General features: G+C 64.1%; 111 protein-coding genes and 4 pseudogenes (2 of these 115 cut by a window edge). 42 read left to right on the forward strand and 73 right to left on the reverse strand.

All coding sequences use genetic code 11. The features are described 5' to 3' along the window. Positions 1-333: the 3' portion of a sulfite exporter TauE/SafE family protein gene (locus tag IVB07_RS22135; RefSeq protein ID WP_018459158.1), read on the forward strand. 450 nt of this gene lie to the left of the window's left edge; the window shows 333 of its 783 coding nt (coding positions 451-783); its start codon lies beyond the left edge, outside the window; it ends in the stop codon at positions 331-333. A gap of 2 nt (positions 334-335) precedes the next feature. Here the strand turns inward: IVB07_RS22135 and IVB07_RS22140 are convergent, their stop codons facing one another. The 9 genes and pseudogenes from IVB07_RS22140 to IVB07_RS22185 all read right to left on the reverse strand — a co-directional run bounded on the left by IVB07_RS22140 (position 336) and on the right by IVB07_RS22185 (position 5,569). After that, the gene (locus tag IVB07_RS22140; RefSeq protein ID WP_026233746.1) at positions 336-1,040 is read right to left on the reverse strand and encodes a glutathione S-transferase N-terminal domain-containing protein; all 705 of its coding nucleotides are present in this window, start codon (positions 1,038-1,040) and stop codon (positions 336-338) included. 93 nt (positions 1,041-1,133) lie between these two features. Then, positions 1,134-1,277 carry a hypothetical protein gene (locus IVB07_RS22145; RefSeq protein ID WP_018459160.1) on the reverse strand — a complete coding sequence of 48 codons (144 nt, stop codon included), beginning with the start codon at positions 1,275-1,277 and terminating at the stop codon, positions 1,134-1,136. A 114-nt stretch (positions 1,278-1,391) separates the two neighbouring features. After that, on the reverse strand, positions 1,392-2,057 hold the full coding sequence (locus tag IVB07_RS22150) for a DUF429 domain-containing protein (RefSeq protein WP_018459161.1): 666 nt from the start codon (positions 2,055-2,057) through the stop codon (positions 1,392-1,394). A 34-nt stretch (positions 2,058-2,091) separates the two neighbouring features. Further along, a complete protein-coding gene (locus IVB07_RS22155) occupies positions 2,092-2,436 on the reverse strand; it encodes a carboxymuconolactone decarboxylase family protein (protein ID WP_018459162.1) in 345 nt (114 codons plus the stop codon). Positions 2,437-2,439: 3 nt separating this feature from the next. Next, a pseudogene (locus IVB07_RS40715) lies at positions 2,440-2,961 on the reverse strand (sigma-70 family RNA polymerase sigma factor). Next, positions 2,958-3,167 carry a DUF2892 domain-containing protein gene (locus IVB07_RS22170; RefSeq protein ID WP_026233747.1) on the reverse strand — a complete coding sequence of 70 codons (210 nt, stop codon included), beginning with the start codon at positions 3,165-3,167 and terminating at the stop codon, positions 2,958-2,960. The pseudogene IVB07_RS40715 and the gene IVB07_RS22170 overlap by 4 nt, the downstream one beginning before the upstream one ends. A 98-nt stretch (positions 3,168-3,265) precedes the next feature. Continuing rightward, entirely contained in the window at positions 3,266-4,450 is a 1,185-nt protein-coding gene (locus IVB07_RS22175; RefSeq protein WP_026233748.1) for a serine hydrolase domain-containing protein, read from the reverse strand. A 74-nt stretch (positions 4,451-4,524) separates the two neighbouring features. Then, positions 4,525-5,217: a GNAT family N-acetyltransferase gene (locus tag IVB07_RS22180; RefSeq protein ID WP_018459165.1), complete on the reverse strand. Its 693-nt coding sequence runs from the start codon at positions 5,215-5,217 to the stop codon at positions 4,525-4,527. A 4-nt stretch (positions 5,218-5,221) separates the two neighbouring features. Continuing rightward, positions 5,222-5,569 carry a Lin0512 family protein gene (locus IVB07_RS22185; RefSeq protein ID WP_026233749.1) on the reverse strand — a complete coding sequence of 116 codons (348 nt, stop codon included), beginning with the start codon at positions 5,567-5,569 and terminating at the stop codon, positions 5,222-5,224. Positions 5,570-5,730: 161 nt separating this feature from the next. Here IVB07_RS22185 and IVB07_RS22190 point away from each other — a divergent pair, with 161 nt between their 5' ends. The 3 genes from IVB07_RS22190 (at position 5,731) to IVB07_RS22200 (ending at position 7,475) form a co-directional block, all read left to right on the forward strand. Continuing rightward, complete coding sequence (locus IVB07_RS22190; RefSeq protein ID WP_018459167.1) at positions 5,731-6,084, forward strand: MmcQ/YjbR family DNA-binding protein; 354 nt, start codon at positions 5,731-5,733, stop codon at positions 6,082-6,084. Between the two features lie 75 nt (positions 6,085-6,159). Continuing rightward, entirely contained in the window at positions 6,160-7,032 is an 873-nt protein-coding gene (locus IVB07_RS22195) for a bifunctional helix-turn-helix transcriptional regulator/GNAT family N-acetyltransferase (RefSeq protein ID WP_018459168.1), read from the forward strand. Between the two features lie 56 nt (positions 7,033-7,088). Continuing rightward, positions 7,089-7,475 carry an ester cyclase gene (locus tag IVB07_RS22200; protein ID WP_026233750.1) on the forward strand — a complete coding sequence of 129 codons (387 nt, stop codon included), beginning with the start codon at positions 7,089-7,091 and terminating at the stop codon, positions 7,473-7,475. Between the two features lie 22 nt (positions 7,476-7,497). On the opposite strand, the gene IVB07_RS22205 is transcribed toward IVB07_RS22200, so the two are convergent. Beyond that, positions 7,498-8,718 carry an MFS transporter gene (locus IVB07_RS22205; RefSeq protein ID WP_018459170.1) on the reverse strand — a complete coding sequence of 407 codons (1,221 nt, stop codon included), beginning with the start codon at positions 8,716-8,718 and terminating at the stop codon, positions 7,498-7,500. Between the two features lie 420 nt (positions 8,719-9,138). Here IVB07_RS22205 and IVB07_RS22210 point away from each other — a divergent pair, with 420 nt between their 5' ends. Then, positions 9,139-9,600, forward strand: a complete 462-nt coding sequence (locus IVB07_RS22210) for a cupin domain-containing protein (protein WP_018459171.1) — start codon at positions 9,139-9,141, stop codon at positions 9,598-9,600. A gap of 31 nt (positions 9,601-9,631) precedes the next feature. On the opposite strand, the gene IVB07_RS22215 is transcribed toward IVB07_RS22210, so the two are convergent. Together IVB07_RS22215 and IVB07_RS22220 are read right to left on the reverse strand one after the other, a co-directional pair. After that, the gene (locus IVB07_RS22215) at positions 9,632-10,210 is read right to left on the reverse strand and encodes a membrane protein (RefSeq protein ID WP_018459172.1); all 579 of its coding nucleotides are present in this window, start codon (positions 10,208-10,210) and stop codon (positions 9,632-9,634) included. A gap of 103 nt (positions 10,211-10,313) precedes the next feature. Next, positions 10,314-10,898 (reverse strand): TetR/AcrR family transcriptional regulator, encoded by a 585-nt coding sequence (locus IVB07_RS22220; protein WP_085352877.1) that lies wholly within the window; start codon positions 10,896-10,898, stop codon positions 10,314-10,316. Between the two features lie 76 nt (positions 10,899-10,974). Between IVB07_RS22220 and IVB07_RS22225 the strand changes: the two genes are divergently transcribed. Further along, complete coding sequence (locus tag IVB07_RS22225) at positions 10,975-11,472, forward strand: peptide deformylase (protein ID WP_018459174.1); 498 nt, start codon at positions 10,975-10,977, stop codon at positions 11,470-11,472. Between the two features lie 59 nt (positions 11,473-11,531). Continuing rightward, positions 11,532-11,813 (forward strand): annotated as a pseudogene (locus tag IVB07_RS22230) (GFA family protein); the annotation flags it as partial. A gap of 361 nt (positions 11,814-12,174) precedes the next feature. Here the strand turns inward: IVB07_RS22230 and IVB07_RS22235 are convergent. From IVB07_RS22235 to IVB07_RS22255, 5 genes are all read right to left on the reverse strand, one after another. Then, a complete protein-coding gene (locus tag IVB07_RS22235; RefSeq protein WP_018459176.1) occupies positions 12,175-12,537 on the reverse strand; it encodes a metalloregulator ArsR/SmtB family transcription factor in 363 nt (120 codons plus the stop codon). Then, the gene (locus tag IVB07_RS22240) at positions 12,537-13,199 is read right to left on the reverse strand and encodes an SRPBCC family protein (protein WP_018459177.1); all 663 of its coding nucleotides are present in this window, start codon (positions 13,197-13,199) and stop codon (positions 12,537-12,539) included. The genes IVB07_RS22235 and IVB07_RS22240 overlap by 1 nt, the downstream gene beginning before the upstream one ends. 499 nt (positions 13,200-13,698) lie before the next feature. After that, positions 13,699-14,103: a nuclear transport factor 2 family protein gene (locus IVB07_RS22245; RefSeq protein WP_085352867.1), complete on the reverse strand. Its 405-nt coding sequence runs from the start codon at positions 14,101-14,103 to the stop codon at positions 13,699-13,701. 1 nt (position 14,104) lies between these two features. After that, positions 14,105-15,001 carry an MBL fold metallo-hydrolase gene (locus IVB07_RS22250; RefSeq protein ID WP_026233752.1) on the reverse strand — a complete coding sequence of 299 codons (897 nt, stop codon included), beginning with the start codon at positions 14,999-15,001 and terminating at the stop codon, positions 14,105-14,107. 70 nt (positions 15,002-15,071) lie between these two features. Next, positions 15,072-15,716 carry a DsbA family protein gene (locus IVB07_RS22255; RefSeq protein WP_039800702.1) on the reverse strand — a complete coding sequence of 215 codons (645 nt, stop codon included), beginning with the start codon at positions 15,714-15,716 and terminating at the stop codon, positions 15,072-15,074. 110 nt (positions 15,717-15,826) lie between these two features. Here IVB07_RS22255 and IVB07_RS22260 point away from each other — a divergent pair, with 110 nt between their 5' ends. Continuing rightward, positions 15,827-16,726, forward strand: coding sequence for a LysR family transcriptional regulator (locus tag IVB07_RS22260; protein WP_018459181.1), 900 nt, complete (start codon positions 15,827-15,829; stop codon positions 16,724-16,726). 15 nt (positions 16,727-16,741) lie between these two features. On the opposite strand, the gene IVB07_RS22265 is transcribed toward IVB07_RS22260, so the two are convergent. Both IVB07_RS22265 and IVB07_RS22270 read right to left on the reverse strand, forming a co-directional pair. Continuing rightward, a complete protein-coding gene (locus IVB07_RS22265; RefSeq protein ID WP_039800641.1) occupies positions 16,742-17,644 on the reverse strand; it encodes an HNH endonuclease in 903 nt (300 codons plus the stop codon). A 149-nt stretch (positions 17,645-17,793) separates the two neighbouring features. Continuing rightward, complete coding sequence (locus IVB07_RS22270) at positions 17,794-18,690, reverse strand: LysR family transcriptional regulator (protein ID WP_018459184.1); 897 nt, start codon at positions 18,688-18,690, stop codon at positions 17,794-17,796. Positions 18,691-18,955: 265 nt separating this feature from the next. Between IVB07_RS22270 and IVB07_RS22275 the strand changes: the two genes are divergently transcribed. From IVB07_RS22275 to IVB07_RS22295, 5 genes and pseudogenes are all read left to right on the forward strand, one after another. Further along, positions 18,956-19,690: an SDR family oxidoreductase gene (locus IVB07_RS22275; RefSeq protein ID WP_247766677.1), complete on the forward strand. Its 735-nt coding sequence runs from the start codon at positions 18,956-18,958 to the stop codon at positions 19,688-19,690. A 49-nt stretch (positions 19,691-19,739) separates the two neighbouring features. After that, positions 19,740-20,492 (forward strand): glucose 1-dehydrogenase, encoded by a 753-nt coding sequence (locus tag IVB07_RS22280; RefSeq protein WP_018459186.1) that lies wholly within the window; start codon positions 19,740-19,742, stop codon positions 20,490-20,492. A gap of 32 nt (positions 20,493-20,524) precedes the next feature. Continuing rightward, positions 20,525-21,125, forward strand: a pseudogene (locus tag IVB07_RS22285) (NAD(P)-binding domain-containing protein). A 70-nt stretch (positions 21,126-21,195) separates the two neighbouring features. After that, positions 21,196-21,606, forward strand: coding sequence for a nuclear transport factor 2 family protein (locus tag IVB07_RS22290; protein ID WP_018459187.1), 411 nt, complete (start codon positions 21,196-21,198; stop codon positions 21,604-21,606). 11 nt (positions 21,607-21,617) lie between these two features. Then, positions 21,618-22,250, forward strand: coding sequence for a class I SAM-dependent methyltransferase (locus IVB07_RS22295; protein ID WP_247766679.1), 633 nt, complete (start codon positions 21,618-21,620; stop codon positions 22,248-22,250). A 140-nt stretch (positions 22,251-22,390) separates the two neighbouring features. Here the strand turns inward: IVB07_RS22295 and IVB07_RS22300 are convergent, their stop codons facing one another. Together IVB07_RS22300 and guaA are read right to left on the reverse strand one after the other, a co-directional pair. After that, on the reverse strand, positions 22,391-22,780 hold the full coding sequence (locus IVB07_RS22300) for a hypothetical protein (protein ID WP_018459189.1): 390 nt from the start codon (positions 22,778-22,780) through the stop codon (positions 22,391-22,393). A gap of 17 nt (positions 22,781-22,797) precedes the next feature. Next, a complete protein-coding gene (gene guaA, locus IVB07_RS22305) occupies positions 22,798-24,396 on the reverse strand; it encodes a glutamine-hydrolyzing GMP synthase (RefSeq protein ID WP_247363249.1) in 1,599 nt (532 codons plus the stop codon). Between the two features lie 131 nt (positions 24,397-24,527). Between guaA and IVB07_RS22310 the strand changes: the two genes are divergently transcribed. After that, the gene (locus tag IVB07_RS22310; RefSeq protein ID WP_018459191.1) at positions 24,528-24,899 is read left to right on the forward strand and encodes a nuclear transport factor 2 family protein; all 372 of its coding nucleotides are present in this window, start codon (positions 24,528-24,530) and stop codon (positions 24,897-24,899) included. Between the two features lie 41 nt (positions 24,900-24,940). Here the strand turns inward: IVB07_RS22310 and IVB07_RS22315 are convergent, their stop codons facing one another. After that, a complete protein-coding gene (locus tag IVB07_RS22315) occupies positions 24,941-25,393 on the reverse strand; it encodes a helix-turn-helix domain-containing protein (RefSeq protein WP_018459192.1) in 453 nt (150 codons plus the stop codon). Between the two features lie 182 nt (positions 25,394-25,575). On the opposite strand from IVB07_RS22315, the gene IVB07_RS22320 reads away from it, so the two are divergent. The 3 genes from IVB07_RS22320 to IVB07_RS22330 all read left to right on the forward strand — a co-directional run bounded on the left by IVB07_RS22320 (position 25,576) and on the right by IVB07_RS22330 (position 27,654). After that, positions 25,576-26,760, forward strand: coding sequence for an MFS transporter (locus IVB07_RS22320; protein WP_245288535.1), 1,185 nt, complete (start codon positions 25,576-25,578; stop codon positions 26,758-26,760). A gap of 92 nt (positions 26,761-26,852) precedes the next feature. Then, on the forward strand, positions 26,853-27,185 hold the full coding sequence (locus tag IVB07_RS22325; protein WP_018459194.1) for a DHCW motif cupin fold protein: 333 nt from the start codon (positions 26,853-26,855) through the stop codon (positions 27,183-27,185). 259 nt (positions 27,186-27,444) lie between these two features. Next, entirely contained in the window at positions 27,445-27,654 is a 210-nt protein-coding gene (locus tag IVB07_RS22330; protein ID WP_007592195.1) for a cold-shock protein, read from the forward strand. A 133-nt stretch (positions 27,655-27,787) separates the two neighbouring features. Here IVB07_RS22330 and IVB07_RS22335 read toward each other — a convergent pair whose 3' ends face one another. Together IVB07_RS22335 and IVB07_RS22340 are read right to left on the reverse strand one after the other, a co-directional pair. Next, positions 27,788-29,086 (reverse strand): RsmB/NOP family class I SAM-dependent RNA methyltransferase, encoded by a 1,299-nt coding sequence (locus IVB07_RS22335; RefSeq protein ID WP_018459195.1) that lies wholly within the window; start codon positions 29,084-29,086, stop codon positions 27,788-27,790. Positions 29,087-29,120: 34 nt separating this feature from the next. Then, the gene (locus IVB07_RS22340) at positions 29,121-29,543 is read right to left on the reverse strand and encodes an MAPEG family protein (RefSeq protein WP_026233755.1); all 423 of its coding nucleotides are present in this window, start codon (positions 29,541-29,543) and stop codon (positions 29,121-29,123) included. A gap of 168 nt (positions 29,544-29,711) precedes the next feature. Here IVB07_RS22340 and IVB07_RS22345 point away from each other — a divergent pair, with 168 nt between their 5' ends. After that, positions 29,712-30,371, forward strand: coding sequence for a hypothetical protein (locus IVB07_RS22345; RefSeq protein ID WP_018459197.1), 660 nt, complete (start codon positions 29,712-29,714; stop codon positions 30,369-30,371). Between the two features lie 55 nt (positions 30,372-30,426). Here the strand turns inward: IVB07_RS22345 and IVB07_RS22350 are convergent, their stop codons facing one another. From IVB07_RS22350 to guaB, 3 genes are all read right to left on the reverse strand, one after another. Continuing rightward, complete coding sequence (locus tag IVB07_RS22350) at positions 30,427-30,717, reverse strand: hypothetical protein (protein ID WP_026233756.1); 291 nt, start codon at positions 30,715-30,717, stop codon at positions 30,427-30,429. 150 nt (positions 30,718-30,867) lie between these two features. Beyond that, positions 30,868-31,890 carry an NADP-dependent oxidoreductase gene (locus IVB07_RS22355; RefSeq protein ID WP_085395926.1) on the reverse strand — a complete coding sequence of 341 codons (1,023 nt, stop codon included), beginning with the start codon at positions 31,888-31,890 and terminating at the stop codon, positions 30,868-30,870. Positions 31,891-32,189: 299 nt separating this feature from the next. Then, entirely contained in the window at positions 32,190-33,680 is a 1,491-nt protein-coding gene (guaB, locus tag IVB07_RS22360) for an IMP dehydrogenase (protein ID WP_007609139.1), read from the reverse strand. Positions 33,681-34,060: 380 nt separating this feature from the next. On the opposite strand from guaB, the gene IVB07_RS22365 reads away from it, so the two are divergent. Continuing rightward, positions 34,061-35,551, forward strand: coding sequence for an MFS transporter (locus tag IVB07_RS22365; RefSeq protein ID WP_018459200.1), 1,491 nt, complete (start codon positions 34,061-34,063; stop codon positions 35,549-35,551). Here the strand turns inward: IVB07_RS22365 and IVB07_RS22370 are convergent. Continuing rightward, positions 35,548-36,246 carry an RlmE family RNA methyltransferase gene (locus IVB07_RS22370; RefSeq protein ID WP_018459201.1) on the reverse strand — a complete coding sequence of 233 codons (699 nt, stop codon included), beginning with the start codon at positions 36,244-36,246 and terminating at the stop codon, positions 35,548-35,550. The two genes, IVB07_RS22365 and IVB07_RS22370, sit on opposite strands and share 4 nt — an antisense overlap. Before the next feature lies 1 nt (position 36,247). Further along, positions 36,248-37,315, reverse strand: coding sequence for a Ppx/GppA phosphatase family protein (locus IVB07_RS22375; RefSeq protein ID WP_026233757.1), 1,068 nt, complete (start codon positions 37,313-37,315; stop codon positions 36,248-36,250). A 210-nt stretch (positions 37,316-37,525) separates the two neighbouring features. On the opposite strand from IVB07_RS22375, the gene IVB07_RS22380 reads away from it, so the two are divergent. Beyond that, complete coding sequence (locus tag IVB07_RS22380) at positions 37,526-39,898, forward strand: xanthine dehydrogenase family protein molybdopterin-binding subunit (protein ID WP_018459203.1); 2,373 nt, start codon at positions 37,526-37,528, stop codon at positions 39,896-39,898. A gap of 162 nt (positions 39,899-40,060) precedes the next feature. Here IVB07_RS22380 and IVB07_RS22385 read toward each other — a convergent pair whose 3' ends face one another. Continuing rightward, positions 40,061-40,867: a hypothetical protein gene (locus IVB07_RS22385; RefSeq protein WP_018459204.1), complete on the reverse strand. Its 807-nt coding sequence runs from the start codon at positions 40,865-40,867 to the stop codon at positions 40,061-40,063. A gap of 141 nt (positions 40,868-41,008) precedes the next feature. Between IVB07_RS22385 and IVB07_RS22390 the strand changes: the two genes are divergently transcribed. The 3 genes from IVB07_RS22390 to IVB07_RS22400 all read left to right on the forward strand — a co-directional run bounded on the left by IVB07_RS22390 (position 41,009) and on the right by IVB07_RS22400 (position 44,464). After that, the gene (locus IVB07_RS22390) at positions 41,009-41,506 is read left to right on the forward strand and encodes a YaiI/YqxD family protein (protein WP_018459205.1); all 498 of its coding nucleotides are present in this window, start codon (positions 41,009-41,011) and stop codon (positions 41,504-41,506) included. Between the two features lie 8 nt (positions 41,507-41,514). Beyond that, the gene (locus IVB07_RS22395; protein WP_018459206.1) at positions 41,515-43,320 is read left to right on the forward strand and encodes an ATP-binding cassette domain-containing protein; all 1,806 of its coding nucleotides are present in this window, start codon (positions 41,515-41,517) and stop codon (positions 43,318-43,320) included. Positions 43,321-43,384: 64 nt separating this feature from the next. Next, positions 43,385-44,464: an alanine racemase gene (locus IVB07_RS22400; protein WP_026233758.1), complete on the forward strand. Its 1,080-nt coding sequence runs from the start codon at positions 43,385-43,387 to the stop codon at positions 44,462-44,464. On the opposite strand, the gene IVB07_RS22405 is transcribed toward IVB07_RS22400, so the two are convergent. Continuing rightward, positions 44,465-45,367: a LysR family transcriptional regulator gene (locus IVB07_RS22405; protein ID WP_204510951.1), complete on the reverse strand. Its 903-nt coding sequence runs from the start codon at positions 45,365-45,367 to the stop codon at positions 44,465-44,467. A gap of 91 nt (positions 45,368-45,458) precedes the next feature. On the opposite strand from IVB07_RS22405, the gene IVB07_RS22410 reads away from it, so the two are divergent. Beyond that, on the forward strand, positions 45,459-46,676 hold the full coding sequence (locus tag IVB07_RS22410; protein WP_018459209.1) for an MFS transporter: 1,218 nt from the start codon (positions 45,459-45,461) through the stop codon (positions 46,674-46,676). Between the two features lie 9 nt (positions 46,677-46,685). Here the strand turns inward: IVB07_RS22410 and IVB07_RS22415 are convergent, their stop codons facing one another. From IVB07_RS22415 to IVB07_RS22450, 8 genes and pseudogenes are all read right to left on the reverse strand, one after another. Further along, entirely contained in the window at positions 46,686-47,912 is a 1,227-nt protein-coding gene (locus tag IVB07_RS22415) for a TIGR03862 family flavoprotein (protein ID WP_083926554.1), read from the reverse strand. Beyond that, a complete protein-coding gene (locus IVB07_RS22420) occupies positions 47,909-48,826 on the reverse strand; it encodes an SDR family NAD(P)-dependent oxidoreductase (protein ID WP_018459211.1) in 918 nt (305 codons plus the stop codon). The genes IVB07_RS22415 and IVB07_RS22420 overlap by 4 nt, the downstream gene beginning before the upstream one ends. A gap of 236 nt (positions 48,827-49,062) precedes the next feature. Further along, positions 49,063-49,542, reverse strand: coding sequence for a MaoC family dehydratase (locus tag IVB07_RS22425; protein ID WP_018459212.1), 480 nt, complete (start codon positions 49,540-49,542; stop codon positions 49,063-49,065). Continuing rightward, positions 49,543-51,261 carry an AMP-binding protein gene (locus tag IVB07_RS22430; protein ID WP_018459213.1) on the reverse strand — a complete coding sequence of 573 codons (1,719 nt, stop codon included), beginning with the start codon at positions 51,259-51,261 and terminating at the stop codon, positions 49,543-49,545. Beyond that, a pseudogene (gene mmsB, locus IVB07_RS22435) lies at positions 51,261-52,166 on the reverse strand (3-hydroxyisobutyrate dehydrogenase); the annotation flags it as partial. The gene IVB07_RS22430 and the pseudogene mmsB, both read right to left, overlap by 1 nt. Positions 52,167-52,179: 13 nt before the next feature. Then, positions 52,180-53,247, reverse strand: a complete 1,068-nt coding sequence (locus IVB07_RS22440) for an enoyl-CoA hydratase/isomerase family protein (protein WP_018459215.1) — start codon at positions 53,245-53,247, stop codon at positions 52,180-52,182. After that, positions 53,244-54,389, reverse strand: coding sequence for an isobutyryl-CoA dehydrogenase (locus IVB07_RS22445; RefSeq protein ID WP_018459216.1), 1,146 nt, complete (start codon positions 54,387-54,389; stop codon positions 53,244-53,246). The genes IVB07_RS22440 and IVB07_RS22445 overlap by 4 nt, the downstream gene beginning before the upstream one ends. 24 nt (positions 54,390-54,413) lie before the next feature. Further along, positions 54,414-55,910 (reverse strand): CoA-acylating methylmalonate-semialdehyde dehydrogenase, encoded by a 1,497-nt coding sequence (locus IVB07_RS22450; RefSeq protein ID WP_018459217.1) that lies wholly within the window; start codon positions 55,908-55,910, stop codon positions 54,414-54,416. A 101-nt stretch (positions 55,911-56,011) separates the two neighbouring features. Here IVB07_RS22450 and IVB07_RS22455 point away from each other — a divergent pair, with 101 nt between their 5' ends. Further along, on the forward strand, positions 56,012-56,920 hold the full coding sequence (locus IVB07_RS22455; protein WP_018459218.1) for a LysR family transcriptional regulator: 909 nt from the start codon (positions 56,012-56,014) through the stop codon (positions 56,918-56,920). A gap of 3 nt (positions 56,921-56,923) precedes the next feature. Here IVB07_RS22455 and IVB07_RS22460 read toward each other — a convergent pair whose 3' ends face one another. Together IVB07_RS22460 and IVB07_RS22465 are read right to left on the reverse strand one after the other, a co-directional pair. After that, positions 56,924-57,544, reverse strand: a complete 621-nt coding sequence (locus tag IVB07_RS22460) for a TetR/AcrR family transcriptional regulator (RefSeq protein WP_018459219.1) — start codon at positions 57,542-57,544, stop codon at positions 56,924-56,926. A gap of 59 nt (positions 57,545-57,603) precedes the next feature. Next, on the reverse strand, positions 57,604-58,143 hold the full coding sequence (locus IVB07_RS22465; protein ID WP_018459220.1) for a PaaI family thioesterase: 540 nt from the start codon (positions 58,141-58,143) through the stop codon (positions 57,604-57,606). A 151-nt stretch (positions 58,144-58,294) separates the two neighbouring features. Between IVB07_RS22465 and IVB07_RS22470 the strand changes: the two genes are divergently transcribed. From IVB07_RS22470 to IVB07_RS22480, 3 genes are all read left to right on the forward strand, one after another. Further along, positions 58,295-59,065, forward strand: a complete 771-nt coding sequence (locus tag IVB07_RS22470; RefSeq protein ID WP_018459221.1) for an enoyl-CoA hydratase — start codon at positions 58,295-58,297, stop codon at positions 59,063-59,065. Positions 59,066-59,207: 142 nt separating this feature from the next. Continuing rightward, entirely contained in the window at positions 59,208-60,404 is a 1,197-nt protein-coding gene (locus IVB07_RS22475) for an acetyl-CoA C-acyltransferase (protein ID WP_247338094.1), read from the forward strand. Between the two features lie 106 nt (positions 60,405-60,510). Continuing rightward, entirely contained in the window at positions 60,511-61,806 is a 1,296-nt protein-coding gene (locus IVB07_RS22480) for an MFS transporter (RefSeq protein WP_018459223.1), read from the forward strand. On the opposite strand, the gene IVB07_RS22485 is transcribed toward IVB07_RS22480, so the two are convergent. From IVB07_RS22485 to IVB07_RS22515, 7 genes are all read right to left on the reverse strand, one after another. Then, positions 61,803-62,000, reverse strand: coding sequence for a hypothetical protein (locus tag IVB07_RS22485; protein WP_018459224.1), 198 nt, complete (start codon positions 61,998-62,000; stop codon positions 61,803-61,805). The two genes, IVB07_RS22480 and IVB07_RS22485, sit on opposite strands and share 4 nt — an antisense overlap. Positions 62,001-62,026: 26 nt before the next feature. Next, positions 62,027-62,590, reverse strand: a complete 564-nt coding sequence (locus IVB07_RS22490; protein ID WP_026233759.1) for a hypothetical protein — start codon at positions 62,588-62,590, stop codon at positions 62,027-62,029. A gap of 301 nt (positions 62,591-62,891) precedes the next feature. After that, positions 62,892-64,601, reverse strand: coding sequence for a response regulator (locus IVB07_RS22495; RefSeq protein WP_018459226.1), 1,710 nt, complete (start codon positions 64,599-64,601; stop codon positions 62,892-62,894). Next, positions 64,598-66,112: an ATPase domain-containing protein gene (locus IVB07_RS22500; RefSeq protein WP_247363251.1), complete on the reverse strand. Its 1,515-nt coding sequence runs from the start codon at positions 66,110-66,112 to the stop codon at positions 64,598-64,600. Before IVB07_RS22500 ends, IVB07_RS22495 begins: the two co-directional genes overlap by 4 nt. 261 nt (positions 66,113-66,373) lie before the next feature. Further along, a complete protein-coding gene (locus IVB07_RS22505) occupies positions 66,374-68,071 on the reverse strand; it encodes a GMC oxidoreductase (protein WP_018459228.1) in 1,698 nt (565 codons plus the stop codon). 422 nt (positions 68,072-68,493) lie between these two features. Further along, the gene (locus IVB07_RS22510; protein WP_018459229.1) at positions 68,494-70,053 is read right to left on the reverse strand and encodes a carboxyl transferase domain-containing protein; all 1,560 of its coding nucleotides are present in this window, start codon (positions 70,051-70,053) and stop codon (positions 68,494-68,496) included. Continuing rightward, positions 69,983-70,957, reverse strand: a complete 975-nt coding sequence (locus tag IVB07_RS22515) for a helix-turn-helix domain-containing protein (protein WP_026233760.1) — start codon at positions 70,955-70,957, stop codon at positions 69,983-69,985. The genes IVB07_RS22510 and IVB07_RS22515 overlap by 71 nt, the downstream gene beginning before the upstream one ends. Positions 70,958-71,051: 94 nt before the next feature. Between IVB07_RS22515 and IVB07_RS22520 the strand changes: the two genes are divergently transcribed. The 4 genes from IVB07_RS22520 (at position 71,052) to glsA (ending at position 76,585) form a co-directional block, all read left to right on the forward strand. Beyond that, positions 71,052-71,273: an acetyl-CoA carboxylase biotin carboxyl carrier protein subunit gene (locus tag IVB07_RS22520; RefSeq protein WP_018459231.1), complete on the forward strand. Its 222-nt coding sequence runs from the start codon at positions 71,052-71,054 to the stop codon at positions 71,271-71,273. 164 nt (positions 71,274-71,437) lie between these two features. Next, positions 71,438-72,604, forward strand: coding sequence for a TAXI family TRAP transporter solute-binding subunit (locus IVB07_RS22525; protein ID WP_018459232.1), 1,167 nt, complete (start codon positions 71,438-71,440; stop codon positions 72,602-72,604). A gap of 35 nt (positions 72,605-72,639) precedes the next feature. Then, positions 72,640-74,715 (forward strand): TRAP transporter permease, encoded by a 2,076-nt coding sequence (locus IVB07_RS22530; RefSeq protein ID WP_018459233.1) that lies wholly within the window; start codon positions 72,640-72,642, stop codon positions 74,713-74,715. 22 nt (positions 74,716-74,737) lie between these two features. Then, on the forward strand, positions 74,738-76,585 hold the full coding sequence (gene glsA, locus IVB07_RS22535; protein ID WP_247338096.1) for a glutaminase A: 1,848 nt from the start codon (positions 74,738-74,740) through the stop codon (positions 76,583-76,585). Positions 76,586-76,590: 5 nt separating this feature from the next. On the opposite strand, the gene IVB07_RS22540 is transcribed toward glsA, so the two are convergent. The 14 genes from IVB07_RS22540 to ugpC all read right to left on the reverse strand — a co-directional run bounded on the left by IVB07_RS22540 (position 76,591) and on the right by ugpC (position 89,519). Next, a complete protein-coding gene (locus IVB07_RS22540) occupies positions 76,591-76,893 on the reverse strand; it encodes a nucleoside triphosphate pyrophosphohydrolase family protein (RefSeq protein WP_026233761.1) in 303 nt (100 codons plus the stop codon). Between the two features lie 26 nt (positions 76,894-76,919). After that, positions 76,920-77,447, reverse strand: coding sequence for a carboxymuconolactone decarboxylase family protein (locus IVB07_RS22545; protein WP_247766682.1), 528 nt, complete (start codon positions 77,445-77,447; stop codon positions 76,920-76,922). 604 nt (positions 77,448-78,051) lie between these two features. Next, positions 78,052-78,411 (reverse strand): OB-fold domain-containing protein, encoded by a 360-nt coding sequence (locus IVB07_RS22550; RefSeq protein ID WP_018459237.1) that lies wholly within the window; start codon positions 78,409-78,411, stop codon positions 78,052-78,054. Beyond that, the gene (locus tag IVB07_RS22555) at positions 78,408-79,544 is read right to left on the reverse strand and encodes a thiolase family protein (protein WP_018459238.1); all 1,137 of its coding nucleotides are present in this window, start codon (positions 79,542-79,544) and stop codon (positions 78,408-78,410) included. The genes IVB07_RS22550 and IVB07_RS22555 overlap by 4 nt, the downstream gene beginning before the upstream one ends. Continuing rightward, a complete protein-coding gene (locus IVB07_RS22560) occupies positions 79,541-80,764 on the reverse strand; it encodes a CoA transferase (protein ID WP_018459239.1) in 1,224 nt (407 codons plus the stop codon). Before IVB07_RS22560 ends, IVB07_RS22555 begins: the two co-directional genes overlap by 4 nt. 121 nt (positions 80,765-80,885) lie before the next feature. Further along, on the reverse strand, positions 80,886-81,092 hold the full coding sequence (locus IVB07_RS22565) for a hypothetical protein (protein ID WP_018459240.1): 207 nt from the start codon (positions 81,090-81,092) through the stop codon (positions 80,886-80,888). Positions 81,093-81,210: 118 nt separating this feature from the next. Further along, complete coding sequence (locus IVB07_RS22570) at positions 81,211-82,380, reverse strand: acetyl-CoA acetyltransferase (RefSeq protein ID WP_007609038.1); 1,170 nt, start codon at positions 82,378-82,380, stop codon at positions 81,211-81,213. Between the two features lie 59 nt (positions 82,381-82,439). Next, entirely contained in the window at positions 82,440-83,090 is a 651-nt protein-coding gene (gene eda / locus IVB07_RS22575) for a bifunctional 4-hydroxy-2-oxoglutarate aldolase/2-dehydro-3-deoxy-phosphogluconate aldolase (RefSeq protein WP_018459241.1), read from the reverse strand. 13 nt (positions 83,091-83,103) lie between these two features. Next, complete coding sequence (locus IVB07_RS22580) at positions 83,104-84,084, reverse strand: sugar kinase (RefSeq protein WP_018459242.1); 981 nt, start codon at positions 84,082-84,084, stop codon at positions 83,104-83,106. Between the two features lie 23 nt (positions 84,085-84,107). Continuing rightward, positions 84,108-85,094 carry a D-erythronate dehydrogenase gene (gene denD, locus IVB07_RS22585; RefSeq protein ID WP_018459243.1) on the reverse strand — a complete coding sequence of 329 codons (987 nt, stop codon included), beginning with the start codon at positions 85,092-85,094 and terminating at the stop codon, positions 84,108-84,110. Positions 85,095-85,173: 79 nt separating this feature from the next. After that, complete coding sequence (locus IVB07_RS22590) at positions 85,174-86,049, reverse strand: carbohydrate ABC transporter permease (protein ID WP_007592322.1); 876 nt, start codon at positions 86,047-86,049, stop codon at positions 85,174-85,176. Between the two features lie 2 nt (positions 86,050-86,051). Continuing rightward, the gene (locus IVB07_RS22595) at positions 86,052-86,999 is read right to left on the reverse strand and encodes a sugar ABC transporter permease (protein ID WP_007592324.1); all 948 of its coding nucleotides are present in this window, start codon (positions 86,997-86,999) and stop codon (positions 86,052-86,054) included. Between the two features lie 66 nt (positions 87,000-87,065). Further along, on the reverse strand, positions 87,066-88,379 hold the full coding sequence (locus IVB07_RS22600) for an ABC transporter substrate-binding protein (protein WP_018459245.1): 1,314 nt from the start codon (positions 88,377-88,379) through the stop codon (positions 87,066-87,068). 78 nt (positions 88,380-88,457) lie between these two features. After that, positions 88,458-89,519, reverse strand: a complete 1,062-nt coding sequence (gene ugpC, locus IVB07_RS22605) for a sn-glycerol-3-phosphate ABC transporter ATP-binding protein UgpC (protein ID WP_007592328.1) — start codon at positions 89,517-89,519, stop codon at positions 88,458-88,460. 202 nt (positions 89,520-89,721) lie between these two features. Between ugpC and IVB07_RS22610 the strand changes: the two genes are divergently transcribed. The 7 genes from IVB07_RS22610 to IVB07_RS22640 all read left to right on the forward strand — a co-directional run bounded on the left by IVB07_RS22610 (position 89,722) and on the right by IVB07_RS22640 (position 96,108). Next, the gene (locus IVB07_RS22610) at positions 89,722-90,822 is read left to right on the forward strand and encodes a LacI family DNA-binding transcriptional regulator (RefSeq protein ID WP_018459246.1); all 1,101 of its coding nucleotides are present in this window, start codon (positions 89,722-89,724) and stop codon (positions 90,820-90,822) included. A 122-nt stretch (positions 90,823-90,944) separates the two neighbouring features. Continuing rightward, a complete protein-coding gene (locus IVB07_RS22615) occupies positions 90,945-92,774 on the forward strand; it encodes an IlvD/Edd family dehydratase (protein WP_018459247.1) in 1,830 nt (609 codons plus the stop codon). A gap of 113 nt (positions 92,775-92,887) precedes the next feature. Next, positions 92,888-93,619 (forward strand): SDR family oxidoreductase, encoded by a 732-nt coding sequence (locus tag IVB07_RS22620; RefSeq protein ID WP_247766684.1) that lies wholly within the window; start codon positions 92,888-92,890, stop codon positions 93,617-93,619. Positions 93,620-93,634: 15 nt separating this feature from the next. Further along, positions 93,635-94,381, forward strand: a complete 747-nt coding sequence (locus IVB07_RS22625) for an SDR family NAD(P)-dependent oxidoreductase (RefSeq protein ID WP_018459249.1) — start codon at positions 93,635-93,637, stop codon at positions 94,379-94,381. A 7-nt stretch (positions 94,382-94,388) separates the two neighbouring features. Then, positions 94,389-94,781 carry a GFA family protein gene (locus IVB07_RS22630; RefSeq protein WP_018459250.1) on the forward strand — a complete coding sequence of 131 codons (393 nt, stop codon included), beginning with the start codon at positions 94,389-94,391 and terminating at the stop codon, positions 94,779-94,781. Between the two features lie 161 nt (positions 94,782-94,942). Next, positions 94,943-95,623: a site-2 protease family protein gene (locus IVB07_RS22635; RefSeq protein WP_026233763.1), complete on the forward strand. Its 681-nt coding sequence runs from the start codon at positions 94,943-94,945 to the stop codon at positions 95,621-95,623. Positions 95,624-95,685: 62 nt separating this feature from the next. Beyond that, positions 95,686-96,108, forward strand: a complete 423-nt coding sequence (locus tag IVB07_RS22640; RefSeq protein WP_018459252.1) for a hypothetical protein — start codon at positions 95,686-95,688, stop codon at positions 96,106-96,108. Here the strand turns inward: IVB07_RS22640 and IVB07_RS22645 are convergent. From IVB07_RS22645 to IVB07_RS22670, 6 genes are all read right to left on the reverse strand, one after another. After that, positions 96,096-96,911 (reverse strand): TonB family protein, encoded by an 816-nt coding sequence (locus IVB07_RS22645; protein WP_085352796.1) that lies wholly within the window; start codon positions 96,909-96,911, stop codon positions 96,096-96,098. The genes IVB07_RS22640 and IVB07_RS22645 overlap by 13 nt on opposite strands. A gap of 9 nt (positions 96,912-96,920) precedes the next feature. Beyond that, complete coding sequence (gene exbD, locus IVB07_RS22650) at positions 96,921-97,376, reverse strand: TonB system transport protein ExbD (protein WP_018459254.1); 456 nt, start codon at positions 97,374-97,376, stop codon at positions 96,921-96,923. Between the two features lie 3 nt (positions 97,377-97,379). After that, positions 97,380-98,300, reverse strand: a complete 921-nt coding sequence (exbB, locus tag IVB07_RS22655) for a tonB-system energizer ExbB (RefSeq protein WP_085395901.1) — start codon at positions 98,298-98,300, stop codon at positions 97,380-97,382. Continuing rightward, entirely contained in the window at positions 98,297-98,986 is a 690-nt protein-coding gene (locus tag IVB07_RS22660) for a Fe2+-dependent dioxygenase (RefSeq protein WP_018459256.1), read from the reverse strand. Before IVB07_RS22660 ends, exbB begins: the two co-directional genes overlap by 4 nt. A gap of 2 nt (positions 98,987-98,988) precedes the next feature. Next, positions 98,989-101,385 (reverse strand): TonB-dependent receptor, encoded by a 2,397-nt coding sequence (locus IVB07_RS22665; RefSeq protein ID WP_231188603.1) that lies wholly within the window; start codon positions 101,383-101,385, stop codon positions 98,989-98,991. 228 nt (positions 101,386-101,613) lie between these two features. Next, positions 101,614-101,853, reverse strand: a complete 240-nt coding sequence (locus IVB07_RS22670; protein WP_018459258.1) for a hypothetical protein — start codon at positions 101,851-101,853, stop codon at positions 101,614-101,616. A 369-nt stretch (positions 101,854-102,222) separates the two neighbouring features. On the opposite strand from IVB07_RS22670, the gene IVB07_RS22675 reads away from it, so the two are divergent. The 3 genes from IVB07_RS22675 to IVB07_RS22685 all read left to right on the forward strand — a co-directional run bounded on the left by IVB07_RS22675 (position 102,223) and on the right by IVB07_RS22685 (position 107,177). Continuing rightward, positions 102,223-103,395 (forward strand): efflux RND transporter periplasmic adaptor subunit, encoded by a 1,173-nt coding sequence (locus IVB07_RS22675; protein WP_018459259.1) that lies wholly within the window; start codon positions 102,223-102,225, stop codon positions 103,393-103,395. Next, on the forward strand, positions 103,392-106,538 hold the full coding sequence (locus IVB07_RS22680; RefSeq protein ID WP_018459260.1) for an efflux RND transporter permease subunit: 3,147 nt from the start codon (positions 103,392-103,394) through the stop codon (positions 106,536-106,538). The genes IVB07_RS22675 and IVB07_RS22680 overlap by 4 nt, the downstream gene beginning before the upstream one ends. 66 nt (positions 106,539-106,604) lie before the next feature. Continuing rightward, entirely contained in the window at positions 106,605-107,177 is a 573-nt protein-coding gene (locus IVB07_RS22685) for an invasion associated locus B family protein (protein ID WP_026233765.1), read from the forward strand. 79 nt (positions 107,178-107,256) lie between these two features. Here IVB07_RS22685 and IVB07_RS22690 read toward each other — a convergent pair whose 3' ends face one another. The 5 genes from IVB07_RS22690 to IVB07_RS22710 form a co-directional block, all read right to left on the reverse strand. Beyond that, positions 107,257-107,976 (reverse strand): ABC transporter ATP-binding protein, encoded by a 720-nt coding sequence (locus tag IVB07_RS22690; RefSeq protein WP_247766686.1) that lies wholly within the window; start codon positions 107,974-107,976, stop codon positions 107,257-107,259. Continuing rightward, the gene (locus IVB07_RS22695; protein WP_018459263.1) at positions 107,973-108,740 is read right to left on the reverse strand and encodes an ABC transporter ATP-binding protein; all 768 of its coding nucleotides are present in this window, start codon (positions 108,738-108,740) and stop codon (positions 107,973-107,975) included. Before IVB07_RS22695 ends, IVB07_RS22690 begins: the two co-directional genes overlap by 4 nt. Beyond that, positions 108,730-109,701 (reverse strand): branched-chain amino acid ABC transporter permease, encoded by a 972-nt coding sequence (locus IVB07_RS22700; RefSeq protein WP_018459264.1) that lies wholly within the window; start codon positions 109,699-109,701, stop codon positions 108,730-108,732. Before IVB07_RS22700 ends, IVB07_RS22695 begins: the two co-directional genes overlap by 11 nt. Positions 109,702-109,714: 13 nt before the next feature. Further along, the gene (locus tag IVB07_RS22705) at positions 109,715-110,578 is read right to left on the reverse strand and encodes a branched-chain amino acid ABC transporter permease (RefSeq protein WP_018459265.1); all 864 of its coding nucleotides are present in this window, start codon (positions 110,576-110,578) and stop codon (positions 109,715-109,717) included. A gap of 65 nt (positions 110,579-110,643) precedes the next feature. Further along, positions 110,644-110,979, reverse strand: partial view of an ABC transporter substrate-binding protein gene (locus IVB07_RS22710; protein ID WP_018459266.1) — the 3' portion only. It continues 918 nt past the right edge of the window; 336 of the gene's 1,254 nt are visible here — the last part of the coding sequence; its start codon lies beyond the right edge, outside the window — the gene reads right to left on this strand; it ends in the stop codon at positions 110,644-110,646.

Genomic DNA, 110,979 nt, shown 5'->3' on the forward strand with positions numbered 1-110,979 from the left:
GCCGGATTTTCCTCCGGCTTCATGGGCATCGGCGGTGGGCTCGCGATCACCGTCGGGCTCGCGGCGGGCCTGCGGGTGCCGCAGCATCAGGCCCAGCTCGTCAGCCTCGTCTTCTCGGTCATCCCGACCAATATTCCGGCGGCCTGGATCTACTGGAGCAAGGGCCTCATGGTCGGCTGGCCTGCCATCATCGGCATCCTTGCCGGCCTCTGGGTCGGCACCGATCTCGGCGCACGCGCGGCTAATGGCGTCAGCAAATCGGTGCTGCGCCGGGTCATGATCGCCCTCATCTTGCTGATGGCGCTCTACATGACCCACAAGGCGCTAACCTGATCTCACGGCCGCTTCGGAATGTTCAGCCCGCGCTCGACCGCCGGACGCGCCAGCCCGCGGTCGAGCCAGGCGGCGACGGATTTGAACTGGCTGAACTCGACGAGATCGCGGGCGCCGTAGAACCCGATGAGGTTGCGCACCCAGCCGAGCATGGAGATGTCCGCGATGGTGTAATCGTCGTCCATGAACCATTGCCGGCCGGCAAGATGCATCTCCATCACCCCGAGCAGCCGCTTGGCTTCGCCCACGTAGCGCTCGAGCGGCCGCTTGTCCTCGAAGTCCTTGCCGGCGAATTTGTGGAAAAAGCCGACCTGGCCGAACATCGGCCCGATGCCGCCCATCTGGAAATGCAGCCACTGGATGGTCTGATAACGGCGCGCGGCGTCCGGCGGCAGCAGCTTGCCGGTCTTCTCCGCGAGGTATTGCAGGATCGCTCCGGACTCGAACAGCGGCAGCGGCCTGCCGCCGCGACCATCGGGATCGAGGATCGCCGGGATCTTGCCGTTCGGATTGAGCGAGAGGAATTCCGGCGTCTTCTGGTCATCCTTGCCGAAATCGACGAGATGGACTTCGTAGGGAAGCCCGATCTCTTCCAGCATGATCGAGACCTTGACGCCGTTCGGCGTCGGTAGCGAATAAAGCTGGAGCAGCTCCGGGTGCTTGGCCGGCCAGCGCTTGGTGATGGGAAAGGCGGACAGATCGGACATCAGGACCCCGGCTTCGTTCATGAGATGCCGCCTAGTCTAGGCGAGCGGACGAACGACGCAAGGTCGAGTAGTCAGGTCATTTTCCCGTACAGGTCACAACGGCTGCAGCAAATGGTTGGTGGCGTGCATCACATCGCGCTGTGCGCGTTGCTCGATGAAGAGCTGGCCGGTGACGAGCAGTGCTCCGGTGAAGACGAGCGCAAGCATCGCGGTCGCGAACTGACTCACATCCCTCATCGGACGAGCTTCTCCGTGTTCGGTTCGCACGAGGAACGCGGGCCAGCCGGCGTCTGTTCCTGCAAGCTTCAAATAAATTGCAGCTTTTTCCCGGACCCTCGCACCCCGACGACCTCAATAATTGATCTCCATCCGCAAGCCTCGCGGATCGGGCTCCTCCCCGCCGAATCGCTGCGTGCTGTCGCGTGCCGCGATCGCGCAGGCACAGGCGTCGATCAGATCGTCACGGCCGATGCCGGTGCCATGTCGTTGCGTCAGCCATGTCGGCAAGCGCCCGAAGCCGTGCTGCTGCAGGAGTGCGATGCGCTGCCCGCGGCCCTCCGCCGATGTCTTCTTTGCAAGCCGTACCCGCCCAGCCAAATTCCAAAAAATCAATTGCGGATGGGCTTCGCCGATGGTCGTCTGCCGCGCCGGCGTCATGATCGCGTCGACGTCCCTGATCTTGTCCCTGATGTTCCAGAGCTGCGCCGATACGCCCCTGCCCTTGCGTTCGCGCTCCCAGTAGTGGCGATTGGCTGCCGCCATATCGGCGAACGTCCAGAGATCGCGGCGGGCGCCGAGAAACACGGCGGGACCGACCAGCTCGCGTGCGCGCAAATCGCAGATGCGATAACCACTCCATTTCAATCCGATCGGCATGTCGATCATCGCCCGGGCATGCGGCAGCGCGAGCAGCCGCTCAAGACCCGGCGAATAATCAAAGCCGTGATCGCCGCGCTGGTCGATCCAGGCGACGACCCAGCCGAAGCGAAATCCGTCGAGGCCGAGATAGTTTGGCAAGTTCCTGATCTCTGCGGGACATCCGCCCGCTCCTCTATCCCAGTTCCTCGCCCCGATGTCGCTCGAGCAGGCGCTGCGCCAGCAACGCGTGGCCGAGCGTGCCGCCGGCGCGAACCGCGGCCGCAATCAACGCGGCTTCCGCGATTTCTTCGCGCGCGCCGGCCTTCGCCGCCTGCGGCGTGTGCACGTCGAGGCAATAGGCGCATTGCGTGGTGAGCGCGACCGCGAGCGAGATCAGCTCGCGATATTTTGGCGGAACCAATCCGTCCTTGCGCTCGACCGCGTGGTTGAACGCAAGGAACGCGTTGGCCTCGACCGGCGCGAGCGCCACGAACGCCGGGATAGATTTCAGGTCGTCACGGCTTTGATAATCGGTCATGGCTCATCTCGTCAGATATTCGCGCATCAGGGCGCGGGCGCGATGCAGACGTGCCTTCACGGTCTGCCGGGTCGCGCCGAGCGCGACGGCGATCTCATCGATGGTCATTTCCTTGACGTCGCGCATCAGCGCGACGTCGCGGTAGTGCGGCGGCAGCGCCTCGAAGGCCGCCGCGATGTCGATCCGCAAATCGGCCTCAGAACGCGACAGCAGCAGCGCCTCCGCCTCTCCGTCGTCGATCGCCGGCGCGAGGCCTCCTTGCGGGCAAGTCGCAAGCATTCGCGGCGGACCACACTGAACAGCCAAGCCGAAACCGCCAGCCACGAGCGGATCGTGCCGACACGGCGAAACAGGATCCACAGCGCCTCCTGCGTCGCATCCTCGGCGTCCGCCGAGCTGCGACAGGTGGCGCGGGCGTAGCGGCGGATGTTCGGTTGCGCCGTCTCGAGCAGAGACGCGATCGCCTGGGGATCGCCGAGGCGCGGCGGCCTCGAACAGGTCCGGCGAGATCACAGCGGCGCTCACGACATGCCTCCCCTTCCGATGCCGGCCATCGCACACATCGGACAATAGCCGACGAGGCCGGTCAGCGCGAAGCCGGCACCGCCAAGTGCAACCAGCCACGCCGCAGCGCCGGTGAGATACACGACCGCCGCGACCGCCACCGCGACGCCAAAGGCGATCCGCACGGCCTGATGCAGGCCGCCGATGTTCTTTCTGTAAAATGCCATCACATTCTCCGAGATGAGCCGAAGCAAAATGCCTCGACCGTCAAGAGAGGGCGCGACGACCGGAAAGGATTCGCGGCAACCTGCAATTTTTTTCGCGATCAGCCTCCGACGGCCTGATAGGCCAGACGCTTGAACTCGAAGAAGAACGGATTCCAGAAGCCCATGTAGCGTTGCGTCATCAGCACACCGGCGGTATTTGCCTGCGGGCAGATCCACCAATGGGTGCCGGCAAGGCCGCCCCACTGGAATTCGCCGGTCGAATTCGGGGGATCGAACGGCATCGGCGCGAAGGTGACCGCGCCGCCGAGGCCAAAGCCCTTGCCGGGGATCGGGCCGAGATTGGCGAAGCGGATGTTCTCGCCGGCGGGCAACTGGTTCGTCATCATCTGCCGCAGCGTCTCCGGCTTCAGCAGAGCATCCGAGCCGGGGAGCAGCGCCCGTATCAAAGCGAGCATGTCGGGCAAGGTCGAGACCAGTCCGCCGCCGCCCGACAGCCGCGGGAATTGCCGCCGATAAGCCTGCGGATAAGGCAGGTCGTCGGCCCGGGTGAGGCCGGGCTTCATGGGATCGAGGACATCCGTGCCGTTGTAGAGCGCGACCAGCCTGCCCTGCTGCGCGTCCGGCACGTGGAAGCCGGTGTCGGTCATGCCGAGCGGCTCGAAAATGCGCGCCTTGAGCACGGCGTCGAGCGGCTTGCCGGAGACGACCTCCACGACACGCCCGAGCACGTCGGTCGCAACCGAATATTCCCAGGACGCGCCGGGATGAAAGGACAGCGGCAGATCGGCGAGCTGGTCGATCATGTCGGTCAGCGGCGTCAACGGATTGAGAACGCGCGCCTCGTTATAGCCTTTGAACAGCACCGTGCCGGGATCGAAGATGCCGTAGCTGAGGCCGGAGGTATGGGTCAGAAGCTGCCGGATCGTGATCGGGCTCTTCGCCGGTTCGACGTCGGCAAGGCTCAACGCGCCCGGCTTCAGAACCTTGCGATTGCCGAGTTGCGGCAGGAATTTCTCGACAACGTCATCGAGCCCGATGCGGCCTTCCTCGACCAGCAGCATGATCGCGCAGGTGACGAAGATCTTGGTATTGGAGAAGGCGCGAAAAATGTGATCGGGCCGCAGCGCGGTGCTGGTCTCGCGATCGGCGAAACCGACGCATTGCTGATCGACGACCTCGCGGCCCCGCAGCACCGCCCAGGATGCACCCGGAATGATCTCCTGATCGACGTAACGCTGCATTGCTGTCCGTGTGGCGGAAAAATCAGGTGTTCTGGCGTCCATGTGTTTCCCCAATGATGGATGGGATCGATATAGCGTGAATTCGCCAGATATGAAGCCTGACCGGACGGCGCGGCTCATCTCTGCTTCATGAACGCAGTCACGTGCAGGCGGCGCCGAGTCCGCATCCCCTGCCGCTGGTACAGCGCGATGGCCGACGAGTTGCTCGAGAACACGTGCAGGAACGGAATTTCGCTGCGCGCCTCGATCTGCCGCGCGACCGCCGCCAGCAGCGCCTGCGCGTAGCCCCGCCCCCGATGATCAGGGTGGACGCAGACGGCCGTCATCTCGACGAAATTGCCCGGCTTCATGCGCTCGCCGGCCATCGCGACCAATTCGCGGCCGGCGCGGATGCCGAGAAACGTCCCGAGTTCGTGCGTGCGCCGCGCGAATGGACCGGGCTTCGTCAGCTCCGTCAATGCCATCATGGCGGGAACGTCGGCTGCACCCAGCCGGACGATCTCGGCATCGCGAAGCGGGCTATCGGCCGGGGAGCCGATCATCTGCTCGCAGGGTCCGGCCAGCACGACCTTGAAACCGGCGGGAACGTCGACGGCCTCGGGTGTGAACAGCGCGGCGACCTGCGAGCCCGACAGGAGATTGCCGAGCTCGGCAAAGCTCGTCTCGGACATGTCGACTATGTCGGCAAAAGGCGTCACGTCCACCGGATAGCGCAGCGCTCCCGGGCCACCCTCGGCCAGATGTTTGTGGCTGGTCGTCAGCGCGCTCCAGATCGGGCGATCCAGTAGGGTCACGTCACCGTCGGACACCGGCCTAGTCCTTATCGAAGCTGACGATGACGGCGGCATTGGCGATGAGGATGGGGTCGTTACCCTGCTCCGCAGCCGAGGGAATCTCCAGCCCGCCCTTCACCGCGTTGACGGTGACGGTGCCGTAAGGCAGCTCCTTCGCGACCGCGTCCTTGTCGACGGCTTCGGGATTCGGCACCGCGATCGTGACGTCGACGAACATGTCGTTCGCAGTCTTGTCGATCATCCGGAAGAAGCCGAGGCTCGAATGCCTGATGGCATCAGAAACGGCACGCTTCGCCGCCTTGGTGGCGTCCCTGCCGTGAACGTCGACGCCCATCCCCATCTCGGTGATACAGCGAATGCGAGCCATGACCTTATTCCTGTGACTGATTGAGTGATGTGGAGTGTGGGGGATCGGACGGCACGATACAAGTGGAGTCGTTCCTCTCGTATCCCGGACGCGTGCGGCACGCAGAGGCGCTCCATCGTTGCGGCGTTGCAAGCCGCGTGCGCTGTGCTATCGCTCGGGCCATGACTCCCAAAACTTTCGAAACCCGCTGCCTGCGCCTGCCCGCCGTCACCAAGGTGGTGCAGTGGGAGGGCACCTCCGTGTTCAAGGTCGGCGGCAAGATGTTCGCACTCGGCGGCGGCTTTGCCGCGCGCTCCGGCGGCTACATGTTCAAGGTCTCGAACATGGCCTATGCGCTGCTGATCGAGCACGGGCTTGCGCGGCCGGCGCCGTATCTGGCGCGCGCCAAATGGGTGCAGCTCGTCGGCAACAACGCGCTGCCGGACGCCGAGCTCGCGGCCTATCTGGCGCAGGCGCACGCGCTGATCGCGGCGAAACTCACGCGGAAATCCCGCAAGGTCCTGGGCCTGGATTGAAGCGCAGTTCGCTGGTGAAGCGAAAACGTGCACTGATTGACTTCGATGATATGTCTGACTAAAGTCAGATATATCATGCTCGACCCTGTTTCCCGCGTCCGCCGCTTCAATCGTGCCGTCACGTCCGCTGTCGGCGCGCTCGACACGTCATTCCTGGGACGCGGGCGGCCACTGGGGGCGGCGCGCGTGCTCAACGCGATCGGGCATGGACGTTCGGACGTGGCCGAGATTCGCGACTATCTCGGCCTCGATTCCGGCCTGATGAGCCGCCTCCTGCGCAGCCTCGAGGACGAAGGGCTGGTCGAGACCAATGCGCATGAGGACGATGCGCGCCGCCGCGTCGCGACGTTGACACCTGCGGGCCGGCGCGAGTTCGCGGCCTACGAGGCGCTGTCGAATACGCAGGCCAAGGGCTTCCTCGCCCAGCATTCGCAACGCGAGGCGCTGCTGGCGGCGATGGATTTGATTGCTTCCGCGTTGACGCGCGAGCGGGTCACGCTGGACGAGATGGATCCGCGGAGCGAACAGGCCCGTTATTGCCTCGGCGAATATTATGGCGAGCTCGGCCGCCGCTTCAAGCAGGGGTTTGACGTCTCGCTGTCGCGCGATCCTGACGCCAAGGATATGCGCCGCCCGCGCGGCACGTTCATCGTCGCGATGTCGGACACGCTACCGGTCGGCTGCGTCGGGCTCAAGGGCACCGATCACGGCTATGCCGAGATCAAGCGGCTGTGGGTCGCACCGGCGGCGCGCGGATTGCGGCTTGGCCGGCGTCTGATGGACATGACCGAGGATGCTGCGCGCGGGCTCGGCATCAAGCTATTGCGGCTCGACACCAACAGCGCCCTGGCGGAGGCCAGCCAGCTCTACCGACGAAGCGGCTGGAGCGAGATCCCCCGCTTCAATGACGATCCCTACCCGGACCTGTTCTTCGAAAAACGTCTGTGAGCGCCTGCGCCGATTGCCCTGTTGCTGCGTTATGGCCGAAGCCGCAGGAGCACGCCATGACCAGGTCCGACCTCGCCGACATCTACCGCAATTACATCGCCTGCCTGAACCGGCAGGATTGGCCCGCGCTCGGACAGTTCGTCCACGATGATGTCGCCCACAATGCGCGACCATTCGGACTGTCCGGCTATCGTGCCATGCTGGAGCAGGATTTTCGCACAATTCCGGATCTGCATTTCAACATCGAGCTGCTGGTCTGCGATCCGCCCCACATCGCCGCCCGGCTGAAGTTCGATTGCACACCGGCTGGAACGTTTCTGGGGCTGGATGTGAACGGCAGGCGCGTGTCCTTCTGCGAAAACGTGTTCTATCGATTTCGCGACGGAAAAATACGGCAAGTGTGGTCCATCATCGACAAGCCCGCGATCGAGGCGCAGCTCTAGTGCTGCGCCTCGATGAACTTGCTTACGCCGCCGCCGGCGCCAACTCCGCTCGCGGCTTCGGGAACGGCTTGAAATTCATCGCCATCAGGAAGGCGCCGAGGCCCATCGCCCAGGAGGCGATATAGAGCCAGGCGTAGCTCGAGAACGCATCGTAGATCAGGCCGCCGGCGAGCGGGCCCGTGGCCATGCCGAGACTGCCGGCCATGGCGGTGCCGCCGATCACGGTGCCCATCATCTTGAGCGGGAAATTTTCGCGGATCAGCACCGCGTAGAGCGGCATGGTGCCGGCATAGATGAAGCCGAAGACGGCCCCGACGGCGTAGAACGTCGCGAGCTGATGCGCGAAGACATAGGCGAGTGCGCCGAAGGCCTGCAACAGCAGGCCCGAGACGAGCACGCGCTTGGCGCCGAAGCGGTCACCCATCAGGCCGAAGGCGATGCGTCCGCCGAGGCCGGCAAAGCCTTCGATACTGTAGATCGTCACCGCCGCGACCAGCGGGATGCCGCAGCTCACGGCATAGGAGACGGTGTGAATGATCGGACCGGAATGCGTGGCGCAGCAGAAGAAATTGGTCGCGAGCAGGATCAGGAATTGCGGCGAGCGCAGCGCCTCTCCCATCGACATCTCACCTTGCACGGCCCCCTCGCCCGCAGGCGCGGCCAAGGCGTGCGCGAGCGCCGGCGGGCGGCGCACCAGGAACGACACCGGAATCATGATGGCGCCGACCACCAGCGCCACGATCTGCATCGAGGTGCGCCAGTCATGGCCGGAGACGAGCCAGGCCGCGAGCGGCGCCATCGTCATCGGCGCCATGCCCATGCCGGCCGACACCAGCGAGACCGCGAGGCTGCGATGGGTGTCGAACCAGCCGGTCACGGTCGCCATCATCGGCGCGAAGATCGCCGCACAGGAAGCCCCGACCAGAAGCCCGAAGACGAATTGAAACGCCAGCAGCGAGGTGGCGTGGCTCGCCGCGAACAGGCTCACGGTCAGCACCGTCGATCCCGTCAGCACCACCGGCCGCGGCCCGAACCGGTCCGTCAACGTGCCCCAGGCCATGCTGGTGAAGGCCATCGCCAGAAAGCCGATCGTCATCGCGCTGGAGATGCCGGTTACGGACCAGCCGGTATCCTTTGCGATCGGCTGCAGGAACACCGGCAGCGAAAACATGCCGCCGATGGCGACGCACCCGAGCAAGCCGCCCGCGGCGACGATCACCCAGCGATAGGAGGAAGCGTTCATTTTGGTCTCCCGTCAGATCTGTCTGGGTGGAAGACGAATGGGAACATGGTGGGCCGACAGGCCGACGCAAGTTTTTGCGGCACGCTTTTGTGACCTGCCAAACAAAAAATGCGAAAACAACCCCATGCACAGTAGCCGGGCGCTTTGGGATCAAGGACTTACAGCGCAGCTCTTTGCAGTGCGAAGGAAGACCCGCCGTTTGACTCGTCGGGCAAAACACCTGCATGATGGCATCATCCCGCCGCTATTGAATTCGTCCCGTCGCGAACGCGATCGTCCGCCTTCTCGCGCGCCATCCGGCCTTGCCGTGCGGAACTGGCCGTGCGGATGCGGCGAAATCCGTGACCGGGTTCGACGACGCGCCTGGCGCTCCGCGATGTGCCAGGCCACGCAACGCTAGAGAACTGCAGGGAAATGCTTATGCCGAAAATCGACATCGCTGCCGTACCCGCCCGCAAGGGCGCCGGCTACCCCGCGCCCTTCGATGCACCTTGCGCCGATCGGGTCCGGCAGCGGCTCGGCAATGCCGGAGGCTTGTCCGATTTCGGCGTCAACCTGATGCGCTTGCCGCCCGGCAACTGGTCGAGCCAGCGGCATTGGCACTCGCATGAGGACGAATTCGTCTATGTCCTCGAAGGCGAAGTGACGCTGATCGAGGACAAATGCGAGATCGTGCTCCGCGCCGGTGACTGCGCCGCCTTCGCGAAAAACAGCGGCAACGGCCATCACTTGATCAACCGTTCGAGCGCCATCGCCCTCTATCTCGAAGTCGGCTCTCGCTCGCCCGACGATCTCACGATTTGCTCCGACATCGACATGATGAGCGCCAACTCCGACGGCCGATTCGTGCACAAGGACGGCACGCCCTATCCGGACGGGTGAGCGTCCGCGACAAGGCTTGAATGGCAAGGCTTCAAACAGCCGCGCTACGCCGCCACTCGCCGACCGTGAGCCAGACCGCCGAGACCAGGAAGTAGAGCGCACCGACTGCAGCATAGCCCGCGACATTCGCGATCGAGGGAATCGCGGGCATCGTGGCCTGAAAGATGAAGAAGCCGCCTGCGAGAGCCGACTGGCCCCCGCTGAGCACCATGGCCCATTGCGCGCCAAAACTCCGCCAGCGCTGGATGGCCGTTCCGAGTTGGAGCAATCCCGACAGGATCGCCCATGCCCCGAAGATTCCGAGCACCCGGTTCATGCTCATCTGCAAGGTCACAAGCACCGCGACGGTGGTCGCCAGGCTGACCACAACGTTCAGAGCCTGCGGGCGGCTTTGAGCGAGTCCGCCGCTGCGAACCGCGTCCGCGAAGTTGGCAGCGGCGTCCCATGCGGGATAGAGGACGAGCAAGGCGCCGGCGATCACTGGAGAAGAAGCCCCGGCGGCAAACGCAGCAGCGACCCAGGCAACCGAGAACGCCGCTCGCACGAAGTAATATTGCTTCAGCCATCGCTCGCGGTCGCAATGAACCGGATTCAATTGATATCGCGCCATCGCAGTCTCTCCTATACCTACTAGTTGGTAGTTTTCTTACACGACGAAACCGTCTTCGATCCAGCCCACTTGCTGGCTATCGTCATCGTCTCGCCGATGTCTCTCAGTGCTTGTTGGACAGCCGGTCCAGCAGCGGGGTGGTAATCACACCGAACATCTTTGGATCGCCATAGGCACGCGCCGACAGCATGGCGCCGTGAATGGTCGCCATGAATCCTTCGGCCTCGACGCGGGCTGTGCCGGAGAGTTTGAGTTGCCCTTTCCGCTTGCCACGCTCCATGACGGCCGTCAGCCAGGAAGCCAAGGAGCGGAAGTGCGCACGGACTTCGAGCGCAACCTCCTCCGGCAGGATCGGAAGCTCGCTGGCCAGCAGCGCGCACACACAGAACGGCGCTGTCGCATCATTGATGCACGCCTTCCAGTACGCGACATAGTTTTCGAGCTGGTCGCGCGGATCAGGGACATTGCGCTCGAGCGCGGACAGTCCCGCCTCGGCTTCGGCGCGGTAGCGCGACACGAGCGTGCGGACCAGATCGACCTTGCTGGCGAAATGATGGTGGATGCTCGGCTTGCGGATACCGACCACCTCGGCCACGTCGGCGTAGCTGAAACCATTGTAGCCGCCCGCGATGATCAAGCTGCGCGCGCAGGCCAGGATGTCGTCGGCTGTCGAGGAAACGTGAGTCATGGTCCCTAGCTACCTTCCAGTTGGTAGGGCGTCAAGAACGGGATGCTTCAACCATCCGTGAGTGCTAGGAGCTTGCATGACCATTCGCCCGATCGTCCGCTATCCCGACCGCCGGCTCGCGATGCCGGCTCACCCCGTCACCGCGTTCGACGATGCGCTCCGCGAGCTTGCAAATGATCTGCTCGAGACCATGCGCGCCGCGCCCGGCATCGGCATCACGGCGCCGCATTTCGGCGTGCCCTTGCGCGTCGTCGTGCTCGAGCTCGACGCCAGGGACGGTGCACAGACCTATGTCAATCCGGAGATCGAATGGGCCTCACCCGAGATGATCCTGCATCGCGAAGGCAGCGTCTCGATGCCCGGCGTCAACGACGAGGTCCAGCGCCACGCCCGCGTGCGGATCAGCTATCGGGATCTCGACGGCAGCATGCACAAAGAGGAGTCGGAAGCCTTGCGTGCTGTCTGCCACCAGCACGAGATCGACCAGCTCGACGGCATGTTCTGGATCCAGCGCCTGTCGCGGCTGAAGCGGGAGCGGCTGGTGAAGAGGTTCGAGAAGATGTCGCGCGAGTGAGCGGGCCGGCAAATATCCGGCTTGTGTGAAATCGCGCCGGCCCGTTGGGAGGGAGACGAATGACATATTCAGGTCGTTGTGCCTGCGGCGCGGTTTGTTACACCATTGCGTCCGCGCCGATCCGCGGCTTCCAATGCCAGTGCAGCGACTGTCAGCGCGATACCGGCAGCGGCCACAGCTCCATCTTCGTGTTCGCGCGCAGCGCAGTCGCGGTGACAGGCGAGGTGCGCGAAATCGAGCGCACTGCCGTCAGCGGCGCGGTCAAGCGCAAAGGGTTCTGTCCGAACTGCGGCTCGCCCATCTACAACAAGCCGGACGAGAAGCCGGACTTAATCGGCATCTATGTCGGCACGCTGGACGATGCCAGCACGTTCAAACCGTCCGTCGTGCTGTTCTGCTCGCGCGGATATGCCTGGGATCACCTCGATCCCGAGATTCCCAAACTCCCGGATGGCACCCGGGATCGCGCTGATTTCTTGCAGATTGGGGGACAGCCAATGGCGATGAGCTTCGAGCTATCGATGCTGCCCGCCGCAATCGTCTGGGGCTTTGTACAGCTTGTCGCCGCCGCGCAGGCCGCGAACCTGCAGTACGGCCTCAGATGGGCCGCCAGCCCGGGCGACACCGAGATGCCGCCGCTTAAGCCCATCCCCCGCCGGGCAAAGAACGGAAACGTCTCCATGAGGCGTGGCCGCGATGCCTTCACGCCCGCTTCCCGCTCCGCTTGCTCATTGGCGCGTTACGACGCTCGCGTTTGCCGCGCGCGATTTCCGTCGCCAGCGCATCCAGCTTCGGCTCCCAGAAATTGCGGAACTGACCGATCCATGCATCCACCGCTTGGAGGCCCGCAGCATCGACCGAATAGAGCCGTCTTTGCGCCTCCGCCCGAACCGTCGCGAAGCCGCTCTCGCGCAGCACCTTGAGGTGCTGCGACACGGCGGCCTGCGTGATCCCGAACTCCGCTCCGATCACTTCGACGACCTCGCCGGACGCCATCTCGCCGGGCGCAAGCAGCTCGAGGATGCGACGGCGGACGGGGTCGGCAAGGACCTCGAAGATTTGCATCAGCTTCCTGTGCCCGGATGCGCCACGTCGGGCGGCGTCTCGCCGCGATAGAAAGCGATGGTACGGTCCGACCGCTGTTTCGCGGACGCAGGATCCACGCCGCTTGCGACATGCGCTGCGCGCCAATACTCGCCGCTGCTCGTCATGAATTCCTTGCCCGCGGGAGAGCCCATCCATGCCTCGGCCGTCTCATGGTCGACCGATGCCCCGGTCGCAACATATCGCTCCAGCCCGGCAATGGCGAGATCCCAGCCGATCCCGACTGCCCCTGGACCGAACTGATTCCAATGATCCTCGATCATCGCGGTGTGCTCGAGCGTCAGCCGCGCCTGGCTTCGTTCTGCCGTCAGCTTGACGTCGATCCAGCTCATCGCGCCGCCGAATTCCCAGGTCGCCGCAAAATGGGTCGGCGGCGTACATGCCGTGATGGTCCCGCCTGCATTCCCCTTGAGCTGGTATTTTCCGCCGAGCCGGAGATCTCCCTCGACCGGCAAGAACCAGCGCGGAATGCGTTGCTCGCTGGTCACTGCGTCCCAGAGATCGTCGACGCTGGTCTCGTAAAGCCGCGTCAGTGTCACCGCACTGGCTGCCTTCCCGTCCTTCTCGAAATTCCTCACCGAACGCGTAACCAGCCCTAATACCCTGACGACGTCGATCTCCATGGCGCTCCTCCTTGTCGTTTCGTGCCAGGATTAATATCGGTCGAAGCTATGCATGGTTTCACGAGTACGACAGCAGCCGGGCTGCAACGCGTGGTCCGCACGCAAGCGGGGGCCGTGCGTGGCGGCCCGCGCGATGCAAGCGGCGTGATCACTGACGTGGGCGTCATCCCAATATTTCGTAACCGTCGGTGAACTCTGCGTAACATCTCTCAGATAGCGGGCGAGAGATTTGTTGTCTTCCGAAACCGCCATGGCTCCTCCAAGGTCGTCGGCAGGCATATCTTCAACACCATGACTGCGAGCATACGATCGCCGCTCTGGCCTGTCGTGGGACCTCGGTATAGACGGGGCCGGCGGTCATATCCATGACCACGTTCTGGCGCGCGGTGGACTTCCTCGGCCAGGCACAATTCCATCAAGATCTAGCAGACGCCGGAACGAAAAAGGGGAGCCCGCATGTCGCGGGCACCCCCTCCTGCATTCCGACGTGATGCGGCTGTTACCGGCCGGCAGGCTCCAATGCCTTTTGCACCATCGCGGTGTCGACATATTGGGTCATGCTGGCGATCTTGCCGTCCTTCACCAGATAGAGATGCGCGAAATTGGCGCGCATGGACTTGCCCGTCGCCTTGTAGGTCCCGGAGTAGACGCCGAAGGCGGCGACGCGGTCGCCGTCTTCGAGATAGGTGTGAACGTCGGCGCGGTAGCCGGTCCATTCGGTGGCGAGACGCCGGAACACGCCTGATATGATCGCGTCCGCCCCGACATAGGTGCCCGCGTATGGAAACCCTTCCGCTTCGGTCCATGCGGCATCGGGAGCGAGAGCGGCCAGCAAGTTGCGGCCGTTCTCTTCCGACGATGATCCCTCATAGGTGGCGCGGATCAGGTCGAGGTTCGCCCCCATCTCAACCCCACTTCATCTCGCCGGTGGCGACCTTGGCGCCGATGTCGAGCGCAACGCCCATGCCGAGGCCGGGGAAGCGCGCTTCCATCGCCGCCTTGAGCGCCGCCGAATCCTTGGTTTTGGCCAACTCTTCGTCGAACGCCTTGAGGTAGGCGATGGTGTGCTCGACACCGGACAGGTCGGTCTTCGCATCCGCCGACAAATGGCCGGGCACGACGATCGCCGGCTTGCGCGCCGCGATCTTTTCGAGATTGGCGATCCAGGCGGCACGCTGCTCCCTGGTCGGCGTGTCGGCGGTCCAGACATGGACGCCGGAGAAGATCAGGACGCCGCCGAACACCGCGTTGAGCGAGGGTACGAACAGATAGCGCCGGTTGGCCAGGCCGTCGGCGCTGACGATCTCGATGGTCTCGCCGTCGACGCTGAGCGTCTTGCCGTCGAACGCTTCGGGGATGACCACATCGGCCAGCACCTGCGGGCCGTTCGCCTTGAGCTGCGGGCCCCAGACGGCAAGCTTCTTTTCGACGCTGGCGTGAATGGCCGCCAATGTCGCTGGCGACGCGAGCACGCGGGCCTCGGGGAAGACAGCCTTGATCGCGCCGAGGCTGAAATAATAATCCGGGTCCGACTGGCTGATATAGATGGTGGTGAGCTTCTTGCCGGTGGCCTTGATGGCGTCGGCGACAGCCTTGCCATCGGACAGCGTGAAGCCGCCATCGATCAGCACGGCTTCGCTTGGTCCGGACACCAGAACGGGCGCCCGGAAGAAGCCGTTCTGTCCGGCCGGAAAATGCTTCCAGGCGAGCCCGCCCGCGGCATGGCCGAGGCCTGCGGGTGCGAAGACGGCGGCGGCGCCCGCGGCGAGAGTGGTTTTCATGATGGTTCTCCTTGTCGGCATGTTGGTCTCCTGGTGCTAGTCTGCGATTGGGAAATTCACACTGATCGTCGGGTCGTGTTGACCGCTGCGCTCAGGCCGCCTTCAGTCCGTCGATCAGGACGTTCAGGCCGCCGAACAGGGCGCTTGCCTGCACGAGGCGGCGGTCATCGCCGGCCCCTACGATCAGGGCCGGGACGCCGCTGACGCCGAACCGGCGCATCTCGGCACGCGCGGCCTCGAGGCGTGCGCGATACGCGGCGATCAACGCGGCGTCGGGGCTCGCCAGGCGCGCGGCAACCTCCGGCAAATTCATCGCGCGCAGCACATCCGACAGAACGGAGATGTCCGTGCTGTCGCGGCCCTCGACATAGCGGACGAGCTGGAAGGCCTTCAGCGCCGCGAACTCCCGATCAGGCGCCGTGAGCGCGACAGCCGTGAGCGCCAGTGTCGCCGGACCGGAATCGAACAGGCGCGTACGGTCGCCCAGCACATCGCGGCGATAGGCTTCGCTGAAGGGCTGGCCGCTCAAGCGCGAAATCCGCTGGTCGTTGCTCCAGGCATAAGCGGCAAAGCCGTCGTCCATCGGACGGGCGCCCTCGCCGGCGAACAGACCTGTCGGCGCAAGTTCGACAGCGAAATCCGGACGGGTCACGAGCTGTTCGAGCAGCGTGGCGGCGCCGTAGCACCAGCCGCAGAGCGGATCGAACAGGTAGGTGATTTGAATGGGCGCGGACATGGCGATCTCCTTGAACCGCAATGTGGCACGCGCACATTGGTAGATAAATATCAACAAAACAGACATAATGTATTGTATTGACTGACAATAAATCTGACCGGGCAGAACCCATGAACCTGAACCGACTGGCCTATTTCGCAGCCGTCGTGGACAGCGGATCGTTCACGCGGGCCTCCGAACGGCTCGGCATCACCAAGGCCGTGGTGAGCCAGCAGGTGGCGCAGCTGGAGCGCGATCTCGGCACCAGCCTGCTCGTGCGCACGACGCGCCGGGTTCATCCGACCGAGGCGGGCCGCATGTTTCATGCGCGCTGCGTCATGATCCTGCGCGAAGCGGAGGATGCCTTCGACGAGCTCGCTCAGGCAGCCGCCGCGCCGACCGGCACCTTGCGGATCACGGCGCCCAACGACTACGGCACCGCCGTCGTCGTCGCCGTCGTCACGGCCTACGCGGCACGCTATCCCCACTGCCGCGTGGAGTTGACGCTCGAAGATCAGACGGTCGACCTCGCCTCAGGCCAGATCGACATGGCGATCCGTGTGGGGTGGCTGGTCGATTCCAGCCTGCAGGCGCGCAAGATCGGATCGTTCCGGCAATGTCTGGTCGGCGCTCCCGCATTCGCGGATCGGATCGCCGCCGCGCGCGATCCCGACGAATTGGTGACGCTACCGTTCATCGCCAACATGGCGCTGCGCGAGCCGTTGCTGTGGCAGTTCTCGCGCGGTGATCTCGACCGACGCGCCGTGCGCCTGCAGGCGAGCATCGCCATCGACACGACGCCGGGGGTGCTCGCAGCGGTGCTCGCCGGCGGCGGCCTTTCGGTGCTGCCGGATTTCCTGGTGGCCGACGATCTCGCGGCGGGCCGCCTCATCCACATCCTGCCGCAATGGCAACTGCCCTCCGGCGGCATCCACACGGTCTACCCAGCGGCTCGCTTCCGTCCGCCCAAAGTGACGGCGTTTGTGGAGATGCTGATTGCGGCTCAGCGGCGGGCGGGTACGAGCGCATGAGCCGTATGGTTTTGCTTATTGCTTGAAACAATGCTCGCGGTGCCACTTTAAGAAGTGCGGATGTGGCCGATCTGACGCACGACGCGGCGCAAGAGCGCGCCCCGTCTTGTTGATGATCGATTGCACTCCCTCCAGATCGTTTGTCTGGCGCGAGATCAATATCTCCAGATCGTCCGCGAAGCTGATGAGACCACGATCAAACATCCAATGTGCGGTGCCCGAAAGAGCAACGCCATTGCTGATGATGTCCGGCCCGTTTGCCTCGACGGAGCGTATGTGAGCCGCCGCGACCTCCGCGCGCCCCATTCCATTGATGAGCTTGAGGCCGGTGACGGCGCAACGCTCTTCATAGGCACGCAGCACGATGCGACGGAAAACTCGATCACGCAGGACTTTCGAGATCGTTACGCTAACACGGTCGCGCTGCTGCTCAACCGCGAATGGCACCTGCGGCTGGTCGTTAAGATCGAGCGATGGAAGGTCGCCGTCGCGCCGCGGCAGCAGCGGCGCGTTCTCCGCGAAGCCAAGCTCGCATATTCTATTGAAATCGTCGGGAGAGATTGGGCGGACTGCGGACTGAGCGCGTCCTGAAATCCGCCCCTGTTCGTTAAGAACACCGCGCTCTACTGGACCCGTCGGTCCGTTGAATGGGACTGAATTGGCAAAATCGAGATAGCTTCCCGGTTCCATTAAAGCGAGATACATCCCGGAAGTACCGGGATCGGGAAGAACCTGCTGAACCCGAGCAATTGCAAAGTAACCGCGCGTTTCAGCAACCTTGCTCGGTTCGTAATATACTATCCAATCGCCGATGCAGGCTTCAACGCGATGAAGATATTGACTGGGAAATTGGTACTGCTCAGCGGGGCTGTCGTCGTAGATCGAGTCCAATCGATGGATGAATACCCCAAACCCCATGACCTAAGCGGCGCTGCCTCTCCAGGAAACAACACCCAGCGATGCTGGATCAATAGCAGTCACAACCCTACTCCCACTCGATTGTTTCGGAAGCACGATAACGCATTGATCTGTCGAGGCCAAGCTTTCCGCCCACGACCCGCCCCGCGTCACTCGCGCGCCACCGACAGCCCCGCCAGCAGCGGCGCGTACGCGGCGAGCCTGCGTGATACGAACTCCGTGAACAGCCGCACGCGCTTGGTCTTGCGCGTCTCTCCCTGCGTGAGGAGCCAGACCGTTCCGTACATGTGCAGGTCGGTCCCCGGCACCCGCACCAGCAGCGGGTCGGCATCGCCGACGAAGCACGGCAGTGTCGTGATCCCCAGCCCTTGCCGGACAGCAGCGATCTGCGCTCCGGCGTCACTGGTCCTGAATGGAACGTCCGTGGTGCGAACCTCGCCCGCGCTGGCCCAATCCGGGATGCCGTGCATGCTGATGACGATCCAGCGGAAGGGATCCGGCGCGCCCGCACGCCACGCGGCCAGTCGATCCCTGGACATGTAGACGGCGCCGAACAGCTCCGGTCCCTTCATGCCATGAAGATTTTGCGGCAGGGTTTTGCGCTCGTAGACGACGCGGATCGCGACGTCGGCCTCACGGTTGGTCAGATTTGCCAGTTCGCCGAACGACAGGACATCCATCTCGATATCGGGATGCAGACGCGCGAAATCGGCGAAATCAGGCATCAGCAAATGTGTCGCCATCGGCGGCGCCAGCGTCACCCGCAGACGCCCGCGCACGCTCTGATCGCGCCCGAACACGCGCGTCTCCAGCTGGTGTGACGAGGCTTCCATCTGGTCGGCGAATTCGAGGACCTCCTCGCCCGCAGCCGTCAGCCGGTAGCCCGAAGGCAGCTTTTCGAACATCTGGACCCCAAGGCGTTCCTCGAGCTGGGCGATGCGTCGCAGCACGGTCGCGTGGTTCACGCCGAGGTGCTCGGCGGCCGCCCGCACCGAGCCTCCCCGCGCGACGGCTAGAAAATAGCGAACATCGTCCCAGTCGATCATGGTGCAATCCCGCACCGCGCGGTGCGCCTTTCAAGCCGTATCTGATGCCTCCTACAGCAGTATGGGCGGTGATCATAGCCGGTTCCGGCCAGCAGGGCCCATTCTGAGCGACGGACACCGATCGTCGCCGTCGGCGTTAGTCGTCCGGCCGGATCGATTTCGCACCACCGATGTGCGCGCTTCCGCACTCAACGCCTAGGGCCGGCGGACCTATGTCGGGGTCCTCGGGGGCAGATGCTGCCCCGACACCACGACAGGAGACATTATGGGAAAGCTTGACGGCAAGGTTGCAGTCATCACGGGTGGCGCGACCGGCATCGGCCGCGCCGCGGCAAAGCGCTTCATCGAGGATGGCGCTTTCGTCTTCATCTTCGGCCGCCGACAGCAAGCCCTCGACGCTGCTGTCGCCGCCCTCGGGCCTAATGCACGCGCGGTGAAGGGCTCGGTCTCGGATGAGGCCGACCTCGACCGGCTCTACGCGGCGGTGAAGGCCGAGCGCGGAACCCTCGACATCGTCTTCGCCAATGCCGGCGCGGGAAGTCAGCTTGCGCTCGGCAAGATCACCGCCGCGCACATCGACGAAACCTTCGACACCAATGTGAAGGGTACGATTTTCACGGTGCAGAAGGCGCTGCCGCTGATGCGCCGGGGCGGTTCGATCATCCTGACGGGATCGAGCGCCGGCACCACGGGCGCCCCGGCCATGAGCGCCTACAGCGCGAGCAAGGCGGCCGTGCGCAACCTCGCGCGGACCTGGGCGGAGGACCTGAAAGGCAGCGGCATCCGGGTCAACGTGCTGTCGCCCGGAGCGACCGCGACCGAACTCGCGAAGGAAGCGCTGGGCGAAGAGGGACAGAAGGTGTTCGCCGCGATGACTCCGCTGCAGCGCATGGCCGATCCGGCGGAGATCGGGGCGATGGCTGCCTTTCTCGCCTCCTCGGACAGCAGCTTCATGACCGCCAGCGAAGTCGCCGTCGACGGCGGCCTGGCGCAACTCTGATCCCGGCGCGGTCCCGCGCCTGGCCCACACACAATGAAAGATAAACATCATGAAAAAACTAGAAGGCAAGATCGCCGTCATCACCGGCGGCAGCAGCGGCATTGGATTGGCCACGGCCAAGCGCTTCGTGGACGAAGGTGCGCACGTCGTGATCACCGGGCGACGCGAGAAAGAGCTGAAGGAGGCCGCAGCCTTCATCGAGAGAAACGTGACGACGGTCGTGAGCGACGTGTCGCGCCTGGAAGATCTGGAGCGGCTCTATGCCGTCGTGAAGGAGAAACATGGTCACATCGACATTCTCTTCGCGAACGCAGGCGCGGGGACAATCGCGCCGCTCGCGCTAGCGACCAAGGCCCATTTCGACCAGACCTTCGATGTGAACGTGAAGGGCCTGTTCTTTACGGTGCAGAAAGCCCTCCCCCTCTTTAAGGACGGCGGTTCGATCATCCTGAACTCTTCGGTGTCGAACGTGAAGGGGCTGCCGGGGTTCAGCGTCTACGCCGCGAGCAAGGCGGCGGTGCGCAGCTTCTCGCGCGCTTGGACGCTGGAGCTGAAGGACCGCAAAATCCGCGTCAATACGATGAGCCCCGGGCCAACGGAGACCCCCGCCCTGGAGACGACGACGGGCTTGACCCGCGAGCAAGCCGAGCAAGCGGCCAGCCAATTTGCTTCACAGGTCCCGATGGGTCGCAGGGGCAAGCCGGAGGAAATCGCGGCTGCCGTCACGTTCCTCGCCTCCGATGAAAGTTCTTACATCACCGGCGTGGATCTCGCCGTCGATGGCGGCATGGCCCAGGTCTGACCGCGCCATCGACACAAGTTCGGAGAAACATCATGAGCTACGCAATCATCGGCTTCGGCCCTATCGGCCAAGCCCTGGCCAGCGCGTTTGCCCGCAACGGCATCGAAGTCTCCGTTGCAACCACGCGCGACCCGGAAAGCTTTACATCCGCCGCGGCCGTGATCGGACCCTCGATCATTCCCAAAAAGCTGGCGGACGCCGTCAAGGCGGAGATCGTCTTTTTGGCGGTCCGTTTCGAGTCGCACCAGGATGTCGCGAAAGCGCTGCCCACCTGGCAGGGCAAGACGATCGTCGATGTGACCAACGCCTACGGCGTGCCGCCTGAGAAACTGGGGGGACAACCTTCGTCCAAGGCCCTCGCGCAAGCCTTCACCGGCGGTCGACTGGTCAAGGGCTTCAACCATTTGGGTGCTGCCGTCCTTGCCCAGGATCCGGCCGTCCATGGTGGCAGGAGAGTCGTCGTTCCTGGCGAGCGACGATGACGCTGCCGCAGCGGCGATTGGCACGCTTGCGGAAACTCTCGGCTTCGCGCCGATCAAGCTCGGCGGGCTTTCGGAAGGCGGGCTGCTTGTGCAGGCGCGCGGAAACAGCTGGGGCCATCTGATCTTCAAGGATTTGGTCAAGTTCGACTGATGAACACGAGGACACGAAGCATGCGATCGGATCGAGCGCGATCCGATCGGAGCGAAATGGAGAAATTCCCATGAGTATCGAGACAAACATCCAGACCGTGAAGGACTTCTTCGCCGCGATCGGCCGAGGCGACCGGGAAACTCTGCTGGCGCTGATCGCCGACGACATCGAGTGGATCATCCCCGGTGAGGACTGGCCGCTGGCCGGAACGCATCGCGGGCACGACGGGGTGGCGGATTTGCTCGAGACGGCATCCAAGTCGATCGAAACGTCCACCGAACCCCGCGAGTTCGTGGCGCAAGGAGACCGGGTCCTGGTCGTCGGATTCGCAAAGGGAAAGATCAAAGCCACGAACAAGACGTTTAGGGACGACTGGGTCTTCGCCATCACCGTTCGCAACGGCAAACTGACGAACATCCGGGAGTACGTCGACACGCAGGCACTGGCACGAGCCGCGCGCGTGTCGAATGCCCAAGCCTAAAGGAAATCCAGATGTACGACCAATCCAAGCTGTCCGAGTTGATCCGGTTCGCACGTATCGATGCGGGCGCCACCGTGATCGACGTTTACCCAGGCGACGGCGACTGGACCCGTCTCTTTTCCGACATCGTGGGAAGCGAAGGACGGGTTGACAGCTTCGTGCCGGCTGAAGTCGCCCACTTCAAGAACGATCCGGTCGGCCGCATGCGGACGCTTGCGAAGGAGCCGGGCCGAGAGAACGTCGAAGCCGTCTCGGCGGACCTCCTGGCGATGCCGCAGGCCACGCAGGCAGCGGATGTGCTGTGGCTGCACCTGTTCTACCACGATCTCCACACCGCGCTGATCCAGGCCCGGGGCGCGAGGGCGGCCGACTTCAATCGCGCTGTCTACGAGCGGCTGAAGCCCGGCGGGTGCTACGTCATCGTCGACCACGCCGCCGCGCTCGGGGCGGGCACGACCCAGGCCCAATCGCTGCATCGGATTGAGCCTGCATCCGTTCGCAAGGAGGTGGAGGCGGCCGGCTTCGTGCTGGACGCGGAAAGCACCCTGCTCGCGAACAAGGACGATCCGCACACGATCAAGGTGTTCGATCCCGCGATCAAGGGAAAGACCGATCGCTTCGCCTATCGGTTCGTGAAGCCGTGACAGAGATCGTAGGGCGGATTAGCGAAGCGTAATCTGCCATCTTGCGCGCGACTCGGCGAGAGAGGCCGGATTTGCGGCTAATCCGCCCTACGCATCCGCTGCAGGTCAATTTCGGTTCTTGAGCTTTCGATGCAACCGGATCACTTTTTAGTCCTGCCGTCAGATGGCAGCTCCGCCGACCCGCCGATTTTGTTCGAGACCACGTAGATGTCGACGCCGCTCATCGAGCATTCCTCGCTTGATGCTTGGCTTTTCGTGATGACCTCGATCGTCTTGCCATCCTTGGTGTGAAACGTGATGTCGTAAACCTGCTGGTAGAGGTCTTTGCCGATCTTTTCGGATGCGAGACGAACGGCCTTGGTCTGCGCCTCGATCACTGATGGGATATCAATCAGGCCGGCGTTCTTGAGGTGCACGAGGGCCATGTTATTGGGCCAACTCGCGCAGTCCGGAGACTTCGCCAGAGCCACCGCAGCCGGCATGGCAAATATTGCGGCCATCACCACTTTCAACGCGGCGCGCATCAGCATGCCTCGGTCTCTAAAAACTACTCCCACTCAATCGTCCCAGGCGGCTTGCTGGTCACGTCATACACCACCCGGTTCACGCCCTTCACCTCGTTGATGATGCGCGTCGCGGTCTCGCCCAAGAACTTCATGTCGAACTGGTAGAAGTCCGCGGTCATGCCGTCGGTGGAGGTGACGGCGCGCAGGCCGACGACGAAGTCGTAGGTGCGGCCGTCGCCCATGACGCCCACGGTCTTCACAGGAAGCAGCACGGCAAAGGCCTGCCAGATGTCGTCGTAGAGACCGTGCTTCCTGATCTGGTCGATGTAGACCGCGTCCGCCTTGCGCAGGATCTCGAGCTTGTCGCGGGTGATCTCGCCGGGGCAGCGGATGGCGAGACCGGGGCCCGGGAACGGGTGGCGGCCGACGAAGATTTCGGGCAGGCCGAGCTCGCGGCCGAGCTTGCGCACCTCGTCCTTGAACAGCTCGCGCAGGGGCTCGACCAGCTTCATGTTCATGCGCTCGGGGAGACCGCCGACATTGTGGTGCGACTTGATCGTCACCGACGGGCCGCCGGTGAAGGAGACGCTCTCGATCACGTCAGGATAGAGCGTGCCTTGCGCCAGGAAGTCAGCGCCGCCGATCTTCTTGGCCTCCGCCTCGAACACCTCGATGAAGAGGCGACCGATGGTCTTGCGCTTCACTTCCGGGTCGGTGACGCCTTCGAGCTCGCCCAAAAACTGCTTCGAGGCATCCACGTGCACGAGCGGGATGTTGTAGTGGTGGCGGAACAGGTCGACCACGGTCTTGGCTTCGTCAAGGCGCAGCATGCCGTGATCGACGAACACGCAGGTGAGCTGCTCGCCGATGGCTTCGTGGATCAGCACGGCCGCGACGGCGGAATCGACTCCGCCGGACAGGCCGCAGAGCACCCTGCCCTTGCCGACCTGGGTGCGGATCTTCGCGATCTCCTCCTCGCGGAAGGCGCGCATGGTCCAGTCGCCGGAAAGGCCCGCGATCTTGCGAACGAAATTGCGGATCAGTTTGGCGCCGTCGGGCGTGTGCACCACTTCCGGGTGGAACATCACGCCGTAATATTTGCGCGTCTCGTCCTGGATGATGGCGAACGGCGCGTTCGGCGAGGTGCCGGCCACCGAGAAGCCCGGCGGCATCTTGGTGATGCGGTCGCCATGGCTCATCCAGACCTGGTTCTTGCCGCCTGGTAACCAGACGTCCTCGAACAGCTTGCTCGGCGCCTTCACCTCGACATCGGCGCGGCCGAATTCGCGGTGATGGCCACCCTCGACAGTGCCGCCGAGCTGCTCTGCCATCGCCATCTGGCCGTAGCAGATGCCCATCACGGGCACGCCGGAATCGAAGATCGCTTGCGGCGCGCGGGGCGAGCCCGCCTCATGCACCGATTCAGGGCCGCCGGAGAGAATCACCGCCTTCGGCTTCATCTCGTTGAAGGCTTGTTCGGCCTTGTTGAACGGGACGATCTCGCAATAGACGCCGTCCTCGCGCACGCGACGCGCAATGAGCTGCGTCACCTGGCTGCCGAAGTCGACGATGAGAATCTTGTCATGCGCCGAGGCCACGGAGGGCGTCGACGCGGAGCGGTCGGTCTGTGCTGCTGTCATGGCAAGCAGATACGCGACGGGGGCTTTTCCCGCAACCGCGCGGGCCGCGCGCCCACATTCTTCTTTGGGGTATGGACAAATCGATATAGGTAAGTATTATTGACCTATATGGCCCGATCAGGGAGAACGCCATGCCAAACCATCATCAGCCGTCATCGCTTGCAGAGCTCGGCCGCACCTGGGTCGAGGCCTGGAACGCGCGCGACCTCGAACGCGTGCTCACGCTCTATGACGAGGACGCCGTGATGACCTCGGACCGCATCCCCATGTTGGGGTTCGATGAAAGCGGCACCGTGCGCGGCAAGGATGCGTTACGCGCCTATTGGGGCAAGGCGCTCGCGCTGTTGCCGAACCTGCATTTCTCGCTGATCGAATTGTTCGTCAGCCCTGATAGCGTGGTGGTGTTCTACGAGAACGAGCGGGGAAAGCGGATCTGCGAATATCTGCGGGTGAACGCGGCCGGAAAGATCGTGCAGGGATCGGCGAATCATCCGGTGCCCTGAGTCGCGCTTCTAGCTCGAGGACGCACCAAGGCCGACGCGAATCAGCGCTTGCGCAGACCGGCCTTTCTCACCCTGGTATCGGACCATGCCAGCGGACGGCCGGCCCGCGACGGAAGCACGAGCTTCCCGACCGGCTGGCCCGTCTCGTCCACCAGGTCCGAATGGACTTCGCCGCGCGCGTAGAGATTCGCTTCGCCCCATTGGCGCAAGCTGACCACGACTGGAAACAGCTCGCGCCCCCTCTTGGTCAGCGCATATTCCCGATAGGCGCTGCCGTCGGAGGCCGGAATCAGTTCGAGCACGCCAAGCTCCACCAGCCTGTGCAGCCGCGCAGTGAGCATGCCCTTGGCGATGCCGAGGTTCTTCTGGAAATCGCCAAATCGACGCAGCCCGTCGAAGGCATCGCGCACGATCAGAAGCGACCAAATGTCCCCAACTGCGTCCAGTGCACGCGCCACCGGGCAGTCAGCCTCGGCAAAACCGGTCCGCTTCATTCGCCGCCCTCCAAATTGGTCTTAAAATAGGACTGGACAGCGCGGTGTGCAACTGGTCTTATTTTAAGACTAGATAGAACGTGCCGGAGACGACAATGACAATCCACGATGCCGCCACAGCCGGACCGACCAACGCCGACGAAAAGGCCGACGACACCGCCGGGCGCGGGCTCTCGCGCGGGATGGCGATGCTGCTGGCGCTGACCTGCGGCCTGAGCGTCGCCAATATCTACTTCGCGCAGCCGCTGCTCGATGCCATGGCGCGCGATCTCGGCATCGACCCCGCCGCGATCGGGATGGTGGTGACCTTTACCCAGATCGGCTACGCGTTCGGCTTGATCCTAATCGTGCCGCTCGGCGACCTCTGGGATCGCCGCCGCCTGATCGTCGGCCAGACCGTGCTGTCGGCGATCGGCCTCGTCATCGTCGGCACGGCGGCGCATGCCGCCGTGCTGCTTGTGGGAATGGCGCTAGTCGGCATGCTCGCCGTCGTCGTCCAGGTCCTCGTCGCCTTTGCCGCGACGCTGGCCAGACCGGACGGGCGCGGCCGCGCGATCGGCACCGTCACGAGCGGCGTCGTCGCCGGCATCCTGCTGGCGCGGTTCGCCTCGGGCGCCCTGGCCGATTTCGGCGGCTGGCGAATGGTCTACCTGGTCTCGGCCGGCCTCATGCTGGCCATGGCGGCGCTGCTCCTGCGCGTGCTGCCGCGCGGCCGGCAGTCGGCGCTGGCCCGATCCTCTTATCTGTCGCTGTTGCGCTCAACCGCCTCGCTGTTTGTCGAGGAGCCGATACTGCGCGAGCGCGCGTTGTTTGCGTTTCTGATCTTCGCCAATCTCAACGTGTTCTGGACGTCGATCGTGCTGCCGCTCTCGGCGCCTCCCTTCGCGCTGTCGCATACCACGATCGGATTGCTCGGCGTCGCCGGGTTCGCCGGAGCGCTCGCGGCGCGCAATGCCGGGCGGCTTGCCGATCTCGGATGGGCCCAGCGGACCACCGGGCTGTCACTGCTGCTGATGCTGGGTGCCTGGGCTCCGATCGCCTGCCTGCAAAGCTCGCTCTGGCTGGTCGTCGCCGGCGTGATCGTGCTGGATCTGGGACTCCAGGCCGTGCACGTGACGAGCCAGAGCCTGATCATCGCCGTGCGGCCCGATGCGGCGAGCCGACTGGTGGGCGGTTACATGGTGTTCTACTCGGTCGGAAGCGCGATTGGCGCGATCGCGTCGACGATGGTGTACGCGATGGCCGGCTGGTCCGGCGTCTGCGTGCTCGGCGCGGGAATCAGTGCCGCCGCGCTGCTGGTCTGGGTCATCATCGCAAGCAGGATGCCGGTGACGGCAGATTGCGCGCTGATGCATGGGCAAAAATAAGGGCCGAAAACAATAAGAACTGTAAAAATGAGGACTACCGCGAAAGCATCCGATAGTAACGGCACTGCCGTCGCCGCCCCAGGATCACCATCATGAAGCTGCCCACCTCCCCCTTCACCGTCACCGACTGGAGCAAGGTCGAGCCGACCGTCCATCCCGGCGAGACCGGGCAAGCCCAGTGGCGCACGCTCGACATCGGCGATCTCCGGGTGCGGATGGTCGAATATTCGCCGGGCTATCTCGCCGACCATTGGTGCGACCGCGGCCACGTGCTGTACGTGCTGCAGGGCGAGCTCGACAGCGAGCTGCGCGACGGCCGCAAGTTCAAGCTCACGGCGGGGATGAGCTACCAGGTCTCGGATTTCGGCGATGCAGCGCACCGGTCCTCGACGGCGACGGGGGCGACGCTGTTTATCGTCGATTGAGGCGCCCCGGAAGGGTTAATTTGCACCGCAAAATAGCAAAATTCGGCGACATCCCGAGCGGCGGGTGGTGCCTTGAAGTGGCCCCAAAATCTCGCTATATTGTGATCATCGATACTTGGCCGAACGACTGGGCCGCTTCGCTTCGTTGCTGACGGGCGCGCACGCTTCAGATGATTTCTCCAACATCGACTGATCAGGACTATGGGCGCAATAGTGCGTACCGGTCCGCGTGTTAACTTCTTAAGCAAAGGAAATTCCCATGGCTATGGGCACCGTGAAGTGGTTCAACAATCAAAAGGGCTTTGGTTTCATTCAGCCGGATGACGGCGACAAGGACGTGTTCGTGCACATCAGCGCCGTCGAGCGCGCTGGCCTCTCGACCCTCAACGAAGGTCAGAAGGTCTCGTTCGACATCGTCGCCGATCGTCGCAGCGGCAAGTCCTCGGCTGACAATCTCCGCGTCGGCTAAAGCCCGCGCACCGTTCTGACCACGGACGTACCGGCAGAACGTCGAGTTAGAAAACCCCGCGACCGGGTTCCGGTTCGCGGGGTTCTTGTTTGGTGAGACAGGCGTCGCGTCATCCGCGATGTCGTGGGGTGGGCTATGCCTTCTTCAAGACCGAGACGAAGAACCCGTCCGTTCCCGTCCGCCGCGGTGTCATCAGCCAGCCTTCCGGCGATTGCAGCGCGGCTTGCGCAAACTCCTCGGCCTTGTCCCAGAGCACGCTCGCGGTCTGCTCGGGCGGCACCACAGCGAACTCGGGATGGCGGGCGGTGAACGCCCTCACCTGGTCGCCGTTCTCCTCTGAGAGCACCGAGCAGGTGATGTAGGCAATGCGGCCGCCGGCCTTGAGCAGCGGAACCGCGCGATCGAGCACCGCGGTCTGGTCCCGCAAGCGGATCTCCAGCGCGCCCGGACGCATGCGCCATTTGGCATCGGGATTGCGGCGCCAGGTTCCGGTTCCCGTGCAGGGCGCGTCGATCACGACGAGGTCGGCGGTCGCGCTGATCTCCGCCAGCGGATCGGCCTCGCCCTTGGGCGTGCGCACATCGGCATTGTGGACGCCGGCGCGCGATAGGCGTTCGTGAATGGGCGCAAGTTGCCGCTTGTCGCTGTCGGTCGCGATCAGCCGGCCCTTGCCCTGCATCATCGCGGCGAGCGCCAGCGTCTTGCCGCCGGCCCCCGCACAGAGATCGATCACCTGCTCGCCGGGTTTTGCCGCGGTCAAGGCAGCCGCAAGCTGTGACCCCTCATCCTGCACTTCAATGGCACCCTTGATAAAATCCTCTTCGGCCTGGATACCGGGGTTGCGCGCATCGGCCGAAAGCTCGATGCGCAGGCCGGTTGCGGACCAACGCGTCGGTTTCGCATGAAGGTGAGCAAGCGCCCCCAGCGTCTTGTCGCGATTGGATTTTAACGTGTTGACGCGCAGGTCGAGCGGCGCCCGGCTCGCCATCGCGGCCGCCTCCGCGACGCGTTCGTCGCCGAACGCTTTTGCCAAATACGGATCCAGCCATTCCGGATAGTCACCGGCGATCGCGGCCGGGGCACCTTCAAGCGACCGCGAGGCGAGCGCGGCCTGCTCGGGCTCGGTCAACGGCGCGGGGGCAAAGCGGCTGCCGTCGAACAGCGCGGCCATCGTCGCCGTATCCATGTTGCGCTCGAGGCGAAGCATGCCGATCAGCCGCGCACGCGCGGTATCCGAATCCATCAGGTAGGCGCTCGAGGCATAGCGGCGCAGCACGTCCCAGACGAGGCCGGCAATGGCGGCGCGGTCGCCGGATCCGGCGAAGCGGTGCGCGGTGCCCCACTCCTTCAGCGCCTTGGCCGCGGGCACGCGGTCCTTCTCGATGGTGTCGATCAGTTCGATGGCTGCGGACAGCCGGGCAGCGGGAGTCATTTGAATCTTTCAGATCAAATCCGACGGCTAACCGTCAGATCAACAAGAGCATCTTCAGTGCGAAGTAGATCCACATCGCGAGCAGCACGAGCACGCCGGCGAGCCAGATCGTGGAGCGGCGCCCGAGATTGTTGGAGGAGACGAAGATTCCGGCATGGACGAAGCGCGTCACCACGAACACCCAGGACATCAGCACGATGAAGAGATCGGCATGGCGCAACGGGAGCGCCAGCGCGATCAGGGCGTAGAACAGCACCGGCAATTCGAACTGGTTGCGGTAGCAATTGGCGATTTGTGTGGCGCCCTTGGGCCAGTTGGGCTCGCCGAGCGCAATGTCACGGCTCTTGGTCTCGCCGGAGACGAGCGCGCGCCGGCGTCCCAGCGCCATGGCGATCAGGAGCGCGAAGGTGAGACCGACCTGCACGAAGACCGGCAGCAAAACCATTTGAATGGACATCGGAATTTCCCGGGATTTCCCATCCGGCGGAGACCACAGCTAGCGTCCATTAGCGGTCACCGCTGGTCCTGACAATCAACGAGTTGAACCGGCGTTCCCGATGAGGCGACCCACTGTCGACAGTTAAAGCGATTTCCCCCTTTGGGGCGCGCAAGGCGAGAGACCGCCATGAACACCCTCTTCAGCCAGTTCGGCAGCCTGACCGGCGCTTTGACCGAGTCCGCCGACGGCCAGTTCGGCATCCTGATGTCGGCGCTGGCAGGCATCGCGACGGCGCTCGCGGTGGCGCTGGCAATGACGGTCTACTTCCGAATGAGCTATCGGACCTGGCGCGATGTCCTCAGGCATGGCCTCGCTGCGCTCGCCGCCCTCGCTCTGTTTGCGTTTGCCGCCTACGACATGCGCCATGCCGCGCTGGCCTATCTCGGCCTCAATCCCTCGAAACCCGCGGTCGAGTTCGAGATCCGCATGCCCAAGGAGACCTTGGCGGCGGCGTCCGACACCCAGATCGAGCTGCATACCGACCGCAACCAGACGCTGGCACTGGTCGAGGGCGTGCGGGAGCTCGGTGATGGCCGCTCCGTGCTGCGTGGCGCGGTACCGCTCAACCACCGCACTGCGGACCGCGTGCTGGTCGTGAACCTGCCCGGCAAGGGCACCTTCGAATTCCGCCTCCGCCTGCCGGCCGAGCCGCATCGCTCCGAACAGTCCGGCGCTCAGTTCGGCCCTCAGTTCGGCCCTTGGCACCTCGCCGACCGCATCGCCTCGCCGCTGGCAAGCCCGGTCGCCCCGCAAGACGCCTACACAATCCGCTATCGCGTGCTTTAAACTTTGTTCGATCGCCCCAAGATGGGCGGCGAGCATGAGCGCTGCCCATGGCTGCTCAAGCGACGCTTTTGAGATCCTGCTGGATCGCGGCAAGCAAGGACTGCAGCGCGTCGCTGTTCACCGGTTTGGCCCCGGTATTGGCGGGCAGAACATTGGCAGGCCGCGCGGCATTGACCGGGCGCTTGGGGAATGGCGGCGTGGGTGTGGGCATCGCGGATTGCGCGAACACGTCCTCGGTATGGACGAACTTGCCATGGATGACGTCGTCGCGACGGCCCATGACAAACATGGTCGCCCAATAACCGGCAGCCAGCAGGATTACGCAGAAAACAACAAGCTCTAACATCATCGCACCTGAAATATGCGCAATGATTCAATGCCTTCGCGAGCCCGTCAATGAACCGACGGTCACACCTGCGGCTTTTACGGGCGGGTGTGGCCGATCAGTCACTCTTTGTTAACCATACCCGGCCCCCGAGGGGGCGAGAGCGGCCGATCAAGCTTTGTCCGGCCCGACCCGCACCAGCTGCTTGCCGAAATTGGCCCCCTTGAGAAGCCCCATGAAGGCTTCGGGCGCGCTCTCCAGGCCCTCGGTGACGAACTCCTTGTACTTGACCTTGCCCTCGCGGACCCAGCCGGACATGTCGCGCAGGAAGTCGCCATGGCGGGAGGCGAAGTCGGAGACGATGAAGCCGCGGAAGGTCAGCCGCTTGGTCAGGGTCGCGCGCATCATGCTGGCGGCCCATTTCGGCGGCTTCGCTTCAGTGTCGTTGTAGTGGGCGATGAGGCCGCAGACGGGTACGCGCGCAAACGCATTGAGCAGCGGGAACACCGCCTCGAACACGGCGCCGCCGACATTCTCAAAATAGACGTCGATACCCTTCGGGCAGGCGTCCTTCAGCTTCGTCGCCAGATCGGGATCGCGGTGATCGATGCAGGCATCGAAGCCGAGCTCCTTCACGACGTAATCGCATTTGTCCTTGCCGCCTGCGATTCCAACCGCGCGTGCGCCCTTGATCTTCGCGATCTGTCCCACGGCCGAGCCGACCGCGCCGGAGGCGCCGGCGACGACGACGGTCTCGCCTTGCTGCGGCTTGCCGATATCGAGCAGGCCCGTGTAGGCGGTCATGCCGGGCATGCCCAGCACGCCGACGGCCGTCGAGATCGGCGCGAGCTTCGGGTCGATCTTGTTCAGCCCCTTGCCGTCGGAGATCGCGTGCGTCTGCCAGCCCGCGCGCGAGAGCACGATGTCACCCTTGGCAAAGTTTGGATTGTTGGAGGCTGCGACCTCGCAGACCGTACCGGCTTCCATCACACCACCGACGGGCACCGGCGTCGCGTAGGACGGACCGTCGCTCATGCGCCCGCGCATATAGGGATCGAGCGAGAGCCAGATCGTGCGCAGCAGGACTTCGCCTGCGGCAGGCGTAGGAACCGCGAATTCCTCGATGCGGAAATCGGACGGCTTTGGCTCCCCGACGGGACGCGCGGCGAGAACGATGCGTTTGCCTTGGGACATGATGGCTTCCTCCAAATTATACTTCGGCGTGGACGGAAGCGGAGGGAGGCAGCTGCGTCAATACAAAAACGGTGGAGCGTGGTGGCGCGACAGCGCCGCAAATGAAGTTTGGTACACACCAACTACGCCCTCGCTGTCATCGCCCGACTTGATCGGACGATCCAGTATTCCAGAGGCGGCCGTGATCGAGCCGAAAAGGCCGCGGCGTACTGGATGCCCCGGTCAAGCCGGGGCATGACAGCGCATGCGAGGCTAGCGCGCGAAAAACAACGCGCAGCCGAGCGGCACGAGAGCGGAGACTAACCCCCGCCCGGATAGTTCGGCGCTTCGCGCGTGATGGTGACGTCGTGGACGTGGCTTTCGCGCAGGCCCGCGCCGGTGATGCGGACGAACTGGGCCTTGTCGTGCAGGTCCTTCATGTCCTTTGCACCGACATAGCCCATCGCGGCGCGCAGGCCGCCCGCGAGCTGATGCATGACGTTGCCGACCGGGCCTTTGTAAGGCACCTGGCCTTCGATGCCTTCGGGCACGAGCTTGAGCGTGTCCTTGATGTCCTGCTGGAAGTAGCGGTCGGCCGAGCCGCGCGCCATCGCGCCGACCGAGCCCATGCCGCGATAGGCCTTGTAGGAGCGGCCCTGCCACAAGAACACTTCACCGGGCGTCTCGTCGGTGCCGGCGAGCAGTGAGCCGACCATCGCGATGTCGGCACCGGCAGCGAGCGCTTTGGCAAGGTCTCCGGAAAACTTGATGCCGCCGTCGGCAATGACGGGGATGTCCGACTTCTTCGCCGCCTCGACCGCATCCATGATCGCGGTGAGCTGCGGAACGCCGACGCCGGCGACGATGCGCGTGGTGCAGATCGAGCCCGGGCCGATGCCGACCTTGATGCAGTCCGCGCCCGCATCGATCAGCGCCTGCGCACCCTCCGAGGTCGCGACGTTGCCGGCAACGACCTGCACGGAATTGGACAGGCGCTTGATGCGGTTGACCGCATGGAGCACGTGACGGGAATGGCCGTGCGCGGTGTCGACCACGACGAGATCGACGCCGGCATCGATCAGCCGCTCGGTGCGCTCGAAGCCGCTATCGCCGACCGTGGTGGCGGCGGCGACGCGGAGGCGGCCCTGCGCGTCCTTGCAGGCCAGCGGATGGGCGACCGCCTTCTCCATGTCCTTCACGGTGACCAGGCCGACGCAGCGATACTGCTCGTCGACCACAAGCAGCTTCTCGATGCGATGCTGATGCAGCATCCGCCGCGCCTCGTCCTGGCTGACATTCTCGCGCACCGTGACGAGACCTTCATGCGTCATCAGCTCGGAGATTTTTTGCTGGCGGTCGGTGGCGAAGCGGACGTCGCGGTTGGTGAGAATGCCGACCAGCTTGCCCGGCGTGGACTTGCCCGCACCGGTGACGACGGGAATGCCGGAGATGCCGTGATCGCTCATCAGCTTGAGCGCATCGTCCAGCGTGGCGTCCGGGCTGATCGTGAGCGGGTTCACCACCATGCCCGACTCGTAGCGCTTGACCTGCCGCACCTGGGCAGCCTGCCCTTCGGGATCGAAATTGCGATGGATGACGCCGATGCCGCCGGCCTGCGCCATGGCGATCGCCATGCGGGCTTCGGTGACCGTGTCCATGGCGGAGGCCATGATCGGGATGTTGAGCGGAATGGCGCGGGTGACGCGGGAGCGGATGTCGACCTCGCCCGGCATGACGTCCGACAGGCCCGGCTTCAGCAGCACGTCGTCGAACGTGAGGGCTTCGCGAATGCCTTGTTGCACCGTGGCCATGTGCCAACTCCTTCCGCGGCCCTGCCGCAAATAGCTATGGATGAGCGCCGCCCTCGGCGTACCTTGCGGCAACGCCGGAGAATCGGAGCCCATCGGTGGGGTTGACGCGGGTCGATAGCACGGGCGGGCGACGAATCAAAGCAATTCGGACCGCCGGCCAGCCATGCACAGGCTTTTTTGGGCAAGTTCGGCGGCGGATAGCCTTCGCGGCGGCACGTACTGGCGAACGGCAGATCATCGTGATCTCCGGCGCAGGGCGCACCCGCCTGGGGTCACGCGGGATTTAGGTGCTATGCGTCGATCCGCAATGGTCGCGGCCCAGTGGCGGTGATAAGCCGCAATTCTCGCCCTTCGTTCCCGATGTCCATTACCAATCCGTCATGGTCGACAAGCAACGCATCATTCCGCTGATCGTGGCCACTGCTCTCTTCATGGAGAACATGGACTCGACGGTGATCGCCACGTCGCTGCCCGCGATTGCGGCCGACATCGGCACCAGCCCACTGACGCTCAAGCTCGCGATCACTTCCTATCTGCTGTCGCTTGCGGTCTTCATCCCGGCGAGCGGCTGGACCGCCGACCGGTTCGGCGCGCGTCTGGTGTTTGCGATTGCCGTCGGCGTGTTCATGGTCGGCTCGGTCGGCTGCGCGCTCTCGACATCGGTCACCGATTTCGTGTTCGCGCGCATCCTCCAAGGCATGGGCGGGGCAATGATGACGCCGGTCGGGCGCCTCGTGCTGCTGCGGTCGGTCGACAAGAGCGCGCTGGTCAACGCGATGGCGTGGGTGACGGTCCCTGCCCTGATCGGCCCCGTGATCGGGCCGCCGCTCGGCGGCTTCATCACCACCTACGCGTCATGGCACTGGATCTTCCTGATCAACATCCCGATCGGGCTGCTCGGCATCTTCATGGCCTTGCGCTTCATCGATCCCATCAAAAGCGAGGAACGAGAGCCGTTCGACCTCTACGGCATGGTGCTCGCGGGCCTCGGGCTCGCCGGCATCGCCTTCGGGCTGTCGGTCGCCGGACTCAATCTGCTGCCATGGAGCACGGTTGCCGCCCTGGTCGTCGGCGGATCGATCTCGATGTCGCTGTATGTCCTTCACGCGCGGCGAACGGGGTCGCCGGTGCTGGACTTTACGCTGCTGAGGCTGCCGACACTGCGCGCGGCCGTTCTCGGCGGCTTCATGTTCCGGCTCGGCATCGGCGCGCTGCCGTTCCTGCTGCCACTGCTGATGCAGATCGGATTCGGCCTCTCGCCGTTCAAGTCCGGCCTCGTCACGTTTGGCTCCTCGCTCGGCGCCATGGGCATGAAGGCGCTGGCCGCGCGCATCATCCGCGCCTTCGGCTTCCGCAACCTGATGACGGTGAACGCGATCATCAGTGCGGTTTTCCTGGCCGCCTGTGCCCTCTTCACCGTGACGACGCCCCTGCTGATCATCATGATCATCCTGGTGGTCGGCGGCTTCTTCCGTTCGCTCGAGTTCACCGCGATCAACACGGTGGCCTATGCCGAGGTCGAGCAGGCGCAGATGAGCCGCGCCACCACGCTCGTCAGCGTCAACCAGCAGCTCGCGGTCTCGGCCGGCGTCGCGGTCGGCGCCGCCTCCGTGGAGACGACGATGTGGTTCAGCCACGTCAGCGAGCTCGACGCCACCGTATTTGCGCCGGCCTTTCTCGTGATCGCCCTGACTTCGGCGGCGTCGAGCTGGTTCTTCTGGCAGATGCCCACCGATGCCGGCCACGAAGTTTCCGGCCGCAAAGCGGTGGAGATCGCGAGCCGCAAAGGTGCCGGCAAGGGCGCGGCCAAGGCGGCCGTCAAGGCGGCGACCGAGGATACGCAGGATGTGCGGGATCAGCGGCTGGGCTAGTGCTCCACCTCGTCGTTGCGAGCCCCCCGAAATCCCGTCGCGAGGACGTAGCGCTCCGAGGAATCCGCACGGCTTGCGGCCGGCTTGACGTGACGCACCGTGGCGAAATCGCGCTTGAGCTGGGCGAGCAGTTCGGCGTCGGCGCCACTCTGGAACGCCTTCGCCAGGAAGGTCCCGCCCGGCCTCAGCACATCGCAGGCGAACGCGGCAGCGGTCTCGATCAGGCCGACGATGCGAAGCTGGTCGGTCTTGCGATGACCGGTGGTGTTGGCAGCCATGTCGGACATGACAATGTCGGCGCCGCCGTCGAGCATGGCCTTGAGCTTGTCCGGCGCGTCATTGTCCATGAAGTCGAGCTGCGCGAACTCGACGCCGGCAATCTCGGGGATTTCGAGCAGGTCGATCGCGATGACCTTGCCCTTGCCGTCGACCGAGCCGACGCGCTTGGCGGCAATCTGGCTCCAGCCGCCCGGCGCGGCGCCGAGATCGACCACAGCCATGCCGTGCTTCAGCAGCCGGTATTTGTCATCGATCTCGAGCAGCTTGAACGCGGCGCGCGAGCGATAGCCCAGCGCCTTCGCCTTCACCACATAGGGATCGTTGAGCTGCCGCTCCAGCCAGAGCTTCGACGACAATTTGCGCTTGCCGTGGGTCTTGACCTGGACGTGCAAACGGCCGGTGGTGTCCTTGACCATCTCACCAGCTCCTGAGCGCGCCGTCTTCGCGCATCATCTCGACCAGCATGCCTTCGCGCAAGCCCCGGTCGGCGACGCGCAGGCGTGGCAGCGGAAAGGCGCGGCGGATCGCGTCGAGGATGGCGCAGCCGGCCAGGACGAGATCGGCGCGCTCAACGCTGATGCAGCTGTTCGCGGCGCGCTCCTCGTAGCTCATGCCAAGCAGCTTGTTGATGGTCGCGGTGACGTCGGTATCGTTCATCCAGACGCTGTCGATGCGGCGGCGGTCGTAGCGCGCGAGGTTGAGATGGATGCCGGCGAGCGTCGTCACAGTGCCTGACGTGCCGAGCAGATGCATATCAGTGAGATCGCCGCCATGCTGTTCGGCGAACGGCGCGATGTGATGGGCGACCTCGCGCTCCATCGCGGCGTAGATCTCGGGCGTCACGTCGCGGCCCCCGAACTGCTCGGCAAGCGTGACCACACCGAACGGGATCGACATCCAGGCTTTGATGCGCGGCTCCGGATTTGCGGCGTCGCGCTCGATCCGTACCAGCTCGGTCGAGCCGCCGCCGATGTCGAACAGGATTGCGCCGCGCCCCCTGGGATCGACCAGCGGCGAGCAGCCGAGCACGGCAAGCGCCGCCTCGGTCTCGCGGTCGATTACCTCGAGCTCGATCCCGGTCTCGGCAGCGACGCGGCTGCGAAAGCCTTCGGCATTCGAGGCGGCGCGGCACGCTTCGGTGGCGATCAGCCGCAGCCGCCGCGCTTTGCGCAGGTTGATCTTGTCGCGGCAGATGCCAAGCGCCACGATGGCGCGTTCGATCGCGGCCTCGCTGATGCACCCGGTTGCCGAGACGCCCTCGCCGAGCCGGATGATGCGCGAGAAGGAATCGACCACGCGAAAGCCGTCGTGGGTCGGACAGGCGATCAGGAGCCTGCAATTGTTGGTGCCGAGGTCGAGCGCCGCGTAGACGCCGGTTCCCGGCGCTTGCGCGCCGACGGCCGGTTCAGTGGCGAACGCCGCCGCCATCGACCCCAGCTCACCGTGCGGCGCAAGGCCGTCGCGGAGCCGCGTGTGGTCATTCATACAAACTGTCTTTCCGCGGCCGGTTAGGCCGATCTGGAATTGCTTTTTCGCCTGAAACATTAGCAGCGCACCAATCCTGCGCAACAACGCATCACATGGGACCATGCCCATTCGTGCGTTGTCGTGAGCGGGCCGGTGGGTTATTTTTGAGGGGTCCGGACCCCAGGCGCCCCCCAAACCGCGCATTTGCCGGCTTTTCAGGTCAATTCCATGCAAGAACACACCAAATCCTCCACGCTCGAAAACGCTATTGCACTGCAAAAATATGGCGTCGGGCAGCCGGTCCGCCGCAAGGAGGACGATACCCTGGTGCGCGGCAAGGGCCGCTACACCGACGATTTCAACCTGCCCGGCCAGGCCCATGCCGTGATCGTTCGCTCGACCCATGCCCATGGCGTCATTCGCGGCATCAACATCGATGCAGCCAGAGCAATGCCGGGCGTGCTCGGGGTGTGGACCGGCGAAGACCTCGATGCGGCCGGCTACGGCCCCTTCACCTGCGGCCTGCCGCTGAAGAGCCGTGACGGCTCGCCCCTGCTCCAGACCAACCGCCAGCCGCTCGCAACCGACAAGGTCCGCTTCGTCGGCGATCCCGTCGCCTTCGTGGTGGCGGAGACGCTGGCCCAGGCGCGCGACGCGGCCGAGGCGGTCGAACTCGACATCGAGCCGCTGCCGGCGGTGACCGATCCCGAGGAAGCCGCAAAACCCGGCGCGCCGCAACTGTACGACCACATCCCGAACAATGTCGCGCTCGACTACCACTATGGCGACACCGACAAGGTGAACGCGGCCTTCGCCAGTGCTGCTCACGTGACCAAGGTCGACATCGAGAACACCCGCGTCGCCGTGGTCTCGATGGAGCCACGCGTTGGCCTTGCCTCCTATGACAAGAAGACCGAGCGCTACACTCTTCAGGTGCCCACGCAGGGGGTGGCAGGCAACCGTGCCAATCTCGCCAAGAATCTGAAAGTGCCGAACGAAAACGTGCGCATTCTCACCGCCAATGTCGGCGGCTCCTTCGGCATGAAGAACATCAATTACCCCGAATACATGTGCATCCTGTACGCGGCGAAGACGCTGGGACGACCGGTGAAGTGGCTGGACGAGCGCTCGACCAGCTTCCTCTCCGATAGTCACGGCCGCGCGCAGAAGATTCATGCCGAGCTCGCGCTGGACGCCGAGGGGCATTTCCTCGCCGCCAAGCTCTCGGGTTACGGCAATCTCGGTGCCTACATCACCGGCGTTGCTCCCAGTCCGCTCTCGCTCAACACCAGCAAGAACTTTTCCAGCGTCTATCGCACGCCGCTGATGGCCGTCGACATCAAGACGGTGCTGACCAACACCACGTTGATGGGCGCCTATCGCGGCGCCGGCCGGCCCGAGGCCAACTACTACATGGAGCGGCTAATCGACCGCGCCGCGGACGAGATGGGCATCAACCGGCTGACCCTGCGGAAGCGCAACTTCATCAAGCAGAACCAGATGCCGTTCGCCGCGTCCTCCGGCGTCACCTATGACAGCGGCGACTTCCAGGCCGTCTTCAACAAGGCCCTCGAAATCTCCGACCACGAGAATTTTGCCAAGCGCAAGAAGGAGAGCAAGAAGTCCGGCAAGCTGCGCGGCATCGCCGTCGGCTCCTATCTGGAGGTGACCGCACCTCCCGGCGTCGAGCTCGGCAAGATCGTGTTCGATCCCGATGGCTCGGTGCAGCTCATCACCGGGACGCTCGATTACGGTCAGGGCCACGCATCCGCATTCGCGCAGGTCCTCTGCCAGCAGCTCGGCGTTCCCTTCGACAGCGTCAAGCTGGTGCAGGGCGACAGCGACATCGTCCACACCGGCAACGGCACCGGTGGCTCGCGCTCGATCACCGCGACCGGCATGGCGATCGTGGGCGCCGCCAAGCTCGTGATCGAAAAGGGCAAGCGCGCCGCCGCGCACATGCTGGAGGCCTCCGAAGCCGATATCGAATTCGAAGGCGGCAGCTTTACGATCGCCGGCACCGACCGCAGCATCGACATCATGGAGCTCGCCAAACGCCTGCACGACAGCAAGATGCCGGAGGGCGTACCCGACAGCCTCGACGTCGATCACACCAGCGAACCGGTGCCATCAGCCTTCCCGAACGGCTGCCATGTCGCCGAGGTCGAGATCGACCCTGAGACCGGCGTCGTGCAGATCGTGCGCTACAGCGCGGTCAACGATTTCGGCACGGTGATCAATCCGCTGCTGGTCGCGGGCCAGCTCCATGGCGGCGTGGTCCAGGGCATCGGCCAGGCGCTGATGGAGCACGTCCGCTACGACGAGAGCGGCCAGCCGATCACGGGCTCGCTGATGGACTACGCTCTGCCGCGCGCCGAGGACGTTCCGAACATGACGGTCGGCGACCACCCGGTGCCGGCCACGACCAATCCGCTCGGCAGCAAAGGCTGCGGCGAAGCCGGCTGCGCCGGCAGCCTGTCGACGGTCGTGAACGCGGTGATCGACGCGCTCTCCGAATACGGCATCAAGCACATCGACATGCCGCTGACGCCGGAACGCGTGTGGCGCGCGATCCAGGATGCGAAGGGGAAAGCGGCGTAAAGGGCGTTCCGTCGTCGCCACAAACTCCGCTGTCATCGTCCGCGAAAGCGGACGATCCAGTATTCCAGAGACGGTCGTGGGATACGGAGGAGCCTCGGCGTACTGGATTCCCCGCCTTCGCGGGGAATGACAGCGAGTGTGAGGACGCGCTGTGCTCCTTCCCTACGCCGCCGCCTGCTCGCGCGGCTGGTAGATCGCGATGTGCTGGCAGTGCGCCAGCGGCGTCGTGCCGTTGGCGACCACCAGCGCGTCGAGCTCGACGAAGCGGTGGCCCTTCTTCTCGTAGTTCGCGGTGACTTTTGCCCGCGCGGTGATCTCGTCGCCGGCGCGCGCGGCTGACAGCAATTGCATGCGGCTGCCGACATGGATCCAGGGGCCGAGCATCGTGTTGTCCACCAGCACGCGGTTCATGACGCGCTGGATCAGGCCGGGATGGCCGAGCCCCTCGCCCGCGAAGATCGGATCGGTCTCACGGATGTCGGCGAGATAGTCGGCGGCATCCTGCCCGGCCCAGCGGCGCGGCGTCGTGCCCAACCATTTGCCGGTCTCGAAGGTTGCTGGGCTGACCGGTTTGCGCTCGGCAACCGCGGGGACCTCGACATAGTCGCTCAACGACACCGCAGCCGCAGTCGCAGTTGCCTGCAGCGCCGCCGTGCCGGTGGCACAGAGCTCGGTGCGGCTGAACACCTCGATGGTGAGCAGGCCGTTGTGCTCGGTCGCATCGACGTCGGCGGTCTCGCCGTCATAGACCGGCTTGATGAAACGCGCCTCGATCAGCCCGCGCGACAGGAAATCGCGGCCCCAGCGCGACACCGGCACATGCATCATGTAGGCGAAGACGTCGACGCCGGGGACCAGCCCGCCGGAGAACCCGAAGCGGCGCGCCACTGCATCGTCATGCATCTTGTTTTCGGATTGCTTGGCCGTGTTGTAGGCCTCGACGCGATAGGTTTCGAGCCGGTTCGGCATGGCTTGGCTTTCCCCAATTTCTTGTTGTTTCGGCCCGATCGTAGGCCCTGAGGAACCGGGGTCAATCCCCTCGCCTTTGCGGCCCGAATGGGGTACCACGCGGCTGCTGCGGAACCGCTTCGCAAGCCCCATCTACGGACCATGACGAACCCTCAAAACACCACTCGTATCTATGTCGACGCCGATGCCTGTCCGGTGAAGGACGAGATCTATCGCGTTGCCGGCAGGCACGGCCTGCCCGTGAGCGTGGTCGCGGGCAATTTCATCCGCGTGCCCCAGGATCCACTCATCGAGCGGATCGCCGCTGGTGCCAGCATGGACGCAGCCGATGACTGGATCGCGGAACGCGCCGGGCCCGGCGATATCGTCATTACCTCGGATATTCCGCTCGCAAGCCGCTGCGTGAAGGCCGGCGCCGATGTGATCGCGTCCAACGGCAAGGCGTTCACCGAGGAATCGATCGGGATGACGCTCGCGGTCCGCAACCTGATGACCGATTTGCGCTCGGCCGGCGAAGTCACCGGCGGTCCGAAATCGTATTCACCGCGCGACCGCTCGACGTTTCTGTCGACGCTCGACCAGACCATCCGCCGCATTCAGCGCCGCCGCGCCGACCAGGCCGCAACAAGACAGGACTGAGACACCGCATGGCGCCACCGCTGATTCAACTGCGCGATATCAAGCTGACCTTTGGCGGCACGCCGCTCCTGGCGGGCGTCGAACTGTCGGTTTCGACCGGCGAGCGCGTCTGCCTGATCGGCCGCAACGGTTCCGGCAAATCGACGCTGCTCAAGATCGCCGCCGGCCTGGTCGAACCGGATGGCGGCAGCCGTTTCGTGCAGCCCGGCGCCACCATTCGCTACCTGCCGCAGGAGCCGGATTTTTCCGGTTTCTCCACCACGCTCGCTTATGTCGAGGCCGGCCTCAATGCTGGCGACGACCACTATCAGGCGCGCTATCTGGTCGAGCAGCTCGGTCTCAGCGGCGAAGAAGATCCGGCGCATGTCTCCGGCGGCGAAGCGCGCCGCGCCGCGCTGGCACGCGTGCTGGCGCCCTCGCCCGACATCCTGCTGCTGGATGAGCCGACCAACCATCTGGATCTTCCGACCATCGAATGGCTGGAGAGTGAACTGGAGAGCCGCCGCTGCGCGCTGGTGATCATCAGCCACGATCGGCGCTTCCTCGGCAATCTCTCGCGCAGCACCGCCTGGCTCGACCGCGGCCAGATCCGGCAGATCGACCGCGGCTTCAGTGCCTTCGAGGCTTGGCGCGACGAGGTGCTCGCGGAGGAAGAGCGCGACCAGCACAAGCTCGACCGCAAGATCGTCAACGAGGAGCACTGGCTGCGTTACGGCGTCTCGGGCCGCCGCAAGCGCAACGTCAAGCGACTCGGCAATCTCCACGCGCTGCGCGACCAGCGCCGCACCCATCGCGGCGCGACGGGCAACGCCAACCTGGCGGCTGCCGAGGCCGACAAGTCCGGCAAGCTCGTCATCGAGGCCAAGAATATCAGCCGGTCCTATGGCGAGCGAAAGATCGTCGACGGCTTCTCGATCCGCGTCCAGCGCGGCGATCGCATCGGCATCGTCGGCCCGAACGGCGCCGGCAAGACCACGCTGATCGAGATGCTGACCGGCGGCAGCGCACCGGACAGCGGCAGCATACGGCTCGGCGCCAACATCGAGATGGCGACGCTCGACCAGCATCGTGAAAGTCTCGATCCGAAGACGACGCTGGCCGAGGCGCTGACCGGCGGCCGCGGCGACCATGTCATGGTTGGCGGCAAGCCGAAGCATGTCGTCAGTTACATGAAGGACTTCCTGTTCGCCCAGGAACAGATGCGCACGCCGCTGGAGGTGCTGTCGGGCGGTGAGCGCGGCCGGCTGATGCTGGCGCGCGCGCTGGCAAAACCCTCCAACCTCCTGGTGCTGGACGAGCCGACCAACGACCTCGACCTGGAGACCCTCGACGTCCTCGAGGAGATGCTCAGCGACTACGAGGGCACCGTGATTCTGATCAGCCACGATCGCGATTTTCTCGACCGCGTGGTGACGTCAGTGATCGTGCCCGAGGGCAACGGACGCTGGCTCGAATATGCCGGCGGCTATACCGACATGCTGGCCCAGCGCGGCGCCGACGTGAAGCGCGCGACCGCGAAGGCCGTCGAAGAGACGAGAGAGCAGCGATCAGCCGTGCCGTCCGGCGTCGCGAGACGACGCTTGACCTTCAACGAGCAACACGCGCTGGAGACGCTGCCCAAGACCATCGCCAAGCTGCAGGCCGAGATCGCCAAGCAGCAGCGCTTCCTTGACGACCCCGATCTCTTTCGCAAGGATCGCAAGCGCTTCGACCAGGCCTCCGACGCTCTGACGAAGGCGCAAAAGGAACTGGCCGAGGCCGAGGACAAATGGCTGGAGCTCGAAGTGCGGCGCGAAGAGATTGAACAGGCCTAGCGTGCATTCCGCAAAAGTGGGCACCGCTTTTGCAAACGGCATGCGCGCCAACTCAGAGACTTCCATGACAACGACCCTTGCCGCCAAGATCGCCCGCGAATACGGCACGCCCTGCGCCGTTATCGACATGGACAAGGTAGAGCGCAACATCGCGCGGATTCAGAAGGCTTGCGACGACGCCGGGATCGCCAACCGTCCCCACGTCAAGACGCACAAGAACCCCACCATCGCGAAGATGCAGATCGCGGCCGGTGCCAAGGGCATCACGTGCCAGAAGCTCGGTGAAGCCGAGATCATGGCCAATGCCGGCATCGACGATATCCTGATCAGCTACAACCTGCTCGGCGAAGAGAAGATGGCGCGGTTAGGGGCGCTGCAGGCGAAGGCCAACATGACGGTCGCCGCTGACAATTCGACCGTCGTCGCCGGCCTGCCCAAGGCCGCCGCAGCCTCAGGTCGACCGCTATCGGTCGTGGTCGAATGCGATACCGGCCGCCAGCGCGCCGGCGTCGAGACGCCCGCCGAGGCGATTGCACTGGCGCAGAAGATTGCCGCATCCAAGGGCCTGCAATTCGCCGGCTTCATGCTGTATCCGACCGAGACTGGTTGGGCGGACGCCCAAAAATTCTATGACGAAGCTCTGGCCGGCGTGCGCGCACACGGGCTGGATGCAAAAATCGTCTCGACCGGCGGCACGCCGAACCTGAAGAACCTCGGCAAGCTCAAGGGCGGCACCGAGCATCGCTTCGGCACCTACATCTATAACGACCGCATGCAGGTCGCGGCCGGCGTCGCCACCTGGGACGACTGCGCGCTGCACATCTATTCGACCGTGGTCAGCCGCGCCGCGCCTGAGCGCGGGATTCTGGACGCCGGCTCAAAGACTCTGACGACGGACACCGGCGGCCTCGACGGCCACGGCCTCATCCTGGAGCACCCCGAAGCGAAGATCGCACGCTTCGCCGAGGAGCACGGCTTCCTCGACCTCTCCCGCAGCAACACCCGGCCTAACGTCGGCGACGTCGTGCGGGTCGTGCCAAATCATGTCTGCGTCGTCGTCAACATGATGGACGAAGTGGTGATGGTGCGCGGCGAGGAGATCATCGGCACGCTGCCGGTGGCGGCACGGGGGAAGCTGAGATAGCTAGCCCCCGATCAGTGCCTGGAGTTCCCGGACCAATCCGTCGCGAAAGAGTTTGATCGGCCGCTCCAGCCGACCGGCGGGGGCGCGATGCACCACCCAAGCGCGCACGGCGGGTTTGAAGTCGCGCGCGGCGACCGGCTTGAGCCTGTCGCGAAATGCGCTACGTTTCAGGGCGATCGGGGTGACCAGCCCGACGCCGAGGCCGCGCGACACCAGCGACAGGCGGAGCTCACTGTCCAGCGCCTCGACGGCGATGTTGAACGGCAGATGCGAGGCATCGAATTTTCGCTTCAGCGTATCGCGAAATCCACAGCCGTCCTGGTTGATCACCCATGACAGTTGGGACAGCCGTTCCAGGTCGACGGTGCGCGGGATCTTCATCTCGCGTGCGACGACGAAGACGACGGGCTGCGCGCCGAGATCGTCGGCCGCCAGATCGGCGGGCGGCACTGCACCGTCGGGGAGACAAATCGCGGCTGCATCGAGCTCGTTGCGGCAGACACGCTCGAGCTGGTTCGGCGACCAACCGGAGACCACCCGCACCGCCAGCGCGGGAAATTCGGCGCGCACCGCATCGAGTGGTGCGGTCAAGCCCGCTTCCGAGAGAAACGGCGTCAGGCCGAGCCTGAACTCGCCGCGGACCATTCCGTCGCTGGCAACGCCCGACTTGAGGTCGTCCAGCATCCTGAGCAGGCGCCTGCCCTGCTCGTAGGCCTCATGCCCCGCTGCCGTCGGCTTCAGGGGCTTCGAGAGCCGATCCAGAAGCTGCGCCCCCAACATCTCCTCGAGATTCTGGATGCGTCGGGTCACGCCAGGCTGGGTGAGATTGAGACGCGCCGAAGCTGCGACAATCGATCCGGTCTCGACCACGGCGACGAAAGCGACAAGGTCATGGGTATTCATAACAAACCCGCATATTCTTTATAGGCTTATTTGAATTGTAGCATATTGCTCGCTCCGCTTAAAGGGTCTCGCGCTACAGCTGCGAGGTCCCATGACTGTCTCCGAAACCATCAGGCCTGCGTCCCGAAACCAGCTCGCCGAGCGGCCGCTGATCTGGCTCGGCGCGATCACCGCCGGTGTCATCGTCACCAATCTGTTCGCGCCACAGATCCTGCTCGGCTTGATCGGCCGGTCAATGTCCATGCCGGCGTGGCAGGCGGGGCTGATCAGCACGCTGACCTTGCTCGGCTACGCACTCGGCCTGCTGCTGCTCGTGCCTCTTGTCGATCTGGTCGAGAACAGGCTTGTCATCCTCCGCACACTCGGCTGCGCGATCCTCGCCGCTCTCGCGACGGCGCTCGCGCCGACGCCTGCGCTTCTGCTGCTCGCCACCTTCATCCTTGGCGCCTGTTGCGCGGCGATCCAGATGATGGTTCCGCTGGTCGCATCTATGGTGGCGCCGGATCGCCGCGGTCAGGCCATCGGCGAGGTGATGGGCGGATTGATGATCGGCATCCTCTTGTCACGACCTGCGGCGAGCCTGATCGCCGATCTCTGGAGCTGGCGCGCCTACTATGTCGTTTCGGCCGCTCTGATGGCCCTGCTTGCCGGCGCACTCGCCCGTTACCTTCCAACCCTTCGACCGTCGGCACGCGCGAGTTACGCCGATTTACTGCTGTCCTTTCCAAGACTGCTGCGCGAAGAGCCGGTGCTGCGCGTGCGGGCCTGGACCGCCTCGCTTGTCATGGCCTCCTTCACGGCGTTCTGGTCGGCGGTCGCGCTGCGGCTGCCGGATGCGCCGTTCGACCTCGACGCCAAGGGAATTGCGGCTTTCGCGCTGATCGGTGTGGCGGGCGCCGCGGCGACACCGATCGCGGGACGCTGGGGCGACAAGGGCCGGGCGCGGCCGATGTTCTTTGCCGCCCATCTGCTCATCATCGGCTCGCTTGCGCTCTGTGCCTGGGCGAGCGTGCTTGAATCCCAGATCACCGGTCTGCTGGTACTGAGCCTCGGCACGATCCTGCTCGACGTCGGCATCACCACCGATCAGACGCTGGGCCGCCGCGCCATCAACCTGTTGCGCCCCGAGGCCCGCGGTCGCATGAACGGCCTGTTCGTCGCGCTGTTCTTCGTTGGCGGTGGCATCGGCGCGGCGGCGGCATCGCTGGCCTGGAGTTTTGGCGGCTGGACGATGGTCTGCGCGGTGGCGGCAAGCTTCGGCGTGCTCGGCCTCCTCACGGATCTCGCAACCCGGACCGGGACGTCATGATGCGGATGGTCAGGACGACAGTTGGACGAGCCGTCGCAACACACCCCTGCCCGCCGCAGCTCCCGTCGCGAACGAGGCCTGGAGCAAGTAGCCACCGGTCGGCGCCTCCCAGTCCAGCATCTCACCGGCCGCGAACACGCCCGGCAGTTTGCGGATCATGAAGTCCGAGTCGAGTTCGTCGAAGGAAATCCCGCCGGCGCTGGAGATCGCGCGCGCGATCGGCGCGACGCGTGTGAGCTTGACCGGCACGGCGTTGATGAGCTCCGCCAATCGCTCGGCCGATATTGCCGACAACGACTGGCCAGCACCGATGGTGGCCTCCTGCAGCAGCCCGACCGCGACCGGCGACAGCTGCGCAGCCTTGCGCAGGAAGTTGGAGAAGGATTGCTTGCCGCGCGAGGCGGACAGGCGCTTGACGAGTTCGCCATGATCGACATCCGGCCGCAACGCGACGTGCAGGACCGCTGCGCCGTTCGCTGCGATCGCCTCGCGCAGCTCGGCCGACAACGCATAGATCGTCCCGCCCTCGATCCCGCCGCTTGTGATCATGGCCTCGCCGCGGGCGCGGTGTGGGCCGAAGGAGAGCGTGATGCCCTTGAGCGGCTGGCCCTCGAAGCGCGTGCGGAAGATTTCGGACCATGCGACGGTGAAGCCGGAGTTCGCCGGCCGCAGCGGCGAGATCGCAACGCCTTTGTCGGCCAGGATCGTCGTCCAGCCGCCATCGGAGCCCAGTCGCGGCCAGCTGGCGCCGCCGAGTGCCAGCACTATCGCGTCCGCGGCGATGCCGTCTCCGCCGCCGGGTGGGTCAAAGACCAGTCGTCCGTCCCCGTCCCATCCCATCCAGCGCTGGCGAAACGCAAAGTGCACGCCGGCGGCATCGAGGCGTCGCAGCCAGGCCCGCAGCAAGGGCGAGGCCTTGAAGGCCTTCGGAAACACACGCCCGCTGGAGCCGACAAAGGTCGGCTCGCCCAGCGCCTCGCTCCAGGCGCGCAGCGCGTCAGGCGGAAACGCTTCGATCGCAGCCTGCAACCTCTGCGCCGCCTCGCGGTAGCGCGTGATGAACTGAGGCAGCGGTTCGCTGTGGGTGAGATTGAGCCCGCCGCGGCCGGCCATCAGGAATTTGCGGCCAGCGGACGGCATCGAATCGTAGACGGTGACGCGAGCACCACCCTGCACGAGCACTTCGGCCGCCATCAGACCGGCAGGGCCGGCGCCGATGACGGCGACCGCTGTCAGAGTTTTACCCCGGCGCGCGCAGCGGCTTGCGCCACGTATTTCTGCGTCTGCTCGAAAGCTCCCTGCAGCGCCTTCGCCTTTGACATGTCGCTGATCTCGGCGAAATGCGCCGCGACCGCATCCGGGGTCCACTCGGACTCCGGCAGGTTGATGCCTTCGCTCTCGACGATCTTGATCACCGCGAACGAGCCGGCGCCGGCGCCCATGATGGTGCGGGTCGGCGCGTCCTCGCTCAGCATGTACTCGACCGCGGGCGTGATCGCGTTCGGCTTCATCAACTGCAGCGCCTGCGGCGGCAGCAGCTCTTCCGTCATGCGGGTCGCTGCCGTCGGCGAGATGATGTTGACGCGGATGTCGCTCTTGCGGCCTTCTTCCGCCAGCACGTTCATCAGGCCGACCATGCCGGACTTGGCCGCTCCGTAATTGGCCTGGCCGAAATTGCCGTAGAGGCCGGAGGACGACGTCGTCAGGACGATGCGGCCATAGTTGCGATCGCGCATGCCGGCCCAGGCCGCCTTGCAGCAATAGAAGGTGCCGACGAGGTGCACGTCGAGCACCTTCTGGAAATCGGCCGCTTCCATCTTGCCGAACGACTTGTCGCGCAAAATGCCGGCATTGGCACACAAGAGGTCCACGCTGCCCCACTCCTTGGTGGCGCGCTCGACCATCGCGGTGACCTGCTCGAAATTCGAGACGTCGGCGCCGTCGGCCATGGCGGTGCCGCCCGCTTTGCGGATCTCCTCGACAACGGTCTCCGCCGGCGACAGCGAGCCGCCGCTGCCGTCGCGCGCGCCGCCGAAATCGTTGACCACGACTTTCGCGCCGCGGCTTGCCAATCCCAGCGCATGCGCGCGCCCCAAACCATTGCCCGCGCCGGTGACGATGGCGACGCGTCCGTCGAACCTGATTGCCATTGTGCTTCCTTGTGCTGTCTTCCCTTCTCCCCTTGTGGGAGAAGGTGGCGCGAAGCGCCGGATGAGGGATCTGTCTCGGCAGATGAGCGTGTGGAGAGATACCCCTCACCCGGCTTCATCTCGCTCCGCTCGATTTCGCCACCCTCTCTCGCGAGGGAGAGGGTTCGAGCGCACCGATTTGGACAACTTTTGAGCAGCGATGGGCTGCCGGGTCAAGCCCGGCAGCGACGGCCCACTCAGGCGAAATAGATCAACCCGAGCCAGTCCGCGACCAGCGCGGGCTTGTCCTCGCCTTCGATTTCCACGGTGACGTTGGTGCGCGACTGCAATTCATTCGGCTTGCGCAGCTTGGCTTCCGCCAGCACGAAACGGCCCCGAACGCGCTTGCCCGAGCGCACCGGCGAGATGAAACGCAGCTTGTCAAAACCGTAATTGACCCCCATCGTGGTGCCCGCGATGACGGGCATCACCTCGTAGGACATAATCGACAGCAGCGACATCGTCAGGAAGCCGTGCGCGATGGTGGTGCCGAACGCCGTCTCGTTCTTCGCACGCTCCGGGTCGACGTGAATGAACTGGTGATCCTCGATCACGTCGGCATAGGTGTCGATGCGGGGCTGATCGACCAGGTGCCACGACGACACGCCGATCTCCTTGCCAACCATGGCCTGATAGGCGTCCAAGGAAATCGGCGGCTTCTTCCAGACTTCGTTCACTTAGGTCTCACTCCGTGTTTTCGGCAGCTCCGGAAAGTCCTCTTCGCGGAATTCCCGGCCGCGCAGGGCATCATTGCGGTCGTCGTCACGCTCCAGCCGTCTCAGCTGAACGCGGCGGATCTTTCCCGAGATCGTCTTCGGCAGCTCCGTGACGATCTCGAGGCGCCGGATGCGCTTGAACGGTGCAAGGCGCGTGTGCAGATGCCTGAAGATGGAGAGCGCCGTCTCCGGCGAACGCTCCGCACCGGATGTCAGCAGCACATAGGCCTTGGGGATCGCGAGCCGGATCGGGTCCGGGCTCGGCACCACGGCAGCTTCCGCGACGAGCTCGTGCTCGAGCAACACGCTCTCGAGTTCGAACGGGCTGATGCGATAGTCGGAGGATTTGAATACGTCGTCGGAGCGGCCGACGAAAGTGAGATAGCCATCGTCATCCTCGAACACGACGTCACCGCTGCGATAAAGCTCGCCTTCGGCGCCGGACAGCCCACCGTCGTCGCCCTGATAGCCCTGCATCAGGCCGGCGGGGCGGTTTTCGCCGAGCACTAGAGCCACCTCGCCCTCTTTGGCCGGATGACCATCGGCGTCGCTGACCTGCACGCGATAGCCCGGTAGCGGCCGGCCCATCGAGCCGACCTTGATCTTTTGCCCCGGCGAGTTGCCGGCCAGCGCCGTGGTTTCGGTCTGGCCGTACCCGTCGCGGATGGTGAGGCCCCAGGCGGCCTGCACCTGCTCGATCACTTCAGGATTGAGGGGCTCGCCGGCGCCGCAGACCTCGCGCAAGGCCACCTTGAACGACGCAAGATTCTCCTGGATGAACAGCCGCCACACCGTCGGCGGCGCGCACAGCGTGGTGACGCCGCAGCGGCCAATGGTGGCAAGCAGCCCCTTGGCGTCGAAGCGCGGCTGGTTGACCACAAAGACGGTCGCGCCCGCATTCCACGGCGCAAAGAAACAGCTCCAGGCGTGCTTGGCCCAACCGGGCGAGGAGATGTTGAGATGGACGTCGCCGGGCTTCAACCCGATCCAATACATGGTCGAGAGATGGCCGACGGGATAACTGCGCTGGCTGTGCCGCACCAGCTTCGGCTTTGCCGTGGTGCCCGAGGTGAAATAGAGCAGCATCGGGTCGTCAGCGTTGGTCGGGCCGTCGGCTGCAAAGCTCTCCGACGCCCTTGCGGCGTCATCATAGGAAAGCCAGCCATCGGAGGCCTCGCCCACGACGATGCGGACGATATTATCGGCGCCAAGACTTGCGAACTTCGCAACCTGGTCCTGCGCGGCCACCACCGCCTTTGCCTTGCCGCGATCGAGCCGGTCGCGCAGCTCGTCGGCGGTGAGCAGCGTCGTCGCGGGAATCACGACGACGCCGAGCTTGATCGCGGCCAGCATCGTCTCCCACAGCGGAACGACATTGCCGAGCAGCAGCAGGAGATGATCGCCGCGCTTCAAGCCTTGCGCGCGGAGGAAGTTGGCGACCTGGTTGGAGCGGCGCGACAACGCCCCGAACGAGAGCTTGGTCTGCCGATCCTGCGCGGCATCGACGATCCAGAGCGCAGGACGATCCTTGCTGTCCGCATTCGCCGCTAGCTCGGCATCGAACCAGTCGAGCGCCCAGTTGAAGGGAATCGGATCCGGCCAGCGGAAGCCCTTGACCGCTGTCTCATAGTCCGTGCGGTTGTGAAGCAGAAACGCGCGCGCTTCCTGAAATGTCGTCATTAGGCTTTCCCGGCCAGCTCCCTAACGTGCTCGATAATTCCGGAAAAATCCACCCCGCCCTGGCCGGCTGCGTCAAAGGCCTGATAGATTTCCTGCGCATGCTTGCCGAGCGGCGTCGCCGCGCCGGCGGCCTTGGCGGCGTCCTGCGCCAGTGTCAGATCCTTCACCATCAGTGCCGAGGCAAAGCCCGGCTTGTAGTCGTTGTTGGCGGGCGAGGTCGGCACCGGCCCGGGCACCGGACAATAGGTCGTCAGCGACCAGCACTGGCCCGACGAGGTCGAGGCAACGTCGAACAGCGCCTGGTGCGAGAGCCCGAGCTTCTCGGCCAGCGCGAACGCCTCACTCACGGCGATCATGGAAATGCCGAGGATCATGTTGTTGCAGATTTTTGCCGCCTGGCCCGCGCCGGCACCGCCGCAATGCACGATCTTCTTGCCCATGTTCTCCAGCACGGGCTTTGCCGCTGCAAACGCGTTGTCCTCGCCGCCGCACATGAAGGTGAGCGTCGCACCCTTGGCTCCGCCGGTGCCGCCGGACACCGGCGCGTCGACCGAAAGCACGCCGTGCTTGGCCGCGAGCGCATGCGCCTGCCGCGCGCTCTCGACGTCTATGGTGGAGGAGTCGATGATCAACGCGCCCTTGGTCATCGCGGGAACGACCTCGCCCCACACGCCGAGCACATGCTTGCCGGCCGGCAGCATGGTGACGACCACATCGGCACCTTTCACGGCGCCCGCAGCGCTCTCTGCGATGCCGGCACCGTCGGCCTTGGCCTGGTTGCGGGAGGCCTCGGCGAGGTCGAAAGCGACGACCTTGTGGCCGGCCTTGACCAGATTGGCGGCCATGGGGCCGCCCATGTTGCCGAGACCGATGAATGCGATCGTGGCCATCTTGGTTTCCTCCGCTTGAAAGACGTTGTTAGTTGAACTTCAATTCGTCGGCGCCAATCTCGGCGAGATAGTGCGCAAGCATGTCCGGCGTGACGTCCTCGATTCGCGACGGCGACCAGGTCGGATTGCGGTCCTTGTCGATCACGGCGGCGCGCACGCCTTCGCGAAAGTCGTCGCTGCGGAAGACTTCCAGCGCAGCCCGATATTCGCGCACCAGGCATTCTTCCAGGCTCGACGCGGTGCGCGCGAGCCGCAGCAGCTTGAGCGTCACCACCATGCCGCGCGGCGATTTTTCGTTGAGCGCCTTCAACGTCGCCAGCGCGAACTCGGAACCGTCGCGCTTGAGCGCGGCAAAAATGTCTTGCATGCGGTCGAAGCCGAACAGTGCGTCGATCGCCGGCTCCTTTGCGGCGACCGGCCCCGCGATCTCCCCGGTCGCAAAACCGTTGATGAGCTTGCTGACATCGGCCGCGGTGACGCCCTGGCGAACTTTGGTCAGCGCGTCGCGCAACTCGGGCCATTTGGCCGCCGATACCACCGCGTCGGCAAACCTGGCATGGATCGCATCGGGGCCGTTCATGGTCTGGCCGGTCAGGCCGAAATAAGTGCCGATCTCGCCCGGCGAGCGTGACAACAGCCAAGTGCCGCCGACGTCGGGAAAGAAACCGAGCCCGACCTCGGGCATCGCAAGCCTCGTACGGTCAGTCACGATTCGATGGCTCGCATGCGCCGAGAGTCCGACGCCGCCGCCCATCACAATGCCGTCCATGAAGGCGACATAAGGTTTCGGGAATTTCTTGATCCGGGCGTTGAGGATGTACTCTTCCCGCCACAGGATCTTGCCGAGGTCACCATTGACCTTCGAACTTTCCCAGAGCGCACGGATGTCGCCGCCGGCACACAAGCCACGCTCGCCGGCACCTTCCAGCACGATCACGGCAACGGCGGGATCGGCCTCAAAACGGTCGAGCGCCTTGTCGATGTCGCGAAACATCTCCAGCGTCACGGCATTGATCGCCTTGGGGCGGTTGAGCCTGATAAATCCGGCCGAGCCTTCGACCCATGCGACCAGATCGCCTTCCTCCGCTCCACTCATCGGGCGCCCTCGATCAATTTGCGCGCCACGATCAGCCGCATGATTTCGTTGGTGCCTTCGAGAATCTGGTGCACGCGCAAATCGCGCACGATCTTCTCGATGCCGTATTCGCTGAGATAGCCGTAGCCGCCGTGCAGCTGAAGCGCCTGGTTGGCGACCTCGAAGCCGGCATCGGTGCCAAAGCGTTTGGCCATCGCGCAGAGCATCGTGGCGTCGGGATCCTTGCGGTCTAGCGCCGCCGCTGCGCGCCACAGGAACGTACGCGCGGCCTCGAGCTCGATCGCCATGTCGGCGAGACGGAACTGCAATGCCTGGAATTCGTCGAGGCGTTTTCCAAAAGCCTTGCGCTCTTTCATGTAGGAACGCGCCTTGTCGAGCGCGGTCTGCGCGCCGCCTAGTGAGCACGCTGTGATGTTGAGACGCCCGCCGTCGAGGCCTGCCATCGCGATCTTGAAACCGACGCCCTCCTCGCTCAGCCGGTTGGCGACCGGCACGCGGGCGTTCTCGAAGATCACGGCGCGGGTCGGCTGCGCGTTCCAGCCCATCTTGCGCTCGTTGGCGCCGAACGAGACGCCCGGCGTGTTGCCGTCGATGACCAGCGTCGAGATGCCGCCGGGGCCATCGCCGCCGGTGCGCACCATCGCGACCAGGAGATCGGTCCCGCCGGCGCCGGAGATGAACTGCTTCTGGCCGTTGAGAACGTAATGATCGCCGTCGCGCACGGCACGGGTGCGGAGCGCTGCCGCGTCCGAGCCGGCGCCGGGCTCGGTCAGGCAGTAGCTCGCGATCAGCTCCATGGTGCAGAGCTTGGGCAGCCATTTGTGGCGCTGGGTGTCGCTGCCGTAGGCATCGATCATCCACGACGCCATATTGTGGATGGAGATGAAGGCCGAGGTGGTCGGACAGCCCGTCGCCAGCGCTTCGAAGATCAGCGCCGCGTCGAACCGTGTCATGGCGGAGCCACCCACATCCTCGCGGATGTAGATGCCGCCCATGCCGAGCGTGGCGGCCTCGCGCATCACCTCGACGGGAAAATGCTTCTCCTCGTCCCAGCGCAGCGCGTGCGGCGCGATCTTTTCCGCCGCAAACGCCAACGCCATGTCGCGAACCGCGATCTGATCCTCGTTCAGAGCGAACTGCATCTGTTAGCTTCGCTCCAACGACGGTTACTTCATCAGCGGGATCGAGAACTCCGCGCCTTCCTTGACGCCGGACGGCCAGCGCGAGGTCACCGTCTTGGTCTTGGTGTAGAAGCGGACCGAATCCGGGCCGTGCTGGTTGAGATCGCCGAAGCCCGACTTCTTCCAGCCGCCGAAGGTGTAATACGCAATCGGCACCGGGATCGGCACGTTGATCCCGACCATGCCGACGTTGACCTTGGCCGCGAAGTCGCGCGCGGCGTCGCCGTCGCGGGTGAAGATCGCAACGCCGTTGCCGTAATCATGCTCCGACGGCAGCGCCAGCGCTTCCTTGTAATCGTGCGCGCGCACGACCGAGAGCACGGGGCCAAAAATCTCTTCCTTGTAGATCCGCATGTCCTTGGTGACGTTGTCGAACAGCGAACCGCCGAGATAGAAGCCGTTCTCGTAGCCCTGCATCTTGAAGCCGCGGCCGTCGACGGCGAGCGTCGCGCCTTCCTTGATGCCGATGTCGATATAGCCCTTGACCTTCTCGACCGCCTCGCGCGTCACCAGCGGACCGTAATCGGCGGAGGGATCGATCGAGGTGCCGATCTTGAGACTCTCGACGCGCGGGACCAGCTTTTCCATCAGGCGGTCGGCAGTGGCCTTGCCGACCGGAACCGCGACTGACACGGCCATGCAGCGTTCGCCGGCCGAACCGTAGCCGGCGCCGATCAGTGCGTCGACTGCCTGGTCCATGTCGGCATCCGGCATGATGATGGCGTGGTTCTTGGCGCCGCCAAAACATTGGCAGCGCTTGCCGGTCTGGGCGGCGCGCTCGTAGATGTATTGCGCGATCGGGGTGGAGCCGACGAAGCCGACGGCCTTGATGTCGGGATCGTCGAGGATGGCGTCGACCGCTTCCTTGTCGCCGTTGACGACATTGAGGATGCCGGACGGCAGGCCCGCCTCGATCATCAGTTCGGCAAGCATCATCGGCACGCCGGGATCGCGCTCCGACGGCTTCAGGATGAAGGCGTTGCCGCAGGCAATCGCAGGAGCGAACTTCCACATCGGAATCATCGCCGGGAAATTGAACGGCGTGATGCCGGCGACGACGCCGAGCGCCTGGCGCATCGAATAGATGTCGATGCCGGGGCCGGCGCCTTCGGTGTACTCGCCCTTCATCAGATGCGGAATGCCGCAGGCGAACTCCGCGACCTCGAGGCCGCGCTGGATGTCACCCTTGGCGTCAGGAACGGTCTTGCCATGCTCGCGGGCAAGCAGTTCGGCCAGCTTGTCGTAGTCGCGCTGCACCAGCTCGACGAACTTCATCATGACGCGAGCGCGGCGCTGCGGGTTGGTCGCGGCCCATTCCGGCTGCGCGGCGCGGGCGTTTTCCACGGCGGCGCGAACCTCGGCCTTGGACGCCAGCGCCACCTTGGCCTGAACGTCACCGGTCATCGGCTCGAAAACGTCGGCGGTGCGGCCCGAGGTGCCCTTGACCTCCTTGCCACCAATGAAATGTCCGACTGAACGCATGGAATGGTCTCCTTGAGGCGAGCTTGAACGCTTTGACAAATCCTATCGACCTGCATTTTATAGGATTCAAGTCTGAGATAATGCACCATAGATGTGCGAAAATGCTGGATCAAGGCGCTATCGACTGGGACGACTTCCGGTTCGTGCTGGCCATCGTGCGGGGCGGCTCGGTTTCGGCTGCGGCAAAACAGCTCGGCGTCGACCATGCCACCGTGATCCGCCGCGTCGACCGGCTGGAGAAGCACCTCTCGGCCAAGCTGTTTGACCGGCGCAAGACCGGCTACCTGCTGACAGAGGCCGGCCAGCGCGTCGCCGACAGCGCGGAAGCGATGGAATCGACCATCGTCGCCAACCAGGAGCAGGTCGGTGGCTCCGTGGCGCGGCTGACCGGCACGGTGCGGATCGGCGCGCCGGACGGTTTTGGCACCGCCTTCCTGGCGCCGCGACTGGCGCCGTTCGCGGACCGGTATCCCGATCTCGACCTGCAACTGGTGGCCACCGCGCGGCTGTTCAGCCTCTCCAAGCGCGAGGCCGATATCGCCATCAGCCTGACCATGCCGAAGGAAGGCCGCATCGTCGGCCGCAAGCTGCTCGACTACCGGCTCGGACTCTATGCCGCGCCCGCCTATCTCGACCGCTTCCCGAAAATCACCTCGCGCGAGGTCCTGCCGCAGCATCGATTCGTCGGCTATATCGAGGAGCTCTTGTTCACGCCCGAGCTCGACTATCTGCCGCAGGTCTCGCCGAAGATCTCCGCGCGCTTGCGCAGCGCCAATCTGATCGCACAACTCAACGCCACGCTCGCCGGCTTCGGTATTGCGGTGCTGCCGCACTTCATGGCGGCCGACTATCCGCAGCTGATTGCGGTGCTGGCGGAAGAGGTCTCGATCACCCGCACCTTCTGGATGCTGATGCACGCCGACAGCAAGGACCTCGCACGCATCCGCGCGGTGGCGGATTATATTTCCGAGATTGTGGAGCGCGAGCGGGCGTTGTTTGCGGGGCTCTGAAGCCTAGCTCTGCTTCGCCTTTTTCGCCGCCGCAGCCTTCGGCTCACGCCGCGCGCCGTCCAGCGCGCTGTCCTTGCCCGTCTTCAGCACCTCATCCGACAGCTCGCTCGAGCCGGCAATGCGCGCGAGCAACATGGTGCCGGCCATGGTCGCCAGCGTCGCGATCGCCTGCTTGCGCGCGGCCTTGCGCGGCAGATTCGGGATGAAGTCCGTGATCATCTCGATCATCTCGTCGAGCTTGCCGGCAAAGGCCTTTCGCGTCTTCGGGCTCTCTCGGGCGATCTCGGCGCCGAGCGCGGGGATCGAGCAGCCGTGACCGGGGTTGTCGCGATGCACCGCGGAGAGATAGGTCTCAACGATCTGACTGAGCTGCTTCTCCGGCGTGACCTGATCGGATTGCTTGCGCCAGTGCTCCATCGAGCGATCCATAGCGTAGCCAAACGCCTCGATCACCAGCGCCTCGCGGGAATCGAAATGGGCGTAGAAGCCGCCATGGGTCAGGCCCGCTTCCTTCATGAGGTCGGCGACACCGATGCCGTGGGCGCCCTTTTCGCGCAGCCGCACGGAAGCCTTCTTCACGATGCGGTCGTGGGTTTCCTGCTTGTGTTCCCGGGAATAGCGCATGCGGATCTCATTGGATGTCGGGGGTCATCTAATAACACGGATATCGGCCGGACGGCGCATTAATTCCCGGTAAAATTGTTGCCGATCATGGAAAAGGTCGCCGTTGCGTGCACCGCAAGCGCCCCCTTACCGTCGCGGACAAATCCCTCGGCGTAGCTGGTCTGGCGTCCCAGCTTGATCACCTTGCCTTCGGCGGAGATCAACCCGGACCGGACCGAGAGCGGACGCAGGAAGGTCATTTTCAGATCGAGGGTGACGGAGCCCTGCCCGGGCTCCAGCCGGGTCGAGATCGCACACCCCATGGCGGTGTCGAGCAGCGCGGCGGCTGTGGCCCCGTGCAGGAGGCCTATGGTGTTTTCGAGATCCTCGCGCGGCTCGAGTTCCATGACGATCCGGCCCGGCTCGACCACGGCCATGATGAAGCCGATCAGCTTGGCAAAGGGTGGCGGCGGCAGCCTTCCGTCGCGGATGCCCAGCATCGCATCCATGCCTGACAGGCCCATCGCCACTTTCGCAACCGGCGCAGGCACCTGCCATTCAACCACCCGCTCGCGCCGGCCCGCAGGCGAAAACAGGTCGAGTTGATCGATGTCGGTCATCGCGGCCTCTTTTGTATGATTTTCATCATACTATGCTGCGGACTTAGCGCTGGCAACTCCCTCCCCGCCGGCTTGACAAGCAATGCGTTTCGGCCCGGAAGTGTGACCTGACCGGCGTATTCGCACGTCTACGAAGCTCAGAGATCCTCTCATGGAAATGCTCAACAACCACTGCGGCGTGACGCGCGATGCGCGCGGCGTCGTTCATGTCGCGATCTGCAATGCCGGCTCGCTGAACATTTTGAGCTCGCCCGTCACCGATGCGGTGCGCGAAGGCCTGCAGCAGCTCTCGTCCGACCGCAGCATCCGGGTCGTGGTGCTGCGCGGCCAGAGCGAGAAGAGCATGATCGGCGGCGCCGACATCAAGGAGATGGCCAAGCTCGACCAGAAGTCCGCCGAGGCCTTCATCAGCCGCCTGCGCGACCTCTGCGAGGCCGTGCGCGCCTTCCCGGCCCCTATGATCGCGCGCATGCCCGGCTGGTGCCTCGGCGGCGGGCTCGAAGTCGCCGCGGCCTGCGATTTCCGGATCGCCGCCCGTGATGCGCATTTCGGCATGCCGGAGGTGCGGGTCGGCATTCCCTCGGTGATCCATGCCGCGCTGCTGCCGCGCCTGATCGGGTGGGCCCGCGCGCGCTGGCTGGTGATGACCGCTGAGAACATCGACGCGCCGACGGCGCTGGCCTGGGGGTTGGTCGACAAGGTCGCGCCGGAGGGTGGGCTCGATGCCGAGGTCGAGCACCTCGTGAAGGCCCTGCTCGAATGCGGCCCCGAGGCGCTGCGGTCGCAGAAGGCATTGCTGCGGCAATGGGAGGAGCTGCCGCTGACCGAGTCGGTAAATTTGAGCGTCAAAGTCTTCGGCGAGTCGTTCCTGACGGACGAGCCGACGCGGCTGATGGGCGCGTTTGTGAATCGGAAGCGGTAGGCGCTCTCCACCTCGTCCGATCGAACGAGCAAATCTCATCCGACCTACGACAATTTCTCATGCCCCGCGCAGTTGCATTTTTTGCGCCGCATCATATGATGACCGTAATCTTACATAGTTGGCATCTCACGGAGTCTCACCCATGGCCGAAGCCGCCGATCCCGTCGTCATCGTCTCCGCCGTCCGGACACCGCTCGGCCGCTTCATGGGCGAGCTTTCGCCGCTGGCCGCGCACAAGCTCGGATCGCACGTGATCGGCGTGGCACTGGAGCGTGCCAAGCTTGCGCCGGAGAAAATCGACGAGGTTTTCATGGGCTGCGTCCTTCCCGCCGGCCAGGGCCAGGCCCCCGCGCGCCAGGCGGCGCGGGCCGCCGGCCTACCCGATGCCACCGGCGCGACTACTGTCAACAAGGTCTGCGGCTCCGGCATGAAAGCGACCATGCTGGCGCACGACATCATTTGCGCCGGCTCGGCCGAGATCGTCGTCTCCGGCGGCATGGAAAGCATGAGCAACGCGCCGTATCTGCTCGCCAAGGCGCGTGGCGGCTATCGCGCCGGCCATGATCGCATCATCGACCATATGATGATGGACGGCCTCGAAGACGCCTACGAGACCGGCCGCTCCATGGGCGATTTCGGCGAGGCCACCGCAGAAGCCTATCAGTTCACCCGCAAGGACCAGGACGCCTTTGCGATGGAAACGCTCAGCCGCGCACGCAAGGCGGTCGAGGGCGGTGCGTTCAAGGCCGAGATCGCGCCGATCACGCTGAGTGAGAAGGCCGGCCCCCGCATCGTCGCCAATGACGAACATCCGCTCAAGGTCGATCCCGCAAAGATCCCCGGGCTGAAGCCGGCGTTCCGCGCCAACGGCACCATCACGCCGGCGGCCTCCTCCGCCAACGCCGACGGCGCCGCTGCGCTGGTTCTGACGAAGCGCTCGCTCGCCGATCGCAGCGGCCTGCCGGCTCTCGCCGTGATCAAAGGCCACACCACCCACAGCCAGGAGCCGCAATGGTTCACTACGGCCCCGATCCCGGCGATCCGCAAGCTCTTGGACAAAGTCGGCTGGAATGCCGGCGATGTCGATCTGTTCGAGATCAACGAAGCCTTCGCCGTGGTGGCGATGGCGGCCCAGCGCGATCTCGGCATTCCCCGCGACAAGCTCAACATCAACGGCGGCGCCTGCGCGCTCGGCCATCCCATCGGCGCCACCGGCGCACGGCTGATCGTGACGCTGCTGCATGCGCTCGAGGCGCGAAACCTCAAGCGTGGCGTCGCCGCGCTCTGCATCGGCGGCGGCGAAGCTACTGCGATCGCGGTAGAGCGCCTGACGCACTGACGAGAACGTCCGGAAATGAGGGAACTCCGTCATTTCCGACAGACGCGTCCCGTGCCATTCTGAAAACTTGCGCAGGCTCTCGCCTGCCCATCAAGATTGAGGCCCAATGATCTCGAACTGGCTCGCGGCAACACTCGGCCGCCGCAATATCCACTACGGCTGGGTGATGGTCGGCGTGACCTTCCTCACCGCGCTGATCAGCGCCGGCACGGTCGGCGCGCCCGGCGTTTTCATTGTTCCGCTTCAGAAGGAATTCGGCTGGAGCACGGCGGAGATCTCGTCGGCGTTGTCGATTCGCTTCATCCTGTTCGGGCTGATGGCGCCGTTCGCGGCGGCCCTGCTCAACCGCTACGGCCTGCGAAATGTCACGCTGACCGCGCAGCTCATCGTGGTCTCGGCGCTGGTGCTCTCGCTCGGGATGACGGAGGTCTGGCAGCTCGTCGCGCTGTGGGGCGTCGTGATCGGGATCGGCACCGGCATGACCGCGCTGGTGCTGGGCGCTACCATCGCGACGCGCTGGTTCGCGGCGCGGCGCGGCCTCGTCGTCGGCATCATGACCGCGAGCGTCGCCACCGGTCAGCTCGTGTTCCTGCCGCTGCTGGCAAGCCTCACCGAACGCTTCGGCTGGCGGCTTGCGCTCGGCTTCGTCTGCATCGCACTTGGTGTTTCCGCCCTCGCGGTCCTGCTCGCGATGCGCGACCGTCCGAGCGATTTGGGCCTGCGCCCGTTCGGCGACGAAGGCACCACACCCCTGCCAGCGCCGCCCGTCAGCCATGGCTCGATCACCGGCGTCGCACTCGGCACGCTGCGCGAGGCCTCGAAGAGCGGCGCGTTCTGGGTCCTGTTTGCGACGTTCTTCGTCTGCGGCGCATCCACAAACGGCCTCGTGCAGGTGCATCTGATTCCGATGTGCCTCGATTTCGGCATCCCGCAGGTGCAGGCCGCGGGCTTGCTGGCTGCAATGGGCATCTTCGACTTCTTCGGCACCATCATGTCGGGATGGCTTTCGGACCGCTACGACAACCGCTATTTGCTGTTCTGGTATTACGGCCTGCGCGGGCTCTCGCTGATCTTCCTCCCCTTCAGCGATTTCTCGTTCTATGGGCTCTCGATCTTCGCGATGTTCTACGGGCTCGACTGGATTGCAACTGTGCCGCCCACGGTGCGCCTGACCGCGCAGAAATTCGGACCTGAGCGCGCCAATCTGGTGTTCGGCTGGATCTTTGCAGGCCACCAGCTCGGCGCGGGCACCGCTGCCTTCGGCGCCGGTCTCTCGCGGACGGTCTATCAGAGCTACCTGCCCGCCTTCTTCATCGCCGGCGCGCTCTGCGTGTTCGCCTCGCTGATCGTGCTGACGCTGTCGCGACAACCGAAGCCGAAGCCGCAAGCGGCGATGGCTTAGTATCTGATGGTGCCGGTGACGCCGTAAAATGCGGCGTCACCGATCCGCCCGACACGAGGCGGGTCGTCCGGGTTCGGGGTGCCGCTCGATTGCGGAAGACGTACCTGAAGGTAAAGCGCGACCAGCCGTCGCAGATCGAAAATCAGCAAGGCGAACCTGCCGTAACCGTCAACAGACGCCTTGCGGATGTTCATGTGTCGCAATTATGTCGGCTGGCCGCTCAGGCGAGGGACCCCCCGCGCGGGTTGACGATCGTATAGCCACGCAATGAACGCGCATGCATTCGCGTCGCGTGTCCGCCCGAGTTGGCATCGTACGCCATCCAGATGTCCCCTTCCAAATGCTGCTCGAGGACGAATACATGTCCACGTCGCGCTGCGACCATTCCCGGTGCGGGTGATGTCCGCGGGAAGCGCAGCCAATTGGCCGCAAGATTCAATTCCGGCACGATACGGCCGAACACGCGCAGAGCCGCGCCGCAGCCGCAGAAGGAGGAAGGACACCCTGCCGGACGACTGCCGACGATGCGGGCGCTGGAGATGCTCGTCGTCGGGGCGCCGCCCGCGTCGGTCACTGTCAATTGCGTCGCGCGATAGGCTTGTAGCGAGGACCTGGGATTCAGTGGGGACCGGGAAGCCCGCTCACGGCGCGGTTGCGCATATGAGAAGTCGCAGGGCATCGTGACGTTGCATTCAGGTACTTGATGAATGCGATAAGTCCGTGCTTCGGAAGCGACGGAGCTGAGGGCAACCAAGAGACACGCAGAAAGAACCGCCTTGAACATTGCAGGGCTCCAAATTGAAGATCCCTGCCCCGGCAATGAGAAACCAATAACAGTTTGGCTGAAATCGGCTAAAAGAACGGCCAAAAGTGGCTTCATTTGCAGGCCGATTTCTGCAGTCCTCATAGCCCAGACGTAGCGGCGGAGATAGATAACTCGCAGAGAACGAACGCGTGTCGTCGCAACCGAAACGCGATCGCATGTGCACGCGCCGCTCACCGATGGGCGTCGACCGGCCCGAGCGCACAATTGCGCAGGGTACCCCTCGAGCCATAAACCCGGCCGGTGATTGTTGCGCGCTTGGTCAACCCCGAGTCGTCGCCAAACCCGCTCCTGTGGCTATCGCAAAGTCCGATTTTGCAGCGCCGAGCGCTGCGGCGAGCTCGTCGATGTGGTAAGGCTTCGATAGGATCCGGATCCCGGCCTGCTCGGCGTCGTGAACCGCGGCTTCGGCGTATCCGCTCGTCAGCAGGACCGGAATGTCGCTTCGCCTTCTTCTGATCTCGCGCGCGAGTTCGACACCGTTCATGCCGCCCGGCATCATGATATCGGAAAACACCAGATCGACGGAGCGGCCGTCCGCTAGGGCACCGAGAGCCGCCGCAGCGCTGGCCGCCCGCGTGACCTGGTAACCGAGCTGCGCAAGCATCTCGCTGACGAGCGCGGCGACCTCGTCGTCGTCTTCGACGAGGAGGATTCGCCCCTGATTGGCCTTCTTGGGCCGCGCCCTGTTCAGGTCGATGAGGTGCCGTTCACCCGAAGGGATATTCCTGGATCGCGGCAAATAGAGCTCGATGCTGGTGCCCTCGTCGACGATCGATTTTATTCGAACCATCCCGCGTGATTGCGTGGCAAATCCGTGGACCTGAGCAAGCCCCAGGCCCGAGCCTTTCCCGACATCCTTGGTCGTGAAGAACGGTTCGAAGACCCGCGCCAGGATCTCGGGGCTCATTCCAACACCCCTGTCGACCACGGATAGGCGAACGTAATCGCCCGCGATCTCGTTCTCGTTCAGGCCGGCCAGGTTCTCGCCACGGACAACGATCGTACCGCCGTTCGGCATCGCATCGCGGGCGTTGACCGCCAGATTGAGAATGACCAGTTCGAGCTCTCCCGGATCGACCTCAACCGGCCAAAGCCCCTCCGGAAAATCGAACTCGACGTGAACGTCGCCTCTCAGGCTCCGATCGAGCAATTCGCGCATGCCGCCGATCTGCGCGGGGATGTCGACGGCCTCGGGCCGGAGCTTCTGCCGCCGTGAAAAAGCCAGAAGCTGCCTGGTCAGGCCCGCACCACGCTGCGCCGCCTGAACCATTCCTTCCAACAGCCGACGCCGCCGATCAGGATCGGTCTGTCGGTCGAGCATGTCCAATCCACCGGAGATCACCATCAGCAGATTATTGAAATCGTGAGCTACTCCGCCGGTCAATTGCCCAATGGCCTCGATCTTCTGGGCCTGACGAAGGGTCTCCTCGACGCGGGCGCGCTCTTCCATTTCGGCCCGCAGATGCTTGTTGGCCTCCTCGAGGGCACGGGTGCGCTCGACCACGAGCTTCTCGAGCTCCTGGGCCGTCCGCTCGCGCGCCTGCAGCAAGGTCCGAATTTCATATTGCCGCCGGCGGGCCCGCATTGCGGATTGAATTGCGCTCGTCAGCGTGATCGGCTGAACCGGGCGCTCGAGCAGCGAAACGTTGCGGAGTGTCTCGACGATGCTGCGGCGCCAGGCAACCACCGCCGGCTGCTCCCGGTGGCTGGTAAGAATGACAAAGGGCAGGTCGGACCAGGGCGGCTGCCGCTCGATCCAATGTGCCAGCGGCTGGGTATCCTTTCCGAACAAGCCCTCCTCGGCGAGAAGCACCGCGCCCACGCCAGCCGACATCTCGTTGACCAGTTCAGGCAGACCTCGACAATTGATTGCCACGAGATTCGAACTGCGGAGAAGCTCGACCGATGCCGGTCCATCGCGGCCAATCGGAGCAAACACGAGGACGCAATGATCGCGGTCGGCGCTCATTCCGACAGCCCCTCCGGTATCTCCGTGCCCGAGTAACGCGGATTCCCGGAAAAGATGCCGCTGAATCCGGTCAGCGGAGGACCGACCGTAATGCCGGCACTGCCAAGACGAAACTCGCGGATGGAATTTTCATGATTGCCGCTGCGCTTCTTCACGACCGAGAGGGCGCGCCGCACCGTTCCGCCGACCTCGAAATAGCGCAGCATGAGCACGGCATCGCTCAAATAACTGATATCGAGGGCCGTTTCCATCGGGCCGACCAGCCCATGCTGAGCGAGGATAAGGACGGTCAGCACGCCTTTCTGCCCGAGATAGCTCAAGAGCTCGTGCATCTGGAGGATGAGAAATCGCTCATCCGGCATTGCGTTGAGGTAGCCGTTCAGACTGTCGATGACAACAATTCGGGCGTTGTCCTTTTCGACGCTGTTGCGCACATTGGCGGCGAATTCGCCGGGGGACATTTCGGCGGGATCGATCTGTTTAAATCGGATGAGTCCCGATTGCAGATGGCTTTCAAGCGGCAGGCCCAGCGTTCGAGCCCGGGCCTCCACTGTACCGCGACCTTCATCGAAGGCAAAGAACACCGCATGCTCACCGCGATCTGCCGCCGCGATCGCATAGGTCAGCGCGAGAGACGACTTGCCGACACCGGCGGCGCCCAAGAGCAGCGCACTGGTGCCGCGCTCGAGCCCTCCTCCCAGTAGCTGGTCGAGGTGTGCATTGCCGCTGGGCGTCAACTCACCGATAAACGAGGTGTGATGTTCCGCCGCCACCAGACGGGGGAATATCCGCACCCCTCCCGCTTCGATCGTGAAATCGTGGAAACCGCCGCGAAATCGAATGCCGCGCATCTTGATCACGCGAAGCCGCCGGCGCTCTGCCCCATAATCAATGGCGAGCTGTTCGAGCATCACGACGCCATGCGCGATCGAATGGAGTTGCAGATCGTCCTGGGAGGACGAGAGATCGTCGAGGAGGATGACCGTGCAGTTGCGGTTGGTGAAAAAGTGCTTCAGGGCCAGAACCTGGCGCCGGTACCGCAGCGGGTTCTGCGCAAGGAGGCGGAGCTCGGACAGGCTGTCCAGCACCACGCGCGCGGGATTGATCCGTTCGACCTCCTTGAATATCAGGCCCGTGGTTTCGCTCAGCTCCATCTCGGCGGGGTAGAAGACGGTGAGCTCGCGCTCCGGATCGAGCGTCGTCTCAGGCGGCACCAGTTCGAAGATGTCGACTCCTTGCAACGACCAGCCGTGCCGCTGTGCAACCAGCGTCAGCTCACGCTTGGTTTCCGACAAGGAGATATAGAGCACGCGTTCACCGGAGCGGGCGCCCTCGAGAAGGAATTGAAGCGCCATCGTGGTCTTGCCCGAGCCGGGCCGACCCTCGTAGAGGTACATGCGATTGGGATCGAGCCCGCCGTAGAGGATATCGTCGAGGCCATCACTGCCGGTCGAAATCCTGGGCAACTCTCCGGGGTCGCTGGTTTGCGCCCGGCTCGATGAATTGATCATTGACCCCCCGTGAAGCTCCATCGCCAAAAGTGCGCTCCGGCCCCGAGATGGACGCGCGGTCAGCGGTCCGGCCCCGGCCGTAAGGCGAAATTTGGCAAAGAACGCCCAAGCCGGGTTCCAAGTTCCGCCTTCAGATGCATGTCCGCCAGACCGTCTGCCGCGGAACCGTTCTCGCCCCCTATTTTAGCTTTTGCGGTCTGACTGGCGGTCCCAGCCGGTCAGCGTCGACAAGCCAGTTCGCGCCCCGAAAGCCGCGCCAGCTCACTGCATCATCGCGGCCGAGATCTTCTCCGCCGACATCAGGACTGGAAAATTGGTGTTGGCGCACGGCACCACCGGGAAGATGGAGGCATCGACGACGCGCAGGCCCTGCACGCCTTTGACGCGCCCCTCTGGATCGACCACCGCCATCGGATCATCGGTCCGGCCCATGCGGCACGAGCAGGAGGCGTGCCACACGCCGATCGTGGCCTTGCGCACGAAGGCTTCCAGCGCCTCGTCATCGTTGATGACGTCGTCGAAGGTGAAGCCCTCGACCACGAAATTGTCGATCATGTAGTGGCGCAGCGCCGCCGGCCCGTCCATCAGGGCCGCGGCGATCTTGGTGAGAATCCTGTTTTTGGTGTTGACCACGCCGATCTTGCGCACGCGGTCGGTATAGGAGGCCGGGAACGGCTTGTCCGTCACGGCCCTGACGACGTCGCTCATCTGCACGGCCGCCATCTTGCGGAAACCGCTCATCAGGCGATCAAGGTCGCGCCGGTCGGACAACAGGTTGAATTCGACGATCGGCTCGACTGCCGTGTCGCGCGAGGCAAGTTTGACCTGTCCGGTCTCGGAATAGGTCTTGTTGACGAACGTCAGCAGCGATCCGATCTGCTCACCGACGGCGTGCCAGGCCGATTTGCTGAGCAGGACGACGAACATGTCGCCTTTCGGTACGCCTTCGAGCCCGGACGAGTAACGCAGGCCAAGCTGCATGTGGCGCCTGGTGTGCTCGTTCATCCGCGCGCCGCGGCGGACAAAGGACGATAGCGAGATCGAGGGATGATCCATCAGGCGCTGGCCGACGCCCTGCAGCCCCATCAACACGGGAATGCCCATATCCCTGAGGTGACCGACCGGGCCGATGCCGGCGCGCAACAGATGCGCCGGCGAATGGATGGCGCCGCTGGAGAGAATGATCTCGCCGGCGCGGAATTCCTGCTCCCGCCCGTCGACCACCGCCTTCACGCCGACGCAATGCGTGCCCTCGAACAGCAACTCCCTGACTTGCGTGTTGGTGGAGATCGTGAGGTTGGCGCGCTTGCGCGTGTCTCGATCGAGATAGCCCATGGCAGCCGAGACGCGTTGCTCGGCCTGGTTCGAGTGCGTCACCGGGAAAAACCCGTCGACGAACTCGCCATTCTGGTCGGGCAGGAACTGATGTCCGGCCTGCTGGAAGGCTTGCGCGAACGCCTGCGAATGCCGCGTCCAGTGCTCCCTGGGGATTCGGCGGACCGGGATGCGGCCGTCCTTGCCGTGGTAGGGACCGTCGAAATCGAGGTCGCGCTCGACCTTCTTGAAGAAGGGCAGCACATCATTCCAGCTCCACCCCGCGGCGCCGCGCGCTTCCCATTCGTCGTAATCGGTCGGCGCGCCGCGGTTGGCCATCTGGCCGTTGATCGAGGAGCCGCCGCCAAGCACGCGAGCCTGCTCGTATTTGCGCAGGGGCGGGCGCCCTTCGTCCGGGTTGTTGTGACTGACGATCTGGGTCGTGACCTTGAGCTCGGTCCAGTGGAAGCGCGGATCGAAATAGGCCGTCCCCGGATAGCTGTCCTTGATCTCGGCCGGCTCGTCTCCGGGCGGTGTGTCCTGTCCAGCCTCGCAGAGCAGGACCTTGTTGGCGCTCCTCGCGGAGAGCCGGTGGGCCAGCACGGACCCCGCCGAGCCGCCGCCCACGATAATGAAGTCGTACACGATTGGCGCTTCCTCTTGTTCTTGCCCGGGAAGCGTAGCGCGTTATTGTTTTGAGGTCACGTCATCGCTGCCGCGGCAAAGCGCGAGCACAACGCCGTCGACGCCGAGGGCACCGCCCGGCGGCAGGCATCTGCCGTCCGGTCAGCAGGTGACGAGGGAGCGAACCGAGGAGGCTTTACGGCTTCCTTACGAAGCCCGCGCGCAACCTCTCGGCAAACCAGACTACAAAAATCGAAGCGAACGACAGGCAGAAAAATATGGCTGTCCAAAGCAGCGCGTTACCCGCATTTGTCATGACGTCTCTCCCTCGTTTCAAACGAGACGCTTGCAGACAATCGAACGCTACGTGTTGCGATAGATCAATTTTGCCGAACTGCAATTAGGCTGAGATCGGCATCAGCAGCTCGCAGTGACGGCTGAGGCTACGGCCTGATCGAAAAACTCTCCGGCGGCCCTGGCTTCCGCAATGGCTCCGACAGCCGCGCGAACTCGCACAGCAGCGACCGCGTCTTCCTGGGATCGATGATCTCCTCCACCCAGAATTTTTCGGCGGAACGGAATGGCGAGCGCAGCTTGTTGAGGCGGTCCTCGATCTCTTTCAGTTTCTCCGCCTTGTCCTCGGCCGCGTCGATGTCCGCGCGGTAGGCGGCTTCGATGCCGCCTTCGAGCGGGAGCGAGCCCCAATAAGCCGACGGCCAGGCGTAGCGGATCGAGAAGCGGTCGGCGGGCTGATGCACCACGCCGGCGACGCCGAAGGCGTTGCGCAGGATCACCGTGCACCAGGGCACCGTGGCCTGGTTGACCGCGGCCATAGCGCGAACGCCATGGCGGATGGTGCCCGCCTTCTCCGCATCGAGGCCGATCATGAAGCCGGGGCAGTCCATGAGATAGACGATCGGCAAATGGAAGGTCTCGGCGAAGTCGACCCAGCGCACCACCTTCTGGCAGGCATCCGCCGTCCAGGAGCCGCCATAGTGAAAGCTGTCGCTGGCGAGCACCATCACCGCCCTGCCCTCGAGCCGCGCGAGGCCGACAATGATCGGCTTGCCGAAATTTTTGGCGACCTCGAAGAACGAGCCCTTGTCCACGACCTGCTCGACGATCGGCCGTATCTTGTAGACCTGCTTGCGGTTGCGTGGCACCGCGCTCATCAGCGCCTCTTCTGTGCGCTCCGGATTGTCGGTGCAGGGCAAGGTCGGTGGTAGCTCGTAGACCGACGACGGCAGATAGGACAGGAATCGCCGGGCGCAGGCAAACGCCTCCTCCTCGGTGTCGACGGCATGATCGACCGCGCCGGCGCGGGTCTGGATGTCGGCGCCGCCGAGCTCTTCCTTCGAGAGGTCCTGCCCCAGCGCCTTCACCACCGGCGGACCTGCGACGAACATCGCGGACTTCCGGGTCATGATGGAATAGTGGCTGGCGGCAAGACGCGCGGCACCGAGCCCTGCGACCGAGCCGAGGCCGAGCGCGACCACGGGCACGCGCGACAAATTCTCGGTGGTGAAGCGATACCAGCGTGTGCCGCCGATGCCGCCCGGCAAGTTCGCCGCGCCCTTGGTCTCGATAGTCTTGACCGAGCCGCCGCCGCCGGAGCCTTCGATGATGCGGACGATGGGCAGGCGGAGATCATGCGCCATCTCCTCCGCCATCAGCGGTTTTGCGGAGATGGACGCGTCCGCCGAGCCGCCGCGCACGGTGAAATCGTCGCCGACCACGACGACGGTGCGGCCTTCGATGCGCGCGCGGCCGAACACGCAGTTCGCCGGCGTCAATTTCTGCAACTCGCCGCTGGAATCGTATTCACCGACGCCGGAGACGGCGCCGATCTCGTGAAAGCTGCCCTTGTCGGTCAGTCTGTCGATACGCTCCCGAACAGTCAGTCGGCCCTGGTCATGCTGACGCTTGACCTTGTCAACGCCGCCCATCTCCCGCGCGAAGGCTTCGCGCCGGGCGAGCTCGTCGAGTTCCGGCTTCCAGTTCATTCACTCCCTCCGAATTGATCGGCTTGTTATTGTTGTGCACGGCGATGGCGACCGGTTTACGCGGGATGCGGGCGTTGAAGACGTCGCCTTCCGCGCCCTCCATCAGGCTGCCGAGCGAACGGCCGAGCGCGAGCATCAGCGGCGCGACCTCGGCATGCAGGCGCTCTTCGTCGTACATCGCCGACAGAAGACCGATCGTGATGACGACGAAGGTCTGGTATTGCGGCGACCAGATCGGCACCGCGAGCCCGTTGATATGCGGGCTCCACAGGCCGCAGGCCACGACATAGCCGCGCTCATGCAGCGACTGCCGGTTGGCCTCGATGCGGGGCCGCAGGATTTTCGCAGCCTCGGGAGCTTCCCGCTCCATGTCCGCGATGAAGGCATCGCCGACCTCGGGCGCCAATGCCGCAGTGTAGGCTGCGCCTGCAGCGGTCGAGGCCATCGAGATGCGGCTGCCGGTGCCCTCGTGCAGCCCGAGTGCCGAGGCCGAACGCGCGAACTGAAGATAGACCAGATGGAAGCGATCGGGGACCACGAAGCCGACGGTGCCCGGCAGTTGCTCAGCGACTTCCTGGAGCCGCTGGCGAATCATGCTGCGCAGCTGCGCGCCCTTCATCATCGAGGCGCTCATCGCCACCGCGCTTGGCCCGATGCGATATTTCTGATCGCGCGGCAGATAGACCAGCTGCCCCATCCGCGTCAGCGTGTGCGTGAGCCGCGACACGGTCGAGCGCGGCAGGCCGCAGCGATTTGAAATTTCCAGATTGCCAAGCCTGGCCTCGTGGCCCTCGAAGCATCGCAACACGTCGAACGCGCGCGACACCACCTGGATGACATCACCCTCACCGGCTTCGCCAGCGAGCGCACCTTGTCTACTCAACCGCTCCGAACGTCGTCCCATGATCCCTACCGCTTGTTCCGCTGTGCGGAATTAAATTCCGCTTGCAGAAGAAACTACCTCAGGCATTTTGCGACCACAACAAAAAGGCGATGGCATGCCAGAAATTAAGATCGTCACGGAGATCGCCGGACGCGTCTGCGCAACTCCCGTGCAAGTTGGAGGAACCGTTGCAGATGGCGATGAGATTGTGGTGGTCGAAGCGATGAAGATGGAGATACCGGTGCTTTCGCCTGTGAGCGGCGAGATCACATCGCTTCTGGTGAAGCTCGACGACGTCGTTACCGAAGGACAGGCGATCGCAATCGTCGCAAGCTGACTGCATTCTCCGTCGTTTTCCGCGACATTCTGTCAGCCTCATTGCTGCGTTCGCGGTACGGCGTTGCCATTGCCTGACCGCGATGACATGATCTCTCAAACAAAACCTGTTTCAAACAAAGAAAGAAATCGTCGCGGCAAACGCGAGGATCATTGGAGGGAAACATGCGTCGTGGGCTGATCATGCTCGCGCCTGCCGTGGTGGCAGGCCTTTCTTTTGTGTCTACACGCTATGCATTCGCCGACGACATCAAGCTGCCGGCAACATTGACGTTCACCGCCTATGACACCGGTACCGCCGGCTTCAACATCGCGGTCGGCGTCGGCAAGATGATGAAGGACAAATACTCGACCGACGTGCGCGTGCTCCCCGCAGGCAACGATGTCGCGCGTCTGGCGCCGCTGCGCGCCAAGCGCGCGGTCTCCGCGGCGATGGGATCGGGGACATATTTCGCGCAGGAGGGCGTGTTCGAGTTCGGCTCCAGGGAATGGGGCCCGCAGCCGCTCCAGATCCTGCTCTCGAGCGTTGATTGCAATTGCGGTTCGCTCGGCGTGGCCGCGGATACAGGGGTGAAGGAGCTGAAGGACCTCAAGGGAAAGCGCGTCGGCTTCGTCGTCGGCTCGCCGGCACTGAACCAGAACTCGCTCGCGGTGCTCGCCTTCGCCGGCCTGACGCAGAAGGACGTCAAGATCGTCGAGTTCGCAAGCTACGGCGCGATGTGGAAGGGCTTGATCAACAACGACACCGATGCGGCCTTCGGCACCACCATCACCGGTCCCGCCAAGGAAGCCGAGACTTCGCCGCGCGGGCTGGTCTGGCCGCCGCTGCCCGCCAAGGACAAGGAAGGTTGGGCACGGATGCAGAAGGTCGGCTCGTTCTTCTTCCCGCAGACAGCGACCTGCGGCGCCGGTATCTCGCCGGACAAGCCGATCGAGCTCGGCAACTATCCCTATCCGATCTTCGTCGCCTACGCCTCGCAAGCCCCCGAGCAGGTCTATGCGATCACCAAGGCGATGATCGTGAACTACGATTCCTACAAGGACTCCGCGCCCGGCGCCGGCGGGCTTGCGGCCGATCGCCAGACCAAGAACTGGGTGGTGCCGGTGCATCCCGGCGCGGTGAAGGCTTTGAAGGAGGCCGGGCAATGGAACGACGCACAGGAGGCGCACAACAACGGACTGATCAAGCGGCAAGAGGTGCTTGGCGCCGCGTGGACCGACTACGGAAAATCCAATCCGCCTGCGGATGATAAGGCGTTCCTCGACGCCTGGATGAAGGCGCGTGCCGCGGCGCTTGCGAAGGCCGACATGCCGAACGGGTTCGAGGATTAGTTCACAGCGTTAATTGTCCACGCCCGGGGTCGATCATGTCGTCTGCTTCAGTCTCCACCCCCTCCCAGGACGAGGCCAAGCGGATCGTGTTCGACGATCCGCATGGCGCCGCCGCCAACATGCAGGAAGCGGAAGTTACGCGCGTGCGAAGCTTGCGTGGCGCGTGGCGCTGGCTGCTCGTCCTCGCGACCGCCGCGACCATCCTGCTCTGCATCAACCAGCAATTCTCGCTGCGCTTCTTCGTCGGCTACACCCAGCTCAACACGGAATACTTCTACCTCCTGATCGCCCTGATGCTGCCGTTCACGTTCCTGATCTTCCCGGGGACCCCGCGCGCGCCGCTCGACCGCATTCCCTGGTATGACCTTCTCTGCTTCGTCGTGACCTTTGCCGCCGCGCTGCTGTTGATGTCGAACGTCCGCAAGGCCGCCGAGGCCGGCTGGGAATTCGGCGGCGCGCCGAACAGCGTGATCGCAGCCGGTCTCGTGATGTGGGTGATGTTGATGGAGGCGCTGCGCCGCACCGGCGGCTGGAGCCTGCTACTGAGCGTGCTTCCCTTCACCGTCTATCCGCTGTTCGCGGAATCCAGCTGGCTCGGGCCGTTCCGCGGCACGCAGTCGACGCTGGAGCAGGCGACCGCCTATCACGTGCTGTCGGGCGAGAGCCTGCTCGGCATTCCCATCCAGGCGTTTGCCGACACCGTGATCGGCTTCCTGGTGTTCGGCACCGCGTTGATGATGACCGGCGCCGGAAAGTTCTTCATCAATCTCGCCTTCGCGCTGTGTGGCACGTTCCGCGGCGGCGCGGCCAAGGTGTGCATCTTCGCCAGCGGCCTGCTCGGCATGATGTCAGGCTCGATCATCTCCAACGTGCTGACCGCCGGCACCATGACCATTCCGGTGATGAAGAAGAGCGGCTTTCGCGCCTCCTATGCGGGCGCGATCGAGGCTTGTGCCTCGACCGGCGCGGTGCTGGCGCCGCCGGTGATGGGCGCGACCGCCTTCGTAATCGCGCAGTTCCTCAATGTCAGCTACGCCGATGTCGCGATCGCGGCCATCATTCCCGCCGCGCTCTATTATATCGGCCTGTTCATGCAGGTCGATTCCTACGCCGCACGACACGGGCTGAAGGGCATTCCGCGCGCGGAGCTGCCGCGGGTCATGGATACAATCAAGGATGGCTGGTACTACGTCTTCGTCATCGCCCTCCTGATCGTGATGCTGCTCTACTTCAAGCGCGAGAGCCATGCGCCATTCTACGCCACCGCATTGCTTCTTGTGCTCAACCAGCTGTTCTCGAAGGACACGCGCTGGACTGTCGCGACCATCGGCAAATTCCTCGAGGTCAACGGCCGCACCTTCGTCGAGCTTGTCGGCATCCTCGCCGGGTGCGGCCTGCTGATCGGCGCCTTCTCGATGACCGGCGTGGTGTCGAGCCTCGCCAACGACCTGCTGCATATCGCCGGCGACAATCCGTTCCTGCTGCTCGGCATGTGCGCCCTGACTAGCCTGATTCTCGGGCTCGGCCTGACCACGACGGCCTGCTACATCTTCCTCGCCATCCTGGTCGCACCCGCGCTGGAGAAGCTCGGGCTGAACAAAATGGCCGTGCACATGTTCATTTTCTACTGGGGCATGCTGTCGTCGATCACCCCGCCGGTCGCGATTGCATCATTCGCAGCGGCAGGTATTGCCGGCTCGCCGGCGATGAAGACGGGCTGGGAATCGATGTGGGTCGGCAGCATCATCTATTTCATCCCGTTCTTCTTCGTGCTCAATCCCGCGCTGGTGCTGCAGGGGCCGAGCCCCTATCTGGCCGGTCTCGGCTTGATGGCGCTCGCGGCGTTCGGCACGCTGTTCATCTGCGGCGGCATCCAGGGCTACCAGCCCTTCGTCGGCGATCTCCGCGGCGCCGGTGCGCTGGAGTGGCCCATCCGCGTGCTGCTGGTGATCGGCGGTTTCGTGGTGGCCACCCCCGGCGGCGGCATCATGCCGCTGTCGCAGATGCAGGTGACGCTGCTCGGCCTCGCCATCCTGATCCCCACGATTTTGCTCGCCCTGCTGCTGGTCCGGCGGCAGACCGTGGTGCCGGACGGGTTGCGCGTGCCCTGATTGCGTTGCACAAAGAGAGGCAATGAAACCGCTTTCGCCTCTCGCTACCGCCTGGACGCGCTCGAAGCCGCCTTTGCTGCGGTTTCTGGACAATTGCCTCAACGAATTCTCGGCAGAGACCTCGGGCGCGGTCGCCGACTACATTCCCGAGCTCGGCAAGGCCGATCCTGCCTGTTTCGGCATCAGCCTCGCGACCCTGGACGGTCATGTCTACGAGGTCGGCGACTCCAGGGCGCCCTTCACCATCCAGTCGATGTCAAAGCCGTTCGTGTTCGCGCTGGCGCTGGACCTGCTCGGCGCAAACAGGGTGGAGAGCGCAATCGGCGTCGAGCCCTCCGGCGATCCTTTCAACTCGATCCGGCTCAACTCGGAGAATCATCCATTCAACCCGATGGTCAATGCCGGCGCGATCGCCTGCACCGGGCTGATCCACGACAGCAAGGGTCCGGATGCCTTCGAGCAAATTCGCCTCGCGCTTAGTCGTTTTGCCGGCCGCGATCTCGCCGTCGACGAGGCCGTCTACGCTTCCGAAAGCCAGACCGGCGACCGCAACCGTGCCATCGGCTATCTCCTCAAGACCAATGCGGTGATCTCGGACAATGTCGCGGCCGTACTCGACGTCTATTTCCGGCAATGCGCGGTGCTGGTCACCGCGCGCGACATCGCTGTGATGGCGGCAACGCTCGCCAACCGTGGCGTCAACCCGGTTACCGGCGAGCAGGTGCTGACGCCTTACGCGATCTCGCGCACGCTGTCGGTGATGACGTCGTCGGGCATGTACGACTATGCCGGCGAATGGATCTACCGGATCGGCATCCCCGCCAAGAGTGGCGTCGGCGGCGGAATTCTCGCCGCACTCCCCGCCCGCCTCGGGCTCGGCAGCTATTCGCCAAGGCTCGACAAGCACGGCAACAGCGTGCGCGGCATCAAGGTCTGCGAGGCGCTGTCCTCGCATTACGATCTGCATATGCTCAACCGCAGCGACGACGCACGCAACGCCGTCATCGCCGATTACGACATCGGCAAGAGCCCGTCGCGGCGCGTGCGCCGCCCGCAGGAGCGCGATATTCTCGCAGCCCTCGAGCAGGAGGTGCGGATCATCGAGCTGGTCGGCACGCTGTCGCTGTCGGCGGTCGACTATGTCTCACGCCGGCTTGCGGGCCGGCCGCGGCCGCAATTCGTGATTTTCGATCTCCACCGCGTCACCTCCACCACACGCGCCGGGGCGCGGCTGGTGGCTGAAGCGTTCGAGGAGCTGGCGGCGCTGAATGTGACCGTCGTCCTGTCAGGCGTCAGGCGCGCCTCCAAAGAATGGGACAGCCTGCGGGAGTGGACCGCGGAGCTGAAGAACGTCCGCGACTTCTATGTGCTCGACACCGCGATCGAATGGGCCGAAGACCAGATCGTCTACCGCTATGGCGGCTCGATCGATTTTCACGAGACCACCGAGCTTTCCGAGCAGCCTCTGCTCGCAGGCCTCAGCGCGGAAGAGCTGACCGACCTCGCCTCAATCTGCACGATCCGGATCTATCAGTCTGGCGCGAAAATCCTCACCACTGGCGCCGCAGCCGATTCCCTGTTCTTCCTGCGCAGCGGCGCGGTGCATGTCACCCTGCCCGACGGAGTGCGGCTCGCAACACTCACCGCCGGCATGGCGTTCGGCGAGATGGCCCTGATCGAGACCACCCGCTCCGCGGACGTGTTCGCGGATATGGCTGCGACCGCGTTCGAGGCGCCTCTGAAAGCGTTCGAGCGCTTCCGCAAGCAGCACCCGCACGCCAGCGAACGCATCATGCGCAATCTTGCGCAGCTTCTGGCCGAGCGCCTGATCGTCGCCAACGCCAAAGTGGATATCTTGACCTCCACCTGAGCGGCCTAGCGGCTCGCCGCCTCGCTGATCCGCCGCTTGATCTTGGCGGCACTGGTCTTGAGCAGCTCCGATGGCTGCTGGCCGGTCGCCACGCAGAGGCAGGCCCAGTAATAGATGACATCGCCGAGCTCTTCGACGAGGCCCGCCTGGTCGAGCCAGTCATCGCGGAGCAGCTTCTTGATATGGTCGGCGACTTCGCCGGACTCGCCGGCGAGGCCGAGCCCGAGATAGGACAGCCGTTCGTTCGACGGACGCTCATCGACTTTCGCAATCGTTGCAGCCCAGGCGGCATATTCATCGATCGTCATGAGCATCCCTCACAGCAATTGCTCGATCAGCCGACCACTTCGGTGACCGGCTGAAGGTCGATCTCGAAGGTCTCCAGAAACTTTGACGTCATGATGTAGAATCCGACCGAGAGCTGCAGTTCAACCAGTGCGGCCGGCGTCAGCTTCGATGAGATCGCCTTGAAGGTCGCATCCGTCGGCTTGTTCAGCTTGACGATCTCGTCGGTGAAGGCGAGCGCGGCGCGCTGCACTTCATTGAAACAGTTCGCGGCCTGCCAGTTCTCGAGCGCCTCGTTCTGCTCGTCGGTGACGCCGACATTCTTGCCGATGCGCTTGTGCGCGACGATCTCATACGGCGCCTCGCACAAAATGCCGGTGCGGGTGATCGCGAGTTCGCGCACGATCGGATCGAGCTCGCCCTTGTGGCGGATGGCGCCGCCGAGCCGGCAGTACTGCTCGAAATAGCTCGGCGAATGCGACATCATCCGGAAGATGTTGGCATTGCGGTTCTTGTCGAGGATCTCGCGGGTGCGCTCGGATGCCTTGGACGGGTCGCTGTAGTTGATGCGGGCCATGATTTTCCTGAAGTTTTCCCTAAGCCTTTGATGCTTTTTGTCGTTAGCGGCGAAATTTCCACGAAACTGTATTCTTGCGCGTCCGCAGGAGCAACAACATCGAGTCAAAATGCCGCCGCATTGCTGAACGACCTTGGCACAGTCGATATTCGCCGCGTGGGGACTTGATCGCGGCGGATACTCGCAAGGGGTGTTCCGAGTAAAAACAATTGGCCGTTGGGCGCTAACCGCGCATCGATGAGTCACGCCCAAGTCTAGGGAGAAAATGGAATGAAGGAAGCCACCAAGGGGGCGGCCTCGGAAGCGTTCGCGCATATGCTAGCGGTGATGGCGATGCTCGTCATCGCCAGCATCCTGTTCTACGGGCGCTAGTTAAGAGTCGGGTGAGAGCTTTCGTCATTCCGGGGTGGCCCTCGCACAGGCCAGGCCCAGAATTCCCGTTCCAGGCTCGGTCTCTCAGGACCGCCCCCGAATGACGGATCCCACCGCTCGCGTTGCCGCAATAGCCCGGATGGGGCGCGCAATCCGGGAAAGTCTATCGGTGAGGCGAAAACCCGGATTTCGGTCCGCTCCATCCGGGCCACATTGGAGCATCTAAATTTCACTATCTGTCTTTGGCGAAGAACGGCACCAGCTTGCCGGCGAACAGTTTGAAGCTCGCACTGACCTCATCGCCGATGGCGAGATCATTCTCACCATGCGCCATCATGCGAAAACCCTCGGCGCAATCGACCAGCAGGATGTTGTAGGGCACGTACGCGCGCGTCTCGGGCGTGGCGGCGCGGCAGACCAGCGACGTCGCGTAGACCCTGCCCTTGCCGCTGGCGCACTGCTCGCGCGGATCGGACGCGCCGCAGGCCGCGCAGAAGGCGCGACGAATATACTGCACATGGCCGCATGCGGTGCAGGTCTGATAAATGACGGCCTGTTCGCCCTTGGTCCAGTCGGCTAGACGCTCGCTCATCGCACCCGCTCCAGGAACATGCTGACGTGAGACGACAGCACGCCGCCGTCGCCGTGCAGCAGCGCGATCGAGGCGTCGCGCACCTGACGATTCGCCGCCCGCCCCGTCATCTGCAGATGCGTTTCCACCAGATGCGCCATGGCGCCACCAACGCCGCAATGACCGTAGCTGAGCAGGCCGCCATGGGTGTTCAGCGGCATCGCTCCATTGCGGCTGAAATGGCCAGCGCGCACGCGCGCGGCTGCCTCGCCCCGGCCAGCGAGGCCAAGATCTTCCAGCAGCATCGCGAGCGTGATCGTAAAGCTGTCGTAGATCGCCGCGTAGCGCACGTCGGAAATGGCAAGGCCGGTAACCTCCCTGGCGCGAGCGATGGAGATCTCGGCGCCGAGCTCGCTCAGGGCGGGGGCTGCAGTGACGTGCTGATGGGTATGGGCCTGGGCACAGCCGCGAATGCGCACGCGGGCCTCTCCGGTCCGCTCGCGACTGATGACGAAGGCTGCGCCGCCGTCGGACACCGGGCAGCAATCGAGCAGCTTCAGCGGCATCGCCACCGGCTTCGAGGCCATGACGTCTGCGACCTCGATGGGATCCTGGAATTGCGCACCAGGATGAGTGCAGGCGTGGGTGCGCATCAGCACCGCGAATTCGGCGAGGTCTTCTTCCGTCACGCCGTACTCGTGCATGTATCTGTTAGCGACGAGGCCGTAATAGGCCGGGATGGTCGGGCCGAGCGGCAGTTCGTAGTCGGGATGGCCGACCTGCGCCAGCGCTTGGATCGAGGCGTCGCGGCTCTGCCCAGTGAGGCGGTTCTCGCCGGCCACGACGAGCACATTGCGGGCGACGCCCGCTTCGACGAGATGATGGGCGAGCATGGTCATCGCGAGCCCGGTCGCGCCACCGACCTGGACGGCATGGGCGTAACTGGGGCGGATGCCAAAATGCTCGGCAAAAACGGTCGCCAACATGATGTGCGGCGAGACGGTGGAGTAGCCGCAGAGGATGCCGTCGATCTCGGCACGCTTGAGCCCGGCATCGTCGAGCGCAGCCTGCGCGGCCTTGCTCATCAGCTCCAGCGAGGACGAGCCTTCGTGCTTGCCGAAAGGCGTGAGACCGACGCCGGTGATGAAGCTCATGGGCGCACCAGTGCATCGTCATTCCGGGGCGGCGAACGGGTGACGCCATCGCGGACCATGGCGTCGATCTCGTCGGCGGAATAGCCGATCTCGCGCAGGATTTCCGCGCCGTGCTCGTTGAGCTGCGGCGCGAGCCGCACCGGTTCGGCTTCGGTTTCGGACCAGGTGGCCGTCACCCTCATGCTCCGGATCGGCCCTTCAGTTGGATGGTTCACCACTGGGAAAAAGCCGGTCGCCTCCAGATGCTCATCGTGCAGCATCGACGCGAGGTCGTGCATGGGCATCACCGGCACGTCGGCCTTGGTGAGCAGGTCGATCCATTCCGCGGTGCTGCGCGTCTCGAAGATGCGCGCGAGCTCGGCATAGACGACGTCGATATTGGCGGCGCGCCCGGCGAATGTCGCGAACATCGCGTCGGCGCGCAGGTCGTCGCGTCGCGTCGCCTTAAAGAAGTTCTCCCACTGCTTGTCGTTGTAGACGATGACGCTGAGATAACCGTCCGATGTCTTGTAGGGCCGGCGGTCGCGCGAGAGGTGGCGGGCGTAACCGCCCTTGTCGAGCGGGGGCTCATAGGTCAATCCGCCCATGTGGTCGCCCATGACGAAGCCGGCCATGGTCTCGAACATCGGGATGTCGACGCGCTGGCCGCGGCCGGTGCGGTCGCGGTGCACGAGGCTGGCGCAGATCGCGCCCACGGCAGTCAAGCCTACGATGCGATCGACCAGTGCGTTCGGCACATAGCGCGGCACACCGTCACCGGTCTGCGCCATCAAGGCGGGCAGCGCGGTGGCGCCCTGGATCAGATCGTCATAGGCCGGTTTTGCAGCATAGGGCCCGTCCTGGCCGAAGCCGAACACGCCGGCATAGACCAGCCGCGGATTGATTTTGGAAACAACGTCATAGCCGAGTTGAAGCCGCGCCATCGCCTGCGGGCGGACGTTGTAGACGAGAACGTCGGCGTCTTTCAGCAAGCGGAGCACGGCCTCGCGGCCGGCGGGCTTCTTCAGGTCAAGGCAGATCGAGCGCTTGCTACGGTTGGTGTTGAGAAACACCGGGCCCATGCCTGCGTGCCGCATCGGGCCGATCAGGCGGGTGACGTCGCCGTCCAGAGACTCCACCTTGATGACGTCTGCGCCGTAATCGCCGAGCATCTGGGTCGCATAGGGGCCCATCAGCACGGTGGTCATGTCGACGACCTTGATGCCCTTCAGCGGCCCCATCGTTCGCTCCCGATTGCGCGGCCTCAAGTGAGGCCTGCGATCTCGGTCCAGCTAACGGCAGTGGCGGCGCATGCGCAAGAGCCGCCGGCGTATGGCCGCATGCGCCGGCGGCGAAAGGCGGCTATTTCTTCTGACGGGAATCGCGAATCTTGAGGAGGCGGTCGAGCTCATCATTCTGCTGGTTGATGCGGTCAGCGATCCGCGACTCGTTCTGCTCACCCGAGGCGGCCGCGGCCTGCTCGATGAGCTGGCGGATATTGTCCTCGAGAATCGCGATGCGATCGTTGAGTGCGTCCATCGACAGCGAATCTTCGTAGTCATTGCTCATGATGCATCCCCTGCAAATCGATCAAGAGCTTTAAGGGCCCCCAGCGGGCCCACCATGATCTAGCGCAAGATAAGAAGGTGGGCACGGCGCTTCACGCCTTGCCTACCGTGCAGCAGCCTTACTTCAGCGGCTCCAGCACGGAGACGTAGTTGGCAACCGCCGCACCGCCCATGTTGAAAATGCCGCCGAGCTTTGCATTCTTGAGCTGCATGCCCTCGGGCGCTTGGCCGGCGAGCTGCATCGCGGTCATCACGTGCATGGAGACGCCGGTGGCGCCGATCGGATGGCCCTTGGCTTTCAGGCCACCGGACGGATTGACCGGCAGCTTGCCGTCCTTGAGCGTCCAGCCTTCCTTGATGGCACGGGCACCCTGCCCCCGCGGCGTCAAGCCCATCGCTTCGTACTCGATCAGCTCGGCGACGGTGAAGCAGTCATGGGTCTCGACGAAGGAGAGATCGGAAAGTGTAACGCCCGCCTTCTCCAGTGCGCGCTGCCAAGCGACCGTGCAGCCCTCGAACTGGAGGATGTCGCGCTTGGACATCGGCAGGAAATCCTGGGCGTGCGCGGTGGCGCGGAAGCCGATCGACTTGCTCATGCCCTTGGCGGTTTCCGCGTCGGCCAGCACCAGGGCAGCGGCACCGTCCGAGACCAGCGAGCAGTCGGTGCGCTTCAGGGGGCCGGCGACGTAGGGGTTCTTCTCGCTCTCGGCGCGGCAGAAGTCGAAGCCAAAGTCCTTGCGCATCTGGGCGAAGGGATTGGCGACGCCGTTCTTATGGTTCTTGGCCGCGATCAGCGCCAGTGCATCGGACTGGTCGCCGTATTTCTGGAAATAGGAGCTGGCGATCTTGCCGAACACGCCGGCGAAGCCGCCGACAGTGTCGCCGTCCTCGGGAAGATAGGACGCCTTGAGCAGGTTCTTGCCGATCTCCGGGCCCGGCGTGCGCGTCATCTGTTCGACCCCGACAACGAGGACAATCCTGGCCGCGCCGGCCGCGATCGCGCGCACGCCCTGATGGACGGCGGCGGAGCCGGTGGCGCAGGCGTTCTCGACCCGGGTCGCCGGCTTGAAGCGCAGCTTCGGGTCGGCCTGGAGCACCAGCGAGGCGGTAAAATCCTGGGGCGAGAAGCCGGCGTTGAAATGGCCGAGCACGATCTCGTCGACATCGCCGGCCGAAATGCCGGCATCCGCCAGCGCCTCATTGGCGACCTTCACCACAAGGCTTTCCACAGTCTCGGTGTCGAACTTGCCGAACGGCGTATGCGCCCATCCGACGATGCTGGCGGTCATGGTCATTCTCCCTGGCGGTCTCTTGCTGACCTAAGTCTTAGCTCAGGGATGGCAAGACTTCACGCGGGTTTAAGGGCCTCGAGGGTGCGCTGGCAGATGGCAGTTATGCCGGCCCAGTTCCCGGCCCTGATCTCCGCCGTCGGGCACAGCCAGGAACCGCCGACCGCGACCACATTGGGCTCCGCGAGCCAGGTTGCTGCATTGGCCTCGCCGACCCCGCCGGTCGGGCAGAACCGCACGTTCGGGAACGGCCCACCCAGCGAGCGCAGCCCCTTGATGCCGCCGGCCTGCTCGGCCGGGAAAAATTTTGCAATGTCGAAGCCGTAGGACAGCGCCATCATCAGCTCGGAGGCCGTGGCGATACCCGGCGCAAACGGCAAGGAGCTATGGGTGGCGGCCTTCAAGAGGTCCGGGGTCAAGCCCGGGCTGATGCCGAACGCAACGCCGAGCTTCTCGACACGGGTAAAGTCGGCCGGATTGAGAATCGTGCCGATGCCGACCACCGCCTCGGGCACCTCGGCCATCATCGCCCTCGCCGCCTCGATCGCAACAGGGGTACGCATGGTCACCTCCAGCGTGCGGACGCCGCCGGCCACCAGCGCACGCGCCAGCGGCACCGCATCCTGGATACGCTCGATGGTGAGGACGGGAATGACAGTCGCGGCCTTGAACAGCGCGGCGAGGTGGTTCTGTTGGGCAGTCGTGGTCATCTTGGCTTTCGTTTCACTTGGTCGCTTGACGCGTGGTCGCCGGCCGGTGCCGTTTCTTCGGCGGCATGGCATAACCCGGAATGATGGCGCCGGAATAGCAGATGACGAGGCTGGCGAGGCGGTGCCCGGCCTGGGCGGCCTCGACCGGGTCGGAACCGGCGAGCCGTGCCGCGATATAGGCCGCCGCAAAGCTATCGCCGGCCGCGGTGGTGTCGACCACGGGTTTAGTCATGGGCTCCGCGCGGACCTCATAGGGCCCCCCGGGAAAGCGCAGCAGGCTGACCGGCTCGGCGAGCCGGAACACCAGCTCGGAGCTTGGGATGCGCGCCATCAACTGCTCGTGGCTCTCACCGGGATAGAGGGCGAGCAGATCCTCGGTCGAGGTCAGCACGATGTCGGCTGCCGCGAAGGCCGCTGAAAACACCTCGCGCGCGACCTCACGATCCGGCCATCCCCGCGCGCGAAAATTGGTGTCGAACACGAAGCGGGTGCCAAGCAGACGCGCGCGCTTGATCGCCGCGAACAGGCGCTCGCGCCCGGCCGCGTCGTAGATCGAGAGCGTGATCGCAGAGAGATAGACGATGTCGTAGCTCATCAGCGAGTTGAGGAGATCGTCCGTTTCCGGCAGGTTCATCAGCTGGCGCGCCGCCGCACTGTCGCGCCAGTGGAAGAACTGGCGCTCTCCCTTCGCATCCAGCTGGATCATGTAGATGCCGGGCAGCTTGCCCGGCAGCCGCGCGACGCGCCTCGTGCCGACGCCCTCCGCAGTCCAGGCCGCGATCATCTCATCGCTCAGGGCATCGTCGCCAAGCGCGGTGAAATAATCGACCTTGACCTCGAGCCGCGCGAGGTAAACGGCCGTGTTGAGGGTGTCGCCGCCGAATCCACGCGAGTAGAGGCCCCCGCCCTGCCCGCTGGAAGGTCCGGCGGATTGTCCACCCTGGGCCTGCCGGAGCTCGACCATGCATTCGCCGATGCAAGCAACGCTCGCCATCACTTTACCCGCTCAGTCAGAGATCAGGCGACGAAATTGCCGCCGAGCTCGTCTTCGATGTGAATGCGGATGATGTCGTCGAAAGTCTTCTCGGCAGTGGTGAAGCCGAGCTCGAGCGACCGCTTTGCATTGAAGTTGCGCGGCCAGCCGCCGACGATGCCGACGATAAAGGGATCGGGCTCCCGCTTGATGCGGGCGGCGACCTTGTCGCCGGCGACGCGCTTCAGCGCAGCGATCTGCTCGCCAACCGTCGCCGACAGGCCCGGCATGGTCAAATTACGGCGCGGCCCCACCGCGGCGAGGTCCATGGTGCCGGCATGCAGCAGGAAGCCGACGGCGGAGCGCGGCGTGGCATGCCAGTGGCGGACGTCCTCGGACACGGGAAGAACCGCTTCCTTGCCGGCCAGCGGCTCGCGCAGGATGTTGGAGAAGAAGCCCGATGCCGCCTTGTTGGGCAGGCCGGGCCTGATGCAGATGGTCGGCAGGCGGATGCCGATGCCATCGAGGAAGCCGCGGCGGGAATAGTCGGCCAGCAGTAATTCGCCGATCGCCTTCTGCGTACCGTAGCTCAGAAGCGGCGTGTGGAAGAACTCGTCGCCGATCGCATCGGGGAACGGCGCGCCGAACACCGCGATCGAGGACGTGAAGACCACGCGCGGCTTGTAGCCGCCGCCTGCAAGCCTGACGGCATCGAGCAGCATTCGCGTGCCGTCGAGATTGATGCGGTAGCCCTTGTCGAAATCGAGCTCGGCTTCGCCCGAGACGATCGCGGCGAGATGAAAGATCACGTCCGGACGGCCGGCGATCAGCTTTTCGGCCGCACCCGGCACGGCGAAATCGCTCGACACGGTCTCGACGGCAAAACCGGCTCTTTCGGGCGCCTTCGGCTCGACCACGTCATGCATGGTCAGCTTGGTGATGTCGCTCTTGCCGAGCCGGCCGTCGCGCGACAACCGTTCGCACAATTTGCGGCCGACCATGCCGGCGGCGCCCAGAACCAGAATGTGCAAGAGCCTACTCCTTTTTATTGGCCGGAACGCGCCGATTTCGGCAATTCGTCCTGGCGCGCTCTCGAGGCAGGCCCCGCGATCATTCCTTCACGGCGCCGGTCATCGCCGACACATAATACTCCACGAAGAAGGAATAAAGGATAACTACGGGAACCGAGCCGGTCAGAGCCGCCGCCATCAGGGCCCCCCAGTGGTAGACGTCGCCATTGACGAGCTCGGTGATCGCGCCGACCGGGATCGTCTTGTTTTCGGACGAGGAGATGAAGGTCAGCGCGTAAATGAACTCGTTCCAGGACAACGTGAAGGCGAAGATGCCCGCCGAGATCACGCCCGGCAGCGAAAGCGGCAGCGTGATCTTCATCAGAATCTGCAGCCGCGTCGCCCCGTCGATCAGCGCACACTCCTCCAGCTCATAGGGGATGGTGCGGAAATAGCCCATCAGGAGCCAGGTGCAGAACGGGATCAGGAAGGTCGGATAGGTCAGGATCAGCGCCAAATTGCCGTCGAACAGCCCGAGCTGAAACACGATCGCCGCCAGCGGAATGAACAGAATGGAGGGCGGCACCAGATAGCCGAGGAAGATCGCAAGGCCGACATAGCGCGAGCCCTTGTAGCGAAGGCGTTCGATCGCATAGGCGGCGCAGACGCTGGCGAACAGGGAGATGAAGGTCGAGGACACCGAGACGATCACGGTGTTCCACATCCAGAGCGGATAGTCGGTGTCGAAGAACAGCTTCTTGATGTGCTCCAGCGTCGGATGCACGATCCAGAACGGATTGTACTTTTCGTAGTCGTACATCTCCGCGTCCGGCTTGAACGTCGCGACCGCCATCCAGTAGAACGGGAACAGCAGGAAGAAGATGATCAGGCCGAGCGGAAGGTAGACCCGAAAAAACTTCCGCGGGAAGCTCTCGAGATAGTCCATTCCGACGCTTTGGTCGTCTGCCGTGGTCATGGTCAGTCCCTCCCGCCCTGCTGCCAGCGGGAACGCTGAAGCCCGAAAAAGCTGAGCAGGATCGCCGCGACCAGGAACGGAATCATCGCGTTCGAGATCGCCGCCCCCTCGCCGAGATTGCCGCCGGTGATGGCGCGCTGGAACGACAGCGTCGCCATCAGATGGGTGGAGTTGATCGGTCCACCCCGCGTGATGGTGTAGATGAGCTGAAAGTCGGTGAAGGTCATCAGCACCGAGAACGTCATCACGACCGCGATGATCGGCGACAGCATCGGCAGCGTGATGTGGCGGAAGCGCTGCAGATTGGTGGCGCCGTCGAGATTGGCGGCCTCATAGAGCGAGGGCGAGATGGTCTGTAATCCCGCCAGCAGCGTGATCGCCACGAAAGGCACGCCGCGCCAGATATTGGCGGCGACGACCGACCAGCGCGCATTCCAGGGATCGCCAAGGAAATCGATATAGCGCGTGATCAGGCCGGCCTTGATCAACACCCAGGAGATGATCGAGAACTGGCTGTCATAAATCCACCAGAACGCAATCGCAGAGAGCACCGTGGGCACGACGAAGGGCAACAGCACGATAGCCCGGATCATCGACTTCATCGGCAGCCGCTCGTTGAGCAGCAGCGCCAGGTAAAGGCCGATGGCGAATTTCACCGCGCTGGCGGCGACCGTGTAGAAGATCGTGTTGAACACCGAAAGCCAGAACACTGAGTCCTTCGCCAGCGAGACGAAATTCTGGAAGCCGATGTAGCGCCCGGCGCCGCCGATCTTGGTGTCGGTCATGCCGAGCCAGAAGCCCAGCGCCAGCGGGTAAGCCAGAAACAGGATGAGGATGGCGATTGCCGGCACCATGAACATCGCGCCGAGGAAATGCCGGCTCTCGAATGCTCTGGTCCACAAGCTGCTGCGCTTGGCCTGCGCGACAGTGGACTCGGCCATAACTGCCATGTCGGATTCCCCTCGACGAAAAGTCGCGGCGTCCGGCGAACCGGACGCCGCGTAGATTGGAGCTGATCAGACCTGATAGTAGCGCTTGGCGCGCTCGGCTGCGCGTGCGGCTGCCGCCTTCGGCGTCACCGAGCCCGACGCCGCCTCGGCGAACATGTCGACGACGACGAAGTCGCCCATCACCGCGGCCGAGGCATAGCCGAGATCGCCGGCATAGCCGTTGTCGCGGCAGCGCTTCAGGCAGTCGCGATACGGCGTGATCTTCGGATCCGACGTCCACACCGGGTTGTCGTTGTAGGCCGGAAGCGGCGGCGACACGTAGCCGTTGGAGGAGACCTCCCAGGCGTCGTAGTTCGCCTTGTCCATCATGAACTTGATGTATTCCTTGACCGCCTTCGGATACTTCGAGTGCTTGTAGCCGTAATAAACCAGCACGTTCTGCTGCTCGGTCGACACGCCGACCGGACCGATCGGCATCGGCGCGTGGTTCATGTCCTTGGCGATCTCCTGCTGCTTCGGATCGGTCGAGTTCTTTCCGACGGTCCAGATAGAGATGCCGTTCAGCGTCAGGCTGAGCTCGCCGTTGAGGAACGCCTTGTTGTTGTTCGAGTCGTTCCACGACAGCACGCCGGGGATGAAGGTCTCGTAGAGCTGCTTGACGTATTCGAGCGCGGCGATCGTCTCCGGCGAGTCGATCACGACCTCGTTCTTTTCATTGACGACTTTGCCGCCGAAGGCCCACAGCGCCCACTGGCACCAGCCGTTGGCGTCACCCGTGGCGTGGCCGAGCGCGAAGCCGGCCGGCGTGTTGTTCTTCTTCAGCGCCTGGCAGAGCTTGAGGAAGCCGGCAGTGTCCTTGGGAAATTCATCGAAGCCGGCGGCCTTCACGTGGCTAACGCGATAGTTCAGGCAGCCGCCGGTCGCGCCCTGCGGAATGGCGATCCAGCTGTTGCCCTTCTTGCCGTAGCGTTCGGCAACCGGGTACCAGCCGCCATACTGCGCGCCGAGATAGTCGGCGACGTCAGTCATGTCGATCAGCTTTTCCGGGAATTTGTGGGGATCATCGAGCGTTCCGATGATCAGGTCGGGACCGGCGCCGACATTGGCGGCGACCGCGGCTTTGGGGCGGATGTCCTCCCAGCTCTCGGCCTCGAGCTTGATCTTGACGCCGGTCTTCTCGGAGAACGCCTTGGTCTGCTCGGCGAATTTGTCGAACTCGGCCTGAATGAACTGCTTCCAGCGCAAGACGCGGATGGAAGCGTTCGGCTCGGGCGTGTTGGTCCACTCCGCCGCGCGTACCGGGACAATGCCCGGGCCGGCCAGCAGCGCCGCGCCGCCCAGACCGACTTTAAGCACACTTCGCCTGTCGAAATCGCTCATCGTTCTCTCCCTAAATTTTATATTTGTATTGGGTCGTCTTGTATTGGGGCAGTTCTGCTTGGCAGTTCTTTGGCGTCGCTATACGCGTTTGCCCGTCGCCTCGTCGAACAGATGAATCACGGAAGGATCGGGCTTCAGCTTGACCTTGTCGCCCGGGTTGAACTGGTGACGTTCGCGGAAGACTGCGACGACCTGCTCACCACCGAGCTTCGCAAACACCTGCGTTTCCGAGCCGGTCGGCTCGACCACGACGATCTCGGCATCGGCGCCGTCGTCAGCGATGGTGAAATGCTCGGGACGCACGCCGTAAACGACAGGACGCCCGTCGGACGCCGCCGGCGCGTTCCTGAGCGGCAGCTTGACGCCATTCGGCCCCTCGAAGGTCGCAACGCCGTTGACCCGCACATGACCCTTCAGGAAGTTCATGGACGGCGAGCCGATAAAGCCGGCGACGAACTGGTTCTCGGGCTTGTCGTAGAGCTCGAGCGGCGTACCCATCTGCTCGACGATGCCGTCATGCATGACCACGATTTTATCGGCCATGGTCATGGCCTCGATCTGATCGTGGGTGACGTAGACCGTCGTGGTCTTCAGCCGCTGGTGCAGCTCCTTGATCTCGGTGCGCATCGCGACGCGCAGCTTGGCGTCGAGGTTCGACAAGGGCTCGTCGAACAGGAACACCTGCGGATCGCGCACGATGGCGCGGCCCATGGCGACGCGCTGGCGCTGGCCGCCGGAGAGCTGGCGCGGATAGCGTTCGAGCAGCGGCGACAGTGCCAGGATCTCGGCGGCGCGCTTGACGCGCTTGTTGATCTCTTCGGTGCTCTCGCCCCGCAGCTTCATCGAGAAGCCCATGTTCTCGCCGACCGTCATGTGCGGATAGAGCGCGTAGTTCTGGAACACCATCGCAATGTCCCGCTCCTTGGGCTGGACATTGTTGACGACGCGGTCGCCGATCGAGATCGTGCCTGAGGTGATGTTCTCGAGACCGGCGAGCATGCGCAGAAGCGTCGACTTGCCGCAGCCGGAGGGGCCAACCAGGACAACGAACTGGCCGTCCTCGATCGGAATCGAAACGCCGTGCAGGACTTCAAAATTGCCGAACGATTTCCGCACGTCGCGGATTTGCACAGACGACATCTAGCTCCCTCCTCGAAAGTCCACGACGCATCTCGCGCCGCGACCGTCTTGTTTTTTCTGACTTCACCGAACGAAGCCCAACCTTAGCGGGCGACATTGTCGGCAGTTTGCGCGGTTTTGGCAATTTGTCTTTGGTTAGTCCGTGCTGGTAGCGCTGTCAACGTTCCTTTGTTTGCGACAGTGAGTGTGTTAAGAGCAGCAAATGGGTCGAAACCGCACCAAGTCAGGCAAAATCCGGCTGGCGGAAGTCGCCGAGCTCGCCGGCGTAAGCCCGATCACAGCGTCCCGCTTCTTCCGCAATCCCGAGGCGCTGTCGGTGGCCAAACGGACCCGGGTCGAAAGCGCGGCTAGGGAGCTTGGCTATGTGCCGAACCTGGCGGCGCGCGCGTTGGCCTCGCAGCGCACCGAGGTGATCGGTGTCTTGATTCCGTCGCTGACCAATAACGTGTTCTCCGACGTGCTACGCGGCATCTACGACGCCTCCGAAAACAGCCGTTACTCGATCCAGTTGTCCAACACACGCTACAGTATTCTCCAGGAGGAGAAGCTGCTGCGGCTGTTTCTTGCGCAGAAGCCGGCCGGGCTGATCGTCACCGGCATCGACCAGACCACGGAATCGCGCGCAATGCTCGATGCCGCCGACTGCCCGATCGTGCAGATCATGGAGATCGGACCCAATCCGATCGACATGATGATCGGCTTTTCGCACTATGACGCAGCCCGTGCGGCGGTTGCGCATCTGTTCGCGCAAGGTCACCGCAAGATCGGTTTCGTCGGCGCACGGATGGATCCGCGGGTGCAGCGCCGGCTCGACGGATACGTCTCGGCCATGAAAGACGCCGGACTGTTCGACCAACGCCTCGTCGTCACCACGGCGACTCCGACCTCGGTAACGCTCGGAGGCGCCCTGTTCACCGATCTCCTGGCGCGGGAGCCCGGCATGGACGCGGTGTTCTGCGCCAATGACGACCTCGCGCTGGGTGTGCTGTTCGAATGCAGGCGCCGCGAGATCGCGATCCCCGAACAGATCGCGATCGTTGGCTTCAACGATCTCGAATTCATGGCCTCCGCCGTCCCGACTTTGACGAGCGTGCGCACCAACCGCTACGAGATGGGCAACACGGCCGCCAGCATGCTGATCGACGCGATCGACGGACGGCGTCCGGAGCAGCCGGTGCTCGATCTCGGCTTCAAGGTGATCGAGCGGCAAAGCTCGTCGGCCCGGCGTTCCGACAACCGGCCAGCCGTTTCAGGCGGGGGTGTTGCGAACAAAATGGTAGCGTTACCAAGTGGCCATGACTAGTATCGGATTTGTGAGGAAACGACCCGCCAGCGGGCAGGCAAATCGTCGCTCGCGCCGTTGGGCATCGCACAAGCCGATACCATAAAACGGACGCCAGTGCGTTTGCATTGCAGGAGAAACCAATGACAAAAAAACCAACCAATGGGCATGCCCCCGCCGGCAACGGCGCTCGCCGCCACCTCCGCTCGCAGGAATGGTTCAACAATCCGCATAATCCGGGCATGACCGCGCTCTATATGGAGCGCTATTTGAACTACGGTCTCACCCGCGCCGAGCTCCAGTCCGGCAAACCGATCATCGGCATCGCGCAGACCGGCAACGACCTCTCCCCCTGCAACCGCCACCATATCGAGCTTGCCCATCGCGTCCGCGAAGGCATCCGCGAGGCCGGCGGCATTGCGATGGAATTCCCGACCCATCCGATCCAGGAGACCGGCAAGCGCCCGACCGCGGCGCTCGACCGCAACCTCGCTTATCTCGGCCTCGTCGAAATCCTCTACGGCTATCCGCTCGACGGCGTGGTGCTGACCACGGGCTGCGACAAGACCACGCCGGCCTGCATGATGGCGGCGGCGACCGTCAACCTGCCCGCGATCGTGCTGTCGGGCGGGCCGATGCTGAACGGCTGGCACAATGGCGAGCGCACCGGCTCCGGCACCATCGTCTGGAAATCGCGCGAGCGCCTCGCCGCCGGCGAGATTGACTATGAAGAATTCATGGAGATCGTGGCGTCATCGGCGCCCTCGGTCGGCCATTGCAACACCATGGGCACCGCTTCGACCATGAACGGGCTCGCGGAAGCGCTCGGCTTCTCGCTGCCGGGCTGTGCGGCGATCCCCGCCCCCTATCGCGAGCGCGGCCAGATCGCCTACGAGACGGGAAAACGCATCGTCGACATGGTCTGGGAAGACCTCAAGCCTTCGGACATCCTGACCCGCAAGGCGTTCGAGAACTGCATCGTGATCAATTCGGCGATCGGCGGCTCGACCAACGCACCGATCCACATTAACGCGCTGGCGCGCCACATCGGCGTCGAGCTCTCCATCGACGACTGGCAGAAGGTCGGCCACGACGTGCCGCTGCTGGTGAACATGCAGCCGGCCGGCTTCTATCTCGGCGAGGAATTCCACCGCGCCGGCGGCGTGCCGGCCGTGGTGCGCGAACTGATGAAGCACAAGCGCATCCACGAGGACGCGGTCACGGTCAACGGCCGCGGCATCGGCGAGAACTGCGCCAATGCGCCAAAACCCGACAACGACGTGATCTGGTCTTACGACAAGCCGCTGGTGAAGGACGCCGGCTTCCTGGTGCTGAAGGGCAATCTGTTCGATTCCGCGATCATGAAGACCAGCGTGATCTCCAAGGAGTTCCGCGATCGCTACCTCAGCAACCCGACCGATCTCAATGCATTCGAGGGCCGCGCCATCGTGTTCGAGGGTCCCGAGGACTATCACGAGCGGATCGACGATCCCTCACTCGAGATCGACGAGCGCTGCGTGCTGTTCATCCGCGGCACCGGCCCGATCGGCTATCCCGGCGGCGCCGAGGTCGTGAACATGCAGCCCCCTGCGGCGCTGATCAAGCGCGGCATCATGTCCCTGCCCTGCATCGGCGACGGCCGCCAGTCGGGCACCTCGGGCTCCCCTTCGATCCTCAATGCTTCGCCGGAAGCCGCCGCCAATGGCGGGCTCGCGATCCTCAGAAACGGCGACAAGGTACGCGTCGATCTGAACAAGGGCAGTGCCAACATTCTCATCTCCGACGACGAGGTGAAGAAGCGCCACGCCGAGCTGGCGGCGAATGGCGGCTTCAAGCATCCGCCGAACCAGACGCCGTGGCAGGAGCTTTATCGCAACACCGTCGGCCAGCAGTCGACCGGTGCCTGCATGGAGCTCGCTACGCGCTATCAGAACGTCGCCGGCACATTTGGCGTAGCGCGGGATAATCACTGAGTTAGGAACACGTAGCCCGGGTGAGCGGAGCGACACCCGGGACATCCGCTCCCGGATATCGCGCTCGCGCGCTCATCCGGGCTACGGCACTGAGAAAATCGAGGAGAATACAAATGGCAGACCGCCTCAAGGGAAAGCGCGCCGTCATCACGGCTGCAGCGGCAGGCATCGGGCGCGCATGCGCCATTGCATTCGCGCGTGAAGGCGCAACCATCATCGCCACCGACATCAATGAGAGCGGCATCGCGAGCCTGGCTAAGGAAGGTATTGCCGAGACTGCGAAGCTCGACGTGCGCAGCACCGCCGACGTTAACGCCTTCGCCAAGCGCGTCGGCAAGGTCGACATCCTGCTCAACGCGGCGGGCTTCGTGCACCACGGCACCATCCTGGAGTGTTCGGAAGAGGATTTTGATTTCTCGTTCGACCTCAACGTCAAGTCGATGCACCGGACCATCAGGGCCTTCCTGCCGGACATGCTCGCGGGCGGCGGCGGCAGCATCGTCAACATCTCCTCCTGCGCGGCGCTGCGGCCGCCGGCCAACCGTTACGTCTACAGCGCTTCGAAGGCAGCGGTGTCGCTGCTGACGCGCGCGGTCGCGCTCGACTTCATCACCAAGGGCATCCGCTGCAACAGCATCTGCCCGGGCACCGTCGAGACGCCTTCGATGCTCGACCGTGCCGCAGCGCAAGGGCCGCAGGGCAAGGAGATGTTCGTCTCCCGCCAGAAGATGGGCCGGCTCGGCACCGCCGACGAGATCGCATCCATGGCGGTCTATCTCGGCAGCGACGAGAGCGCCTTCACCACCGGTGTCGACCTCGTGGTCGACGGCGGCTACATGCTCTGACGCCAGAGGCCCGGCATGAACAAGATCGATCTCAACGGCCGTGTCGCCATCGTCACCGGCGGCGCGCAGGGCTTTGGCCGCGCCATTGTTCAGCGCTTCGTCGCCTCCGGCGCCAAGGTCGCGATCTGGGATTTTGATGCAGCCCTGGCCGAGAAGACGGCAAAGGAAATCGGCGATAACACCTGCGTCTTCAAGGTCGACGTCACCGATACCGCGGCCGTCGAGCAGGCCCGCGACGCGACGCTGGCCGCCTTCGGCAAGATCGACATCCTCGTCAACAATGCCGGCATCGCCGGCGTCAACAAGCCGGTCTGGGAGACCGATCTCGAGGAATGGCGGAAAGTTCTGCGCATCAACCTCGACGGCCCTTTCATCGTCTGCAAGGCGATCGTGCCTTGGATGCTCAAGCAGAAGTACGGGCGCATCGTCAACATCGCCTCGATCGCCGGCAAGGAAGGCAATCCCAACGCCTCGCATTATTCGGCGTCCAAGGCCGGCCTGATCGCGCTGACCAAGTCGCTCGGCAAGGAATTGGCCGCACACGACATTCTCGTCAATGCGGTGACTCCCGCGGCTGCGAAGACGGCGATCTTCGACCAGATGACGCAGCAGCATATCGACTTCATGCTGTCGAAAATCCCGAAAGCGCGCTTTGTGCTGGTGGAAGAGCTAGCCGCGATGGTGAGCTGGCTCGCATCCGAGGACTGCGCGTTCTCGACCGGCGCCGTGTTCGACATCTCGGGTGGGCGGGCAACCTATTGAGGCAGCCATGATCCGAGAAGGCGGATGTCTGTGCGGCGCGGTGCGGTTCAAGGCGGAGGGCGAGCCGCTCAACGTCCGCATCTGCCATTGCCGCCTCTGTCAGAAGGCGATGGGCTCGCCCTACTTCGCCCGCGCGCAATTCGACCAGCGCGCACTGACTGTCGAGGGCGACACCGAGCGCTATGCGTCGTCCGAGAACATCGACCGCGTGTTCTGTAAGCGCTGCGGCACGCGCCTGTTCGCCTGGCGGCGCAACGGCACGCTGGCTGGCGTTGCGCTGGCGACCTTCGACGATCGCAACGCGTTTGTGCCCACCGAGCACATCTGGGTCAGCGAAAAGATGGGCTGGGTGACGATCGAGGACGGCATGATCCGATATGACGGGACGATCCCGACGTAGCTCATCCGGCGCCAAGGCTCCACGTCACGGCCGCTGGTCTCGCCGATCATTTGCGGCGTGGCATTTCGGGACCGCCCACCCTATGTTGGGGTGACGCGTTGCTGCACCACCGGTTGGCTGGGTCGGCTGCAAGACCGCAGGCAAACCGGGACGGACGAGCCGTGAACATTTCCTTGTATGACCTCTCGGTGTGGGTGCTGCCGCTGGTGCTCGCCATCACCTTCCACGAGGCTGCCCACGCCTTCGTCGCACATCGTCTCGGTGATGATACCGCATGGCAGCTCGGCCGTGTCAGCTTCAACCCGCTCCGCCACATCGACCCGTTCGGCACGCTGATATTGCCGGCGATGCTGCTGTTCGCGCATTCGCCATTCCTGTTCGGCTATGCCAAGCCTGTGCCGGTGAATTTCCGCAAGCTCAACGACCCCAGACTCGGCATGGTCTGGGTGGCGCTGGCCGGGCCCGCCACCAACATCCTGCTGGCGCTGTCCGCAGCTCTTGCCCTGCACGCCCTGCCCTGGGCCCCAGCGAACTCGGCGCAATGGATCTTTGACAATCTCAAGAACGCACTGCTGATCAACGCGGTGCTGGCGGTGTTCAACATGATGCCGATCCCGCCGCTCGACGGCGGGCGCGTCGCGGTAGGGCTGCTGCCCCGGCCACTCGCCCTCCCGCTGGCGCGGCTCGAGCCGTTCGGGATGCTGATTCTGATCGGCTTGCTGATCCTGCTACCGCTGGCAGGCTCGCAGTTCGGTCTAAATCTTGATGTTATTTCAGCAATACTGCGAACGTTGACCGGTTATGTGATTCAGGCTGTTCTCATTCTGACCGGCAATACGTAGTTGAACAGCACACCCGAACACAAGCCGAAGGGCTCGAGGCCGACTTGGTCAAAGCTGCCGATATGCTGATCGCGCGACGCGCTGATACCCGCGCTCGCGCCGATTTTGCCACCTGGAAGATGATGGCCAAGCTCAACGGGTCGTCCGCGCTGCCTCCGGAGGCGCAGGAGTTCCTCCTGAGCTACAAGAACCTGCGGGCGCAGATGAACGAGGGTGAGGCTACCGAGGCCACCATCGGCGCCATCTACAAGGCCTACTATGCCGAGATGGGCGGCGCGGGAACTCCACCTGACGTCCGCCCCCGGGCGGCTGAACCGGCGGCGGACAATGTTACCGCTTTCCGCCGCCCCGAACCGAAGCTGAAGAAGGCCAGTTTCTTCCGGGCAGCGACCGCGGGCGCAACCCAGAAGCGGCCGCTCCCGGTGGCCCTGATCTTCGCCTGCCTGGTCGTGGTCTATGTCGGGATCAGGCTCTACTGGCGCTGAGCCGTCTTCTTCTTTTTCCTTGCGTCCGGCGGCGTGAAGATGATGTCGACGGTGCGCTCGAACCGGTCGTCGGTCAGGCTGGCAGGCGGCTGCGGGATGGGATCGGATTTGCGGACAATCGAGATCGCGGCCGCATCGTAAGCTGCATCCCCGGACGACTCGACAACGTCGACTGAAAGCACGTTGCCCCGTCGGTTGATCGCGAAGCTGACCTTGACTTTCTGATTGTTGGGCTCCTTGCCTTCCGGATTGACCTTGTGGGCCGTAAGGTGCGCGCTAATCTTGCGATTCCAGTCTGCCGTGAGCTTTAGAATGTCCTTGCCGATGCCCAGCACGGGCGCCAGTGCCTTCTCGGCCTCGCGCGCGTCCTCGTCGAGCGTCTGCCGCGCCGTCGCAACGGACTTCGGCGAGGCCTCCGCAGCGGGCGTTTCGACCGCCGCAATCTTCGGATCCTCGTCCTGCGGCTTCTTCGAAATGTTCTCGGTGACGACCCGATCGGGATCGTCGACCTGTTGCGACTGATCCTTTGGAAGCTCGGTTTCCTTGGTCTCGGCCTTTTGCTCGGGAAGCGCCTGCTGCTCCTGCATCGCTTCACTATCCGGTCCCGGCGGAAGGTCGGTGTCAGGCGCCTTCGGCGAGGCCATCTCGACAGCGAACTCCGCGCCGGCCGCGCCGAGGCCGTCATCGGCGTCATCGGCCCGCAGGTGCGCCAACGCGAGCGCGGCCCCGCCCAGATGGAGCGCGAGCGCCGCCATCGCTGCCAAAATCCAAAGCGTCCGGGCTGGTCTGGACTCGTCCGACATAGCGGGCCTCTAAGGCTGAGCGGCGCCTGCCGCGGGCGCCCCCGGAGCGCCTTCCAGCGCAACCAACTTCACCCGCGAATAGCCGCCTGAGCGCAACAGCTCCATGACGCCCATCAACTCGCCATACGGCACCGAGCGATCGGCGCGCAGGAACACGTACTTGTCCTTGCTCATGTCGGACAGCCCGTCGAGGGTGCCGATCAACTCGGCGCGGTGGACCGGGTTCTCTCCGATGGCAAGCGTCAAATCGGGCTTGATGCTGAGATAGGTCGGCTTGTCCGGCTTCTTCTGCGGCGTCGCGCTCGACGTCGGCAGATCGATCGGCAGGTCGACGGTCGAGAGCGGCGCTGCGACCATGAAGATGATCAGCAGCACCAGGATGACGTCGATGAACGGCGTGACGTTGATTTCATGCGTTTCGCCGAAATCGTCGTCGTCATCATTGTCTGCGAGCGAAACGCCCATGGTTCACTCCGCCGCGCGCGAATGCACGCTGCCGTGGCTGCGGTCGAGATCGCGCGAGAGCAACCGCCCCGCCGCGCCCGAGGCACGGCTGACGAGCTCGAGATAGCTCTTCGTCACGCGCGAGAAGTAATTGTAGATGATGACGGCGGGAATGGCGGCGACCAGACCGATCGCGGTGGCGAGCAGCGCCTCGGCGATACCGGGCGCAACGACGGCGAGGTTCGTGGTCTGCGACTTCGAGATGCCGATGAAGCTGTTCATGATGCCCCACACCGTGCCGAACAGGCCGACGAAGGGCGAGGTCGAGCCGATGGTCGCGAGCACACCCATGCCGACGCGGATGCGCCGCGCCTCCGCGCGCATGATCTCGGAGAAGCTCGAAGCCGCCCGCTCCTTGATGCCGGTGTCACTGGACAGGCCGGCCGACATCCGCGCCTCCCGCAGCGCCGCCGCCAGGAAGGACGGCAGGATCCCCGCTTTGGAGCCGAGCGCCATCTGCGCTTCCGCGAGCGAGCGCGCCTCCGCGATCTTCTTCAGCGCCGAGCGAAGCTTGGTCGCGGCGATCGACAGCTCGATCGACTTGGCGATCAGCACCGTCCAGGTCATCAGCGATGCAAAAGCGAGCCCGATCATCACCGCCTTCACGATGATGTCCGCCGACATGAACATCACCCAGGGCGACAATTCCTTCATGGCGGGCGCGATGCCGGCTGCAGTATCGGACTTTGCAGCCGCAGGCGCGGCAGCTTGCGGCGCCGCAGGCGGAGCAACAACCGGGGCCGGGCCGACCGGGGACGGCTGAGCCGTCGACTGGACCGGTGCCGCGGGCGTGGCCTGTGTCTGGGCGGAAACAGGGGATGCAAGCCAGGCGGCCGCCAGCACAAGAGCTGCGGCAAGGCTTGCTTGGAAGGACATGATCTTCATACTTCGGCCCAGTAGCGAATGAGGTTGTGATAGATACCCGTCAATTTGACCGTTTCGGGATCGTCACGCCCGAGCCGTTCCACCAGCGCCTGTATCGCGGTGTCGAGGTCAAAGATCATGCTCCGGGCTTGATCGTCCCGTATCATGCTCTGAAGCCAGAAGAAAGACGCAACCCGCGTTCCCCTCGTCACCGGGGTGACCAGATGGAGGCTGGTCGAGGGATAGAGCACGCAGTCCCCGGCCTGCAACTTGACTTCGTGCGAACCGTAACTGTCCTCGATCACAAGTTCGCCACCGTCGTACTCCTCCGGCTCGGCCAGGAACAGCGTCACCGACAGGTCTGTGCGGATGCGGAGGCCGGTCAGGCGGTCGCCGCGGATGGCATTGTCGACGTGCAGGCCGAAATGGTGGCCGCTGCTGGCTGCATAGCGGTTGAACAGCGGCGGGAATATCTGGAGCGGGATCGCCGCCGCGATGAAGCGCGGGTTCGAGGTCAGCGCCGAAATGATGCGGTTGCCGAGTTTTCGCGCGACTTCGCTGTCGGGCGGCAATTGCTCGTTGCGCTTGACCATCGCCGACTGCGAGCCGGCGGTGGAGCGCCCGTCCTCCCAATCGCTGGCGTCCATGATGCGGCGGAAATCCGCCACATCATCCTTGCTCAGAACGCCAGGCAGGCACGTCAACATGATCAGAACTTCGCCGTCGTCACGAGGTAGAACGCCCGTCCCGGCGCGACCGCCACGAAAGGCACGGCACTGCGATAGAACGAGTCGTAGTAGAGCTTGTTCGTCAGGTTCTGGGCGTAGAACTTCATGGTCCAGTTCTGGTCGATCTTCTTCTCGAGGAACGCGTCGAACCGCCAATAGCTCGGCAACTCGTTGGTGTTGGCCGCGAACGTGCCGCCATAGACCTTCGAGCGGTACACCGCCTGCCCGCCGAGTTCCCAGCCGCCGTCGAACTTGTACTTGGTCAACATGCTGAACGATTGGTGGGCTATGTTGGCGAGTTGCAGACCGAGATTCGAGGCAACGCCGCTCTGCGTGACCTTCGACTGCATCAGCACCAGGCCGCCAAAAATGCTCCAGCGGTCGGTGAGCTTGCCCTCGGCCTCGATGTCGATGCCCTGGATCCTGTAGGCGGCGCCCGAAGTCAGCACGCTGTTGACGGTCTCGCGCGCATTGTCCTTGGTCGTCTGGAACAGCGCACCGGTCACCAGCAGGTGACGGTCGGCAAGCTCCCATTTGGTGCCGAGCTCGATTGCCTTGTTGCGCTCGGGTCCGAGCAAAACGGTCGTGTTGGGCGGAACACCACCGTAATCGGTCGCGGTCGCATCAAGCTCCGACCCGAACGGATTGGCCGAGGTCGCATAGGCTGCATAAAGGCTGCCGATCGAGATCGGCTTGTAGACCGCGCCGACATTGTAATTGACAAGATCGGCGTTCATTTTTAGGGCGGGGGGCGCGTTGACTGACGCACTCATATTATAGCCGTCGTAGCGCACGCCGCCATTCACAATGATGGTGTCCTGCCAGTTCGCAGTGTCCATGACGTAGACGCTGCTGGTGTTGACACCATAGCGCGTGGGATTTCCAACCAGCGATGGCGTGTTGCTGAAGGGAATGTAGGTGTACTGCGGCGAGTAGAGGTTGACCCCCGTGACCGCTCCGTTGCTGGTCGAGCCGCCGCCGAATAGTTCCGACGAGAGGCCGGTGTAACGGTCGATCGAGATGTTCTCGTTGGCGTATTCCACGCCGAACACCGCGGTGTGCTTGACCCCTCCGGTGACGAGCTTGAAAGTGGCCTCGTTCTGGTTGGCCCACACGTCGACGTTCTGGAAGCGGCTCTGCGCGCTGGCCGTGGTGGTCCAGAGCAGCGGATTGGGGCTGGTCGTGTTCGGGTTCTGCGGCAAGGTGCCGATGTAGTTCAGCAGCGAGTGCTCGCCGCGAACCTTGCTGGTCAGCGTAATGGCATCGTTGACCTTGTACTCGATCGTTCCGGTGCCGAAATCCTGCCGTGCGGTCTGGAAGTCGCGATTGAGGAAGCCGTACCAGTTTCCGCGCGGAATGCCCGCCGACGTCACAGGGACATTGCCCTGCCTGTAGAAGGGCACGCCGAAATCCGGGTAGCCGCTAAGATCGGTGTGGACATAGTTCGTCGTGATCTTGATGTCGTTGGTCGGGGTGTACTTGGTCGAGATGAAAGAACCCCAGCGATCGTCGGTGATATAGTTGCGGCCGGCGACGTTGGCGTCCTGGAACAGGCCGCCCACGCGCACGGAGAAGGTCGGATCGACGACCTGGTTGACGTCGAGCGTGACGCGCTTGGTTCTGTCGGTGCCGAACTCGGTATCCATCCGCTTGAAATTAACGTCGCCCGCCTGCTTGGTGACGATGTTGATGGCACCGCCAGCGGTGCCGCGGCCGGCGTAGGACGAGGCGGGGCCCCGCAGGATCTCGATCTGCTCGGTGAAGAAGTTTTCGCGGATTGAGACCGCGGGATCGCGGATACCGTCGATGAAGACGTCGTTGCGCGCATCGAAGCCGCGGATGAAGAAGCGGTCGCCGAACGCGTTGCCCCCCTCCCCCGAACCCAGCGTCACGCCGGCGGTCGACCGCCCGATCTCCTTCAGCGTCGTGGCGTTCTTGTCCTCGAGAACTTCCTTGCTGAGCACGGTGATGGTCTTCGGCGTGTTCAGCATCGGCTCGGGAAACTTGCCGGAGGCCTGGACGTGGTCGACCTTGTATGGCGCCGCCGGATCCGAATACGGATTGCGGTCAACCTCGCCGGACGGCGTGGTGGGAGCGGTCTGCTGCGCCGCCTGCTGCCGCTGCGCGGCGCGGCGAAGCGCATTGCGCGCGCGGACCTGATCCGCCGTCGGCTTCGAAGCCACCGGGCGCGGACGCGCGACCGGCGCATCGACCGTCACCGGCGGCAGGTTCGACTGCTGCGCCTCCGCGCCGCTCGACACCGATGCTGCTGCGATCAGGCCCGCGACAGCGGAGACCTTCTTGCCGGAAACGCTCGTGAACTTTTCATCGAATGCTGCGACCGAACGCAACGACTTCGGTGCGACCACCTGCCCCATTACCAAACACGCCCCATATTCCAGTTCGCCCATTCACTTCGATGAGCGATTGGAGTGTTGGTATCGGCCGCAAAATTGCGGGTCAATGCGAGTAAGCCGCGAGAACGCTTGAATAAGTCCAGATCAAAGCGATTCTAAACTGCCGTTTGAAATCGTTCTAAATCGAGATTGGAGTCGTTCTAAAGAGCGCGTGAAAATGCTGCTAAATCGGCGGTCGCGGGCGCATGGTCAATCGCTGCTTGGCGGCTTCATCAACGAGAACAATTCATCGACGGTCTTCCGCGCCACCGCGCGCACGCGGTCGCTGTCGTCCATGCCTGCGATGTTGACGCCGTTGACGACGGCTCTGATCTCGTCGCGGAACTCGGTGAGAAAGCGCAAGGGATCACGCTGCTCGTTGGCGACGCGTGCGATCAGTCCCGTGATCAGGATCTGACACGCGATCAGCTTGCCGTTCAGTTCGTCCATGCTGCGCTCCCGTTGTGGCGCGTCGATATGACCGATGCCGATTTCCCTGACAACCGAAACTGCACGATTAGAACCGTTCCTGCCAGCCGTCGCCTTGCGGCCCATGCGCGGCGCCGCTCAGTCCAGAGCACACCGCTTTCGAGCATTGCACAAACTTTGCACGCTGATCGTTCCTGAGGGGGGAATGCAGCACGGCACACCGTAGTGACACGGAGCTGCCTAACCCGTGCAAAGCTTTCCAATTGTTTAGGATTCTCAACCGATAGTGCTGTTTACACTGGAACTTGGCGTGTATTATACAAGCCTCCTGGAACCCTATGATTGCCTCATAATTCGTAGCTTAGGGCATAAGAGCCGACACGAGACGATATGAAAAAGTCCCGGCCGATCCTCTGGATTCTGATCATCGCGGCCGTGGCCTCCGCAGGTTACTATGGTTGGCAGAAATTCGGCTCGCCCGACGCCGGAAAAACCCAGACCGCACAAAAGGGGCCGCAGCGCCCGTCCGCCGTCCCCGTGAGCGTTTCGCCAGTTCAGAAGGTGGACTTTCCGGTTTACCTGACCGGTCTGGGCACGGTTGCGGGCTTCAACACCGTCCAAGTCCGGACCAGGGTGGATGGCCAGATCGACAAGATCGCCTTCACCGAAGGCCAGATCGTCAAGGAGGGCCAGCTTCTCGCCTCGATCGATCCCCGTCCCTATCAAGCCACGCTCGACCAGGCCAAGGCCAAGAAGGCCCAGGACGAGGCAAATCTGGCCAACGCCAATCTCGAGCTCCAGCGCGCCATGAAGCTCGGCGAATTCGCCACCGCCCAGCGGGTCGACACCCAGCGCTCCACGGTCGCCCAGCTCACCGCACAGATCGCCGCCGATGATGCTGCGATCTCCAACGCGCAGACCCAGCTCGACTACACCCAGGTCAAGGCGCCGATCACCGGCGTCGCGGGCCTGCGCCAGGTCGACATCGGCAACATCGTCAACGCCTCGACGCAGACCGGCATCGTCACGATCTCGCAGGTCGAGCCGATCTCGGTGATCTTCACCGCGCCAGAGGATCAGCTGCCCTATATCAGCGAGGGCCAGAAGGCCGGCGCGCTCAGGGTGATCGCCTTCACCACCGACGGCAAGAAGACGCTGGCCGAGGGCAAACTCGCGGTCATCAACAACCAGGTCGACACCAGCAGCGGCACGATCCGGCTCAAGGCGGTGTTCGACAACAAGGACCACGCGCTGTGGCCCGGGCAGTCGGTGTCAACGCGCCTGCTGGTGCGCACCCTCAAGGATGCGACCGTTGTCCCGGATGATGCGGTCCAGCACTCCACCAACGGCCTCTACGCCTATTCTGTCAATCAGGACAACAAGGCCGAGGTGCACAAGATCAAGGTCAGCTACAGCATCGACGGACGTTCCGTCGTCGACGAAGGGCTGACGCCCGGGCAGCAAGTGATCACCGGCGGCCAATTCAAGGTCCAGCCCGGGAGCCTCGTCTCCACGGCCGTGGCGAGTACGGATCCGGCCCAGAACAAGGTCCGACAGGAATGAACGCGGGCGGGATTTCGGCACCTTTCATCCGTTATCCCATCGGCACCTCGCTGCTGATGGCCGGCATTCTCTTCGTCGGTCTCGTCGCCTATCCCCTGCTGCCGGTCGCGCCACTGCCGCAGGTAGACTTCCCGACCATCCAGATCACAGCCAATCTGCCGGGCGGCAGCCCAGAGACCATGGCTTCGTCGGTGGCCCAGCCGCTCGAACGGCAATTCGCCCAGATCCCGGGCATCGCCCAGATGACCTCGACGAGCTATCTGGGCACCGCGTCGATCACCATCCAGTTCGACCTCAACCGCAGCATCGACGGCGCCGCCAACGACGTGCAGGGCGCCATCAACGCCGCGAGCGGTCAGCTGCCGAAGAACCTGCCGTCGCCGCCGACCTACCGCAAGGTCAACCCGGCCGACGCGCCGATCCTGCTGCTGTCGGCAACCTCAGACACATTGCCGCTGACCAGCGTCAGCGACGCGGTCGACGCCCAGCTCGCCCAGCAGATCAGCCAGCTCTCCGGCGTCGCGCAGGTCTTCATCGGGGGCCAGCAGAAACCGTCTATCCGCATCCAGATCGACCCGGCCAAACTCGTCGCCAAGGGCCTGTCGATGGAGGACGTGCGCAGCCAGATCGCGATCACCACGGTCGACAGCCCCAAGGGCAACATCGACGGCCCGAAGCGCGCCTACACGATCTACGCCAACGACCAGCTCACGCAGGCCAAGGACTGGAACGACGTCATCATCGCTTATCGCAATGGCGGTCCCTTGCGAATCCGCGATGTCGGCCAAGCGGTCAGCGGCGCCGAGGACGCCAAGCAGGCGGCCTGGGCCAACGGCAAGCGCGGCGTGTTCCTGGTGATCTTCAAGCAGCCGGGCGCCAACGTTATCGAAACCGTCGACCGGATCAAGGCCACCCTGCCTCGCCTCGTCGCCGCGATCCCGCCCGCGATCAAGATCGAGCTCATCAGCGACCGCACCACGACGATCCGCGCCGCGGTCGAGGACGTCCAGTTCACGCTGCTGCTGACCATAGCGCTGGTGGTCATGGTCATCTTCATTTTCCTGCGCAGTTTTTGGGCGACTGTCATTCCCACAATCACAGTGCCGCTGGCGCTGCTGGGCGCGTGCGCCTTGATGTGGGTCGTCGGCTATTCGCTCGACAATCTATCGCTGATGGCGCTCACCATCGCGGTCGGATTCGTCGTCGACGACGCTATCGTGATGCTCGAGAACATTACGCGCTACATCGAAGAAGGCGAATCGCCGATGGCGGCGGCCTTCAAGGGCTCCAAGGAAATCGGCTTCACCATCGTGTCGATCAGCATCTCGCTGGTCGCAGTGCTGATTCCACTGCTGCTGATGGGCGGCATCATCGGACGCCTGTTCCGCGAATTCGCCGTCGTGCTGGCGATGACAATCTTCGTCTCGATGTTCGTGTCGCTGACCCTGACGCCGATGATGGCCTCGCGCTTCCTGCGCGCCCATGGCGAGGTCACCCACGGCAAGTTCTACCAATGGAGCGAGCGCGGCTTCGATGCAATGTTGCGCGGCTACGAATGGGTGCTCGACCATGCCCTGAGCTGGCGCCGCACCACGCTCACGATCTTCTTCGCCACCCTTGCCCTGTCGGTCTATCTGTTCGTGCTGATCCCGAAAGGCTTCTTCCCGCAACAGGACGTCGGCCTGATCACGGCGACCTCGGAAGCCTCCCAGGACATCTCGTTCGCGGAGATGCAGCGCCGCCAGGTCGAGCTCGGCAAAATCGTAATGGACGACCCCGACGTCGCAACGATCGCGATGAACATCGGCGGCAGTGGCCGCGCCGGCAACAACGGCAACATGTTCATCACGCTGAAGCCGCTCAGCGTCCGCAATGCCTCGGCGCAGCAGATCATCGCGCGGCTGCGTCCCAAGCTCGAGAAGGTGTCCGGCGCCCGCCTCTACATGCAGGCGGCCCAGGACGTCCGGCTCGGCGGCCGGCCGACGCGTACGCAGTTCGAGTTCACCCTGCAGGACGCCGATCTCGCCGAGCTCAATGACTGGGCGCCGAAGATTCTCGCCAAGATGCAGACCTTGCCGCAACTGCGCGACGTCGCGACCGACCAGCAGACCCAAGGCACCACGGTTCAGCTCAAGATCAACCGCGATACGGCTGCGCGTTACGGCATCCAGCCGCAGCTGATCGACGACACGCTGTACGACGCCTTCGGACAGCGCCAAGTCACGCAGTATTTCACCCAGCTCAACACCTACAAGGTGATTCTCGAGATCCTGCCGGAGATGCAGGGCAGCCTCGAGAGCCTGAACAAGCTCTACCTGAAGTCTCCGCTAACCGGCGACCAGGTGCCGCTGTCGACCTTCGCGACCTGGAGCACCGATCCGGTTCGCCCGCTCTCGATCAGCCACCAGGGCCAGTTCCCGGCGATCACGATCAGCTTCAACCTCGCCCAGGGCGTCGCGCTCGGCCAGGCTACGGAGGCCGTGCAGAAGGCGATGGCGGACCTCGGCGCGCCGCCGACGCTCAATTCGAGCTTCCAGGGCACGGCACAGGCGTTCCAGCAGTCGCTCGGCACCGTGCCGCTCCTCATCCTCGCCGCGCTGGTCGTGGTCTATCTGATCCTCGGCATCCTCTACGAGAGCTACATCCATCCGATCACGATTCTGTCGACTCTGCCCTCGGCCGGCGTCGGCGCGCTCGCGATCCTGATGGCGGCGGGCTTCGAGTTCAGCCTCATTGCTTTGATTGGAGTCATTCTGCTGATCGGCATCGTGAAGAAGAACGGCATCATGATGGTGGACTTCGCCATCGCCGCGGAGCGCGACGAGCACAAGACGCCGGCGGAATCGATCCGGCAGGCAGCGCTGTTGCGCTTCCGTCCGATCATGATGACGACGATGGCTGCCCTGCTCGGCGGCGTGCCGCTGATGCTCGGCCACGGCACCGGCGCCGAGATTCGCCAGCCGCTCGGCTACGCCATGGTCGGCGGTCTGATCGTCAGCCAGGCGCTGACGCTGTTCACCACCCCGGTCGTCTATCTCTATCTCGACGAGCTCAACAACTGGTTCTCGGGCTGGGGCCGCAAGGGTGGCGGCGAAGGCGACGAGACGGTCGAGCACGGCACCGTTAAGGAAGCTGCCGAGTAGCAGCTTGCACCGCGCGCCTCACGACGTTACAGCGAGGCCTTCGGTTCACGTCAACGCGGTCTTGCCATGCCCTTGCAATCCAGACTTGTCGCCTTAGCAGCCGCTCTCCTGGTGTCGGCGGGTGCCGCGCATGCCCAGCAAGGCGCCAAGAAGAACGCAGCTCCGTCTGCCCCGGCGGCACAGCCCGCACCGGCTCCGACGCAGCCGCAGGCTGACGGCGCTGCGGCGCAGCAGCCCGGCTGGGTCGTGCGCTGCACCAGCGTCAGCCGCGACGCACCGCTCGAATGCGCGATGGAGCAGAACGCGGTGCTGACCAAGACCGCCCAGACCATCGTTCTGATCAACATCCGCATCGCGCCCGACACCCGCACACCGGTGGCGCTGCTGCAATTGCCGCTTGGCCTCAACCTTCCCATCGGCGCCAAGCTCCAGGTTGACGAGGGCAAGACGGTCGATCTCCAGATCCAGACCTGCGAGAACCGCGGCTGCTACGCCTCCTCGCCGATCGCGCCGGACCTGCTTGCGACTTTGCGGTCGGGCAAGCAGCTCAAGGTCTCCTTCCAGAACATGGCGAAGGAAACGATCGCGATCCCGATGCCGCTCGGCGATTTCGCGGCGGCCTACGACAAGATCAAGTAGCGACGCCTCGCCGTTACTGTTGCATATCCATATTGCAGCCCAACGCCCCCGATACCGGGCGCCTCCAGGCGGAAATCGGTCAGTCCACGCCCAGATAAGCCTTCTGCACCTGCGGATCCTCCGCGAGCGCCGCCGCCGTGCCCGACAGCACGCTCTTGCCGACCTGGAGCACCGTGGCGAAATCCGAGACCTCCAGTGCGAGCTCGATCGACTGCTCGGCGAGCAGAATGGTCAGGCCCTCGCGATGCAGGCGGCCGAAGGTCTCGTACATGGACTCGACCACCGCCGGCGCGAGACCGAGCGAAGGTTCATCCAGCATCAACAGCTTCGGCTCGCTCATCAGCGCGCGCCCGACCGCGAGCATCTGCCGTTCGCCACCGGACATGGTGCCGGCACGCTGGTTGCGGCGTTCCTTGAGGCGCGGAAAGATCTCGTAGACACGTTCGAGCAGCGTGGCCTGGCGCGACTTGTCGCGCAGCGGCGTTGCGCCAAGCATCAAATTGTTCTCGACGCTCTGCTGCACGAACAGCCGCCAGCCTTCTGGCGACAGCGCCAGCCCCTTGCGCACCATCGCAAAGGCTCTTTCGCCGGCGATATCCTCGCCGCGAAAGCGGATCGATCCGGAATGCACGGGAATAAGGCCGGCGATCGCGTTCAGCGTCGTGGTCTTGCCGCCGCCATTGGAGCCGAGTAGCGCCACGACGCTGCCTTCAGGAACCTCCAGCGAGACGTCGGACACGCCGATGAGATCGCCGTAGCGCACCTCGAGGTGCTCGATCCGCAGCAACGGCCCGCTCATAGGTCGGGCCCGCCCATCAGTTCGACCGGCGTGTGGCCGGCCGCTGCCTTGGCTGCACGCTTGCCGAGATAGGCCTCGATCACCGCCGGGTTGGATGTGACCTCGCGCGGCGATCCGCGGGCGATCTCCTTGCCCTGGTGGAACACCATCACGCGGCTGGCGAGTGACATGATCACTTCCATGATGTGCTCGACGATCACAAGGGTGATGCCGGAACGATGGATGTCGCGCACGAGGTCGATGGCGAGCCTCACCTCATGGGCGTTGAGGCCGGCCATGGCTTCGTCGAGCAGAAGCACCTTCGGTTCGGTTGCCAGCGCCCGCGCGATCTCCAGCCGCTTGCGACCGGGGGTGCCGAGCGAGCGCGCCGGCGCATCCGCAAGCCTGATCATGCCGACGCGCTCGAGCACCGCGCGCGCCCTGGTCTCGGCGTCCTTGCGATGCGAGGTGCGCAGGAACGCGCCGATCATGACGTTCTCCAGCACCGTCATGCCCTCAAATGTCTGCGGCACCTGGAAGGTACGAGCGAGCCCAAGCCCGGCGCGCAGCTCCGGCGCGAAGTCCGTGATGTCACGGCCCTCGAACAGGACGCAGCCCGAAGTGGTCTTGAGATCGCCAGTCAGGCAATTGAAGAAGGTGGACTTGCCCGCGCCATTCGGGCCGATCAGGCCGAGGATGTCGCCTTGCTCCAAGGTCACGGAGGCATCGTCCACCGCCTTGAAGCTTCCGAACGCCTTCGTAATTTCGCGTGCCTCAAGGAGCATGGCCAGCTCCCGTGTCCTTCGTCGGCTTGCTGCGCCGAGTGAACAGGCTGAGCAGACCGCCGGGCTGGAAGCGCGCGATCACCACGATGATCGCGCCATAGAGCACGAAGGTGAGCCCGGCGCCCTTGCCGCCGAGCCAGCTGTTCGAGATCTCCTCCAGCGGCACCAGGATCGCGGCACCGACCAGGGGCCCGAACAACAGCCCTGCCCCGCCCAGCGCCGCCATGATCAGGATTTTCACCGAAATCAGGATCCCGAACCCGGACTCGGGGTCGACGAAGCCGAACATCATGGCATAGAGCGCGCCGGCGACGCTCGTCAGCGCCGCGCTCAGCATGTAGGCGTAGAGCTTGGTGCGACTGGCGGGTGCGCCGAGCGAGCGCGCCGCGCGCTCGGAGTCCTTGATCGCGCGCAGGTAAAATCCCATGCGGCTGTTGGTCATCCACCAGGTGATCAACAGCGTGATCACGAGGATTGCGAGGAAGAGATAATAATACGGCAGCGACGACAGGAACGAGAGATCGAAGATGTTGCGCGGCACGGTCGGCCCTGAGAGCCCGACGGCCGCACCGAGCCATTCGGTGTTGGTCACGATCAGCCGCATCGTCTCGGCGACCGCGATGGTCGCCATACTGAAATAATGGCCCGACAGACGCAGCGTCGGCACGCCGATGATCGCGGCCAAGCCCACGGCGAGCACGATCCCGCCGGGGATGCCGAACAGGGGCGACAGGCCGAACTTTGCGTAGGATCCCATCGCGGCATAAGCACCGCAGCCGAAAAAGACGACGTGGCCGACCGAGACCTGGCCGGCATAGCCGCCGACGATATTCCACGCGGACGCTGCAATCGCATAAAGCAGCACCAGCGCGCCCAGACGCTGCTGGAACGGCGAGGACAGCAGCAGCGGATAGCAGATCGCGAACGCTGCGACGACCGAGAGCCAGATCAAGCGCCGCATCACAGCCTTCCCATCAGGTCTTGCCCATCAGGCCTTGCGGCCGGAACCAGAGGAAGAGCAGGAACAGGACATAGACGACGATGTCCTTGTAGATCGCGCCGATCAGATAGCCCGACAGCGATTCGATCATGCCGATCAGCAGGCCTGCGACAAGGGCGCCCGGCACACTGCCAAAACCGCCGAGCGACACCGTGACGAAGGCGACGATGCCAAGCGTCTCGCCGACGGTCGGCACGATGTAGAAGAAGTTCGCAATCAGCGCGCCGGCAAGCCCGGTGGCACCGGCCGCAATCGCCCAGGCGATCGCCTGCATGGTATCGGGACGGATGCCCATGAGCTGGGCCGCTGTTTGATCCTCCGCCACCGCCAGCATTTTCGAGCCGAGCGAGGTCCGCGTGAGCAGCAGATGCAGCCCGAGCGTGACCAGCAGCGCGACCACGCCGGCAAGCAGCCGCGAGGCCTCGATGCGCAGGCCCGCGAACGCATAAGTGCCGCCCACGATGTCCGGAGGCATCGACAGGAAGTTGGCCCCGAACCACCAGAACACGGAATAACGCAGCAATAGCGCAAGCCCGAAAGTGCCGAGGATCTGCGCCAGCATCGGTCCCTTCATGATATCGCGGATCAGGGCGAAATAGACGACGACGCCGACGGTCGCGAGCACCAGGGTTGCCAGCGGCGCGCCGAGGATCGGCCCTCCTCCCAACAGCGTGTAGACGACATAGGCGACGTACATGCCGAGCATGACAAAATCGCCATGCGCGAAATTGACGATGTTCATCATGCCCCACACCAGCGTGAGGCCTGAGGAAAACAGGGCATAGACAGCGCCAAGCAGAAGTCCGCCGACGATCACCTGCACGAGTACAAAGGACATGAGCCAGCGTTGCTCTGATCAAATCATTTCGAAAATGGCGGGGCGCGCAGCCCCGCCTTCAAATCTCACCAGCCCTTGTAGGGCAGCACCGGCGCCTTCGCGGCGTTGGCCTTCGGCCATACCGCGGTGTAGTTCTCGCCATCCTGGAGCTGGATGATGAGCCCGGAGGCGAGGATATTCTGGCCCTTGTCGTCAAACTTCACGCCCTTGTAACCCATCATCAATTGCTCGGGCTTCAGATCGGTCGTCTTCAACGCGGCCTGAATCTTTGCCGGGTCGGTCGAGCCGGCGCGGTCGATCGCGTCGGCCAGCACGAAGAAGCCCTGCATCTGACGGCCGACGGTGTCGTCCATCTCCTCGCCGCTCTTCTTCTTGTACATGTCGGCGATGATGGCCGATGG

Origin of the sequence: Bradyrhizobium sp. 172 (assembly GCF_023101065.1) — a bacterium.
Taxonomy (GTDB): domain Bacteria; phylum Pseudomonadota; class Alphaproteobacteria; order Rhizobiales; family Xanthobacteraceae; genus Bradyrhizobium; species Bradyrhizobium canariense_D.

What these genes read in the sequence shown, in the direction of transcription:
- IVB07_RS22140 (WP_026233746.1), bottom strand. Translation starts at nt 1,040, where the DNA reads ATGTCCGATCTGTCCGCCTTTCCCATCACCAAGCGCTGGCCGGCCAAG.
- IVB07_RS22145 (WP_018459160.1), bottom strand. Translation starts at nt 1,277, where the DNA reads ATGAGGGATGTGAGTCAGTTCGCGACCGCGATGCTTGCGCTCGTCTTC.
- IVB07_RS22155 (WP_018459162.1), bottom strand. Translation starts at nt 2,436, where the DNA reads ATGACCGATTATCAAAGCCGTGACGACCTGAAATCTATCCCGGCGTTC.
- IVB07_RS22170 (WP_026233747.1), bottom strand. Translation starts at nt 3,167, where the DNA reads ATGGCATTTTACAGAAAGAACATCGGCGGCCTGCATCAGGCCGTGCGG.
- IVB07_RS22175 (WP_026233748.1), bottom strand. Translation starts at nt 4,450, where the DNA reads ATGGACGCCAGAACACCTGATTTTTCCGCCACACGGACAGCAATGCAG.
- IVB07_RS22185 (WP_026233749.1), bottom strand. Translation starts at nt 5,569, where the DNA reads ATGGCTCGCATTCGCTGTATCACCGAGATGGGGATGGGCGTCGACGTT.
- IVB07_RS22190 (WP_018459167.1), top strand. Translation starts at nt 5,731, where the DNA reads ATGACTCCCAAAACTTTCGAAACCCGCTGCCTGCGCCTGCCCGCCGTC.
- IVB07_RS22195 (WP_018459168.1), top strand. Translation starts at nt 6,160, where the DNA reads ATGCTCGACCCTGTTTCCCGCGTCCGCCGCTTCAATCGTGCCGTCACG.
- IVB07_RS22200 (WP_026233750.1), top strand. Translation starts at nt 7,089, where the DNA reads ATGACCAGGTCCGACCTCGCCGACATCTACCGCAATTACATCGCCTGC.
- IVB07_RS22205 (WP_018459170.1), bottom strand. Translation starts at nt 8,718, where the DNA reads ATGAACGCTTCCTCCTATCGCTGGGTGATCGTCGCCGCGGGCGGCTTG.
- IVB07_RS22210 (WP_018459171.1), top strand. Translation starts at nt 9,139, where the DNA reads ATGCCGAAAATCGACATCGCTGCCGTACCCGCCCGCAAGGGCGCCGGC.
- IVB07_RS22215 (WP_018459172.1), bottom strand. Translation starts at nt 10,210, where the DNA reads ATGGCGCGATATCAATTGAATCCGGTTCATTGCGACCGCGAGCGATGG.
- IVB07_RS22220 (WP_085352877.1), bottom strand. Translation starts at nt 10,898, where the DNA reads ATGACTCACGTTTCCTCGACAGCCGACGACATCCTGGCCTGCGCGCGC.
- IVB07_RS22225 (WP_018459174.1), top strand. Translation starts at nt 10,975, where the DNA reads ATGACCATTCGCCCGATCGTCCGCTATCCCGACCGCCGGCTCGCGATG.
- IVB07_RS22235 (WP_018459176.1), bottom strand. Translation starts at nt 12,537, where the DNA reads ATGCAAATCTTCGAGGTCCTTGCCGACCCCGTCCGCCGTCGCATCCTC.
- IVB07_RS22240 (WP_018459177.1), bottom strand. Translation starts at nt 13,199, where the DNA reads ATGGAGATCGACGTCGTCAGGGTATTAGGGCTGGTTACGCGTTCGGTG.
- IVB07_RS22245 (WP_085352867.1), bottom strand. Translation starts at nt 14,103, where the DNA reads ATGGGGGCGAACCTCGACCTGATCCGCGCCACCTATGAGGGATCATCG.
- IVB07_RS22250 (WP_026233752.1), bottom strand. Translation starts at nt 15,001, where the DNA reads ATGCCGACAAGGAGAACCATCATGAAAACCACTCTCGCCGCGGGCGCC.
- IVB07_RS22255 (WP_039800702.1), bottom strand. Translation starts at nt 15,716, where the DNA reads ATGTCCGCGCCCATTCAAATCACCTACCTGTTCGATCCGCTCTGCGGC.
- IVB07_RS22260 (WP_018459181.1), top strand. Translation starts at nt 15,827, where the DNA reads ATGAACCTGAACCGACTGGCCTATTTCGCAGCCGTCGTGGACAGCGGA.
- IVB07_RS22265 (WP_039800641.1), bottom strand. Translation starts at nt 17,644, where the DNA reads ATGGGGTTTGGGGTATTCATCCATCGATTGGACTCGATCTACGACGAC.
- IVB07_RS22270 (WP_018459184.1), bottom strand. Translation starts at nt 18,690, where the DNA reads ATGATCGACTGGGACGATGTTCGCTATTTTCTAGCCGTCGCGCGGGGA.
- IVB07_RS22275 (WP_247766677.1), top strand. Translation starts at nt 18,956, where the DNA reads ATGGGAAAGCTTGACGGCAAGGTTGCAGTCATCACGGGTGGCGCGACC.
- IVB07_RS22280 (WP_018459186.1), top strand. Translation starts at nt 19,740, where the DNA reads ATGAAAAAACTAGAAGGCAAGATCGCCGTCATCACCGGCGGCAGCAGC.
- IVB07_RS22290 (WP_018459187.1), top strand. Translation starts at nt 21,196, where the DNA reads ATGAGTATCGAGACAAACATCCAGACCGTGAAGGACTTCTTCGCCGCG.
- IVB07_RS22295 (WP_247766679.1), top strand. Translation starts at nt 21,618, where the DNA reads ATGTACGACCAATCCAAGCTGTCCGAGTTGATCCGGTTCGCACGTATC.
- IVB07_RS22300 (WP_018459189.1), bottom strand. Translation starts at nt 22,780, where the DNA reads ATGCTGATGCGCGCCGCGTTGAAAGTGGTGATGGCCGCAATATTTGCC.
- guaA (WP_247363249.1), bottom strand. Translation starts at nt 24,396, where the DNA reads ATGACAGCAGCACAGACCGACCGCTCCGCGTCGACGCCCTCCGTGGCC.
- IVB07_RS22310 (WP_018459191.1), top strand. Translation starts at nt 24,528, where the DNA reads ATGCCAAACCATCATCAGCCGTCATCGCTTGCAGAGCTCGGCCGCACC.
- IVB07_RS22315 (WP_018459192.1), bottom strand. Translation starts at nt 25,393, where the DNA reads ATGAAGCGGACCGGTTTTGCCGAGGCTGACTGCCCGGTGGCGCGTGCA.
- IVB07_RS22320 (WP_245288535.1), top strand. Translation starts at nt 25,576, where the DNA reads ATGGCGATGCTGCTGGCGCTGACCTGCGGCCTGAGCGTCGCCAATATC.
- IVB07_RS22325 (WP_018459194.1), top strand. Translation starts at nt 26,853, where the DNA reads ATGAAGCTGCCCACCTCCCCCTTCACCGTCACCGACTGGAGCAAGGTC.
- IVB07_RS22330 (WP_007592195.1), top strand. Translation starts at nt 27,445, where the DNA reads ATGGCTATGGGCACCGTGAAGTGGTTCAACAATCAAAAGGGCTTTGGT.
- IVB07_RS22335 (WP_018459195.1), bottom strand. Translation starts at nt 29,086, where the DNA reads ATGACTCCCGCTGCCCGGCTGTCCGCAGCCATCGAACTGATCGACACC.
- IVB07_RS22340 (WP_026233755.1), bottom strand. Translation starts at nt 29,543, where the DNA reads ATGTCCATTCAAATGGTTTTGCTGCCGGTCTTCGTGCAGGTCGGTCTC.
- IVB07_RS22345 (WP_018459197.1), top strand. Translation starts at nt 29,712, where the DNA reads ATGAACACCCTCTTCAGCCAGTTCGGCAGCCTGACCGGCGCTTTGACC.
- IVB07_RS22350 (WP_026233756.1), bottom strand. Translation starts at nt 30,717, where the DNA reads ATGTTAGAGCTTGTTGTTTTCTGCGTAATCCTGCTGGCTGCCGGTTAT.
- IVB07_RS22355 (WP_085395926.1), bottom strand. Translation starts at nt 31,890, where the DNA reads ATGTCCCAAGGCAAACGCATCGTTCTCGCCGCGCGTCCCGTCGGGGAG.
- guaB (WP_007609139.1), bottom strand. Translation starts at nt 33,680, where the DNA reads ATGGCCACGGTGCAACAAGGCATTCGCGAAGCCCTCACGTTCGACGAC.
- IVB07_RS22365 (WP_018459200.1), top strand. Translation starts at nt 34,061, where the DNA reads ATGGTCGACAAGCAACGCATCATTCCGCTGATCGTGGCCACTGCTCTC.
- IVB07_RS22370 (WP_018459201.1), bottom strand. Translation starts at nt 36,246, where the DNA reads ATGGTCAAGGACACCACCGGCCGTTTGCACGTCCAGGTCAAGACCCAC.
- IVB07_RS22375 (WP_026233757.1), bottom strand. Translation starts at nt 37,315, where the DNA reads ATGAATGACCACACGCGGCTCCGCGACGGCCTTGCGCCGCACGGTGAG.
- IVB07_RS22380 (WP_018459203.1), top strand. Translation starts at nt 37,526, where the DNA reads ATGCAAGAACACACCAAATCCTCCACGCTCGAAAACGCTATTGCACTG.
- IVB07_RS22385 (WP_018459204.1), bottom strand. Translation starts at nt 40,867, where the DNA reads ATGCCGAACCGGCTCGAAACCTATCGCGTCGAGGCCTACAACACGGCC.
- IVB07_RS22390 (WP_018459205.1), top strand. Translation starts at nt 41,009, where the DNA reads ATGACGAACCCTCAAAACACCACTCGTATCTATGTCGACGCCGATGCC.
- IVB07_RS22395 (WP_018459206.1), top strand. Translation starts at nt 41,515, where the DNA reads ATGGCGCCACCGCTGATTCAACTGCGCGATATCAAGCTGACCTTTGGC.
- IVB07_RS22400 (WP_026233758.1), top strand. Translation starts at nt 43,385, where the DNA reads ATGACAACGACCCTTGCCGCCAAGATCGCCCGCGAATACGGCACGCCC.
- IVB07_RS22405 (WP_204510951.1), bottom strand. Translation starts at nt 45,367, where the DNA reads ATGAATACCCATGACCTTGTCGCTTTCGTCGCCGTGGTCGAGACCGGA.
- IVB07_RS22410 (WP_018459209.1), top strand. Translation starts at nt 45,459, where the DNA reads ATGACTGTCTCCGAAACCATCAGGCCTGCGTCCCGAAACCAGCTCGCC.
- IVB07_RS22420 (WP_018459211.1), bottom strand. Translation starts at nt 48,826, where the DNA reads ATGGCAATCAGGTTCGACGGACGCGTCGCCATCGTCACCGGCGCGGGC.
- IVB07_RS22430 (WP_018459213.1), bottom strand. Translation starts at nt 51,261, where the DNA reads ATGACGACATTTCAGGAAGCGCGCGCGTTTCTGCTTCACAACCGCACG.
- IVB07_RS22440 (WP_018459215.1), bottom strand. Translation starts at nt 53,247, where the DNA reads ATGAGTGGAGCGGAGGAAGGCGATCTGGTCGCATGGGTCGAAGGCTCG.
- IVB07_RS22445 (WP_018459216.1), bottom strand. Translation starts at nt 54,389, where the DNA reads ATGCAGTTCGCTCTGAACGAGGATCAGATCGCGGTTCGCGACATGGCG.
- IVB07_RS22450 (WP_018459217.1), bottom strand. Translation starts at nt 55,910, where the DNA reads ATGCGTTCAGTCGGACATTTCATTGGTGGCAAGGAGGTCAAGGGCACC.
- IVB07_RS22455 (WP_018459218.1), top strand. Translation starts at nt 56,012, where the DNA reads ATGCTGGATCAAGGCGCTATCGACTGGGACGACTTCCGGTTCGTGCTG.
- IVB07_RS22460 (WP_018459219.1), bottom strand. Translation starts at nt 57,544, where the DNA reads ATGCGCTATTCCCGGGAACACAAGCAGGAAACCCACGACCGCATCGTG.
- IVB07_RS22465 (WP_018459220.1), bottom strand. Translation starts at nt 58,143, where the DNA reads ATGACCGACATCGATCAACTCGACCTGTTTTCGCCTGCGGGCCGGCGC.
- IVB07_RS22470 (WP_018459221.1), top strand. Translation starts at nt 58,295, where the DNA reads ATGGAAATGCTCAACAACCACTGCGGCGTGACGCGCGATGCGCGCGGC.
- IVB07_RS22475 (WP_247338094.1), top strand. Translation starts at nt 59,208, where the DNA reads ATGGCCGAAGCCGCCGATCCCGTCGTCATCGTCTCCGCCGTCCGGACA.
- IVB07_RS22480 (WP_018459223.1), top strand. Translation starts at nt 60,511, where the DNA reads ATGATCTCGAACTGGCTCGCGGCAACACTCGGCCGCCGCAATATCCAC.
- IVB07_RS22485 (WP_018459224.1), bottom strand. Translation starts at nt 62,000, where the DNA reads ATGAACATCCGCAAGGCGTCTGTTGACGGTTACGGCAGGTTCGCCTTG.
- IVB07_RS22490 (WP_026233759.1), bottom strand. Translation starts at nt 62,590, where the DNA reads ATGTTCAAGGCGGTTCTTTCTGCGTGTCTCTTGGTTGCCCTCAGCTCC.
- IVB07_RS22495 (WP_018459226.1), bottom strand. Translation starts at nt 64,601, where the DNA reads ATGAGCGCCGACCGCGATCATTGCGTCCTCGTGTTTGCTCCGATTGGC.
- IVB07_RS22500 (WP_247363251.1), bottom strand. Translation starts at nt 66,112, where the DNA reads ATGATCAATTCATCGAGCCGGGCGCAAACCAGCGACCCCGGAGAGTTG.
- IVB07_RS22510 (WP_018459229.1), bottom strand. Translation starts at nt 70,053, where the DNA reads ATGAACTGGAAGCCGGAACTCGACGAGCTCGCCCGGCGCGAAGCCTTC.
- IVB07_RS22515 (WP_026233760.1), bottom strand. Translation starts at nt 70,957, where the DNA reads ATGGGACGACGTTCGGAGCGGTTGAGTAGACAAGGTGCGCTCGCTGGC.
- IVB07_RS22520 (WP_018459231.1), top strand. Translation starts at nt 71,052, where the DNA reads ATGCCAGAAATTAAGATCGTCACGGAGATCGCCGGACGCGTCTGCGCA.
- IVB07_RS22525 (WP_018459232.1), top strand. Translation starts at nt 71,438, where the DNA reads ATGCGTCGTGGGCTGATCATGCTCGCGCCTGCCGTGGTGGCAGGCCTT.
- IVB07_RS22530 (WP_018459233.1), top strand. Translation starts at nt 72,640, where the DNA reads ATGTCGTCTGCTTCAGTCTCCACCCCCTCCCAGGACGAGGCCAAGCGG.
- glsA (WP_247338096.1), top strand. Translation starts at nt 74,738, where the DNA reads ATGAAACCGCTTTCGCCTCTCGCTACCGCCTGGACGCGCTCGAAGCCG.
- IVB07_RS22540 (WP_026233761.1), bottom strand. Translation starts at nt 76,893, where the DNA reads ATGACGATCGATGAATATGCCGCCTGGGCTGCAACGATTGCGAAAGTC.
- IVB07_RS22545 (WP_247766682.1), bottom strand. Translation starts at nt 77,447, where the DNA reads ATGGCCCGCATCAACTACAGCGACCCGTCCAAGGCATCCGAGCGCACC.
- IVB07_RS22550 (WP_018459237.1), bottom strand. Translation starts at nt 78,411, where the DNA reads ATGAGCGAGCGTCTAGCCGACTGGACCAAGGGCGAACAGGCCGTCATT.
- IVB07_RS22555 (WP_018459238.1), bottom strand. Translation starts at nt 79,544, where the DNA reads ATGAGCTTCATCACCGGCGTCGGTCTCACGCCTTTCGGCAAGCACGAA.
- IVB07_RS22560 (WP_018459239.1), bottom strand. Translation starts at nt 80,764, where the DNA reads ATGGGGCCGCTGAAGGGCATCAAGGTCGTCGACATGACCACCGTGCTG.
- IVB07_RS22565 (WP_018459240.1), bottom strand. Translation starts at nt 81,092, where the DNA reads ATGAGCAATGACTACGAAGATTCGCTGTCGATGGACGCACTCAACGAT.
- IVB07_RS22570 (WP_007609038.1), bottom strand. Translation starts at nt 82,380, where the DNA reads ATGACCGCCAGCATCGTCGGATGGGCGCATACGCCGTTCGGCAAGTTC.
- eda (WP_018459241.1), bottom strand. Translation starts at nt 83,090, where the DNA reads ATGACCACGACTGCCCAACAGAACCACCTCGCCGCGCTGTTCAAGGCC.
- IVB07_RS22580 (WP_018459242.1), bottom strand. Translation starts at nt 84,084, where the DNA reads ATGGCGAGCGTTGCTTGCATCGGCGAATGCATGGTCGAGCTCCGGCAG.
- IVB07_RS22590 (WP_007592322.1), bottom strand. Translation starts at nt 86,049, where the DNA reads ATGACCACGGCAGACGACCAAAGCGTCGGAATGGACTATCTCGAGAGC.
- IVB07_RS22595 (WP_007592324.1), bottom strand. Translation starts at nt 86,999, where the DNA reads ATGGCAGTTATGGCCGAGTCCACTGTCGCGCAGGCCAAGCGCAGCAGC.
- IVB07_RS22600 (WP_018459245.1), bottom strand. Translation starts at nt 88,379, where the DNA reads ATGAGCGATTTCGACAGGCGAAGTGTGCTTAAAGTCGGTCTGGGCGGC.
- ugpC (WP_007592328.1), bottom strand. Translation starts at nt 89,519, where the DNA reads ATGTCGTCTGTGCAAATCCGCGACGTGCGGAAATCGTTCGGCAATTTT.
- IVB07_RS22610 (WP_018459246.1), top strand. Translation starts at nt 89,722, where the DNA reads ATGGGTCGAAACCGCACCAAGTCAGGCAAAATCCGGCTGGCGGAAGTC.
- IVB07_RS22615 (WP_018459247.1), top strand. Translation starts at nt 90,945, where the DNA reads ATGACAAAAAAACCAACCAATGGGCATGCCCCCGCCGGCAACGGCGCT.
- IVB07_RS22620 (WP_247766684.1), top strand. Translation starts at nt 92,888, where the DNA reads ATGGCAGACCGCCTCAAGGGAAAGCGCGCCGTCATCACGGCTGCAGCG.
- IVB07_RS22625 (WP_018459249.1), top strand. Translation starts at nt 93,635, where the DNA reads ATGAACAAGATCGATCTCAACGGCCGTGTCGCCATCGTCACCGGCGGC.
- IVB07_RS22630 (WP_018459250.1), top strand. Translation starts at nt 94,389, where the DNA reads ATGATCCGAGAAGGCGGATGTCTGTGCGGCGCGGTGCGGTTCAAGGCG.
- IVB07_RS22640 (WP_018459252.1), top strand. Translation starts at nt 95,686, where the DNA reads ATGCTGATCGCGCGACGCGCTGATACCCGCGCTCGCGCCGATTTTGCC.
- IVB07_RS22645 (WP_085352796.1), bottom strand. Translation starts at nt 96,911, where the DNA reads ATGTCGGACGAGTCCAGACCAGCCCGGACGCTTTGGATTTTGGCAGCG.
- exbD (WP_018459254.1), bottom strand. Translation starts at nt 97,376, where the DNA reads ATGGGCGTTTCGCTCGCAGACAATGATGACGACGACGATTTCGGCGAA.
- exbB (WP_085395901.1), bottom strand. Translation starts at nt 98,300, where the DNA reads ATGAAGATCATGTCCTTCCAAGCAAGCCTTGCCGCAGCTCTTGTGCTG.
- IVB07_RS22660 (WP_018459256.1), bottom strand. Translation starts at nt 98,986, where the DNA reads ATGTTGACGTGCCTGCCTGGCGTTCTGAGCAAGGATGATGTGGCGGAT.
- IVB07_RS22665 (WP_231188603.1), bottom strand. Translation starts at nt 101,385, where the DNA reads ATGGGGCAGGTGGTCGCACCGAAGTCGTTGCGTTCGGTCGCAGCATTC.
- IVB07_RS22670 (WP_018459258.1), bottom strand. Translation starts at nt 101,853, where the DNA reads ATGGACGAACTGAACGGCAAGCTGATCGCGTGTCAGATCCTGATCACG.
- IVB07_RS22675 (WP_018459259.1), top strand. Translation starts at nt 102,223, where the DNA reads ATGAAAAAGTCCCGGCCGATCCTCTGGATTCTGATCATCGCGGCCGTG.
- IVB07_RS22680 (WP_018459260.1), top strand. Translation starts at nt 103,392, where the DNA reads ATGAACGCGGGCGGGATTTCGGCACCTTTCATCCGTTATCCCATCGGC.
- IVB07_RS22685 (WP_026233765.1), top strand. Translation starts at nt 106,605, where the DNA reads ATGCCCTTGCAATCCAGACTTGTCGCCTTAGCAGCCGCTCTCCTGGTG.
- IVB07_RS22690 (WP_247766686.1), bottom strand. Translation starts at nt 107,976, where the DNA reads ATGAGCGGGCCGTTGCTGCGGATCGAGCACCTCGAGGTGCGCTACGGC.
- IVB07_RS22695 (WP_018459263.1), bottom strand. Translation starts at nt 108,740, where the DNA reads ATGCTCCTTGAGGCACGCGAAATTACGAAGGCGTTCGGAAGCTTCAAG.
- IVB07_RS22700 (WP_018459264.1), bottom strand. Translation starts at nt 109,701, where the DNA reads ATGCGGCGCTTGATCTGGCTCTCGGTCGTCGCAGCGTTCGCGATCTGC.
- IVB07_RS22705 (WP_018459265.1), bottom strand. Translation starts at nt 110,578, where the DNA reads ATGTCCTTTGTACTCGTGCAGGTGATCGTCGGCGGACTTCTGCTTGGC.